This window comes from Ruegeria sp. YTSC106 (assembly GCF_059609765.1).
In genome coordinates this window covers 115,344-230,686 of record NZ_JBXWMI010000001.1, presented here as the reverse complement: position 1 = coordinate 230,686, position 115,343 = coordinate 115,344, and the positions used below count along the sequence as shown (strand labels likewise).

Genomic DNA, 115,343 nt, shown 5'->3' with positions numbered 1-115,343 from the left:
TGGACAACTATACCCAAATGGCGGCTGAGCCGAAGTTTTGGGAAGCCATGCGCAACAACATGTTCTGGTTGATTGTCGTACCAGCCATGTCAACGGCTTTTGGTCTTCTCGTGGCGCAACTGACTGACCGCATCCGCTGGGGCAACTTTGCCAAGTCCCTGATTTTCATGCCGATGGCCATTTCGTTTGTTGGTGCATCGGTGATCTGGAAACTGGTTTATGACGCGCGACCAGCTGAACAAGACCAGATAGGAATCCTGAACGCACTGTACATCTTCTTCGGCGGCACCGAACCCAACACGTGGTTAACAATTCCCTTCTGGAACAGTTTCTTTCTGATGGTTGTCCTGATCTGGATTCAGACGGGTTTCGCCATGGTCATTCTGTCGGCGGCCTTGCGCGGAATTCCCGAAGAAACCATCGAGGCGGCCATTTTGGATGGGGCCAATCCCTTTCAGATCTTCTTCAAGATCAAGGTGCCGCAGATCAAAACCACAATCCTTGTTGTTTGGACGACGATCACGATCACCGTTCTCAAAGTGTTCGACATCGTTTTTGCCATGACCAACGGCCAGTGGGAGACGCAGGTTCTGGCAAACTACATGTATGACAAGCTTTTCCGCGCCAATGACTGGGGCGTCGGGTCGGCCTCGGCCATGGTGATCATGTTGCTTGTTGCGCCGATCCTCGTCTGGAACGTGCGCAATGCACGCAAGGAGATGGAGTAAGCCATGAGCGATATCGCAGGAACGAAACCCGCGCTCAGATGGGTGGTGCATCTGTCAGTCGTCTTTCTTGTGGCCCTTTGGGTCATCCCCACGCTTGGCTTGCTGATTTCGTCCTTTCGGACGGCAGATCAGATATCGTCCAGCGGCTGGTGGCGGTCGCTGTTCCCCTCCGAACAAAATCTGACCCTTCGCAGTGCCGCACCGGAGACGCAGGTGCTGGAAAACGGAGTGTATGTCATTCAGGGGGCGTTGTTCGGCGAAGATGAGCAAGCAACGATTTCCAGATGGGGTATCAGTTCGCGCGAGGTAGATGCGTTTGAGCCGGGCCAAACAGAAAAACTGCGGCGAGGTGGCACGATCACGGTGGATGCGGTTGGCAACTACCGGATGGAGAACACCGAAGAGTTCACAGGTGATCGCGGCGCACGCATCTTTGTTACGGCCGAATTGCCGCCCGAGTTCACTTTAAAAAATTACCAAAAGGTTCTTCTGGATCAAAGCAGTACAGACAGCATGGCCAAGGCGTTCTTCAACACGCTGACAGTGACTATCCCAGCGACCATAATCCCGATTCTGGTTGCCGCCTTTGCAGCTTATGCGCTGGCGTGGATGGATTTCCCCGGACGGGCCTTGCTGATCGCGGCCGTTGTTGGCCTTTTGGTCGTGCCGCTTCAATTGGCCTTGATCCCGTTGCTGAAATTTCACCTCAATATCGGGATCGGTAAAGGATACCTGGGCGTCTGGCTTGCGCATACAGGGTTTGGGATGCCCCTAGCGATTTACCTGCTGCGTAATTACATGGCCGGATTGCCGCGTGATCTGATCGAAAACGCCCGCGTCGACGGCGCCACCGAGTTTCAGATCTTTACCAAACTGATCCTGCCACTCAGCTTCCCGGCGCTGGCGTCTTTCGCGATCTTCCAGTTCCTGTGGACATGGAATGACCTGCTTGTCGCCAAGGTTTTCCTGATCGACGCGACCGGCCAGACAACCGTGATGACGAACCGCATCGTGGAGTTGCTGGGTACACGTGGCGGCAACTGGGAAATCCTTGCGACCGCTGCCTTTGTCTCGATCTTCGTGCCGCTGGTCGTCTTCTTCGCAATGCAAAAATACCTGGTCCGCGGCCTGTTGGCCGGATCTGTCAAATAGAGGCGTCTGATGAACGTGCAGAACAACCTTGAACAATGCAAAGCAACGAAACTGTCTTCGGACTGGTGGCGCGGGGGGGTGATCTATCAGATCTACCCACGCAGTTTTCAGGACAGCAACGGCGATGGGATCGGCGATCTGAAGGGCATCACTGCGCGACTGGACTACATCGCCTCTCTGGGCGTTGATGCAATCTGGATCTCGCCGTTTTTCAAATCGCCGATGAAGGATTTTGGCTACGATGTCAGCGATTACCGCGATGTCGATCCCATGTTCGGGTCGCTGGCGGATTTCAAAGAGCTTCTGGATCAGGCCCATGCGAAGGGTCTGAGGATCATGATTGATCTGGTTCTGTCGCATACATCAGATCAGCACCCTTGGTTCAGCGAAAGCCGCAGCAGTCGAGAGAACCCGAAATCCGACTGGTATGTTTGGGCGGACCCCAAACCGGATGGCACGCCTCCGAACAACTGGCTTTCGATCTTCGGCGGCTCGGCCTGGCAATGGGACGCCCGACGCCTGCAATATTATCTACACAACTTCCTGACATCGCAGCCGGATCTGAATTTCCACTGTCCGGCTGTTCAGGACGCGTTGCTGGACGTGGCGCGGTTCTGGCTTGATCTGGGTGTGGATGGTTTTCGGCTGGATACCATCAATTTCTATTTCCACGACAATGCGCTGCGCGACAATCCCGCGCTGCCGATGGATCAACGCAACGCCACGATCGCACCGGCAGTGAATCCTTACAACCATCAGGATCACCTGTTTTCAAAAAGCCAGCCCGAGAACATCGCCTTCCTCGAACGACTGCGGGCTTTGACGGACGAATATGAAGACCGAGCTTGCCTGGGCGAGGTCGGAGATGCGCAGCGCGGGCTCGAGATCATGGGCGAGTACACATCTGGGGATAAACGGATGCACATGTGCTATGCCTTCGAATTCCTGGAAAAACGCGCATTGACAGCCGCTTACACCAGGCACGTTTTTGATCAGTTAGAGGCGAAGGCAGGGGACGCGTGGCCATGTTGGGCGTTTTCCAACCACGACGTGCAGCGTCACGTCTCGCGCTGGAATTTGGACGACGCCGCAGCCCGCCAGCACGCGGTTCTGATGATGTGCCTGCGCGGCTCTGCCTGCCTCTATCAGGGCGAGGAGCTGGGCCTGCACGAAGCGGATGTGCCGTTCGAGAAACTGCAAGACCCTTATGGCATCGAGTTCTGGCCCGAGTACAAGGGCCGTGACGGCTGCCGCACACCGATGGTTTGGGCGGCACAAGATGAACAATCGGGTTTCAGCACCGCAGAACCCTGGCTGCCGGTTAGCGCACAGCAGGCCGGGCACGCGGTAGACCGATTGGAGGCGGATCCACATTCGATGTTGAATCACTACCGTCGCGCCATTGCCTTGCGGCATGCGCATCCTGCTTTGGCAATGGGGGCGCAGACCGGGATGACAGAAACGGGTTCGGTCCTGTCTTTTGTACGTGAGGATTCACATGAGCAGATATTCTGTGCGTTCAATCTGGGTGCAGACACTGCCGAGTTCAAACTGCCCGAAGGCGGTTGGCAGGTCATGGGTCAGGACTTGGGCGGCATTGAGGGAAGCGGCAACGTTATCCTGAACGCGGCGCAGTTCATCCTGATGTTTAGGAAAAAGGGATAACGCATGTCTGAACTCAACCTTACAGATGTCGCCAAGTCCTATGGCCCTGTCGATGTTTTGAAGAACATCAATCTCGACATTGAACAGGGCGAACTGATCGTTTTCGTTGGTCCTTCCGGATGTGGCAAGTCCACCCTGTTGCGGATGATCGCTGGGCTGGAGAAGATTACAGGCGGCACGCTGGAAATCGAAGGGCAGGTTATGAACGATGTTCCGCCTGCACAGCGGGGCATCGCGATGGTGTTCCAAAGCTACGCCTTGTATCCCCACATGACCGTTCGCGAAAACATGGCCTTTGCCCTGAAAATTGCAAAAATGCCCGCAGCCGAGATTGATGCTGCCGTAGATCGTGCCGCTCAAATCCTTCAACTGGAACCATTCCTGGACCGCCTGCCAAAAGCTCTTTCCGGGGGCCAACGTCAACGGGTTGCCATCGGGCGCGCGATTGTACGTGACCCAAAGGTGTATCTGTTCGACGAACCCCTCTCAAACCTCGACGCAGCACTTCGGGTGGCCACACGGATTGAGATCGCGCGCCTGAAAGAGGCTATGCCTGACAGCACCATGATCTACGTGACCCACGATCAGGTCGAGGCCATGACTCTGGCTAGTCGGATCGTGGTTTTGGCCGACAAGGGCATCGCGCAGGTCGGGACACCGCTCGAGCTTTATGAAACTCCAGACAACGAGTTTGTTGCGCAGTTCATCGGGTCGCCCTCCATGAACCTGCTGTCCGGCACAATCACTGGAACCGGCGAAACGACAACCGTTGAACTGTCATCAGGCGGGATTGCAAAGTCCGGGGTTCCAACTGAAGACAGTGACCTGGGTAAAAAGGTTAATATCGGGGTGCGTCCCGAAGACTTGGTCACGACAAAGGAAACCGCGATTCTGTCCGGGAAAGTGGATTTTACCGAAGCCCTGGGCGAAGTCACGTTGCTGTATTTTGAGCAAGCCGATGGTGCGGATGCGGTGATTGCGAAACTGCCGGGGATTCAGCGAAACCTGCGTGGCCAGACAGTCTCGGTCACCGCCGCACCGGATAAGGTGCATCTGTTCCAAAACGGATTATCCATGCGCAATTAGCAACGAAATGCAGTTCTTGACAGAGTTGCATTTTGTGTTTCACCATATTTGAAACGTTTCAATGGTGAAGAATGAGGGTATCAGCGCAGCTTTACACGATCCGGCAATGCGGTGACCTCACGGACCAACTGAAGTTGGTTTCCGTTTGTGGGTTTTCGGATATCGAAACCACCGGGCTGCATGACATGACACCGCAAGAGATGGCACGCATCGTCCATCAATCAGGTCTTAACCTTCGTTCTGCACATTTCGATTGGGAGGAGTTCAACGAGCGTTTCGACGACATCGTTGAAGTACTGCATCTTTTGGAATGCCAGGTGGCGGTCATGCCTTGGCTAGCGCCACAGGCGCGGCCCGGCACTGTCGAGGGATGGAAGGCAGTGTCGGGCCAGTTGTCCGATTGGGCAGATCGGCTGAGGGATCACGGCATCCGTCTAGCCTACCACAACCACGACTTTGATCTGAATGGCGAGCCGGGTGAAACGCCTCTTGATCAGATTCTCGCGCAGGGAAACATTTATTGGCAGCCTGATATCGGTTGGCTCGTTGCGGCGAGTCAGTGCCCAGCTGATTTGATCACGCGTCACGCGTCACGCATCCTGTCTGTCCACGCAAAGGACGTGGACCCGCAGGGCGGATCAGGTGACGGGCGTTGGCGTGATCTGGGTGAGGGTGTTGTCGATTGGGACGCCACGCTACGATCCCTTCTAAGGACCAAGTGCACCGACCTTTTTGTCGAGCATGATGAAACCGCAGATCACAAGCGTACTTTGCAAACCGGCCGGTCGTTTTTGACTGAACAGCTAGAGGGTATCGGCTGATGGCGCGGGCAACGATCAAATCGATTGCCAAAAAAACCGGCTATTCAATCGGAACAGTGTCAAACGCCCTGCGCGGAGCCTCTTCGGTAAAGCGCGAAACGCGGGACGAAATTCAGAAGGCGGCTTCCGAGCTTGAGTACCGGGTCAATCTGGATGGCCTGAAACTGCGCACCAACAAATCCTACAGGATTGCGGTATTGGTCAGCGTTTCAGACAACGCCGCTGATGAGTGGGAGGGTGTGGAGTTTACGAGGATCTTGGCCGGAATATCCGACGCGGTTCAGGGATCACGCTATCAGTTGAGCGTCTTCAGCATACGAGATGGCGACGCCGCACTGCGAACCCTTCACTCTATCGTGCAGGAAGGGTCGGCAGATGGGGTGATCTTTTCCGGAACACGGGTGAACGACCAGCGTATCGCCTATCTGCAAGATAAAGGTTTTCCGTTTGTCACATACGGCATGAGCGACAGTGTCGAACCGCATCCCTACGTGGATCTCGACAGTCAGGCTGCCGCTTTTGATGCGACGGCTCGGCTGCTGGCATTGGGGCACAAGCGGATTGCGCTTATCAACCCGCCGGATGACCTGATCTATGCGCACCAGCGTCGCCAGGGATATTCAGATGCTCTGTCGGCAGGTGGCATAGAGTTTGACCCGGCACTTGTTTTCCCTGGCCCGACCACTGCGAAAACCGGGCAAAGGGCCTTTGCGTCGCTCATGCGAATGCGCAACCGACCAAGCGCCATTATTTGCGCCAACGAGGCGATGACCCTTGGCGCCTTGTCCGGAGCCGCCGATATGGGTGTTCAAGTCGGCACGGATGTCGTCCTAATTTCAAACGACGACCTGAAACTTAGCCAGTATTTCGTCCCCCCGCCAAGCACCTACTATTTGCCGATTGGCGAGACCAGCCGCCTGCTGGGTGAATTCATGCTAAAAGCACTGGACGGCGTTGATCCGTCCGAAACTCAAAAAAAGATCAGGGCCACATTGATCGAGCGACAACCTGACACCCCGGCGCCGGGTACGGCGCAGACCAACTGAGCCAACAGAGGAGAAACCGAACATGTTCAAAAACCTATTAGCCGCTGCAACGCTTGCAATGCTGACAGCGCCGGCGGCTTTTGCCGCCGATCTGGAAGGTCGCGTACTCAAGATCGGAACGGATGCAACCTACCCCCCGATGGAAACCGTCGACGAAACAACCGGTGAAATCGTAGGCTTTGATGTCGATGTGATGAATGCAATCTGCGAAAAGATCAATTGCGTTCCGAATTTCGTAAACACCGCCTGGGACGGCATCTTTGCGGCGCTTCAGCAGGGTGAATTCGATCTGGTCATCTCGGGCGTATCGATCACGCCCGAGCGTGAAGAGACTATGGACTTTTCCGAACCTTACATCGTTGTCAGTCAGGCCATTTTGCTGCAGGTCGACAACGCGGATATGACGCTTGAGGATTTCAAAGCGGGTGGCCAGAAACTGGCGGCACAAACCGCGACGACCAATGCCCAACTGGCGGAAGAGCTTGTGGGGCGCGAGAATGTCAGCCTCTACGACAACTTTTCGGCGGCTATTCTGGCGCTGCAGAACGCAGACGTGCAAGGGGTGATCATTGATGGTACGTCCGCCGCTGCCTACGAGCAGGAGTTTGCCGGAGAGCTGACCGTAGGCATCACAGGCCTGCAATCGGATCCATTGGGTATCGTGTTTCAGGAAGGTGACCCGACGGTGGATGCAATCAATGCCGGTCTCGCAGCCATTCAGGAAGACGGCACGCTGGACACGCTGAAAGCCAAATACTGGGGCACAAACTGATCCTTCAAGCCCTTTTGGGCCCGGCGGCTGAGGTTGCCGGGCCATGTTTCAGCGGAGAAGTACCATGTCGCGTCTCAGCACGATCCGCCCGAGCAATCTTGTGTTGCTCGCAGCCGCTCCCTTCATCTTCTATCTATTCGCCACGTCTTCGAAATACCTGCGATCTTTGATTGCAATTCTGGGGATCGGCAACAATGCAGGGCCTGTTTTCGTCGGCTTTCTGCTGATCGTCTCGGTTGCAATCCTGGGATATCTCTGCGCTCGGTATGCACGTTTTACAAATCATGCTCCGGGCTGGTTGCGCGTTTCCGCCTTAGCGGCGCTGCCCGCATCAATTGCGCTTTTGGTATCAAGCTTCGTATCTCCACAGCTTTTGATGCCCTTCGTGGAATCCGTTTTCTTTCACTCGCTCAGCGAGAACACATCAACCCTTATCGACAGGTCCAGCCAGGCGTGGGTGTTGTATCCCGAAGTCGTGACCCAGGTTCAAACAGGTCTGCAAGTTCTTCTGGCAGTATACGCAGCCGTTGTCGCCTTGTGTCTGCTGTCGGCGCGGTTGCAACCCCCTTGGCGCTGGCGCGTTCTACTGGGGCTGGAATGCCTTACAGGTGCGGTTTTGTTTTATCTGATGTTCATGGCCCACTGGCAGTTCGCGACAGGCGTAGCCATTACATTCCGCGCAGCCATCTTCGCCTATATCTTCTCGGCCATTCTGGGCCTGATCTGGGTGGGGTTGCAGTCGTTCAAACCAAAGGCACGTACCACGATTCTGTATGGCTCGATCAGCCTGACATTGCTTGCAATATCAGCCTTTTTCTTCATGCAGCCGCAGGTCAGTTACGTTCTGGTCGGAAGCACCGAAGGGCGCATCGCCATTGTACGTGGCACGCCACAGGCGCAGGCTGATGTCATCCGGTTCGGCGAGTTCGAAGGTGCCGGCGACCAGCAATACCGCATACGCAGTGCCACTGATCCTGTCGCGGCTTTGGAGCAGATAGAAACCGTCGACAGCGTGTCCGGAGCCTTTGTGCCAGTAGACGCTCACACACAAGGCTATCCGGTTCTATGGCAGACAGTTTTCTTGCCTGACAAATACAGAAATCCCGCGCTGGCCTTCGCCGTTTTTGGCTTTTTGCTACTCACGCTGACCATCGGCGGCGCACAGCACAAGCTGCATCCTTTGGCGGTCGGGGCTGAATTCTTTGTGGACACGATACGCGGCATTCCGATGCTGGTGATCATCCTTTATATCGGTCTGCCTTTGGCGGGCGCGGTCAAGGATGCCACTGGGGGCGGCATTGATATGACCAACATGACACGCGGGATTATCGCGATTTCGGTAGGGTACTCGGCCTATATGGCCGAAATATTCCGATCGGGGATTGAGGCTATTCCCAAAGGGCAATTGGAAGCGGGCAGTTCCCTGGGTTTGTCTCGCTGGCAGACAGCGCGGTTGATCGTGTTGCCTCAGGCCTTGCGGATCGTAACCCCACCTCTGGGAAATGAGTTTATCGCGATGATCAAGGACACCTCGTTGCTGTCCATCCTGTCCGTCCGCGACATGACCCAAAGGATGCGAGAGTTTCAGGCAGCAAGCTTTCTGCCATTTGCGCCGTTCAACACGGCGGCAATTCTGTACGTGGTACTCACCCTCGGTTGCGCAAGCTTCCTGAAATGGATCGAACGGCGCACGGCAAAGGATAGCAGATGAGCAAACTGGAGCTTGGGGTTTGCTACTATCCCGAACAATGGGGCCCGTCCCAGTGGCGCAGTGACGCCGCGCGGATGGCCGAGATGGGTTTGGATTGGGTTCGGATCGCCGAGTTCACCTGGGGTCTGATTGAATCGGCACGCGGTCAGTTTCGCTGGGACTGGCTGGATGAAGTCATTGAGGTTCTGGGGCAGGCCGGCCTGCGGGTCATGATGTCGACGCCAACGGCTGCACCTCCCAAATGGCTGATTGATGAGCACCCCGAAATCCTGCCGGTTGGCCCGGACGGTGGGGTCAGAGGGTATGGGTCGCGCAGACATTATTGCTTTTCCAGTGACGTATATCTGGCCGAGGCGCACAGAATAGCGACGGAATATGCCGCCAGATATGGCCAGAACCCTCATGTCCATGCCTGGCAGATCGACAATGAGTACAACGACCACGACACCGCTCTCAGCTATTCTGATGCTGCACGGGCAGGCTTTCGGCGCTGGCTGGCACAACGATACGGCACAATCGACGCACTGAACGAGACCTGGGGGACCGTGTTTTGGGGGACCTGCTATTCCGGCTTTGACCAGATTGAACTGCCCAACGGTTTGGTCGCCACACCCAACCCCACGCATGCGCTGGATTTCATGCGCTATTCCTCGGATCGGGTACGGCTGTTCAACAAGACACAGGTGGATGTGCTGCGAAAACATGCGCCGGGTCGCGATATCACGCACAACTTCATGGCCGGCAGTTTCGAGTTTGATCACCACGCAGTGGCCGCAGATCTGGATGTCGTCGGCTTTGACAGCTACCCGCTGGGCAATCTGATGGGCTCAACCCTGTCAGAGACAGAAAAGCGCCGCTATCTGCGGACCGGTGCGCCAGACTATCAGGGGTTTCATTGCGATTTGTATCGCAGTCAGGGGCAGGGTCGGATGTGGGTGCTGGAACAGCAACCGGGGCCGGTGGACTGGGCGGCTCAGAATCCTTCTCCGGCAGAGGGAATGGTTCGGCTTTGGACGTGGGCAGCTTATGCCCATGGCGCGCAAGCTGTGATGTTCTTTCGATGGCGACAGGCAAAGTTCGCGCAGGAACAATACCATACAGCTTTGCTGCGCTCGGATGGTAGTGCCGATCAAGCCGCTCTTGAGCTGGTTCAGGTTGTGAAAGATTGCGAAAACTTGCCGCCGACGACGCGCAGGAAAGCCTCGGTGGCGATGATGCTGGATTACGCTTCGATCTGGGCGGCCGATATCCTGCCGCATGATGATCACTTTCCCAATTCCCATATCTTTCGCGAATGGTACACTGCCTTGCGCAGTCTGGGGGTGGACATTGATTTTGTGGGGCCCGAGGATGGCCTGCACGGTTACGCCCTGATCGTACTTCCGCAAAGCATGATTGTGACCTCGGATCTGGCCGCAAGACTTGATGCTTCCGGGGCAAAGCTTTTGATTGGCGCCCGGTCCGGCAGCAAAACGCCGCAAATGCACACCCCTTCAAATCTGGCCCCGGGTGCGCTGGCAAACTTGACCGGCGTTCGTATTGCCCGCGTCGAATCGCTTCCTGATATCGCGCGGGAATCCGTACAACTGCAAAACGGTCAGCTCTTTGACTTTAGTGGGTGGCGCGAAATCGTCGAGACCGAGGAAAATGTCCTGGCCCGCTTCAAAAGTGCCTACTGTGACGCCAGCCCAGCGGTCATCCGGTCAGATCGCGCAACATATCTGGCCATGGTCCCCAGCGGTGCGCTCTTGCGGTTGATTATGCTGGATGTCCTGGAATGGGCGGGGCTGAAGCCTCTGGACTGCGATCCCGACATGCGCTTAACCCGGCGCGGTACGTTGCATTTTGCCTTCAATTTTGGTGACATGTCCAAACCCCTGCCTGAAGGTGGAGCGCGACGCATGCTGATTGGCTCTGATCCGGTCGGCGCGCACGATTTCACCGTTTGGCAGGAAAACTAACGCCCTGAAATTCAACCAAAACGTGTCAAGAATCAAAACTGGACATAAGAATTCCGCAAACTGTCACTTTTGGACTGACGAACGGGCACAGAAAGTCCTATGAATGAAAAACAATAACAAACTAATCCAACAACGGGAGAACACTTATGACTAAACATTCGACTCTTTCGAGACGCTCTGTGCTGAAAAGCGCGGGCGCCGCGGCACTTGCGGCACCCCTGTACAGCAAGAGCGCTCTGGCTTCGTCCGGCGAAATCAACATTCTGATGTGGTCGGATTATCTGCCGCCCAGCTTCATCGAAGAGTTTGAGACCCTTACGGGAATCAAAGTGAACTACACCGGCATCGGCTCGAATGAAGAAATCATCAACAAGATGAAGGCCACCAAAGGTCAGGGCTTTGATATCGTTTCACCGACCAACAACCGCTCGCTTCAGTGGGAGCCGTTGGAGCTGTTGCAGCCTTTTGACATGAACAAGGTTCCGATCGATCTGGTGAACCCTGCCATGGCCAAGATTGGCACCGACGCTTGGGACTTTGGTGGTTCAGGTGCGCATTGGCTGCCGCATATCTGGGGTACAGAAGGCATCGCATATCGTACTGACTTGTGGCTGCCGGAAGGTGACGCTCCGTCGTATGGCGATGTGTGGTCGGAAGCGAACGCTGGCAAAACCATGGGCCGCGCACATTCGATGATGCTGGGTGCAGGTCTTTACATGGAACGCGCTGGCGAGATGGAGCCGGGTTCGGTCTGGGCCGCGTACGGTGATGAAGACACCATGCGCAAGGTTTGGGGCCAGATCACCGACTGGTGCGTCGCCCGCAAGGATCGCATCAAGCTTATCTGGAACGATGCCGATACACAGAAAAACGGCCTGTTGAATGAAGGCGTTATTGTAGGTCAAACTTGGGACGGCCCGCCACTTGCACTGAAGTCCGCAGGCGAGCCAGTGCATTATCAGGCACCTGTCGAAGGTGCGATGGCTTGGGTGGATGGTATATCTATGCCGACTGGTGCTGCGAATATCGACCAGGTTTACGCCTTCATCGACTTCGCCTATCAGGCCAAGCCTGCCGGTGTTGCCATTGACAGCCACGGCTACAACTCGCCGGTGCTGGGTGCCGACCAATATTCCGGCGACACCTACAAGAAGAACTTTGCCGAAGCCTATCCGGGCGACTCGCTGGCCAACCTCAATCCGTGGCCGGCCGAAGCGCCTTGGTACGCCGAAACCCGAACCGAGTTCGTCAACAAATTCAAGAGCGCTTAAGCGTTTCGAATCTTCGCCCTCCGCTTTTGGCGGGGGGCCCCTTCTGCGCGCCGTCCCGGCGTGACGGACACTAATATGGTGTGGTGAAAACACGCACTTCAGGGAGAAACCAAAAATGAGTGCAGGGGTCGGAGTCGATCTGGAAAACCTGTGGATCCGTTTCGGTGACTTCGTCGCCGTGCGCGATGCAAACGTCAACATCAACGGAGGCGATTTCTTTTCGTTCCTCGGGCCATCCGGCTGCGGTAAAACAACCATACTAAGGGCTGTTTCGGGCTTTCTTGAACCGAGCGAAGGCAATGTTCTGATTGGCGGCAACAATATGCGCGGTATCGGGCCCAACAAGCGTCCGACAGCGCTGATCTTTCAGAATCTCGCTTTGTTCCCGCTGATGAAAGTCTGGGAAAACATTACGTTTTCCATGGAAATCAAAGGGGCCAGTGCTGCCGAGCGCCGCAGGCGTGCCGATGAGCTTCTGGACATGATTGCGTTGCCGGGGCAGGGAGACAAACTGCCAAGCGAATTGTCGGGCGGTCAGCGTCAGCGTGTGGCGATCGCTCGCGCTCTGTGCGCGGAACCGGACGTGCTGTTGCTGGATGAACCTCTGTCGGCGCTTGACCTGAAACTGCGCCAGCACATGCGGACCGAACTCCGTGAGATTCAGCAACGGGTCGGTATTACCTTTATCTACATCACGCACGATCAAGGCGAAGCGCTGACGATGTCAGACAATATCGCCGTCATGCGCGCCGGCGTGATTGACCAGATTGCCGACGGAAAAACGATCTATAACGATCCCAACACGGCTTTTGCTGCCTCTTTTGTTGGCGAAAACAATGTGTTCCGAGGAAAAGTCAAACAGGTGATGGGCACCGAAGCTTTGATCTCGACCAACCGCTCGGGTGATCTGGTGGCACGGATCTCAACTGCCAATCAGGGCAAGATGAAAGAAGGCGACGACGCGATGATGTTCATCCGACCCGAAGCCTTCGCCATTGCTCCTGAAGGGGCAACGGGAGATCATTTTGTCACTGCCCGGGTTAACCATGAAGAGTTCGAAGGAAACGCATTCAATATCTTTACCGAGGGTGAAGGCGGCAAGGAAATCAAGGTCTCGATCCCCAACCACGGGCAATCTTTCGACGATCACACCGGGCAGAACATCACGCTGGAATACGAAACGCACAATGCCGTCGTTGTTCCTGCCGGTGAACTGGCCGCAGAATAAGGGGATAAACTCATGCCCCATTTTCTGAAGGAATTCTTCAACCGCAACGGAACCGGTATGGGCTTGGCGATCCTGGGCCTGGTTCTGTTCTGGACCATCGGCCTGATCATCCTGCCGCAGGTGTCGATGCTGGATTTCTCGTTCCGTCCGAACCTTCCGCCGCCAGAGATTGGCGGCCCTAAGGACGTCTATACTCTGGAGAACTACAAATACTTAATCTATGGCCCGGAGGGCGGCAGTCAGGACTATAACACAGTCGACCTGAGGGTGTTCTTCCGAACCCTTGTGGCCGCTGTTTGTGTGACAATCTTTAACCTGATCATCTGCTACCCGATTGCCTACTATTTGGGTCAATCCGAAGGCAGCCATATCCGCATCTTCGCAATCATGCTGATCATTCCCTATTGGATTAACGAGATTCTGCGGGCCTTTGCGTTGCGCATAATCTTCGGTGAGACCGGGGTGCTGAACACGCTGTTCATGGGATTGGGTATCTGGGATGTGCCGTTTGATTTCATCCGCAATGACATCGCGCTCTATGCAGGTCTTGGGTATGCCTACATCCTGCTGATGATCTTCCCGATGTACAACGTCATTGAAAGTCTGGACAAAAACCAGATCGAAGCGGCACGCGATCTGGGTGCGCCGTGGTGGCGAATACACTGGCGTGTGGTCATTCCCTACGCCAAGCCTGGTATCAGCTCGGGTTGTACCATGGTTTTCATGTTGTCTGCCGGTGCATTGGCTGCACCGCAGATTCTGGGCGGTCCGTCCAGCTTGTGGTTCACACAGCTGATTTATCAGCAATTCAATGACAACAACGACTGGCCACAAGGGGCCGCGTACGCGATCGTCCTACTGGTCACTTGTATCCTGTTCGTGCTGGCCGTTATGCGCCTGTTCAAAGTGAACATGGGGGATATCGGGAAATGAACAATTCCTTCCTCCGTATAAGCATCTGGGTCTATCTGGCGATCTTCTTCCTGTACCTGCTGGGTCCATTGGTGATCATGTCGATCACTGCGTTCAACTCGTCCGGGTTCCCTCGGATGAGTCCGTGGGAATGCCTCACATTCCAGTGGTTCGGCGAGCTATTTCAGGATCAGCGGATCCTGAACGGTATTAAGAACTCGCTGATCATCGGTATTGGCACAGTCATCCTGTCAGTCGCCATGGGCCTGGCAGGCGCACTGTTGCTGACCCAGATCTGGCCAAAACTGCGCGCGACTTACTACACGATCATCATCGCACCGATCCTGATCCCCGGCGTGGTTCTGGGTATCTCGACGCTGGTGTTCTGGGACCGGATCAACAGGATGTTGGGATTGGGGGCAGACAGCTTCCTTTCAAATGGCATCTTCCTGACGGTGATCGGCCAATCCACCTTTATCGCCAGCTACTGCATGCTGGTGTTGGTGGCGCGTTTGCAGCGCTACGACATGGCGCTGACTGAAGCGGCGCTTGACCTTGGTGCCAGCCACGCACAGGCTTTCCGCAAGATCCTGCTGCCGTTCATGCGTCCGGCGATTGCATCAGCGGCAGTGTTGGCGTTCCTCGCATCGTTCGAGAACTACAACACCACCACCTTTACCTTCGGTGAATACCCGACATTGACGATCGAACTGGCTCAAAAGGTCCGTTATGGAATCACGCCCGCGATCTCGGCGCTGGCCTTCATCATCGTAGCGCTGACGGTTTTCTTTGCGCTCATGAACGAAGCCAAGCTGAAACGTCAGGAACTTGTGGCAGCAGCCCGCAAGAACGCAACGGTGGAAGAGCTTGCAGGTAAGATCAAACTGCCCAGCTTCTTTGCCGGTAACATGGCTGCCGTTCTACTGGTCGTTTTTGCCGTCGCAACGATCACCGTGGTTGGAACGGCGGCGACCTATAATCCTGCGCAGTGTATCGCCGATATCCGTGAGCAAAAGCAGTTGGAAGCGGAACAGCGGATCCAGGAGTTGCGCAAACAGCGTGAGGAACGTCGCAAGCAGCAAGAAGCTCAAGAGGCCGAACAGGGTGGCGGACAAACCGCGCCAAAACCATCCAATAACAGCGGCTTTGGCAATGTGTTCGCCCCGAATTCTCTGGGTGGTGATGAAAACGAAGGCGAAGATGGTGCTTCTGAAACTGAAACCGCGCCAACTGGTAACAGTGGTTTCGGAGGGGTGTTTGACCCCAACAGCCTGCAAAGCGACGAATAGCCGTACAGGTTCATAGCCTTGGCATCCGCCCGGACTGACTTCAGGTCTGTTCGGGCGGGTTGCGTTTAAGGATTTTGACGTCACAGCCTTCGACGGTGTGTCCGTTCCAATCCACCGGTCCTGCGTTGTAGTTGATCAGGAAGTCATGATTGGCCGTCTCACGCAATCGCAGGCCTTGCGGCATCGTGCGCAATGTCAAATCGGCTTCTTCCGCAGCCATGGCTATCACACGGTCCCAAAGGTCTTCATCCGGGAAACCTGCCAAGTACCACATTCCATCTCCGGCCTTGAGCGCAGATGTTCCGTCTTCGAAACTCAGCAGGTCTTCAGCTTCTCCTGATAGCCGGTCGATCCAATGCCGCGCCGCGCCTCCTCCACGAACCTTACGGTGAATTGCAGGTGGCAGAGTTTCTACCAGATCGACGTTGCAATTTATCATGCTCAGACCGGGTCGACCGTTGTCAGGAATTTGAAAATCACGGGTGATCGCACCACTGCGTGGCCCCAGAACCGCAAGATCGCACCTGTTTGCCAGGCGTTGTTCCAACTCAGGTTCTATTCTATCCAAACCGGGAGCAAGGATCAGACTGTAACGAGCGGAAATGTCGTTCGTCGAAACAAAGTCGACAGACAAACCGGCACGACGCAGCGCACGATATGCTGAAAAAACCAATCGAAAATAATCAAAACCCGCGCCTTGCGGTTGCGTCGACCACGCCCAATCCGAAGCATAATCGAACAGAATTGCCACCTTGGCCTGTACCTGTTGCACCGCACCCAGCTTTTTCAGATTGTCTGCAGTCTGGCGGGCCTCTGCCAGTGCGGGTGCAGGGTGATTGTTCGATGTCAGCAAGCCGGCGTGCATCTGCTCTTGTGCAAACGGGGCTTGTCGCCAGCGGAAATAGCTTACCACCTCAGCGCCATGAGCCACAGCCTCAAGCGTCCACAGGCGTACCATTCCAGGAAGAGGTGCCGGGTTGTACGGGGCCCAATTCACCGGACCGGGTTGTTGTTCCATCACCCACCAACGGCCACGCCCTATGGCACGGTAAAGATCATGATGAAACGCCTGCATGTCCGGATCGCCCTGTTGCAAATAGGCGGTCTTGTGCGCTTCGTCGGCTTCCAGCCGGTCCGATAGAAAACCGATCGGATAACTGTCCCAGGTGGCGATATCCAGATCCGCGCCGACCTTGAAATGGTCGAAGTCCAGAACACGTCCCATGTAATTGTGCAAAAGCGGCGCATCGGTCAACGGGCGCAGCGTATCCACCTGAGCCCTGTTGAATGCTGCGACCTGATCCGAACTGAAGCGCCGGAATGCCAGCACATGAGCCGGGTTCGGCTCGGTCACGGTTTGATTGGGCAGGTCGATTTCGTTGAAGGTGCGATATTCCATCGACCAGAACACATTGCCCCACGCCCGGTTCAGCGTTTCAACGCTGTCGTACCGTTCGGCCAGCCAATGGCGAAACGCCTGTTGGGCGGCTGCGCTGTAGCTGAGAGTGGTGTCGTGACACCCATATTCGTTGTCAATCTGCCACGCGACCACATGCGGGTTCTTACCGTACCGTTCACCCAATATCCGGGCGATGCGGGTACATTCGGCGATATAGCCTTGATGGCTAAAGCAGTAATGCCGCCGGGATCCGAACTTGCGCGGGTTGCCGTTTTCATCGGCGGCCAGCATGTCCGGGTGTTTGTCCAACATCCAGCGCGGCGGCGTTGCTGTTGGCGTGCCCAGCACGACCTTCAATCCGGCCGCACCGAGAGTCTCAATCGCGCGATCCAGCCAATCGAATTGTAAAACGCCGGACTGCGGCTCGATGCGACTCCACGCGAACTCGCCAATGCGCACCCAAGTCAGGCCTGTTTCGACCATTTTCGCGGCATCGTCGGCCCACATCGCCTCTGGCCAATGCTCAGGATAGTAGCAAACACCCAGTTCCGGCTTCATAAGATGACCTTGTGTTCTGCCTGGCCCTGACCTGCATTTCGCGCGGCAAATGTCATGCCGTTGGTCGGTTGGTTTTCTATTGCTTCCGCGCTCAACCCCTGACGGGCCGTTGTGCAGAAAAGCGTATTTAGTTCATCGCCCCCGAAGGCGGGGCATGACGTATGTAATGCGTCATATGCAACGGCCTTCAGAAATGTGCCGTCGGCTGTGTACGCCGCGATCCGGCTGGCGCCCCATTGTGCGATCCAGATATTCCCCTGGGCATCAATGACCGCACCATCCGGGTTCAGACCTTCTTTGCGCAAATCCAGAAAAACTGCGCTGTCGTCTTCCGGCCACCCGGTTTCGGCGTTCAGACGCCAGCGCCTGACTTGTTTCGTTGCGGTGTCGCAGAAATAGGCCACCGAACGATCAGGGGCAAAACAGATCGCGTTGGAAATTGTTACATCCGGAACCAATCGCCTCAACTCACCTTTCCAGAACCGATAGATTGATCCAGCCCCGGGTTCCGCCTGCTTGCCCATTGTTCCGATCCAAAACCCACCCCACGGGTCAGCGCGGCCATCGTTTGAACGGGTGACGGAGTTGTCCGCTTCCAGAGACACAATCAAATTCCGCTTACCGGATAGCAAATCAAAACGCCAAAGACCGGTTTCAGAAGCCATTAGAAGTGTATCGCGGTCCACCCAGCCCGCAGCCGAGATGTGTTCATCGAAGCTCCAGCTTTTTGGCGTACCCCGCTCGCGGGTCATCAGACGTTTGCCGATGATATCGAACCAGAAAAGCTGACGCCTTTCAGGATGCCACAACGGGCCTTCGCCCAACTCGCAGGGGCGGTCGTCAAAGATGGTGCTCATCCGGCGGCCTCATCAAAGGCCGTTACGATATGCCGGGCGCGCTCTGCGATTTCGGCGACATCCATACCGGGTTTGTAAAGTGCAGAGCCTATCCCAAAGCCATCTGCGCCCGCTTTGATCCATTGCGCGAAATTGTCGGGTCCGGCACCGCCAACGGTAAAAACAAGCGAGCTTGTGGGCAAAACCGGGCGTAACGCGGCCAAACCCGCCGGACCAGCCATCACCCCTGGGAACAGCTTCAACCCGGTGGCCCCGGCCTTGAGGGCCGCGAAAGCTTCGGTTGGGGTGTAAACCCCCGGCCAGCTTTGCAGGCCCAACGCGACTGATCGCTTGATAACCTCTGCATCATAGTTGGGCGATACGATCAATTTACCACCAGCAGCCGACACAGCGTCCACCTGATCGACTGTCAAAACAGTGCCCGCGCCGATCAGGGCCTGATTTCCAAACGCATCAACCAATGTGCCGATACTGTCGAGCGGGTCCGGAGAATTGAGCGGCACTTCGATTCGGTCGATGCCGGCATCAATAATGGTGCGGCCAACGGCTTTGGCTTCTTGCGGCTTTAACCCGCGCAATATGGCGATGATGGGACGGCTCATGCGGTTTGCCTTGTCATGTTTCGGGCCAACGCAAGCCCGGCCAGTGTCGCCTCGGTAGCGTTTGCTGTTTCTACAAATGCGCCTTGCCGTTGCAGGGCTGTTGCATATGTCCGCGACACGCCTTCCGCTCCGATAATGGCCAGCTGTTGCCCCAGCCAATACGGACGTGTCGCGGCCAGTTCGGCCCCGATCAACAATCCTGAAAGGCGCGCGCGCGCGGTGGCTTTGGCCTGACCTTGCAACAAGTCCGCGGCTCTCAGGCTAAAAAGACGGGCAGCCAATTGTTCGGGCTTTGACAACGTATCTGCAACTGCGTCGGCGAAGGCGTTTTCGTCCCAGCCCGGACCTACAGAGTGTCGTAGTACGGACTGACCACACAGCAGGTCGAACAACTCACCCGTCATGAAAGTACGAAAGCTTACAACCTCACCAGCGCTTACCTGAACCCATTTCGTGTGGGTTCCGGGGAGGCAGATGACGCCGTCCCAATTCTGACGCGCGCCCAGAAATCCAGCAATTTGGGTTTCCTCACCCCGCATCACATCCGGCGGGGTTGTCTGTTTCAGGCCGGGTATGACAAAGGCCCGGATACGCGGGTCTGATCCGGGAACGCGGATCGGGACATCCGGCAAGGGGTCCGACGGCACGGTCGAATAAGGTGCTTCCACCCAGCCTTGGCGTGCGCCGACCATTCCGCAGGCGACCACATCCACCGGCGCGCCGGGCAACCAGTTTTCGATCAAATCCAGTAGGGCGGCTTGAAACCCGTCGGGTCCGACATGCGCCATCCCCTTGTCAGATTGCGCATGGTCCAGCGCGGTCGCACCCTGCATGGCCCAGGCCCGTAAGTGAGATGTTCCCCAGTCGACGGCGATCCACTCAGTATTCATAACATCACCCCGAAACCACAACGCCACCATCAACAGCCATACATTGCCCGGTCATCGCATGGCTGGCCCTGGACGCCAGAAAAAGTGTTGGTGCTATCATATCCTCGGGCTTCAGGTGCTCTTTCAGACATTGCCGGTCCAAATGTGCCGCCAGATCCTCGGGTGTGGCCCATTTGTCCAACTGTTTTTCCGTCAGAACCCAACCGGGGGCCAGAGCATTTACCCGGATTTTTCTCGGCCCCAGTTCACGTGCCAATGACCGTGTCATCCCCGTAATCCCGGCATTCGAGGTCGTGTAGATCGGATAACCAGCGTTGCCCATCATGTAACTGATCGAGCTGAAATTGATGATTGCCCCGCCATCTTTCATTTGCCGGGCGGCTTCCTGACACGCGAAATAATAGGCTTTCAGGTTCACCTCGATCATCCAGTCCCAGAATTCCGTCGTGGTTTCCTCAAGCGTATGACGTTGGTCGTTGGCAGCATTATTCACCAAGACGTTCAAAGGGCCATGAGCCTCGGCAGCTTTTGCCATCGTCGCGTGCAGCAGTTCGGTGTCGGTCATGTCGCCTTGCAGGAACAGCGGCGCGCGGCCGTGCTTGTCGCGCATCTCTTCGACAAACCCGCTTGCATCCGACCGACCAATGAAGGCCACATTGGCCCCCTGTGCCATGAATCCATCTGTCAGCGCCGCACCAACGCCCGAGCCGCCGCCGGTGATATAGACGGAGGCTCCGTTCAGATCGTGGAATGTAGTTGGTTGGGTCATCAGTGGCTCTCTCTGGTCACGAGGCGGGTGTCTTTGCCAACAAGGAAATCCAGATCCGCCCCCTGATCTGCTTGCAACACGTGGTCGATGTAAAGTTTTGCATAGCCGCGAGTGTAGTGCGGATCATCCGGCTGCCACGCAGCGCGGCGGGCGTTCAGTTCGTTCTCGTCCACAAGCAGTTCCAGTTCGCCGCTGCTGGCTGAAACACGGATGCGGTCTCCGGTTTTGACCAGCGCCAGCGTGCCACCCGCCTGCGCTTCGGGGCTAACATGCAAAATGACGGTGCCATATGCTGTTCCCGACATGCGGGCGTCCGAGATGCGGATCATGTCTCGCACACCCTCTTTCACCAATTTCGCCGGGATCGGCATGTTGCCGACCTCGGGCATGCCCGGATATCCCTTGGGGCCACAACCCTTGAGCACCAGAATGCTCTCGGGCGTGACCGGCAGGTCTTCACGGTCGATATTGGCCTTCAGGTCTTCGATGTTGCCGAAAACGAAGGCCTCGCCCTCGGTCTCGAGAAGCGCGTCAGTGGCCGCCGAAGGCTTGACGATTGCCCCATTCGGCGCAAGGTTGCCGCGCAGAACGCGCAAACCCGCGGCGGGTTTCACAGGGTCGTTGAAGGGACGGATGACATCCGTATTGAAACACTCGACACCTTCGTAATGAGCTGAGATGTCCTTGTTCAGCACTGTTTTTGCCGAGCGCAGAAAGGGTTTGAGTTCGTTCAGCACAACAGGCACGCCGCCTGCATAGCAGAAGTCTTCCATCAGGTATTTGCCGGAAGGCATGCAGTTGACCAGAAGTGGAATCTCGGACCCGATTTCGAAATCCTTCAAGGCTAAATTCACGCCCACGCGACCGGCCAGTGCCAGCAGGTGAACCACCGCGTTGGTCGATCCGCCAACGGCGGCGTTGGCTAGGATGGCGTTCTCGAAAGCTTCCTTTGTCAGGATGTCCGATGGTTTGAGGTCTTCATCCACCATCTCGACGATCCGCTTGCCGGTCAGATGCGCCAGCGCCATTCGACGGGCGTCGACAGCGGGCAAGGCGGCATTGGTGGGCAGCGACATACCCATCGCCTCGACCAATGAAGCCATCGTGCTGGCAGTCCCCATGGTCATGCACACGCCCGCGCTGCGCGACATGCCGGATTCGGCGCTCATGAAGTCCTGCAGGGTCATTTCGCCAGCCCGCACCGCCTCAGAGAATTTCCAGACATCAGTGCCGGAGCCGATATCCTGTCCGCGATATTTACCGTTCAACATCGGGCCTGAACTTACAACGATTGAAGGCAGATCGACCGAGGCCGCTCCCATCAGCTGGCCTGGCGTGGTCTTGTCGCAGCCGCCCAGCAGCACCACGCCGTCGATGCCATAGGCGCGGATCGATTCCTCGACATCCATGGCCAGCAGATTGCGAAACAGCATGGCGGTGGGTTTCATCTGGGTTTCGCCCAGCGACATGACAGGGAATTCCACCGGGAAGCCCCCGGCCTCCCACACACCGCGCTTCACGCCTTCGGCCAGATCGCGCAGGCCCGAGTTGCAGGGCGTCAGCTCGGACCAGGTGTTGCAGATGCCGATGATCGGGCGCCCGTCGAACGCGTGATCGGGAAAGCCCTGATTCTTCATCCACGACCGATGAATAAAGCCATCCTTGTCGAGTTTTCCGTACCAATGCTGCGAGCGGCGTTTTTTCATTTTGTAGGAGCTTTTCTTGGCAGGGTTGGGTTTGGTTTTTGAGAAATATGTAGATCAGGCTGCGCGGGCGGGGCGGCACCAACCAGGCAGCCATTCGGTATGGGTCGTCAGCAGATCCGTGACAAGGTTGCGGATTTGCCGCAAATCCAGCTCGGCGGCGGTATGCGGGTCCATCATGGCAGCGTGATAGATGTGTTCGGGGTTTTGTTCGGTCAGGGCCCGAACAGTCAGTTCCTGCACGTTGATCTGCGTGCGCATCAGGGCAATCAACTGCGGCGGGATGTCGGTGACGACAGAAGGCTGCACACCGTTGCTGTCAACCAGACAGGGGGTTTCGACCGCTGCTCCCAAGGGCAATTGCGGAATCTGGCCGGTATTGGGCAGGTTGCCATAGGCCATGTAAGGCGTGTTCGTAACGATCGCGTTCATCAGGTCCGCGGCGAATTCGTGGCTGCGCGTGACATCGATATTGCGCCCGTCGGTCAGGGTCTTGGCCTGTTCCTTCCACGTCTCGACCTGCTCGACGCAGCGGGTGGGGTATTCGTCCAGCGGGATCGAGAATTCTTGGATCAAATCCTCGCGCCCGTCCTTGATGAACCACGGCACGTATTCGGCCAGGTGTTCCGAGCTTTCGGTGCAGAAATAACCCAGGTGATCCATCACCTCATACCGCACTTTGTTAGGGCAGCGCGGCATCAGCAGCGGCGCCTTGGGGAATTTCCCCGCGTGATAGCCCTGTCGCAGTGCCGGATACAGGTCGCGGCCTTGATGTTCCAGTTTCAGAAAGAAAGCGACGTGATTGACGCCCGCGACTTTGTAGCGAAACTCATCTTTTGGCAGATCCAGATCATGGGCCAATTCCTCGACCGTATTTTGAACCGAGTGGCAAAGGCCCACATGTTTCAGGGTCGGGAAGCGTTCGGCCAGTGCCCAGGTGTTGATGGCCATCGGATTTACGTATTGCAGCAACGTCGCGTTCGGACAGAGTTGCATCATGTCCCCTGCGACATCCCAAAGCACCGGAACCGTGCGCAAACCTCGCATGATCCCTCCGACGCCCAGCGTATCAGCGATGGTTTGACGCAAGCCATACTGCTTGGGGATCTCGAAATCGGTGATTGTGCAGGGCTTGTATCCCCCGACCTGAAACGCGGTGATGACGAAGTCGGCCCCGTCCAGCGCCGCGCGGCGGTCGGTATGGGTCGAGACGGTCGCCCCGGCCCCGACCGAGCGGATCATGGAACGCGCAACTGCTTCGCTTTCCGCCAGGCGTTCGGGATCGATATCCATAAGCGCAAAGTGACTGTCGGCCAGCGCCGGGGTCAACAGAGCGTCCCCAACGATGTTCTGCATGAAAATTGTGGACCCGGCACCGATAAAGGTAATTTTGGTCATTTCACAGCTCCGAGGGTCAAGCCCGCAATGAAGTGTTTCTGCATCAGGAAGAACATGGCCACCGGTGGCAGAGCCGCAACGATGGATCCTGCGCTCATCAATTGATAAGCCGCTCGGTATTGCGCGTTGAAACTGGTGATGCCTGCGGTCACGGGCTGACTTTCTGCGCCCTGTGTCAGGACGACAGCCCAGAAATAGTCATTCCAGATGAACGTGAAGATCAATACGCTGAGCGCGGCAATCGCAGGCTTCATCAAGGGTAGGACGACGTACCAGAAGATGCGCCATTCGCTGATGCCCTCGACCCGGGCGGCCTCGATCAGCTCGAAGGGCAGGGCGCGGATGAAGTTGCGCATGAACAGAGTGCAGAACCCGGTTTGGAAGGCGATATGGAACAGCACCAGCCCGGTCTTTGTGTTGTAAAGCCCAAGTTGCAGGGTCAGATCACGAACCGGCACCATCAGGATTTGGAAGGGCACGAAGTTTCCGGCCACGAACATGAAAAAGATCCAGAGGTTTGACTTGAACTTGTAGATGCCAAGCGCAAAGCCGGTCATGCAGCTGAGTGCCACCGCTCCGATCACTGTCGGGACAGTGATCATGAATGAATTCAGCAGGTATCGCGGCATGTCCGAATTAAAGAAGACCTGTCCATAGTTGAACGCGCCCTCAAAGCTGGACGGCATTCCCCAGTAGTTCGCGTTGGTGAAGTCAGCAGCCGGTTTCACCGAGAAAAGGGCAACCGCCAGTAGGGGACCCAGCCACAACAGAAGGGCCAATGGAAGCATGGCTTGATACGTGATCTGTGCCGCACGGGGTTGTTTTTCGATGGGTTTGGGAAACATCTCAGTGCCCCTTCTCTTCACGGTACATCGACCACAGGAAATAGGCGATAAAGCACAGCATGATCAGGAAAAGGATCACGGCAATGGCTGCGCCATAACCCATGCGGAAGCCGTATTCGGACAGGGCGACCTCGAACATGTAATAGGCCAGCACTCGGGAGGATCCGAACGGTCCACCTTGTGTCATGATCGAGATCAGGTCGAAAGATCGCAGTGCGCCGATGATGGTCACGACAAACGCGATAAATGTTGCAGGCCGCAGTTGCGGGATAATGATGTGCCAGAGCATCTTCCAACCCTTGGCCCCGTCCAGGCGTCCTGCTTCGATCTGTTCCGGGTCTACAGCGTTCAGGCCGGTAAGGTACAGGATCATGCAATAGGCGGTTTGTGGCCAGAGGCCGGCGAAGATGATGCCATAGGTCACGAAACGCTCATCGCCCAACACGTTTACTGGGCCCAGGCCGAAGAAGCCGAGGAATTCGTTCAGCAACCCGAAGGTCGGATCGTAGAACCAGGTGAACACGAGCCCCACCACGACCTGAGAAATCACGAAAGGAAAGAAAAACAGGGACTTATAAAGGCGGATGCCCCAAACGGTCTGATTCAGGAACAGGGCGATGAACAAACCTGCCGGAATCGCAGCCAGGTAAAGGATCAGCCAGATCAGGTTGTTTTTCATCGAGATGTAGAAAGCATCCCGGTCCACCCATTCCCAATAAAGGTCTTCGTAGTTACGAAGGCCAACGTATTCGGCAGCGCCCAGGCCGTCCCACTCATACAGTGACAGGTTAAAGGACTGGAATACCGGAATAATCACGTACACCATGAAGAACAGTAGCCCCGGGGCCAGAAACAGCCAGGGTGCGATGCGTTGCTGGTTGCGATGAAACCAGCTTTCCTGTTCTGAGGCGTCGGCTGCAACTGTCATGGGAAACTCGGGTCTGTTGGAGTAAGGCCAGTCGGAACCCGCCTTACGTTTTAAGGGAATACGGGCCGGGCTTTGACCCGGCCCTTGCCTGATCAGTTATCGTATATGCGCCCGCGCGCGCGCTCCAGTTTGGCCAGAATCCGGTCTGCATTGTCGGGTTTGACCATGAACTCCTGGAAACCTTCCATGGATGCTTTGGCCATTTCCGCAGGTGCGTCGCGATCCCAGAACTGGGCTACCCCACCGGGGCTGTTCGACGAAAGCATTTCAAAGCCCTGTTGCAGGAACTTGTCGTCATCCACAGCGGATTGTGCGTTGACCGGCAATTGGCCGAGATTCGCGCCGTTGTTGATTTCGGTCTGCTCGTCTGCAGAGACCACGAAACGCAGGAATTCGCGTGCAGCTTCCTTGTTCGAAGCATTGGCCGGGATGTGGACCGTGTCGGTCGGGGCGTCTTCGGCCAGCTCAACATCGGGATTGATCGCGACGAACTGGTAGAAATCCAGCTGGTCATCGGTCAGGCCCGCATCGCGAAGCGGTGCCACAGCAAAGTTGCCCATCAGGTAGGCTGCTGCCTCACCATTGACCATGAAGGGCAGGGCTTCCTGCCAGCTATATGTCTGGTGATTGTCGATGAAGGCGCCCATGTCGATCAACTGCTTCCAGTTGGCGAAGGTCTGTTTTACCCGGTCATCTTCCCAGCTGATTTCACCGTTGGCCAGTTGCTGGTGGAAGTCAAAACCGTTGGTCCGCATGTTCAGATAGTCAAACCAGCCACCGGCGGTCCAAAGGAACTTGGTGCCAATGGTATAGCAGGCACGTCCTGAATCGACGATTTTCTGGCAGTTGGACAGTTCTTCTTCCCAGGTGGTCGGCTCGCTCAAACCCAGTTCATCAAAGATATCTTTGCGGTAGTAAACACCCCACTGATAATAGGTATAGGGTACACCCCATTGCTTGCCATCGATTGTCAACGCGCCCTTGGTCGAAGCGAGGTTATCGGCGATCTCAGGCTCCGCCCACAAATCCGAAACATCCTCGAACAAACCAGCCTCAACATATGGCTTCATGCGGTTGGCCGCGTACCACGTGGCCACGTCCGGGGTGTCGGCCGTCAGGAAATTCCGGATCTGCGTTTTGTATGCTTCACGGTCGATGACCGTTGTTTCGATCTCCAACCCCGGATGCTGTGCTCCGAACCGCTCGATCATCGCTTCCATCGTCGCGCGGGGCGCCGGGTTTGATGTGTCGAGAAAAATCCGCAGCTCTCCGGTGAGTTCCGCAGCTGCCGGTGCCGCCATCGCGACACCGAGCGCCAGCGCAGCCGTTGTGCGCTTGAAAGTTGAATACATGGTCTCCTCCCTGTTGCTCCCATGTAAGGTTCCAAATAATGAAACCTTGTTTTATATATTGAAAACTACACATCGACTCGGTTACTGTTGTCAAGACCCTCGTGACGATGGCGATGGGTAAATGGAGGAGAGCGGAGACCCGTGTCAGGTGACGGAACTATAGGCAAAGCATGTGATGTGCTCGATCAAGTGGCGTCGTTTGAGCGCCCGGTTCGGTTTGCTGAACTTTTGGAAAGCAGCGATTTTCCAAAGGCGACCCTGTACCGATTCCTGCAAACCCTGACCAATCAGGGAATGCTGTCCTATGACCGCGACAGGCAGACCTATTCCCCCGGGATGCGGTTGGTACGTTTGGCCCATGCGGCATGGACGCAAAGCTCTCTGGCGCCGATTGCACGCCCTTTTCTGGATGCCCTCAGCCGGGAAACCGGTGAGACCGTGCATCTGGCGCAACTCGATTCAAGTCAGGTTCTTTACGTCGATAAACGCAACGCCGCGCAGCCTATCGAAATGTACTCTCAGGCTGGCAAGGTTGGCCCGGCCTACTGTACAGGGGTTGGCAAGGCGATGCTGGCCTTCTTGGATGAAGATGCGCTGAACAGGGCGATTTCCCAGCAAAGCTATCACCGCTTCACTGACAGTACTCTGACATCAGAGCAGATGTTGAGGGCGGATCTCGACCGGATTCGCAGCCGGGGATTTGCCATCGATAATGAAGAGCATGAGCCCGGCATCATATGCATCGCATGCCCGGTTCTGACGTTGAACGGTCGGATGCTCGGTGCGATTTCGATAACCGGGTCTACCGAACGTATGGATTTCAACCAACTCGAGGCCTGGGTGCCGCGCGTACGGCGAGTGGCCGAACAAATCGGAACCGAAGCACAAGCGTGGCGATTCCCCGAAACGCGCCCAAGCCCCAGAAACGACAGGATGCAAGTGACATGACAGGTGTAACTCTGAACCAGGCAATCAAACGATACGGTCAGACTCAGGTCATTCATGGGATCGACCTGCAGATCGAAGATGGCGAATTCTGCGTTTTTGTTGGTCCTTCAGGGTGCGGAAAATCAACTTTATTGCGGATGATCGCGGGGTTGGAAGAAACTTCGGAAGGCGAAATTCACATCGGGGCGCGCGAGGTGACACATATGGACCCGGCTAAGCGCGGCGTGGCCATGGTGTTCCAGACCTATGCGCTCTACCCTCACATGTCAGTGGCCGAAAACATGGGATTTGGCTTGCGCATGAACGGTGTCCCAAAAGCCGAGATCGACCGAAAAGTGCAGGAAGCTTCGAGTATTCTGAAGCTTGACCCCTATCTCAAACGCAAACCCAAGGCCCTGTCGGGGGGGCAACGGCAGAGGGTTGCGATTGGGCGGGCCATTGTTCGCGGGCCCGAGGTTTTTCTGTTCGATGAACCCTTGTCCAACCTGGACGCTGAGTTGCGGGTCGAGATGCGCGTCGAGATCGCGCGACTGCATCAGGAAATCGGTGCGACCATGATCTATGTGACCCATGATCAGGTCGAAGCCATGACGATGGCCGACAAGATTGTCGTACTGCGTGATGGCCGGATTGAACAAGTGGGGGCTCCGATGGATCTGTACCGCGATCCTGACAATCGGTTTGTTGCGGGCTTCATCGGTTCGCCCGCTATGAATTTTCTCGATTGCGATTATGCCGACGGCCACGTCACCCATCCCGCCCTAGGTCAGCCGTTACCAATTTCGGCAAACGTTCCTGCGGGAAAGGATAAGGTGACGTTGGGAATGCGTCCCGAACACGTTTTCATAGACCGCTCAGCGGATACCTGCACCGTGGACCTGACTGAAGCACTTGGCGGTGTTTCCTACTCATATCTGCTGACGCCGAATGGCGACAAACTGATTGTGGAAGAACGGGAAGACCAACGTAGCAAAATGGGTGATCGGATTGGCATATCAATTCAACCCGCCCGTGCCATGGTATTTGATCCCGAGACAGGACAGAGGTTTCGGTAGTCCTTGGACACAACTCGAAGAACTTCGTTGGACCAGCCGCGCAGCTTCATGGAAAATATGTGGCGTGACCTGAAGCGAAACGCCAAAGACAGACGGGCGAAACGTTGAGCAGATAGCATCTAAGGTCATACACGCCCAGCCCGTGGCAAAACGCGCGGGCACAGATGATTGATTCCCAGCCCAACGTCATTTAAGTGAAGCCCTGTCAAAACAGAGTCACCCAGGGGCGGTATCGTGATCGCGCCCCTCCCGCGCCATGCTGAAGTGGCTTCAACTCTTGGATCGCACGCCCCGAAAGGCTTAAAAAGGTAAAAGAATATGGCAGATAAATCGAACTTCGACATATTGTATACCATTGTAGACGAAGCGCCCGAATTGGCCAGCGCCTCGTTCCTGCCCATCATTCGCAAGTTCGCTTCGGCTGCTGGCGTCAGCGTGGGCACCAAGGACATTTCACTGGCCGGGCGCATTCTGGCGGCCTTCCCCGAGAACCTGACGGATGAGCAGCGCGTCTCAGACGATCTGGCCGCATTGGGTGAACTGGTAAAGACCCCGGATGCTAATGTGATCAAGCTGCCGAACATATCGGCCTCGGTTCCGCAATTGGTGGCCGCCATAGAAGAGTTGCAATCGCAAGGTTATGATATCCCTGCATACCCGGAAGAACCCTCGACCGACGAAGAAAAGGCGATCCGCGCACGCTATGATGCCATCAAAGGCTCGGCCGTGAACCCGGTTCTGCGAGAAGGCAACAGTGACCGCCGCGCAGCCCGAGCAGTCAAAAACTATGCCCGGAAAAATCCGCATTCCATGGGTGAATGGGCCTCGGACAGCAAAACCAAAGTCTCGTCCATGTCTGGCAACGATTTCTACGCCAATGAGAAATCGGCGACCATCACTGCTGCCCAGGCGGGTGATGCAAGGATCGAGTTTGTCGGTAAAGACGGCAGTGTGACTGTTCTGAAGGATGCGTGGCCGTTGGAGGAAGGCACGGTGACTGATGCGACTTTCATGTCGGTCAAAGCTCTGTCGTCGTTCCTAGCAGAGGCCATCGAGGACACCAAGAAAGACGGCACAATGTTCTCGCTGCACCTGAAAGCCACGATGATGAAGGTCTCTGACCCGATCATTTTTGGCTATGCGGTCAAGGCTTGGTTGGTTCCGGTCTTTGAAAAATTCGGCGCTGAACTGGACGCGCTGGGTGTGAACCCAAACTCTGGTCTAGGAGACTTGCTTGAGCGGGTTCAAAACAATGCCGCGATCGTAGCCGCGATCGACGCGATCAAAGCTGATCGCCCGTCGATGTATATGGTGGATAGCGACAAGGGTATCACCAACCTGCACGTTCCTTCCGACGTGATCATTGATGCTTCGATGCCAGCGGTAATACGCGCGGGCGGCAAGGGTTGGGATGAAACCGGTGCTAAGGGTGACACAAATTGCGTGATCCCCGATCGGTGCTATGCAACTGTTTATGATGAAAGCATCAAATTTTTCAAAGCCAACGGAGCACTGAATCCGGCCACTGCCGGTGCGGTCGCAAATGTTGGCCTAATGGCGCAAAAAGCCGAAGAGTACGGTTCACACCCGACCACCTTTCAAGCGCCTGCCGATGGCACCATCCGCATTGTGCTGGCCAATGGTAAAACACTGCACGAGCACGCTGTTGAAAAGGGTGACATCTGGCGCGCCTGCACTGCCAAGAAAGCACCGATCGAAAACTGGATTCAACTGGCGATGGACCGCCAGCGCCTGACTGGGTCCGAGGCGATCTTCTGGTTGGACGCAAACCGCGCTCACGATGCCGAGCTGATCAAATACGTAAAGCCGGCGCTCGAGGCGGCTGGCGTTGCCGACAAGTTCCAGATCATGGCTCCGCGCGAGGCAACCCGCCAGTCATTGGAGACCATAACAGCCGGGAAAGATACAATTGCCATCACGGGTAACGTGCTTCGGGATTACCTGACGGACCTGTTCCCGATCCTCGAACTGGGTACCTCGGCCAAGATGCTGTCGATCGTCAAGCTGATGAATGGCGGCGGTCTGTTCGAAACCGGGGCAGGGGGCTCAGCCCCGAAGCACGTTCAGCAATTGGTTGAGGAAAACCATTTGCGCTGGGATTCGATGGGTGAGTTCTGCGCGCTTGGGGAGTCTCTGAACTTTCTGGCTGACACCAAAGGCAACGCGAAGGCAGGTGTTCTCGGCGCCGCGGCAGAGGCTGCAACTCAGGGCATTCTGGACAACAACCGCTCACCAAGTCGGAAAGTCGGCCAACCTGACAACCGCGACAGCCATTACTGGTTCGCGCGGTACTGGGCCGAAGCTTTGGCGGCCCAATCCGACGATGCAGAACTGGCAGCTGAAATTGCACCACTGGCAAAAGAACTGGCAGACAAAGAAGAGCAGATCTTGTCGGAACTGGCCGCTGTTCAGGGACCAGCCGTGGACTTGGGCGGATACTATCACACCGACCCGTTCAAAACTGCCGCCGTGATGCGCGTCAGCGCTACGCTGAACGCAATCATCGGCTAATCACTGTCGAGCAAACGGGCGAGTTTCGTCCGACATCAGAACACGAAAGGACCGCCTTTGTGCGGTCCTTTTCATGGAACGCGGGATTGCCAAAAGACCGCGACAGCCCCAAACCTTGCGCCCGACCATCTGTAACTTGCTGTGGCTGCGCCGTTAAAACCAACCTTGTCACATTCTATGAACGACATGCGCAATGTGTGCCCGGGAGACACCTACGCAACACGTTGGATTTCAACGCTTGGCCGCTCGCTCGCCGGGCAGAAATTTCGATCGCTTTCCTGAAACTGAGAGCCGCGCAGTTAGCGAAGATCGAAACACCCTGATCCTTGGAAAAAATACAAGATTTACGGGATTCCCCCAATAGCGCCGATTTTCAGTCCGCGTTAGGTGTTTGGAGACAAAGAATTTCACTGGTGAGGCCTTCGGGCTATATCACTCACTCAGAAAAATGGCCAGCATTTGGGGTGCTGGCCATTTGCATTTTTGGATTACTACATTTTTGAGCAATGCAGCTTGTTCGTTCCCTCACGAGCGAACAGGCCGTCCATTTGCCTAGCAGTAAACTGAAGGATGGGTTTTGTTAACCAAACCGACGGGTTTCGGTCTCAACAAGCGATGGTTTGATTTGCTCGACAGCCGACGCCGCAACACCCTTGTGTCGCAAATACGAAAGACGGCGCGCTTCCCTTCGGGCAAGAGCCAGAGATTCCAAAATCAGAGCGCAGACAACGGACAGCATTGTTGCGACAAAACCGGACACGGCAACGACAACAGATGGAATTCTATCAACAAGCCCCGTTTCCAAAAATTCCCGGAATACGGACACAAACACAAATAGCGAAGGCAAAAACATTACCACGGCCAAAGACAGGAAAAACGCAACGGGCTTTTCATCTTTGATCAACAGTCCGATCATTTTGAGAATCCGCCACCCATCAGAGAAAGTTGCCAGCTTGGAGTTCGAATCTGGCAGGCGTGACGAGTATCTTGTTTGAACCTCACCGATTGGCATGCGCATCTGCATCGCATGAACTGTTAGCTCTGTTTCAATTTCGAAACCGTTTGATACCGCAGGGAAGCTTTTGACAAAGCGTCTGCTGAAAACGCGGTAACCTGAAAGCAGGTCGTTGATTTTGCTGTTGAAGAAGAATTTCACAAGCCAACTGAACAACGCGTTGCCAAATTTGTGGCCGCGCCGATAGGCTTCGGTTTCTTCATTCACCCGGGCGCCATTGACCATATCCAAATTCTGCGAAACGAGCAGGTCAATCAATTCCGGTGCCGCAGCGCTGTCGTAGGTCGCATCCCCGTCAGCCATAACGTAGACATCCGCGTCAACGTCGGCAAACATTCGACGGACCACGTTGCCTTTGCCCTGGTATGTTTCGGAATAGACCAGGGCGCCTGCCTCAAGCGCGACTTTGACGGACTCGTCAGTAGAATTGTTGTCATACACGTAAACGGTAGCGTCCGGCAGGGCTGAACGAAACTGCCGAACGGTTTCGCCAATCGCAACTGCCTCGTTGTAGCAAGGCAAAATCACCGCAATGTCCAAGTCCGCTCTTGTCACTGGCATCAGAGATTTTCTTTGAGTATCGAAGGCGCCCTGTATCATATGCAAATCACGCTCTTTCAGTGGCATCAATTGAATGATGGTCGTGCTTAAGGGTAGAAGGTGCTGCGCATTTGAGGCTGTTATGAAGCAGATAAGAGGCCAAATTTTGTCATCTTGAAAAACCTTCCGTTTTTCGCTGACAAAAAGGGGGCCGATTGATGAACCGGCCCCATAGTTTCAGCTGAACCGAGGGATCAGTTCGAAGCTGCGTTCAGTTTTTCGTTCTGCTCGCGCAGAGAGTCAGATATAATCGCATACCATTCGCCGGACTCGCGCATTTCGTTCAGACCTTTGTTCATCATTGCAATGTACTCACGCGCGAACGGGTTGGTGCGGTGTGCTAGGAAACTCATCGAAGACAATGTCGAAACATACGGGTTTTCGATAATGTCACCTGACGTAAGGCCCATGTCCTTCATGGTGGACGCGAACAGATCAACTTCAAAAGCGGCGACATCGGCGGTGCCGGTCATAACCGCGTCCAGGCATTCACGCGCCGAGTTGGGTTGGACAACTGTTGTGTTCTCACGGTTCAAACCGACTTCTTCCAGAACTACCATGCTCCAACCTGCCATCCGGCAGATGGTGGAACCTTCAAAGTCTTTGAAATCGGTAGCGTTTGCATACTGGCTTTCCGGCAGTGTGAAGAAGCCGCCGACGATATCGTAGACTGGAACCGACGCGACGAACTGAGTGCAGCGCGCCGTCGTCTCAGCAGACCATTCATATGTGCGGTTCGTGCAATCCGGGACCGTCCAAGCGATAGAAACATCAAACGCACCAAGCGGCAACAGGGTATCGAGATGTGAGCTCCAGTCGTCGACGAAGCTGACAGAATAATCGCGACTGTTTCCGGCGCGTTGCAGACTGGTGGTTGCGAGGCGAGTCATAATACCGCCGCCGCTGAGCGTTTCGGTCGTAAATGGTTCCCAACCGTTGCCGGCAACCAACTTGATGGGCGGCGCGTAGACGTTTGAACGCTTGACGCTTGCGGCACGCTTTTCTTCGGCTGCGATCAGTTCCTGCGCGCTCTGGCCATTTGGCAGGCTGCCGTCCTCGCAGGGAAGGGCCAGAACAAGACCAGGCTCAAGTGCGTTGGGGTTGGTAATTTCGTTCCGGTTTGCGTTGAAGATCGGCTGATAGTTCGATGTGCCGTAGGCTGCGATTGCAATGGTCGCCATGGTGTCGCCGTCTTGTACGGTATAGTTGGTACAAGCTTCCTGTGCCGCAGCGGCGCCCGCACTCAGAGCGGTAATCGCGGTTGCTGAAAGCGCTACCTTTTTTATTTTCTCGTTAAACATGTCCACTTCCTCCAGACTTTAGTTTGTCAGGCCAGATTGGGGCCTTATCCATTTTCCATTTGATGACGCAGGGCGGTTGACACGATGTCGCGCCATTCGCCCGATTGCTGCATGATTGCCAGACCTTGGTTCAGCGTCTCCAGGATCGCTTCCCCATCAGGATTATCTTTGTGGGTCATGACGTTAAGCGACTTGATGGCCGCAAGGTTTGGGTTTTCGATAATCCGGTGTTGATACCCAAGCCGATCTATTGCCTCGACAGCCAGATGCGCTTCGATGGCTACGATATCAGCGGTGCCTTCCATCAGTGCGTGGAAGCAATCATCCGGTGACGTCGGACGCAGAAGTTTGATGACCGGTTCGTACAGGCTTACCGCGTCCATGTGAGACAAAGACCAACCTTCCGGGCGGCAGATCGTTGCTCCGGCAAAGTCGGCATAAGTCAGTGTCTGTTCATAGCCGGAACCTTCTCGGGCGAAGAATGTATCTACGACCTCGTAGAACGGATTTGAAAAATTGTAGGTTTCGCACCGGTTACGATCATTTTCCGACAGTGCGGCGGCGTCCTCACAATTGGGGCGCGACCAAGGGAAGGTGGCGTCAAATGCGAGTGTTGGCATCAACAGGTCCAGATGGGATGACCAGTCATTCACGAATTGAATCTTGTAGGCCTGCTCAGGAGCGGCCCGAAACATCGCGGTCTCAACCAGATGCGTATAGAGCCCCCGGTTGGGCAGAGATTCATCGGTAAACGGAGCGTAGTTTCCGCCGGTGATCAACAGCAACTGACGATCGCGAATTTCGGGCCGTTCACCCGTTCCAGCGTTCCGGATCAAAGCGGCAGCTTCGGAACGGGCGGCTTCAATCTCTTGCTTGGCCGCAGCCCGTGCTGCAACGACCGCCTCTTCACTCGCTTTCTTTGCTTCGGCTTCCGCCTCGGCGACACGGGCTTCCGCTACGGCCACGGCTTTCTCGGCGCGTTCTTCTGCGGCCTTTACCAGCTCTGCTGCCATTTCGGCAGCCAGTCGTTCGGCCTCGGTATCAGCCAGCACCGGTGCACGCCCAACGTCTTCCAGACAGGGCAGTTCCAAAACGTCGCCGACACGGATGATATTGGGGTTGGCACCGATAACATTGCGGTTTGCATCGAAAATGATGCGAAAATCCTCGGTCGCATACACTTCGATTGCCAATTCCCTCAAGCTGTCGCCGCGTTGAATTTCATAACTTGAACACGCTTCCTGCGCCGATGCTGCGCCTGTGGCGGCCGCAAGGGCAAGGCTTGATATGATTAAGTGCTGTCTCATGGGTCCTGTTGCTTTGCCTTTTTTAGGTTCTTGTGAGTTTCGCGACTGCGATGGAAAGATTGTCCTGATCCGGGTCGCCCTTGGCCTGCACAGCTTTCAGCAATGCTTCGGCTATGTCTTGCGCCAGGCCCTGCTGATGTTCCCGCAGAATGGTTTGAATTTCGGCGTCGCTGATGTACTGCAGCCCGTCACTTGCGAGGACCAGGACATCAGCAGGTGACACGATCAATGGATCTTCCGGGCAATCCACTTTTGGAATGGCCCCGCCCATGACCACGGAGGTCAATTGATTGCGGTCCATTTCTTGGGCTTCTGCTTCTGTGATCTCGCCCGAAGCGACTTTCCAAGCGATCACGGGTGCCATCGAATGATCTTCGTTAACCTGCTTCAACGCTCCATCGCGAAACAGGTAAAGAGGGCTGTCGCCGATCGAAATCCAGAACACACGCCGCCCCAGAAACAGGACGCCCAACATGGTCGATCCCATGTTGAACCCCTTGCCCTGAGCTTCGTTATGGTTGGCGATCGCGGCATTGGCTTGCATGGCGGCCAAAGGAAGCGCATCTATCGCCGATCCTTCGTTCAGGGTTTCTGCCTCAAGTTCAGCGTCCAGAGCGTCGCGCCAGGCGGCGACTACCATTTCCGAAGCTACTTCACCCGCCTCATGGCCACCCATGCCATCCGCAATTACAACATACCCCGCGTCCGACGCGTCGAACATGCGGGCCGCAATCGCGTCTTCCTGCGTTTCCCGCTGACCCTGATTCAGGATCAGCGCAACATCATATGCCGGAGTTGCCAGCATCAATCAGGAATCCCGCCAATCAAAACCGTCGTCACAGAAGGCCGTGAACCGGATGGAGGTTTCGCTGATACGGATCAGGTCTCCACTGGACAGCGCCACGGTGCTGAGAACGGGTTTGCCATTCAGGCGCACAAGATTTGCCTTGCCGCCATGGCCCAGATAGCACTTTCGATCTTCCGGATCATAGGCGATAACCGCATGGTTCGAGCGCGAGATGCCTGTATCACCGAAGTCCAACTGGATGGCTTGGTCATCGTTGCGACCGATTTGCATGAGGCCTTCGGTCAGCGTGATGCTTGAACCCCGTCCCGGACCTGATGTTACAACCAGCCAACCCACAGGAAATGTCTCTTGTACCGCTTCTGCTTTTGCTACGGGTTCGGAGGTTTCGATCAGGTCCTGTACATGAGTATCGGCGCGCTCAAAGCCCAGAAATGTCGTCTTGACCCGTGAACGACGGTCCTCAACCGGGGCTGGTTCAACTTGCTCAATCACCGGCTCAACGGTCACTTCGACCTGCTTCGCTTCCGCAACCGGAGCTTCCGCGACCTCAACTTCGACCACTTCCGGCTCGGTGGGTTCGGACACGACCTGCGCTGTCGGTTCCTCTGGTGATGTCTCTGCGGGTGCTTCCGACACATGCAAGGTGACAACCTGCTCGACCCCAACCGGTTCATCGACAGGCTCTTCTGTCAGAACGTTTGTTGGAGCGTCCTCCTCCTCCGGAGCGTGGTCCTCTTCCGAGCTGTCCTCGGCGAAGATCGATTCCTCGGGTTCTGCCACTGCTTCCGCCTCGGCCTCGTTGAACTCGGGCATTTTTTCTTCGGGGATCAGCTCATCCGTTTCCTCATAGGATTCAGATGTCATGTTCCCACCCGCCAATGCGGCGCGCAGTGCGTTGAAATCCGCAATGGGTTCCTGCTTTTCTTCTTCGCTTGCAGGGCCGTCTACGGCGGTCGTGTTCTCGGTCACGTCTTCTTCTTTGGATTTGCCGGCACCTTCGAGAAGCCGGCTCAGAGGGCTTTTGTATTTGAACATGGTGTCGACACCTTCAAGTTTTTGACGCAGATATGCCGCGTCGTAAGCTGCTACTTGTCCCTGCACGTCAGCGCAGGGCCACTCAATGGATACCCTTGGGAACTGATACATTCTGCGGCGGTCCGGTTCCCGCCAGGGTGGCAAACCTGGATGCCGCCCTCAGCAAACACACACTGGCAGATCACTTGCGAACCGGTCAGATTACTCCTGTGCAAGCTGCATGACGGCGGCCGTCTCGGCCCCATTGCGCAGCACGGTCAGATTTGCATCTGTCTGCTCGTTCGAAATGAGAGCCGCCAACATCTCATCAAGGCTATCAGTGCCGTCAAACGTGGTGCCTGATTGGCCTTCATTCAGAAGGATATCGTCTTTCTGCAGGTTTCCTGCCACATCAGCCGGAACCGCTTTCACCCTTGTTTGCCATCCACCGTTGCCATCAGCGCTAACGGTAAAGCTGTAGCCATTTTCCAACCCAACTGACCGCATGGCGGGAAGGGCCAACAAACCATTTTGTGCACGGGTCTGGCCCAGTGGGCGATAGCGGGCAGCAACCCTTGTGTACCCATCGACATCTACGTTCAGGTTGTCTAGAACCTGGGCGGCAAAAGGAACGTCCTGACGAACCGGTTTGCCATTCAGGGTATAGATGACAGCACCACGTTGCACCCAGTCGCCGATCACGCTCATGTCCTGGTTGGCGTCCACCGCGGTAACCGCAATGGTGGCACCGGTCGAGCCGCGACGGCGTGATGTCTGGAATGGGATATCGACATCCCAATGCGCGAACGATACCTGCTGATCCGCCGGAACTCCGACGCTGGCGACAGCGCCAGTTGCGGGCGCTTCAATCTCGGGTTCTGCTGCAACATCCGATGCTTCTTCCGACTGCAATTGTACTTCAGAAGGTTCAGTGTCTGCGGAGGCTGTTTCTGTGACAGCTGGCTCCGCAGGTACTGTTTGTGCCTGCTCGACAGGCTCTTCCGGCTTGGTCTCGGTTGCGTCAACCACTTCGGGCTCGGGCGCTTCTGTGGATGAGGGTTCAATCACAGGCACCTCTGTTCCAGCGGATTGTACTTCCGCTGCGGGCTGCTCGAGGGATGTTTCTGCCTGTTTTTCTGTTGTGTCGCCCGACATCACAAAGAAACCACCAGCGGCCAGAGCAACTGCAACAACGGCCGCACCTGCGATCAGCTTGCCGCTGCCGCCAGACCCACTCTGGACGACGGTATCTACAGCGACGGGAGTTTCCTCTTTCGCCGTGATTTTGGCCAGGTCGTCATTTTTTTTGTCCTCATTGCCAAGAACAATGTCCGAGTTTCCGGCCAGCAAGGCTGTTACAACCGCTTCCGCGTTTTCGCTTTCGGCTTTGATCCGGGCCTTTTCTTCCTCTTTGTCTTTCCGATCCATGCCAACAATCACGGACACGGGGCGATAGGCGAATGTATCAAACATGACACCAGGACCGCGGAACATGCGCAACCAATCCAATGCGGATTGCAGGCGATCCGTGGCGTGTACTTCCATCGCCTTGTCGATCGCTTCAAGGAACCCTTCTGGATATCCTTCGAAACGACCGGCCAGCGGTGTATAAGGGTCATCCTGGCCGTTGTTGAATGCATTCAAACGGTTTTGGCCGTCGATGGGGCGTTCACCGCTGATCGCGTGATAGAGCGTAGCGGCCAAAACATAGAGGTCGCTGCTGGGTCCTTGTTCCGCGCCCCGGACATAGAATTCGTGCGGAGAGTATCCATCCTTGATGACGCGCAGGGTCAACAATGCTGCCGATTTGTTCGCTGCTTGCTCTCGTGCGGCTCCAAAATCGATCAGGACGGGGTCTCCGTTTTCATCAATCAGAATGTTGTCTGGCGATATGTCCCGATGCAACATGCCGCTCTGGTGAATGAAAGATACCGCGGATAGCATTTTTTCAGTGACCTGAACGATGAAGTCAGGGCCGCCGTCGTTTTCCGGGTTTTCCACATAATCCAGCAGGTCGCACCCACGGATGAGGTCCATTGCGATATATGCGGTGTCATTGTCTTCGAACACCTGATGCACGTCTACGATATTGGGATGTACCAGACGCGCATGATTGCGCGCTTCTTGAATAAAGAGGTCAATGATCGAGCGCAGGTCGTCCTTGAAGGACGGGTCATTTGGTTCGACCAGATCACCGTTGCGGCGGCACAGCGCTCCGGGGAAGCACTCTTTGATCACGACGTCGCGCTCTAGGCTGTCGCGCGCGAGATAGGTGATACCAAATCCCCCGTTGCTGAGATAGCGGAGGATTTCATATTGCCCGCGCAACAGCTTTGCGCCTGGCTGCAATCCCTCAATTTTTGGTTCGTCGTGCGTCGCACCGACAGCCTGGTTGTGGCTCATTTCAATCCGCCCGTTCTATTCATTTTGCGGCTTAGAAAAACCGGGCCGACAGCCCACGAACTCACAACCAAAAACAACCGCAGGACACTTGAGAACGGTTAGACGTTTCAAATTTGACTTTATTGGGGCCGCCTGATGGCTTCACTATGGATCGTATTCCGTAAGATAGCAGATATTGTATACCTATGGGTTGAAGCCACTACATATAGATTTTCGATATGGGTTGATTGAAAACTGAAACCCCAAATCAAGCGTGTTGGTCCACGAATTCGAAACAATAAAGGGCCGATTCCTCGGCCCTTCGAATCGCTGCATTGCAGCTCAATCTTGGCGGGAAAGCGTCAGGTACCGGTCTTTGGTTGTGCCACCGCAACCGTGCTGCCAGCCCAAGCAAGGTTGTCGCCCAACTGCGTCAGAATGCTGATTGCGTCCTTCAGCGGCGCGTCCCCGCTTTCGAATTGCAGCAGCAAAAGCAAGTCTGTCGCTTTCTCAAATTCTGCAGGAATCCAATCAGCCTCGGGATCAATCTCGCCACCTTGTTCCAGCCGTTCCGCAAAGTCTTCGACGATCTCCTGACAGCTGTGCAAGAACGCTGCCGGTTCGATGTCGGATGTTTCACGCAAATCTTCATAGATGCTCGCTATTGCGGCCAGCCAGTCCTCGAGAATGGGATTGTTCAGCGGGGGCAGGGCAGAACCCAGCGTTGACTGCATTGACGCAGTGTCATTCGAAGCAACCTCTGGCTCCGGTCCCTGTAGCGCCTCAAGATAGGGCAGGAATTCCAGCTGCATATCCTTTCGTGCAGCCTCGAGATCACTGTGGCGCCGGTTGGACGCCGCTTCCAGGACGTGTTCCGCAAGGTTCTGTCCGCCGCAGGTTTCCCAAAGCGCAAAGTCAGGTTCGGGCTCCTGAGCCATGGCACGCACCGCCACCGGCGTACCAATAGGCACAACAGCGCGGAACATTCCTTCTTTTTCCTTGTTCAGACGTGCAAGGACGCGGTCCAAAGCACCCTGCACCGGTGGGAGATCCGCATGTGTAACGGCCAGCAGGCTGTTGGCCCGCAGTTCGGGCGGCACCTGAGACCACAAGTGGCGCTCGGTCTCGCGCCAGGCATTGGTTCCATTTGTGCACCAGATGGCACAATCGACGAATTTCAGCAGATCCAAAGTCGGCTTATATGTATCATCAAGAGCTCCCGACCCGGGAAGATCAAACAGCGATATCTCCTTCAGAGCCGGTGTATTGATGCCAACTGATATGAAATCAGGCTCTTCCTGGGCCGCTTTTTCCAGCGCGATGCCTGAATAGGTCTTTGGTTCCTTGTCCCACCAACCGACAGTCGTTTCGGGTGTTTCCGCGTATGCGACGATCACGAGCGGCAATTTCAGATGCTGCGGGCCGGTTGGAAGAATATCCGCACCAGCCAGCATGTTCGCCAAACTTGACTTGCCTGCACCAAATTCCCCGGCGAACCCGATATTGACCGCGTTTGACAGACGTTCGGCATGGGCCAGAGCCCGCGCGCGCATGTCCTCCAACGCCGCGTCAGGCGTCAGGTTTTCAGTTGCGGTCAGGAAGCGCTCCAGTTGGCGTACTTCCTTTTCAGTTCCGGGAAATTCAATCATTCCGCAGCCTCTGCTTGTCTTTCATCCGCATTGGTCGTTCCAAAGACCGTTTCCAGCTCAACTGCAATACGGCGAGCCCGGTCGAAAGTGCTTTGCGCTTCGGCCTGGGCGTTCAGTTCGCCCGAGCTGGATCTGTGCTCAAGATGACCAGCCAGAAGAGCCAAATAATGATCAAGCACAGTGCTCAGTCTTTCCAACAGATTGTCGCGCGTGGTGTCGATCAGATCATCCCCAATCAACTCGAACTCCTGCACGATCATTCGTTCGGCGCGCGCCACAACGCTATTTCGCGAGATCAGACGCGAAAGCCAGTTTACACGCAACTCAACCGTAATGCCACGGGTCAGAGCGGTGGTGTCCGGGCGGAACCAGCGCACGGCGCTGGTGTTCATGCGATTGTCGACTTGCTCTTGCCACCCCGGCAAAGCCCGCAAGGCGGCATTGCATTGCATGTCGATCGCATACAGGTCGCTGAGCATTCGCTGCCGCACGACTTGCGAGGCCCCCTGCACCAGTTCACGCATACGTTCGCGCAGTGGGGTGAAGTTAAGCTCGGTTTCTCCACCTTTTGCCAGCAGAGGCGACTGGCCGTCCGGGCCGCGCACGACGACAGACACGGATTCAGCAACCGTGTCATCCATGACACCGCGCAGATTTGACAGGACATCGTCCATATCACGCGTGATCTCTTGGGTTTTGTCGGCAATCAGTTTGCGCAATTCGGCAAGAGTCTTGTCGCTTTCATCGGCATTGCGGGCGTCAATGCCGTCTTCCTCTTGCAGAGCGCGCAAATGAACCTGGGATCGCTCAAGTTCCCCTCGCGCGAAGCTGTCGAGATGTTGCCAGGCCATCCGCAACTGTTCGTTGATTGGTCCGTCCGTCAAAGCTTGAGTGACATGGCGGCGCAGATCGGGCAGGCCAGACGCGATCATTGCGGCGAAACGCAGGACGGCTTCGCGGCTGATCGGTCCCGGGCCTTGTTTGATCTCGGCCACACCGTTCAGGTATTGCTGCATCTGTTCCGGGTGGGCGCGCAGCCATGCCAGAACATGATCGTGGTTCACCCCTGTTTCATCACCGGTAAGAGCATAGTGCGCCCATTGTGCGCTGCCCATCAAAACATCGATGTTCGAGTTGCCGAGCGCCTTTTCGAGCCCGTCCAGAACGTCCAGACGAACCTTGGTTGCGTCTTCTGCTCCCCCGCCCAATTCGTCCACACGGTTGATGAACACGACGATCTGCCCAAGTTCCAACGCTTGCATCAACCGGAACAGTTTCAGATCTGCGCGCGACAATGCCTGATGCGCGGACAGGACCACCACAAAGAAATCGGATTCCTTCAGATACTGTCGTGAAATCTCTTCGCGGATCAGCAGGGGATCATTCACGCCGGGCGTGTCAGTAACTGTCAGTGGAAACGGGAAGTGGCCCAGGTCAAAATAGACTTCGGCCTTGCGGGTGATGTCGCTGTAAAGCCCACGATCACTGCCTGGATCCAAAGTCCCATCCTCGGACGGATCATCCCCGGCACAGACATATCTGGCCAGGTCATCTGATGTCAGTTCGTCCAGATCGTGCTGTTGGCCCAACAGCTGTTCATAGCTGTCGCCCAGACGCCGCTGCGCCCGGACTTTCATGGCCTCGACCTGTTCTTCGATCATCTCGCGCTTGTAGCTGTCCTCGTCATCGGGAAACATGTTGCGCAGTTCTTCACCCTCGGCGATCAAAGATTGCCATTGATAATTGTCGAAGAAATGGAATTCGGCACCTTGCGTTCTGCCGGAAGGGTGCCCGAAGTGCATATCGGTAATAACAGTTGTCCACGGGTTAACATCCGAAGGCAAATACTCTGCCTGACCGGTAAAGCCGTTGATCAGACGCGACTTACCAGCCTTGATTTGCCCGACAAAGGCAATTGACGGTTTCAGATTGCTAAGATCACCAATGATGCGGGAAATGAACTGGCGCGTTTCATCATTGCTGATCCCGTTCATTTCTTCTGCTATGCGAATAAGTTCGCGGCGATGTGTTTCACTCATTACTCATTACCCTGGCTACAATAAAAAACAGATAGAAGTAGTCGAAAATTTGAATCCAATGGAGGCAATCATTTCTCTGCCTCCTGCAAAGAGGTCCACAGATTGACAACCGACCCCAGTTTGCGGGCTTCGTGGATGGTGACCGCGATCTGACCACGGTCACTCAGAACGGCCAGACCGGCCCCTTTTCCGCCCGTTGGCCTCATGACAATCAGCTGCGGGTCTTCAATCTCTTGCTGTGAATCACCATCCCAGCCGGCAAAATCAGCAACAAAACGGGCCAGCGTGTCCTGGTCGGGATACATCGGCTCGGATGGCTTGCACACACCTTCCAAAAGGGGTGCGGTGTTTTCCGCACTGTCTACAAAAACACGACCTGACGCGAAGCGGCTCGATGCATCAAAAAAACGTTGGGCAAGTGTTGTTGCTGCATCGGGTGTTTCCTCGGCAGGCGGACAGTCATCAACAGGTTTCTCAACATTTGGGACGACAGAAACAATCGGTTCGGACGGAAGCTCAATGGCGGCGCAGGCGTTCTCGATTTCGCTGAAGGTGATACCTACCTCATCCACTTCAAGCGCTGTGTCCGGTTTGCCCGACATTAACTCAAGCGGAGCAGGCGATATGGAGATGTCGGATACCAATCCAGCCAGTTTCTCGATCAGTTCGGCGCGTGGCTCTGTTTCAAAGTCCGGAATCTGACCTGCGGGTACCTTGAAAACATCCGTGATCCGGGAGCTGTTCACCTCAATTGCCAGACAATCCCCGTTTGCGGCGGTGAATTCCAACCGGCGCGGTAAAACCGTGCCACGGATTGCCCGCAATATCGCGGATCGGCGAGCAGTTGCAGTTTCCCATGCTATCATCACAGCCGGAGACAGCCGTGCGACCGAGGTCCGCCCGATATCTTCAAGCAGGTCGAGAATGTCCGTGTCCATCATGCCGTGACCCCCTCTGGTCCCGTTCAAACCGCAGCCGCGACCGGCCCCAGACTGAGATGTGATTTAGTAAGCGCCAGCCCGACATTCGCGCTGTTGCGACAGATATAGCAAACCACATGATCAGGATATTCCTTGGTCCGCAAAAAGATGTTCAGCCTGTCTTTAGAAAAAACTGCGATTTCCCCAAAACCAGTGTTTTCTTCGTCTGCACTGCCCGCCTGACGCAAGAGTGCTTCAAACGCAGCAACCCCGCGCCCCTGAAAAAGATTGGCTACTGCCACCGCCAAAGTATCCAGTGAATCTTCGCAGTCAGGATCAGAAACAGAGCTGCCCAAAAGCATCCCTGTTTCCATGTCGATATACCCGGCTGCAATACAGTCGGGTATCGTTTCCATGGCGGAGTTCAGTGCAGTTCGAATAGACATCTAATCCGTTGTTTTCATTTGTTAGTTTCTCACTATCTCGATTCGTTATCCCTTACAATACATGCCATTCCGCGCTGCTGTTTTCCTTGGCTTTCGGAATGGATTGAAGTGCCTCCTTGGTCTGCTTTTCGTTGTGTTCAATGGCGATCTGATCAAATTCGGCCAGAAATGCTTTGAATACGTTCTTCAGTCCCTCCGCGTCCTGCGGCAGGTCTTCATTCCGGGAAATCTCCTGCCACATGGTTGACGCGCTGAGCGGCGATCCAACCGCAATTTCAGGCAGGTCACTCAGCGCGGCAACGCTTCCGTCAACTGCATCGACCTGTTCGGTGGTGGCAGCTTCAATCAAACTGTTGGTTTCAGGTTCCGGCTCATAGTCGTCGGCATTGTCGCCAGTTTGAGCGGCCATCAGTGCTGTAATCGAGGAAACAGAGACTTCGATGCCACGATCTTCAGCCAAATCGTTTTGCTCGGGTTCTTCTTCTGCTACGTCTCGCTCGATCGGATCTTTTTGCATCGACGTGCTCAGCGAGGCGAGCACGTCATCCGAATTGTCAACAGCCACAAGAGGTGCTGGGCTGATTTCAGCCTCGTCCAAGTCACTCGGGGCGTCATCAAATTCGTCGCCCAGATCAGCTTCGAGTGACAAATCAAATTCGTCTTCGTCGTCCTGCAGGCCCGCGACATTCGCCAATTCAAGAGGGTCGTTCGAAGTATCTTTAAAGAAGGAACGCAGTTCATCACTTGTATCGGGTTCAACTGGCAGCGGTACTGGCTCTGACGCCATCTCTGCTCGCAGCCGTTCTGCCTCTTCCGCATCGATCCGAACCCGCTCGGCCTCATCAGCGCGCCGCTCGACCCGGGCAGGTCGAACCGGGAAACTGGTTACAACGGCGGCGCCTTCAGTGTTTGGCGTCCCGTCGACCTCCATCGGGTTCACCAACCTTAATGGTGCGACTTCGTCTTGGTCTTTTTGCACTTTCGGTTCGCTTGACGAGCGGGCAGGGCGCAAGGGTTTAACTTTGGATGCGTCCGTTTGGCTTTTGTCGATCTGGTACCGAGCCAGTTGGTCGGCACGTTTGTCCATAATCTGTTCCGTGATCTCCAGGAAACTGTCGATCATCTTGCCGCCGCCGCTGCGTGACCACATTTCGGCATCGCCTGTCTTGTCCCGGGCAGTGATTGCGTCCCGAGCAGAGAACAGGATGGACCGGTTGAACAGGTGCCCCGCTTCGCGGTTTACGCGGCGCAGTACTTTTTGACGGTCTTTGAGGCTCAAGGCATCTGCCCGCGTCACCAGAAGCAAAGAATTGTGCTGTAACCGCTCAGGCAAGGAAACCCATGTCGCGCGTTCGGTTTCGCGCCAGGCTTGCGTCGCGTGGGTGCACCACAAAACGCCGTTTGCCTGACCCACAGCACGTTGCCATACATCTGTCGAAATCTTGGGGTCGGAAATGCCGGGGGTGTCGATCAAGTCGACGGCTTCCAGAATATCGGCCTCAAGGAAGATACGGATGAACTGTGCGTCATTGACACCAACGGTTTCAAGCTGATCCAGCTCGATCAGTTCAATACTGCCGTCATGGCGTTTGATATAGGGCGCTTGATTGCCCCAGCTAAACCAGACCGGTGGCAACTGGGTTGCCGTCACCTGCGTCGGCAAGGTCTGCGTTCGCAGCAAAAAGTTCATCAACGTAGATTTGCCAGCACTGAATTCGCCCATCAAGGCGAATACCGGTTTGCGGCGGGACCACTGCTCGATGCGTTCCCATGCCCTCGGAGAAACAAAGCGTGTTTGTGTATCTTTTGCCATTTTTCTACTTATGCCGCTTCGTTGCTAAGATCTTTCAGAATGTCGCCCAGAATCTCGTCCTTGGATTTCTGAGGCTGCAAGCCCGCCATCGCCGCCGCAGTCTGACCTGGGTTCTTTTCGGCAGAAGACGAGATGCTCAGCAGGGTTTCCTTCTGCTCACGCAGGAAATCTGACAGGATCGCACGGACGTTTTCGAGCACTGCCGCAATCTGGTTTTCCTCGATATCCTTGGTGATAGAATTCGCCTCGGAAGCGATCAGCCGCGTGTAATCCGCCGCGTAGGCTTCAAACCCCTTTCGGCGCTGCCACCAACGTCGCCACCAGGTACTTTGCAAGTCCAGTGCGATTGTCCGGCCGATGCCAAGAGGTGGCGGAACACGAGGAACAATGGGCGCTTCAATGCTGAATTCGCCCAGATGGTTGCCAAGTATCTTATGATAAAGCGCTTCGACATCTGCAGCGGCGGTTGCGTACAACGCCCCGGCATCCTTGCGCATGGCGCGGGCGAAACTGAAATAGGCGGCCTTTTGCAATGTCCTCAATCCCGCGGGATCATATTGCCACGTGCCTTGTTCGCCATTTTTTTCAAGATGCGCGATCAATGAGTCTGTTGCGCGCTTGACGAAATTGGCCTCGGCTGAATTCAGGCGCTCCAGTACTTTGTCGCGCAACGCATTTGTCAGCTCGGCCGCTTTCTTTTCGTATTCGGCAGACACCGTATTGATCGCATCTTCAGGCGAAATACCGTCAAGATCCCGCGCAACGCCTTCACCTTCGGACAGGTTCTTGGCGACCGCAGTCGCGCGGATCTGACTGGCGATGTTACGGGCCCGATGGCGAACGCGGTCCATCAGGCGCGCTCCGGCACCGTCCGCAATACGCTCGTTCATGGCCAGCAATAGATCGGGCAAGCCGGAAAGCGCCCAAATTTTATCGAGCGAGGCCGCCTGATCACCGAATCCAGCGGCCAGGTAGAACGTATTCAAGGCCTGGCGCGATTCTTCAGTCAGAATATCCGGGTTCCCGGTCAGTGCGGCTTCGGCCCACAGCGCACTGCCAAAAACGACGCTGGTATTAGTGTCGATATTGTTCTGTTTGAGCGTGTCCTGAATGCGGTCACGGATCTCCGGGACCTGATTTACAGGATCGGAAAGCTCATCGATCCTGTTGACGAACAGGATGATCTGCCGGTTCTCGAACTGCGCAATAATGCGCATCAGAGCCATGTCCATGGTCGTCAGGGCCTGGCTTGCTGCCAACACCACAACACAGACTTCGGATCCCCGCAGGCTGCGCAGCGTGATTTGCTCACGCACCATGAACGTATCGTTCACACCGGGTGTGTCGCACAGTTTCAGCGCAATGGGGTATTGCGGAATGTCCATATACAGCTCGGCTGATTTGGTAACATCAGCAAACCGGCCCGTTTTCGGATCAATATCGGGATCGTCTTCATCGCCCAGACACACATAGCGTTGAATCAATTCTTCGTCGAAATGGTCATACTGATGGCTTTGACCCAGGATCAGGTCAAAGTGTTTACCAAGACGCTCCTCTGACTTGGCCTTCATCTCAGCAATCTGATGGCGAATGTCTTCCATCTCATCATCTGCGCCGGCACGATTGGCCAATTCACCAAGACGACCGCCGCCGACCATCAGGTTGTCCCATTCTTCCTGCTCAAAAAATGTGAACTTGGCCTTTGTATCACCCGGCGGGCGTGTGTTGATGTTCAGGGTCGTAACCACCGAGGTCCACGGGTTGACGTCTGACGGCAGCAGGGCAGGGCGCCCGGCAAGAATATTGACGATCGAGGATTTTCCGGCCTTGACCTGGCCCACCATCGTGATGCTGGCGGTAAAATTCTCCATCCGGGTCTTGAGCGTAGCCAGCCGTGCCGAAGAGCGCGCATCAGCCACCTCTGTCAGTTGATCTATCTGAGCTGTCAGTGAAGCCATGGTTTCCGTCATCGGTGCCAGTGCTTCGTTGCCGACAGACAAAAGGTGATCGTTGCGCGCCATGCTTAACCTCCGGTTCCCGTTGCAGCAATTTGGGGCACATTCGAACCACGGCCCGCCGGAATGCTTGTCAGAGTGTCGATGCGCGCGATCAGGTCCAATGCATTGCCCAGAATTTCGGCTTCGGCCCGAGGTGAAATAGTCTCGTACGATTTGGAATCGGCCAGTACTTCAATCGAGCTGAAGCTGTCTCCATTCTCGAGGCACGCAACGCGGCGCCCGGTCGGGAAACCTTCGGATTTTGCGGCGGGCAGCGGCATGCGTGCATTCGCCAGCAGATAGTGTTCACCGGAATGAGTGCGAAGCGAAATACCAAAGCCTGTATTCGGATGGTCGCGATTCAGAGTCTTGAGCTCACCAAGGAAGCTCTCACGAGCAAAGAAGACAGCTTCTTGCTCGGCGGCAGCGGATGGATTCAGATCGGTCACAGCAGAAAGCCTTGTATTGGAGTTGAGCAAAAAACTCGTACCGGCGCCAAAGTGGCAAAAAGACTCATTAACTCCTGAGTACAACAAGTACCTTCAAGGCGGTGTTATTTTGGCGCGAATAAGATTTTTTAGCGGTTGAATTGTGGCGGCAATGTGGTGGCCCGCTCATAAGAATGTCTCAACCGATGCGGGTATAATAAGGCGACAACCTTGGATAGTGAAGCGACTGGCAAGGTTGCATATAGTTATAGTCGTGGGGGCCAAAAGAGTTAAAGGGGGCGCCTTTTCACGAGCATTCGAATGACTTGGAGGCCAATGGCCAGTTGGATTCAGACTTTGAGTAAAATCAGGTATTTATGCTTTGAACTTTGTGGGATGTTCAGGTTCTGAGGAGAAAAAGCAAATGTCCAAGTGAAACCAGCGATACAAGGTGCGATGGTTTTCTGGATCAAACTGCAACAATTCTGGACCTTTGCGTTTCGGTTCTCCACGCAAGCTTTTTTGGCGTAAAGCCTGGCCGGAACGATTGGTGTTTATTCAACGTTAGCGCGTTTCCAAACGGTTCGATCGTGCAAGGCTACAACCTGTGAGCCAAACGCCAGGAAGCAACGTCATATTGGTGGTTTCAAACCGGCAATAGGTTTTTTGTCTGTTTTCAGACACCGTGCGTTTCGCTGCCACTGCGCTGGTTGCCATGACAACAAGGTCGAAAGTGGGTTGCGGTGCTCGGCCATATTGCTTGGCAGGTCACAAACTTTGTTTTCCTCGAATTTTACCTCTCGCACTCCTAAGCAAGCTTTGTTATTGAGCGCTTCATTCCAGCGCTAGTGCGCTCGGTTGCGGGTGTGGCGAAATTGGTAGACGCACCAGATTTAGGTTCTGGCGCCGCAAGGCGTGGGGGTTCAAGTCCCTCCACCCGCACCAAGCACTTGAATAAAATATAATAAAAATAATGTATTAGAGTCTTTTAGTGAATATCAGACCCACTAATGGACCCACTTTTTTGTTTTGGTGGCCAGCTTCCTCGGGCCCATCCATTGCTTTTAGGTTTCGGATCACCAATTGCCAGAAAGGGTGGCAAAGAAAAATGTAGCAACGACTAAAACGACTACAATCAGGATTGCTGCTCCTCTGTCTTCTTCATGAACGTATACCGGCCCGCCACACTTGGGGCAGGGCTTCTTATTCATGTTCTTTAGGCTGCGGCGTGTAGTCCATCCGCATTCTTTGCATTGGCCTTTTAGTCCACTCATGGGTTTCTCCAAAACCACTCTAATCTAAGTGTCAATAAGATACCTTGAAAATACCTTTTCCAAGCTCCGCGCTACTGTGCAAAAGAGTAACACATTGTTAACGGAGAATGTTTTTGAAACACCCTGTTTTACTCAGCCTATCTGCTCTTGTCCTATCATCTGCAGTTGCTTTTGCTCAGAATCAACCCAAGGAACCTAGCAAACTGCCAGTACCCACAGTGTCCTTTTGGAGCCTAATGAGCAGTAAAGAAAACACGAAGGTGTACAACGCCGCGTGTTGCAAGGTGTGCCGAAAGGGCAAGGCTTGTGGGAATAGCTGCATCAATCGGAACTACACCTGCCATAAAGGGGTTGGTTGCGCGTGTAATGGTTAACGGCACTCTATAAAGGTCGTGAAGCTGGCGGCTAACTCGGCCACTTCCTCAGGTTCTAGTTTAATGTCTTCCAAACTGAGAATTGGATTAATGGCATTCTGAGCTAAGAACAGTTTTGCAATCTCTCCTCGTACGGCAAAGTTGACGTTCTGTGGCGTATCTCCGAGGGCGTCAGTAACTACTCGCTCGTTCAGTTTTGCGACAACAACGCCGACCACCTCGCCATCGGATGCAAGCAAAGGACCACCTGAGTTTCCGCTTTGAATGGGGCTAGTAATCTGCATGGTGCTCAAGTCGCCTCCGATACCCTTCAAAGACGAAACGGATCCGCGAGTAACGTTAAGTCCACCTAGTAGACCTGCATACGGGTATCCAACTGCGGTGACATCCGAGTTCAATCTCGCGGGACTGGCAGAAAAAACGGCGACTCCCTTTTCTACCGGCGCGTTGTATTTTAGTAGTGCTAAGTCGTACTCTTCGGATGAAGAGACTACAGTTGCTGGCCGCTCATCAACGAACACTTGCGTGCAACCGTCTACGACATGCTGGTTGGTAAGAACATGCCCATCCCGTGAGACAATAAAGCCGCTTCCCGCACTCCCTTGAATACCGGGGCTGGATGCCTCTGGATCTTCACCAGTTGGTTCATCCGCCTCTTCGAGTGCAGCGACCACTTGCTGGATGACCCTATCAAGTTTGCCGTTGTTTGAAATATCTAGCGGATTGGCCCGGCCTTTTGAAATGCTAGCGGCCACAGCGCCCAGAACGTGACCATCCTGTTCGTTCGCAGACAGCATCACAGTTGACCAGCCCCCATTCACAAAATCCGACCTGGTGTAGAGGGTGGAGCCATCTCTTTTTGTTGCTGAAGAGACGGCGAGGTTGCTTTTCCTAACTGTGTAGGGATCACTTACCAACTGATGAGATTGGACCGTAAAGTCATGGAGCCTTTGGGCGGTTTCGACTGAGTGAATACCAACGGAAATGGAGAAACTGCTGTTGGCGTGACGGTAATTCAAGAAGTAGTCGGAATCAGCTTCGCGACGAATAGTGTCTTCAGGCCATAGGAAAGATAACCCCAAGCCCTCAAAGTACTGGATTTCCCAACCGTCTTGGGAGATGCGCTCGAATAAGGTCCATGCCAGAAACGCCATGTGCCAGTCTTCGGGAGCCGTCTCGAACACTTCGCGAGAATAGTCGTCCAACGCTCGATTGCTGATCCTGCCCCATGCCCCATCTAACAGGCCATGATAATGACCCTCAAACGCAAGTGCAGTCTGCAGAAACCGCTTGTCTTCGTAGCTGAGGTTGGACGCGTCAAAACCTTGTAGCAACGCCTCAAAGTCTTGCGAACGTGCCATTGAAGGTAGAATCACACCAGCAAGAGCAACAATTGCAATCAGATTTCGCAAAACTCTCATTACACAACTCAACAATTTGCATGTTTTTTGTGGCAATAGTTTACATGCAGAAAAGGGTATTTCTAGGACGGCAACGATTGAATTCTGTATTGCATGACGGATCAAGCATTGTTGGAGCCTTGCGCAACCACCAAAGACGGTTCTTTCGGAAACGACCGAATGTCGAACCACTTGAAGCAAGTTCCATCAGAGTTGCGTTTGTCGCCCTTGAGCAGGTGCGCCCCTGTGGTCCTGTGCGGTATCAGCGCCGCCCTGAACGCTCTTAGGTCAATCAGCCACCAACTATCTATTACCTGCCCGTCTGGACATGCATGGCCGTAGAACATCCAGTCTCCGTTGCCATTCACAATCTTGGATAGCTCAGTCTCTGCACCTGTAGGCAGCTTGGCCCGGATGGTGAATTGGTGCGGGTAGCGGTTGGCTGACTACATCTGGCAGTTTTCTTCACCGTGTAGCAAAACGACTACCTGCACTGTTGGTAGCGCTGATGGCTAATTGACTGCGAAAAGCCTGTCAGAATCGCGCTCGTTCAGGTATGAAGTCTCACATTGATTTATGCCTTGAGGTTCTACTATGCCAATCGTTCGCGCCCCGACCGAGTACCGCGCCGCGCTCTGGGAAATCGAGTACCTGTGGGGTTCTAAACCGGATACCGAAGAAGGTCGGCAACTGGCGGAGTACCTGTCGGCAGTGGAGTAATTCGAACAGCTACCCAACTCAACATCAGATACGCAGAAGGTTGCTTAAACCCCGCGCGGCGATGGCTATAGGACACCTCTCTGCAAGGGTGGATAGAGATGAATAGGACGCTTATCATCATTGCGGCTGTTGCGCTTATTGTTGTGCTGGCTCTGTCCATGATGCGGTCAGGCGATGTTGCTGGAACCGGTGGACTTGCCCCCACCACAGCCACGGATTAGTCAAATCTGGACGCGCCCCACATCGCTCGCCGTAAGAGGGTCGACAAATCAAACACTTCATTTGGATAGTTGCCGCCGTAGGCTTGATTGCATGGCTTGGGAGTTCCCAAAAGGAAAGTTCGCCGCCACGCTCGCAACCCTCTGCATCTGTACAGGCCGACCAAGCGGTTTATCTTTATGTCACCGGTAATCGGGTCAATCAACGGGCTGGCCCCAGCACCAACCATCGAAAGCTTGGACAATTGAACCGGGGCGCTCGTGTTCGTCACGTTTCTGACGCAAGCGGTTGGACTGAGATTGTGTCGTCTTTGGGAAGCGGTTGGATGTCATCTAAGTATCTGTCTCGAAGCAGCCCACCGGTAGAGAAGAAGCCCTCAAAGGCAACAAGCAGGACTATAGCAGCGCCGACAACACGTGAGATTCAAGCCGCCCGCAAGGCAATCATTAGCCAGAGCATCGCTGCTTATCCCGGTTCTTGCCCATGTCCCTACAACATAGACAGGGCAGGTCGACGTTGTGGCAAGCGAAGCGCTTGGTCTAAGCCGGGTGGATACAGTCCGATATGCTACGACAGTGACGTGTCAGAACAAAGGTTGAAGTCCTACCTTGCAAGGCGAAGGGGAGCATCAAACTAACTGTAACGCGACGGCGTCCTGGCAAGCCCCGCCTTGGGGCTGATGTGTTCGGTATCCGCTCACTTGTCATTCGTGCTTCCATTAGTGCAGGTCCGTTTTCTAATCCCGACACATGGGTGCACCTACTGCGACGTGGCGTCACTTTAGAAATCACAGCCGTTAAGAAGTTGACGCAAAGGTTAGTTACGTAAAGATTTTTTGACCAGCTAGTCAAAACGGTGACGCAAAACCCCACTTTGTTCCCCCTTACGTCTCAAAACGAAACTCTTACATCCGCCGTGTCGCTGCGGGTTGGCACTCACGGAAGGAGATCCTTGAGCCTGGACACCACATTGGCTCGGATCGGGCCCGCAGTGACAAGATTTGAGTGTCACACTGGAAGGGGAAGAACTTGGTGCTGAATGTCTTAACTGCCTTTCGGAAGGTTCAAGCCAAAGAAAACCGTAGTGCTCATCTCAACGATGGTGATTGTGAGCTGTGCACGGACGAAGAAAAGGGCAGCTCCAGACTGAGGAAAGAAACAATACGGAACCTGTTTCACAAGGAGTTTGTAGAGATGGACAGAGACCTGCCCAAGCCTCCTTTGTAATTCGTCAATGGCAAAAGCCCTCTCTGGTGATGCAGCTTGGCTACAGGTCAAGTTCCAAGTGTCCTCGGGAAACACGGGGTAAGATGTTCGGCGCTTTACTTGAGCGGGTTTGTGCTCCTGACACAGCGGGTTTTTGCGTCTAAATCTGCACCCGATTTGCGAGCGCCCTAAATTGCTCTATGTCGAACCAAACTGGGAGTAGCAAACAAAATGAAACTCAGCAGATTGGAAGTCTTTTGCATACTGCTTGCCAGCTCAGTAGCAGCGGCGGGGTTTGTAGGAGCGGCAAGCGTATTGATTTCGGCCATTTGAGTTACCCTATTCCAGCGTTGCAGCAATGGATTATCTAGTTCGCTCTGTTTTAGATGCCGTTTCCGTGCCGCCATCTTGCGGCAACCTTCCTTGCAATACTTGGCATCGACCCGTTTCCATTCCGGCATGAGCTCACCGCAATAGGCGCAATGCCAGCCGCTAGAGAAATTTCGCGCCAGTGCGTTAGGCCATGCTTTAGACTGCCGGAGGTACTCGGGTGGCCGATACAGGCACTTAGAGACGGCAGCGGCCAAGTCACGGCTGAGAAGGGCCGGTTATTGCAGGTGATACCTGTTAGGCAAATTTCGCCCTGCGGACCTGCCTCGCTACGTCGATATTTTTTGGATTCTGTGCTAGAGTTAGAATTTAACCAAGTTTTTCTTAAAACTTCTATCTACAGGTTGCTGTATGTCTGCGCATTGTCAAAGTATCCGCGACGAAATTGAGACGTTAGTACAGAGCATCGAAGTGCTCGACATTCAGATTCAAAGCACTGTTGACCCAATTCAAAAGTCAGCGTTTATTCGATTTCGAAAGCAGTCGCTTTCGCTGCTTCAACGGAGACGGCAGGCACTGAAAGCTTGTGAAGAGAACGGGCCTCCATTGCCGCAAGTTCCATCGGACATGTCAGATTTCGGTTCTGAAGTCTCTCAGGGTATTCCTGGCTACCAGCTTGTCGCAGGTAAAGATACTCTGGTTCGATTGTTTGTTGGTCGCCGCCCACCTGTAGTAACTATGGCATCGGAACTGCTGGGTGAAGAAGACTCTGAGTATTCTTCGAAAGCCCTCGGATTTGATCCGGATTTACTTCCAATCCATTCACTGCCATTCAATCCGGCCCGAGTCGATTATGCCGAAGTCGAGATTTCAGGCCCCTCGGGGACCACAGTTGTTCCCGGCGATATTGGTGATGGTGTTTTTTCAAACGACACTAAAAGTTTCGCCGAAGATGACAATATCAACTTTTATGTCCGAGGCCGGGACATCTCGAAGCCCGGACGGCATAATTTCATTGCACGGTTGTACCGTGGTGGCACTCTCGTCGGCGAAAAGCACCTTGGGCAACAGCAGTTTCATCCTACGAAGGACCTGCGAATTCTTATTGTGGTTGAGATTTTTCCCTTTCCCGCAGAGAAATGGGAAACCCTTTTTAAGGCATTGGCAGACTTGTCTCGTATTTTCCCTATCCGCTCGGGTGTGGCTCCTCTCGATGGGGATCAGGAAGCAGGGTTACGCTTCCGGATTGAGCCAATACCGCTTAACTTCGCGTGGCCTGACCGCACTCCTGTAGCGCAGCGACTCGCAGCATTTAATCAAGAGCAATCCGATGCTGGCAGGCCTGATCGAGCTGAGCACGTCCTGACAATACGTACCCAGCAACCCGGCGAAATGCCACTCGGGGGAAGTGCCCAGTCTGGACCGAACGGGAGCATCGCTGGCGTTACACTGAATGTGAGTCCTCCTATGGACGACTCTTTCGGCACGTTGGTTTCCCACGAAATCGCGCACAACTTCTTGACTGTTCCTCATGTTGGTGACGAAGGTGTGTCGCTAAATGAACCAGCTGCATTCGATATTGTTGCTCGAAAATCTGTGACGAATCCCAGAGCTCTGATGTATCGGATCTATAATTTAACCCCCAACGGAACAGCGTTTCTTGTCCCAGACTCGTGGCGGGCTATCCGAGAACGCCTGCTGACCAGATCCAGCACAGGAAATGATGAGTAGTTTGAATTCAGTTAGTTTGACGGCGATTTCACATTGTAAGTTTGGGCTCAAATCCGACGAATACAAAACTCAAAAGGTAAAACGATCAGGTCAATGGATCTGACTTCTCACTCTTTCCGCTGCGAACAATTTGCATGTCGTCTGCATTGTAGGGTTGAAGTAGTTCAAATGCCTCTGCAGGATTTCCCGTCATCCATTGCTCGTAGTCGTCTGGCTTCAGGATCACCGGCATTCTTTGCGGGTGTACCGGTTTCACAATTTCATTCGCTGTCGTCGTGATGACGGTGTAAGTTGCGACTTCCTCCTGCCCCTCTTTGCCCTGGTAGCACGATGTTTGCCACAATCCGGCAAACGCGAAAGGCGGGCGGCCTTCATCGCCTTTGAGAGCAAACCAATAGTAGGTTGCGGGATTGCGGCCCTTGGCCTCGCAGAACGAACTGGCAGGCACGAGGCAACGCCGATGCTCGAAGCTTCCTTTCCACAGCCCGCTTGAGCGTACCTTGTCATCTCGCGCGTTGTTCCACGCTGCAGGCTGGATAATCGCCCCTGTCTTTGTCGACTTCTTGGTTGTGCGAAATCCCCAACTAAGCGGTAAGAGTTCTCGCCTTCCATCCTCCGCCATCCTGACGACCGGCCCCATTTGTTTCGGAAAAATTGCGGGCAGAGGTTCAGCATTCCCGAGATAGTTCCGTTCAACGGAAACATCAAACAGTCGGCGCATCGCTTCGGCGGGGATCGTGTTGGAGTACAGATTGCACATGAGGCGACGGTAAGCTTCTAAATCCGTTTGGACAAGCTCCTGAAGTTCGCTATCTGTTCTTCATGTCAGATTGGCCTTATCGAATCCCCTTTGACCTCCACAAAGAACTTGAAACGCGGCGAGTTAATGACTGGCAGGCGGCAATGCGCGCCTGGGCCAAATCCTACGGCTTACGTCTCAAGCTGCACTGGTGGCCTTCCCTTGAAGGGCAGATAGCTGACTTACAGTCACGGCGGTACGCAGCTGGGTCACAGGACCACTGGGCAGCGATGCGTGACTGGCTGGTTCGGAATGACGTGCCTGTTCCAAACAATCTGCCGGGGTGGCCAGAACAAGAATAAGGGCTGGCTGAGGGGGTCGAGGCCAGCCCCTATCTTCGTCACGAGGGGGTAAGTGGTTATTCTGATCCCAAACTACCCAGTTTGTGTGCTGCCCGAAATTGGGGGATTCCCGTAACTTTGCAAACTTCACCGAAAAAGTTTGTTTCCAAAGAGCAAACAGTGAGTTTCAAAACGAGATGTGGACACAATTTTGCCATAATGCGATCCTCTACCCGTGGGTGGCGCGTGTTGATTTTAGAGCGTTCCGGTTTTTCTATCTGGATTTGAGGGGGTTGTTGAGTTCGGCGTGCCACCCCACGAGTTCACCATTAATCCGTTGGAATTTAGATTGCGTTTTTTGAATGTTCGAACGCAACCGCACCTTTCATCTCATGGACGCAATTTGAACAAGTCGCACAAGTAGCAGTGTGGTGCGGCGCGCCTTGATAGGGATTTACGATTTCAACGAGGGGGTACGAGTTCGGCGCGTCGTACTACTGCCATCGGGCAGGCTCTGGATTGTGCTTGGTGCTTTGCTGATCGATACTGGAACTTATAGACGCCACTGACCAAAACCTTGGGCGAATCTGTTTGGTTGTTAGTGTCTTTTTGGAGGCGGTTTGAAATCTATTACAGTGCAAAGTAGCGGCCCCGATTTTTGGCTCATCGCCGGAATACTTCTGGGCGTCATCCTACTTTATTTGGCTTTGCGCTTGATGCTCTGCGTATTCAGGGCAAACAAAGGGAAAGTTGAGTGCCGTTGGAAGAGAGATACAGCGCAGGACAAGGAAACTTTGCGCGCGTGGAATTGTCGGGCATGTGGTGTTACGGCATATTCTGGAAACGGACGGAAACCCACAGGCTGCCGCAGATCCGCAAAACCACTAAGCTTGTAGCCAGGAAAGCACGGACATGAATATCGATGAACCGAAGCTGATTATGTCAGACAAGTGCAAGTCAGTACTTGTAGACGGGTATCGGTTTGAAATCGAAATCTATCGCTTGGAGAGCCAGGACAAATGGACGTTGGAAGCGGTGGACTTTGAAGACGCCAGTTATGTTTGGGACGACAAGTTCATCTCGGACCAAGAAGCCCTGGATACAGCAATTGAGATTCTGAACAATGAAGGCGCTTTGGGCTTCATGGGTAAGGACACGAAGCCTTAGGGAAAAGGTCACAGACGAATTTGCGCTATGAGAGTACGCTCTTCAGATATTGATTTGAAAGGACGGTTTCATGGCAGTTTACAAAATCCCAAAGCAAGAACTCGGCGTCGCTCCAGGACTTAAAGTCACGTTTCATGGCAAAGTTAATGTAGAATTTCCCAAGGCTAGCATTGAAATACCCACGAAAGTGACGGGCTGTAAGCCGTATACGTATCGCGTTAGTCTTGATCCCGCCAAGGGACGTTGGACAAGTGAAGACAGCCACAAATGGACGCTTCTTAATCACGAAGTTGTGGTTCGGATAAGTATCGATCCGGCAAGGCCAAGATACGTCGCCGCAGAAGTGTATCACCCGGTAAAAAACAAACGCCAGAGGCTGTGGCATGATGAGTTCGATATTTTTGGACCCTACAAAAAACGCAAGGTCGAGATGTTTGCGCAAGGCGCATTCATTGATCCCATAAAATCAAATGCCGACCATACTTATGCTGCGGGATACAATGACGCCGGAAAGCGAAACTACCTTTGGCCATGCGGGGGCGACCACGATGAAAACCAGCGCTCTATTGGTCATGGGATGGCTTTTCAACCCGAATGCGATTGTCTTTCGCAAATGCGAACTGATCCAGTGACAAAGGGCCTAGCGGGAATTCGATACGGCCTTGACGGCGTCTGTCATCAAGCAACCAACAGAATTATGTGTACTGCTGGGCTCGAAGTAAACGACGCAAAGGGCTACAAATCTAAAGGCTGGGCCTACTTGACTCACACCCTCTATGGCAGGTTGGGCTTACTGGCTATTGATGGGAAAGGGGCTGAGAAATGGCGCAGCATATGCAATGGATGCCTCACGAAAAAATATCCTAGATGCTCTGAAGAAACTGAATTTTTGGTATCGAAGAACGAGCATCCAGACCTCATGCAGATGCATATCGACTCCCATCAAGAGCTTGTTTTGCAAGTGCGCCGTGACCTTTTGGATGCATATAATGAGCTTGAGGCCGGTAATCTCACCCCTAAAGAATACGCCGATGTTTTGAATGCCGCTATCAACGGTTACAAGGCAAGGATGCAGAATGTTTTGGGTTCAACCCTACACGCAGAGATGTTTGACGAGGTCGCCAATGTCCAAGTTGTGGTTGTCGACCCCAATATTGCTGAAGCTGTTTTTGCGCAGCCTGCTCCGTGAACTATCTTTGTCATTGCCGTTGACCGCTGCTATCTAACAGTTGTTCCAGTTCGCGAGCCAGACGCACATGCTCGTTGATGTCTTTCCTCATCTCCTGAGCCTCTCTGGTGCGCATACCGTGCTTGTAGGCGGGGTTGGCCTTGCCAGGACCGTGACCACCGCCAGCGCCATGCATCCGGCAAACCGTCCAGCCTTTTACCGCTGGGCTTTTGCAAGGAAGACCACTGCGTTTTGACGTTGCATTGCAACGAGGCGCTGCGTGAGCCTTGTGCATGGGGTTGGAGGCATGTTTCATTTTTTGCCTCCCCCCGTCTCTACGTTACCAACGATTGCTTGTCCGCCGTCTTCGACGTTCACGTGCTGAACAGTTACCGTCTGTTTCCCGCCGTTTCGGTGCTTCCGAAGCGTCTCAACCTGGGCGGCGAATGTACGCGAGAGTTTGTTGAATCCCGTGTAGTGGAGTTGGGCTTGAGGGATTGTCTCCGTGGCACCAAGCCATCGGGCCGACCGAATTGTTGCAACATGCGTGGCTGCCATCTGGACAGCCAGCATTCTCTCAACGGCATCTCGTGGCGCAATGTCGTGGATGATGGAAATCATGAATGCACGCTCATCGTTTACTTCACCCGAGCTACCAGATTCCGCGTTATTTAGTGCTTTCAGACAGTGAGCCATCAAAGCGCTAGCCAGTTCATCGCAGTCTGTTCCGAACACTTCCCTTAACCCGTCGTGCTTGGTTAGCTCGACAATGTTGCCCTCTTTGTTGCTGCCTTCGAATTTGACCCCAGTTTTGCTTGGCTCTTTTTTCTTGGCGGTGATGTCGCCTTTGGTTTCGTCAGTCATTGCTCATGCCTCGCTTGTTGGATTGTTAGTGTTGAAGGTGTCCGTTTCCCCCAGACCCCCTGGTAGATTAAGGATGTCTTAAATATTGCGACGGGGGACTTGCCGAAATCGGGTGTTTTCGTCGCAAACATTGATACGGCCCGTCGCATTTATTGCGTCGCCTCCGTTATTCTCGTCGCAAAATCTACGACGGTCTCGTCGCAGTTTTTAAGACAGGGTTTTGTTTTTCCGCCCTTTCCAGTCGGGTTGTGAATCGGGGCTTTCACAACCGGGAAATCTGAACCTTTTGACCACTGCTTGTAGAGCCTGCGGCCAGCCTCTCCGTGCGCGGTAGGCAGCGAGATTTCGGTTAGTTCGAACAGCGGAGATGATGCGACGCCACTGGTGCCAAGTTTGGGCGGGCGTGTCACAGCAATGAAGCCCTTTGCCTGTAACTCGCGAAACCCTTTGGCGGCTGTGTTGTACGACACGCCTAACCGGTCAGCGGCTTGTCTGACGCTCAAGCTAATCTTGCCGTTGTTGTTGTTGCCCGCCCCGCGCCATTCTAGCCTTAGCCATGGATACAGTGCCTGCGCGGTTGATGAGAGGGCCCGCCAAGCGGGCTCCTCCATCATGTTGCGAACAAGCTTGGTCCAATGCTCAACGCGCTTCTCGTTTTTCTTGTCGCGCCCCACCTACGCAGCCTCCGCTTTGTTGAGCGCGTCTATGAACTCAGGCAGCAATTCAGCCTTGAAGGCGACACCTTGCTTGCCCGGCAGCAACTCTCCGTCTTTCGAGATGAAAAACACCCTGATGTTGATCAGGTCATGCCCCTGAAAGCCATCGCGGCTGTTCTTGTGGATCTGGGTGATGAGGGCCATTAGCGGCCCTCCCCGTAGTACAGCGTTGCGACAATGCGAGCAGCGGCCTCAGTAAGGCCATGCTTGCGACGAAGTGTAGATATTTGCAGGTCACGGGCTCTCATGCCGCCACCTCGCCAGTCTCAATTAGTTCCACCTTGCTGACGAGGAAGTAGATGCCGAACTTTTGGCGTCCGGTATCTGCATCGCCTCGGTACATCTTGCATTTGATGTTTAAGCCGTCATCTCGGCGCAGCGGCAATACTTGGTCCGAAAGACGGCAGTAGCTGGCCGCGTAGAGGGGCGACTGCATCAGGCCCTCAAGAACTTGGCGCTTATGCTTGGATGCGTAGATTTCACGGGGTTCCTGACCTGGATCAGTGACCCGGTAGAGGGCAGGGGCCGTTAGGTTCGGAAGGTCTGCCCAGCGGTACACGCGCAATGCGTTTGCTGGAGGGCGTTCAAACTCGGGTTTCTGCTCGTTAGTCATTTCAAGCTCCTTGGTTATTGCATCAAGGGCGAGAAACGGTTACAATTACAACTAAACGACCAGCCGCAATTGTTTGCCGCCCGCGCCCTGTTTCTGTGGCGCGGGTTTTTAGGCTGCTACCTCGGAAAGAGTTGAAATCCAACTTTGAATTTCCGTTTCTTTCCATCCAACCGATTTTGGGCCAAGGCGAACTGGTGTAGGAAAAGAGGCATCAAAATATGCGCTTTTCGGGTTCATTTTTTCGTAGATTGTGCTGCGGGATATCCCGGTTACCAATTCGACCTCGGGGCGGCGTAGAATGCGTTCAGTCATTGCCGGTCCTCTTTCCTCTGCCTTAGCGAGATTGCCTTGGCTTCTGTCGGAAAGATGAGGAATGCGAGCTACTTAGTGAAAATACGAACTAAAAAAAATTGCGTACGGAGTTGGTATTAGTCTGGGCTGGAGAGTCTCTCCGCCAGTTCGCTCGCATGCTTTTGGATTTCAACACCAGACGAAAACCATGAAAGATTCAAAGGAATGGCAGGGATATCTGGGCGCTCGCGTATCGAGACAAGAGCGCGTTTATTATTTCCAGTTCCTTCATAGTCAATTTGCACACCTGACAAATCAATCTCTTCGCGAACTGAAGTGAGATGGGCATCCGAAATATGCTTCTTCATCTTCAACAACCGGTAACGGTTCTCGATAGCGAGATGCTTCTCCCAGGCTTCCTTTGCAGGGCCTCTCCAGCTCGCCACGATTCCGAAAGCGCCAATTGCAAATTCGACAGTTTTGCAAAACTCCCCTGATGGTGCGCCGCTGTCGGCACTTTGCCCATACGAAATTTCCTTCCTCAAGCGCCTAAAGAGTCGCCTTACACCTTCGGAAACGATGTAGGCCGCATGATTTTTGCTTGTGGAAGATGGCAGCTCGGCTCTCCAGCCGACAATTTGGTCGGCGTCTTGTTGCATTGTTTGAATGAGAAACTCAATCTGCTGTGGCGTAACTGTTCCAGCTTGGACCAAAAAACTCAGTTCATTGTTGGACAAGCGATTCAAGGACTTTACTAAGTTTTCAGCGTGCCTAACGGCCTCGTTCAGCTTACCAGCAGCATTCTTCAAAGCTCTTTGATGCTCTGGGGTAGACCATTCTGGAACCGGCAACCCAGAGAATGCCCTTACGACTGTTTTGAGGTCACAGCCAATAAGTTTTGCTATGTCACGGAACGGTTGAACCCCATCACCTTCGGTGGGCGGGAATATTTCATCGCCTGAAGTCATCAACCAAACCTCACAACATTTACTTGTTTCCCGGTCACGAAATCTGACCACCTCTGCATAAGAACCCGGCGCTGATCTAAGTGATCCGTTCGTCTATATGCTCGTTCAACCGTTCCACCAACAACGTGAACCAAACAGGTTTCTGCGACCTCATGTGGTGTGTTTGTAGTTTCAGCCACCCAATCCCTGAAACTCGACCGGAAACCATGTGGACGAGCTTCTATGCCCCTGCGTTCCATGAGGCGCGACATTGTTGCGTCGGAAATTATACCCTTGCGTACACTAGGAAAAAGGAATCCATCACGTTTTTGTTTCTTGGCTGCTTCAATTACATCCAACGCGGCGTTCGACAGCGGAACTCTAAAATCTTCCGTCGCATCCCTGCGACCCTTGATGATTTCAGCGGGGATCGTCCAAACGTCATTCTGAACTTGATCATCACGCGCTTGGCGCACTGGGCCAGAGCGAACAGCAGTCAGTATTAATAGGCGCAGTGCAAGGTGAGTGGTCGTGCCTTCGTTCAAGCTGGCATAGAAACCCGGCACGTCAGGCCAAGGAAGGGCAGGGATGTTCTTAGGTTTGTGGCGTTGCTTTCCCAATAGCGCCCTAGCTTTCATGGTCGCTTGCAAATCCACGTCCAATCCAAGAGCCGCAGCGTGTTTTAGGCATATTCCCAGGCGGTCCATGGCCTTACTAGCGGTCTCGGCCTTTTCATGCCAAATGGGTGCCAGCGTGTCGCGAATATCAATCTGATCGATGTCGGCAACAGGCACTTTTCCAAGCTTGGGTAAAACGTGCAGCTCCAATGGTGAAAACCAACGCCCGGCTTTGCCATCACCTTTTAACTCAGCTTTGCGGGACTCGAATGCGTCAAGAGCGATATCCTTCAGAAGGTGCATGTTGCGCACAAGCTGCCTTCGTTCTTTTTCTCGTTCTTTGATGGGGTCTAGGTCCTTGCGCGCGACCGCCCGCCACTTTTCGGCGTCCTCTCGGGCTTCTTTCAGTGAAACATCAGGGTAGGCACCAAGACCCATTTCTCGGCGGCGACCGTGAACAGTAACAAGCAGCACCCACTTGCCGTGCTTTACAGCGCGCTTGTGCAGCCACAACCCGCCACCGTCGCCATATTTCCCGGCTTCGGCGGTCTTAACTTTGGCTCCACTGAGTTTGTTTGTTTGCCGCATTGGTGGAAAGCGCTTTCTATGGTCCAACTTTCAGTCCCATTACTACATCATGTATAATATGGATCAGTTTGGAACAACCCGGAACAACCATAATGAGGTAACCACCAGAAAATAAGCGATATTGAGAAATTCCGGAACTTCACGGAACACATTGGAAGAAATGTTCAATGCCCTCCACCCGCACCATTATAATTTACCATAATCATACTTATGCGAATATCTCGTGTAGCGGGGCACATTTGTTAAGTGCCCTTAAAAATGAGACTCCTATTTTGAGACTCGATTTGCTGAGAAGTTCTGGAACACTGCCCCGTCAGATTGGAAGCGCGAGTCTGGCGATGTTGAGGATGTGTCGCTCGAACTGATCATAGGTATCGCGGCAACTAGAACATTTCTACTTTGCACAACCAGTGACATTTCTACTTGGTTGCAACACCTCGCTTGTCCTCTGTCATCAATTACATCCTTCTTCTCCAAGTTGGAGCTTGAAGAAGATGTCTCGCAGGTGCGTACATATCTACAGATGGAAATCCAATCGACGGGCTGCCATCGTAAGCGGCCGCGAGGCCGGCGCAGTCACCAGTTCAAAGACACCGCAAAAATAAATGGCAATTTTCTTGAATACTTTTACCATGTGGTCAAATTAGGGGGCAGATGAATGTTCGACATCATCATCAGACAGGCCAGCTTGCCGGATGGCCACGAACCGGTGGATATTGCAATCAAGGGCGACCGCATTGCGGAAATTGCCACAGACATCAAGGGTGAGGTGCGCGAAGAAATCGACGCAGCGGGCCGCTTGGTTTCGCCTCCATTTGTCGATCCGCATTTCCATATGGATGCGACCCTGAGTCTCGGATTACCGCGCATGAATGTCTCTGGCACGCTTTTGGAGGGCATCGCACTTTGGGGTGAGCTGAAGCCCCTGCTAACACCCGAGGCAGTGATTGAACGCGCCTTGCGGTATTGCGACCTTGCCGTGTCGCAGGGATTACTGGCCATCCGTTCGCATGTGGATGTTTCATCAACCCCGTTGGTGGGTGTTGAAGCTCTGTTGGAAGTGCGCAAGCTGGTTGCCCCCTATACTGACCTGCAACTGGTGGCATTCCCGCAAGATGGCTTTTACCGATCAGAAAACGCCGAGAGAAACCTGATCCAGGCGCTCGATATGGGCGTCGATGTCGTGGGCGGGATTCCGCATTTTGAACGCACGATGTCGGAAGGTGCCCGGTCGGTCACAAGGCTGGCCGAGATAGCGGCGGACCGCGGCCTGATGCTGGATCTGCATTGCGATGAAAGCGACGATCCGATGTCGCGCCACGTGGAAACTTTGGCATATGAGACAACGCGCCTTGGGCTTGGCAGCCAAGTCACGGCCAGCCATGTCACCGCGATGCATTCATATGACAATTACTATGCTTCGAAGCTTATTCCCCTCATCGCAGAAAGCGGCATGAATATTATACCGAACCCGCTTATCAACATCACGCTACAGGGGCGCTCAGACACCTACCCGCGCCGCCGGGGCCTGACCCGCGTGCCAGAGCTGCGGGCAGCGGGTGTAAACGTTGCCTTCGGGCAGGATTGCACCATGGATCCATGGTACTCGCTTGGTTCCGCCGACATGTTGGAAGTGGCCCATATGGGCGTGCATGCAGTGCCGATGACATCTCGCGAAGCGATGGAGTGGGCGTTTACCTCCGTCACCCAGAATGGCGCCAAGACCATGGGTCTGCCTGACCCCACAATTCGCGAAGGTGGCCCTGCCAACATGGTTGTACTGCAAGCACGTGACCCGATTGAAGCTGTTCGCATGAAAGCCACACGCCTTGCCGTCATCAAAAACGGAAAGGTGCTGGCCCGCACAGAACCACGAATGGCCGCGCTATCGTTGCCCGGCCGCCCCACGACCCTGGATCCCGCCGATTACGCGCCCAGGCCCAAAACTCAGGAAGCTCAAAAACAAGAATAACTGCCACCAACAGAAGAGGATACTCCAATGAAACTCACCACAACACGTCGTCAACTGATGGTCGGCGCTGCGGCCACGCTGGCCCTGCCGGCTTACGTCCGCCGCGCGAATGCACAATCTGCGACCCGCGTTGCCGGCGTGCATATGTCTCCGGTCGAAAATGCCTGGAACAGCCGTATCCACGTGGCAATGCAGGAGGCCTCCGATGCTGGCCTGATCGAGTATGAGTTCTCTGAAGGCGTGGCTCCAACCGACTATCCCCGCGCGATGCGCGAGTATGCAGAAGGTGGTGCGCAGATAATCTGGGGCGAATCCTACGCCGTGGAACGCGAAGCACGAGAAGTGGCAGGCGATTATCCCGATACCGCCTTCCTCATGGGCTCTTCCGGCGGACCGGACGGGGACAATTTCGGCGTCTTTGGCACCCGCAACCACGAGGCGGCCTATCTGGCCGGAATGCTTGCCGGCCAAATGTCGGAAAGCAATGTTTTCGGTTCCGTCGGCGGTTATCCGATCCCCGAGGTGAACCTGCTGATCAATGCTTTCCGGATGGGCGTCAGTGAAGTGAACCCTGACGCCACCTTCCTGAACGGTTTTATCGGCGCATGGTTTGATCCGGCCCGAGCGCAGGAGGCAGCAATTGCCCAGATCGATGCGGGTGCGGATATCCTGTTTGGTGAACGGATCGGTACGGCGGATGCGGCTCAGGCGCGTGGTGTGAAAGCCATCGGTTCACTTATCGATTATACACCGCGCTATCCCGGTACGGTCTTTGCCAACGCGATATGGAACTATGGGCCAACTATCGAAGCCATCGTGGCGGACGTTCAGGCGGGCAATCCCACCGGGCGCAACTACACGGAGTATTCCTTCATGGCCCATGGCGGCAATGAGCTGATCTATGTCGCCGACGAAGTGCCTGCTGATGCCATCCCGACGATGGAGGCCAAACAGGCTGCGATCCAATCCGGTGAATGGGACGTTCCGATCGACGAAAGTGAGCCCTCCTGATTCTGAGGGCGTTGACGTGACCGATGCCACGGCCCTTGCGGCTTCCATCATGGCGAGGCAGATCTCTGCCAGCGAGGTGATGGAGGCAAGCCTTTCCGCCTGCCACGCACAGGCAGATTTGGGGGCCGTGGTTTTTTTGGATGAAGACATGGCCCGCGCGGGGGCAAGGGCAGCGGACGTCTTGCCACCTGACAAGCGTGGGCCCTTTCATGGGGTTCCTTTTTTGGTCAAAGACCTCGGCGGATCTGCAAAGGGGCTGCCAGCCGCTGCGGGATCCGCGGCTATCCGGGCGCGAGGTCGAAAACCCGATAGAGACAGTCACCTATTGGGGGATCTACGCCAGACTGGCCTGATACCCTTCGGCTTGACCGCGACCCCTCCTTTCGGTCTTTCCCTGACATGCGAACCAGATGGCATCGCTGCTACTAGCAATCCATGGAACCCCGCGTTGACGCCCGGTGGTTCATCCGGCGGCGCTGCGGCAGCGGTCGCAGGTGGTATCGTTGCCATTGCCCATGCTACGGATGCGGCCGGGTCCATCAGAGTACCTGCCGCGTGCTGCGGTTTGACCGGGCTTAAGCCGTCTCGTGGTGCGGTGCCCGGAGGTCCTGATTTTGCCAATCACCTGATGGGGATAGCCTCTGAACTGGTGTTGGCACGGTCGGTCCGTGACGTGACAACCGCCCTTGGTGCCGTAGTCCAGCCAATGGCCCCGGTGCATCTGCCAGAACGCCCCCGTGTCGCGGTGGCATTGCCGGATCGTTGTGAAGCGGCCCAAAGCAAGGCCGCGAAAGATGCCGCCGACGCGCTGCGCGATGCTGGCTGTGAGGTGCGTGCCATCCGTTCTCCCGACGGGCTCGGGGTTGAGGCCCATGAAATTGCCCGAACCATATTGGCTGTTTCCTTGGCTGAGTGGCTCACTGCACTGGGGATCTCTGATGATCAGGTGCCCCCGCTTGCCGCCGCCATGGCTGCCGAGGGCCGTTCGACACCTGCCACCGTGCTTTTTGCGGCCGTGCGACAGCTGGCGCGGCTGACACATCGTTCTTGCCAGCTCTTCAGTTCCGCTGATGTCATCCTAATGCCGGTCCTCTCGTCTGCGCCGCCCATTGTCGGTACTTTGGACCTGTCTGGCGCTTCTCCTGATGAACACATGGCGCGGCTGGAGGCTTTTGCCCCAAACGCAGCACTTGCCAATGTAGCGGGCTTGCCAGCTTTGGCGTTGCCTTTTGGCATGGCAAATGGCCTTCCACTCGGTGTGCAACTGATCGGACCGCCCGGCGCGGATTTTGCGCTGCTGAAACTCGGCAAATTGATCGAGACCCGCGCGCCCGAACTTTCCTTTCCGTTCCCAATCGCAGGCCTGCCCGCATGACCAAGGTTCTGGAGCTACACAACATTACCAAGCGTTTTGGAACGCTTGCCGCCAATGATGATGTGACCCTTACACTGGCCGAGGGTGAAATCCTTGCGCTGTTGGGTGAAAATGGCGCCGGTAAAACGACGCTGATGAACATCCTGTTCGGTCATTACGCAGCCGATGAAGGCACTGTCAGGGTGTTCGGCAAAGAGCTGCCACCCGGCCTGCCGCGCGCTGCAATCGAAGTGGGTGTGGGGATGGTACACCAGCACTTCACGCTTGCCGGAAACCTCACGGTTCTGGAAAACGTCATTCTTGGTTCTGAACCCATGACGCGCGCACGATCCGCTCGGGCCGCCGCCCGCAAGAAATTGTTGCAGATCGCTGATCGGTTCGGTCTGCCCGTGAACCCCGATGCCAAGGTTCGGTCGCTGTCCGTGGGTGAGCGCCAACGGGTCGAAATTCTGAAAGCGCTCTACCGTGACGCTCGTATACTGATTCTGGATGAACCTACTGCCGTTCTGGCCCGGCCCGAGGCAATGCGCCTGTTCGAGACGCTGCGCGACATGACGAAAGAAGGTCTCTCGCTTATCTTCATCAGCCACAAACTGCATGAGGTTATGGCGGCTTCTGATCGTGTGGCCGTCCTTCGTGGCGGCAAGATGGTGGCGGAACGGAAAACCTCTGAGACCAACCCCGGTGAGCTGGCGGAACTGATGGTCGGCCGAAAAGTGGAACGCCCCGTACGTCAAGACCACGAGATCGGCGCTCCAGTTTTGATCGCACACGATGTGCGCGTGGAAGAAGACGGTGAGTTGCGGCTGGATGACGCGTTATTCACCGTCCACGCTGGTGAGATCCTTGGAGTCGTCGGTGTTTCAGGTAATGGGCAGGCTTCCCTTGGCGGTCTGTTGTCCGGATTGATCCACCCAAGCGCCGGGCAGTTGACACTCCTGAACAAGGATATCGGCCATCTGGGTCCGCGTGGCATGATCCAGGCTGGCGCTGGCAGGGTGCCCGAAGACCGTCATGCAGAAGGTGTCGTGGGTGAGTTGAGCCTGTGGGAAAATGCAGTTCTTGAACGACTGCGCACACCTGAGTTTTCGTACCGCGGCTTTGTCCGACAACGCGCCGCCCGAGAATACACCTCAGGGTTGATCGAACGTTTTGACATCCGGGGTGCCAGCCCGGACACGCGAACAAGGCTGCTGTCTGGCGGAAACATGCAAAAGCTGATCCTGGGACGGGTCCTGACCAACGGGCCGCGATTTGTGCTCGCCAACCAGCCGACGAGAGGCCTTGATGAAGGGGCAATTGCCGCAGTTCATGCCGAGCTTCTGGCCGCACGGGCCGAGGGTGCTGCGATCCTTCTCATTTCAGAAGAACTGGAAGAAGCCGTAGCTCTTTCAGACCGGATACAGGCGATCGTCAAAGGTCGTTTGTCGAAACCGATATCCGCTGATGAGGCTGACCCACAACGCCTTGGCCTGATGATGGCAGGTGTCTGGAAGGAAGATGACGATGCGGCTTGAACGACGCACACAAGTGCCGCTGCACCTTGTGGTTATCGCGCCGCTGGCCGCGATCTTTACCGCATTGCTTTTGGCTGCGGGCCTCATCGCGGCTGCGGGGGTAAACCCGCTTACGGCTTATAGTGAAATGCTGACTGGCGCACTTGGCTCACGCCTTGCGATTACCGAGATGCTGACCCGCGCCACGCCACTGATCTTCACCGGGCTTGCCGCTGCTGTCGCTTTTCGTGCGCGGCTTTGGAACATCGGCGGCGAGGGGCAGTTCTTTGTCGGCGCGCTGATTACCGCGTGGATCGGGCATTCACTCGGGGTTCCCGGATGGATTGGTATTCCGATTTTGATGCTGGCAGGCATGGCAGCGGGCGCGGCCCTGTTGGCAGGCCCCGCATTTTTGCGCCTGCGTTTCGGGGTGGATGAGGTGGTAACAACCCTACTGCTCAATTTCATAGTAATCCTTTTCGTCGGCCTCATGATCGAAGGCCCGATGCGCGATCCGTTGGCTTTTGGCTGGCCCTCTTCCGTACCCGTAGATGGTGATTTCCGATTGCCTGATCTGATCCCCCGCACGCGTCTGCATGTAGGGCTGCTTTTTGCCATCGCAGCGGCCGGTGCCGTTTGGCTGATCCTGGCGCGTACTGTTTTCGGGGCTGAAACACGCGCCGCAGGTTTTAACGCCAGTGCTGCTACCTTTGCCGGAATTTCTCTGCCCCGAACGATTATGGGTGTGGCTCTGCTTTCGGGCGCTTTGGCGGGGCTGGCAGGTTCCGTCGAAGTCTTGGGTGTTACAGCGGGGGTCACCACAACGATGAGCCCGGGATTCGGCTATGCCGGCATTGTTGTCGCGATGCTCGCCGCGCTGCATCCGGCCGGCGTGGTCGCCGCCGCCGTGTTCGTCGCCACTGTTTTTGTCGGGGCCGACGCCATGAGCCGCGCGACGGGCGTTCCCAGTTTCATTGCCGATGTGATCGTGGCGCTCTGTCTGCTCACCATGATCGTGGCCCTTCTTTTCACAACCTACCGGGTGCGCCGATGAATGAAGCAATTGATCTGCTGCTGAATACCAGTCTCTGGGCGTCCGTGCTGCGTATCGCAACGCCGCTCATATTTGGCGTCCTTGGTGCGTTGCTCTGTGAACGTTCAGGTGTGCTCAATTTGGGGATCGAGGGGATCATGACCATGGGTGCGATGAGCGGTTGGCTTGCCGTTTACCTGGGCGCACCTTTGCTGGTAGGCCTGATGATTGCCGCGATTTGCGGCGCGGTGATGGGATTGCTGCACGCCATGCTGACGGTTCCGCTTGGGTTGTCGCAACACGTGTCGGGGCTCGGCATCACGCTGTTTGCATCCGCGCTGGCCTATTACCTCTACAGGTTACTTGTTGAAGTGGGTGATCTGCCCCCGACAATAGAACCATTCCAGCCACTCGATCTTCCGGGTCTTTCCGATATCCCCATTTTGGGACCGATCCTGTTTTCCCAGGCTCTGCCGACTTATCTGGCGCTCTTGGCGGTGGCTGTGATGGCCTATGTCCTTGCTCGGACCCCGTTGGGACTGGCCATTCGCATGACTGGTGAAAACCCGCATGCGGTTGAGGCGCAGGGGTTGAACCCCATTCGCATCCGCATCGGTGCAGTCGTTGTCGGATCAGCCTTGATGGCAGTGGGAGGCGCTTTCCTGACGACAACGGCGTTCAACAGCTTCTTCCCGGGCATGGTTCAGGGGCGCGGTTGGATCTGCATAGCGCTTGTAGTCTTCGCAAGTTGGCGGCCCGGTAAGGCGCTGATCGGTGCCGTGTTGTTTGCGTTTTTTGATGCATACCAATTGCGGCTGCAAACAGCGATTGAAGGCGTACCATATCAGCTTTTCCTGATGGCGCCCTATGTGCTTTCCATAGTCGCGCTCGTTCTTGTCGCCCGCAGGGCCGAGGTGCCTGCTGCGCTGATGGCGCCCTATCGGCGCGGTGAACGTTAGGAACACGTTCACGGCCAGTGGATGACTGGTCATCCAAGCGAGAAAGGGGCAGGAAATACATGAGACATCGGGTCATGGCCGGTTACGACAGTTGTGCCTGTGCCTTTCGTGTTTGACGGGATCTGGCGTCAACACCTTGGGCAAGAGGCCATTGATCGCAATGCAGCGTGTCAATAGCCGGTGACAATGGCGATAAGAAAAGGCGGCCTCTGACGATGAAAAGCCGCCTTGTGACTTTCGACCTGACGTTGTTGCCTAGTTGGCTACCGACTGCAGTCTCCGTCGATCAGCGGCGGTTGCATTTCTCTCAACAACAGTACGGTTGAACGGGTCCTTCAGTTCGTAGCGGCCAAACTCGATCTCTTCCTTCCAGCCATTGGCATAGTTTACTTCAATGTTGTTGCCCTGACGTTCAACTTTCGTCGGGCGACTTCCCGCAGCACCTCCTTGGCCGGACGAGCGCACGTTGTCGACTGAGATACCATCTGCCAATGACCGGAGCCTCGAGACATCAGCGCCTGTAGCTGGCCTTTCTTCCAAAGTGCGATTCTGAGCATTCTTTCTTTCATATCGACCGTTTTCGATTTCTTCCTTGGTTCCATCGGCGTAGCGCACTTCGATGCCGTTCGCGTTGGTCTCAACCTTTGTTATCCTGGCTGACCGTGATGACCCGCCCCCTGCCCGGGACTGATCCTTTTTGCCGCTGCCTCGGTTCGAACGCTTCGAGTCGTCGTCATCATCGTCATCATCGTCGCGGTCACCACCGCTACCACTGTTGCCCGACCCCGAGTTGTCGTCCCGTTCGCCCCCACGATCATCCCCCCGATCGTCATCGCCACCACCCCCGTCTTTTCCGCTGCCACTTTTGGCAAAGGCATAGGCTGGTTTAAGTTGCAGGCGACCTTCCGCGTCAAACTTCGGTACGTAAGGCGTCGCAACAATCAACGAAGCCAGTGCTGCGGTGCTAAGAAGCTGGCCCAGTTTTCCTTGAAGTTTCATTTTTTCGCCTCCAGTTCTGTTCGACCCATCTCATGGTGCCAGTGACAGATTACCCAGGGCTTTGCTTCCCGACATCGGGCTTAGGTCTGATGAATTGCAGGCCAAACGTCCAAGCCAAAACCACGACGCCCGTCGTATTCGATTGCACCGAGTGGTTTAAGAAACTTGGCTCGGTTTTGCTCCGTTGCCTTTCAACTCGTCATCGGGTTCCAGATGAATAACAAAGACAGAACCAGGATAAACGCGTTCCAATGCCAGTTCGACTTCATTGCATATGTCATGCGCCGCGCTGACCGACATTGCGCCGTCCACAACGAGGTGGAACTCGACGAAAATGATATTTGCGGATCTGCGTCCCTTAAGGTCGTGACACTCCAGAGCGGCCCCCATATTGTTTTCAATGGTGCTGGAAACTACCTGCAAGTCATAGTCGGAAAGGCTTACATCCATCAGGCCATCAACGGACGCACGAATAACTTTCCATCCTTCCCACAGAATGTTCAGCGCGACGAGAATTGCAAGGATCGGATCAAGGATCAGCCAGCCAGTGACAAGCGCAAGTAAAAGCCCAACGACAACGCCAATTGATGTTATCACGTCGGTAAAGATGTGTCGGGAACTTGCCTGCAATGCAGGCGACCCCTCGCGCCTTCCGACCTTGAGCAACAAGTAAGCCCATGTACCATTCATGCCGGTTGCGATGATGTTGATGACAATTCCAAGCAGCGGCGCATCTTCAAGATGTGGGTCAGGCAGCGCCAACACTGCCTCTCTGATGATCAAAAAGGCGGCGAGCACAATCAACACGCCCTCAACGACGGCGGAAAGATACTCGGCTTTCTTGTGACCAAAGGGGTGGTTTTCGTCCGGTGGCTTGCTTGCAACCCGCACGGCGAAAAATGCAAGCAGCGCAGCGACTACGTTCACTGTGGATTCCATCGCGTCCGACAGCAGAGCCACTGAACCTGTCAGCCACCAAGCCAGTAATTTCAGGGCCAATACGGCTATGGAGATCGGGATGGACCAAAGAGCGAATTTCTGTGTCATTTGGCCAAGACCCTCGATCAAACGTCAACGAAAACTCGGGCGACAAGTGAGTTTTCGTGCTCAAGACCTAAAACAGGTGACGGAGACAAAGGGAAGAGAAGCGTTGGGTTTTCTGCCCAAAATCATCTGGGTATCCGCATTACAGCCTCAATCACCGGTCACTCTGATGAGGGCTCAATCGGCGGCACAGGAACGGCTTGGAGATAGGCGGCAATCGCCAAGCGCTCATCATCGCTCAATCGGGAAGTGTTCTCGATCACTTCAACCATTTCACCCCCGGCGCTGTCATAATCCGGTGTAAAGCCCGACTTCAGATACTCCGCGATGTCAGCTTCCGACCAATCGAGCTGATCTGCCGTGAGGCCGGGTATGCGGCCTTTCCCGCCAGGATTGGGCGCGCCTGTCAGCCAGAGGTCACGTTTCAAACCACCCAACCCGTTTCTTGGCGTGTGGCATTCGGCGCAATGTCCCAGCGCCTCTACCAGATATCGACCTTGAATTTGCTGGTCAGTCAGGTCGCCTTCTACAACCCAGCCCGGCTCCAGATACCACAGTTTCCATCCGCCCAGCCCCCGTCGAATGTTAAACGGGAAACCAACTTCATGCGGGAAGCTTTCAGTGGCAACTGCCGGTAGGGTGGCAAGGAATGCGTGGAGCGATGCGACGTCTTCTGTTGTCATATTTGAGTAAGATGTATAAGGAAAAGCCGGAAAATAGTGCTGTCCTTCGGGTCCGGTCCCATGAAAAAGTGCATTGGCCAGATCCAATGCGGACCAGGACCCGATACCTGCAACCGGATCACTGGAAATGTTCGGGGCTATGAACGTGCCGAATTCCGTCTCAAACCGACGACCACCAGCGAGTTCGAGCATTTCCTCGCCAGCGGCGTTCGGCGCAGAGTGGCAGGACGCACATCCCGCCGCGTAAAACACCACCTCACCTCTTTCGGGATCAGGTGTAACACTGTCCAGTAGGGTCTGATCAACTCTTTTCGGGCGGGTCAGCACCAGACCGAACAGCCCGACCAGAACTGCAATAACTGCGGCGAAAATGAATAAACGCCGCATGGCCAGCGCTCCTTTAGTCTTTTGGCGCCCTGTAAGCTTTGTGACATGCCGAGCACGATCCGCCCAGATCACCCATCGCCGCCTTCAGAGCATCGACATCTTGGCCTGCCGCTGCCTGCATCGCAACAGCGGCTTCGGCCATGGCCTGACCCTTCGCACTTACATCCGGGAAGTTTTCCCAGATGGCTGGCAACGCTCGGGTGGACGGGTCGGACGCATTGTCGGATCCGGCAGGCCACATCGCGGATTGATCGATCTGCGTCAGAACAACCAGGTTGTTTGCTGCCCGTGTTGCCGCATCGGCATCGTATTCCATCTCTCCCTTGGCCATGCCACCCAGAGTGCCAAGATTGAAGGCATAAAGCTTCATGATCGAGGTCCGAGCCTTGACCGCCGGATTTTCGCTTTCCTGGGCGATGGCTGATCCAATAACCGCCACCGACAACAAACCAGCCGCAACGGCCGAGAACTTCTTCATCATTGTGCGTCTCCCTGTTCAATGCGTCGAATACTAGACTGAACATTTTTTCTTGTAATTGTTTGATGTTCAGCGTTCCTTGTTAAATTATGAACAACCAGAACTGGGATGATTTTCGATACGCGCTAGCCGTAAGAAAATACGGGTCATTGAATGCGGCCGCTGGGGCCTTGGGTGTCACTCACGCTACGGTGTTGCGCAGAGTTGCTGCGCTTGAAGACCGTTTTGGATGCGTGATTTTTCAGAAAAGCCCATCAGGGTATTCTGCGTTGCCCGAAGCCAGAACAATTCTTTCGGCAATGGAAAGCGTTGAAGAGGCCGTGTTGTCCGTGGAGCGGGCAATTGTGGGTGCGAACCGGTCCCCTGCGGGTCATGTTCGCATTGCGTCCACTGACAGTCTTTGTCAGCTTGTATTGCCCCAAATACTAAATGAGATATCACAAATGTATCCCGGCTTGGAGCTGACGTTGTTAAGCGGCAACAACCACCATGATCTATCGAGGCTGACCGCGGACATCGCCGTACGACCTTCGATCAAACTTGAAGACGGGCTTGTCAGTGAACGTGCAGGAACACTGTCATTTGGCGTTTTTGACGACGGTTCCCCCAATAGAAAATGGATGAGGCTTGATGGGGCGTTGAGCCGCTCGCTCCCGGCCAAATGGTTGACCGAACATGTCAGCGCGAATGAAATGACCAATGGAGCAGATAGCTTCTTAGTGCTTCAGCAGATGGCGGTATCCGGGGTGGGCAAAGCCTTTCTACCCTCATTTATTGGCAATGCGGATCCTCGGCTCCATCGGTCGACAGAAATTGATCCCGGCCTTGATGTTCCACTTTGGGTAGCGACACTTGACGAAATAGCCCACACTCCGAGGTTTGCCATCGTGCAGCGAGCTTTGGTTGAACGCCTGTCCATTGCTCTGCCAGAGTGACAAATCACAAAGAACAGTCTAAAGGAGTCGCGGTTCCTCCGAGAACAGCTCTGTGGCCGAGGTGCTGATTGCCCAGAGCAGCTTTGAGCGAGCCCTGCACTAAATGCGGAGCCGCGAGAGCTTTTCTGTCCAAGCTCCACGCCTGAGCCCGGGTCTAGGCCGCGCTGATCGCGCACGATGCTTGGAACAAAACAGACTGAGCCGCAATCCAAACGTGATTGCATGCTCAATGCTGGCCCCATCGCTTCGAAAAGCGTGTGTACCCAGGATGTGAAATTTCAATTTCGCGCTGACAAATCCGGTGGGTGGCAAGCTTTGTTGCGCATGTCCGTTTATTGGCAGGCTTCCGCCCTCCCCGTACGGACGCATCCTAAAGGGTGTACCCAGAGCCATGTATCGGTCAGGACCGCAACGCGGGTCCGGCAACGGCCGAGTAACATGGCTCCGCGGATCTTAGGTCTAGCTTTCAGGCCTGAGTTTGAAACCATCCAAAAAGGGGTCGGACTTGAGACGCTTGGCCGCAAAATCAACAAACGCGCGCACCTTTGCAGACACGGTGCGGCCTTCTTGATGCACAAGATGGATGGGGACCTCGGGTGGTTCAAACGAATTCAGAACGGTCTTGAGCCGCCCGTCCGCAATGTAGGGTGCCACCTGATAGGACAAGAGCCGCCCGATGCCATGCCCTTTCAGGGCCAGCTCAATCACCGCGTCATTGGTGTTCATACTGATGCGCGGGCATACGCGTTTTGTCACGACCGTTTCGCCCTTTCGAAAATACCATTGGGCCGATGCGTGCAGGGCAGTTGAATTAATGATGGCGTGATTGGCCAGGTCGTCGGGTGTGTCGGGTTCGCCGTGCAAGTCGAGATATGATGGAGCCGCACACACGACCTGCCTCACCGCGCCGCATCTCACGGCCATCAGACTTGAATCTGCAAGGTTTCCAATTCTGATGCCGACGTCGAGGCCCTCATCAATCAGATTGACCACGCGGTCCACATAAAGCGTGCGCGAGGAGAGCTTTGGATACAGATCCAGAAATTCGCCCAGAATCGGAGTGACGAACATACGGCCAAACAACACCGATGAGGTCACACTGAGTTCTCCGGTCGGTTCGGCATAAGATCCAACGGCAGCACGCTCTGCCTCTTCAAGCTCCATCAGAATGCGTCTGGCATCTTCAAAGAATCTTCGCCCGCCATCAGTCAGCATAACCGAGCGCGTGGTACGCACAAAAAGACGAAGCCCCAGGCTGTCCTCCAGCATGGATACCAGCCGGGTTACTGTTGGTGGCGACATATTGAGGTGGCGTGCAGCGGCGGAGAAGCCATTCAGCTCGGCTACCTTCACGAAAACGCCTAATGCATGAAATCGATCCAAATAACTATTCCACTTTTTGGAATAATATATTGCCAAGTATCCGCATTCCGCAACGTAAATGCATTGACTAGCTTCATCCCAGCCCCAGGGCATCGCCCCGACCGAGATGGAGAATTCAATGTCACGTCCTTTTGCAGAAATCAGTTTTACGCCTTCCGTACGTGCAGCGCAGGCCAAAAACGGATCGGCTGACGGATATGCAACGTTTCTGGCAGGCTCCGTTCAGGAAGACCTCATCAGCCCGGTCGAGGCCAGCTTCATCGTACAAAGGGACGGCTTTTATCAGGCGACCGTCTCTGAAACCGGCTGGCCTTATGTTCAATTCCGCGGCGGACCGGCAGGCTTTCTGAAAGTGCTGGATGAACGGACGCTTGCCTACGCAGATTTTCGCGGCAACCGGCAATATCTCAGCACAGGGAACCTGGAGTGCAACGACCGCATCTCACTGATCCTGATGGACTATCCCAACCGGAGACGCCTCAAGATCTGGGGCCGGGCGAAACTTGTTGATGGCGCGGATGATCCGGCCCTGATGCAGCGTTTGAGTGTGCCGAATTACAGAGGCCACCCGGAGCGGGCCATTGTGATCAAGCTTGAAGCGATGGACTGGAACTGCCCGCAGCACATTCCCCAACGCCTGACCATGGAAGAACTTGAAGAGCATCTGGCACCGCTTCGCAATGAACTGGCAGCACTGAAGGCTCAAAACGCAGAGCACGAAGGAAAGCCCGGTCAGTAAAGCTGACTGATGCTGAACCCCGCGCGTTCAGACGCACCCCGGAACCCCAAGAAAGGAAATACTCATGTTGCGCAATCTGAAATCCATCCTGAGCGCCAGTATTCTCGCGCTTTCCGTCGCGATGCCATTCGCACCGGCCCCTGCAATCGCCAAGGAGAACGGAGTTGAAGTTACACAAGCCGTCAACTTCCGCACAGAAAAAATCGGCGAGGTCAATATCGCCTATCGTGAGGCCGGAGACCCGAGCAGGCCCACCGTCCTGTTGCTTCACGGTTTTCCGACCTCCTCACATATGTTCCGTAACCTTATCCCTGAACTGGCCAAGCATTATCACGTGATCGCGCCCGACTTTCCCGGATTTGGGGCGTCGGACATGCCGAAAGCCGAGAATTTCGAGTATTCCTTTGCGAATATCGCGGAAATCATGACGTCTCTGCTGGATAAGAAGGGTGTCGATCAATACGCAGTCTATCTGATGGACTACGGTGCCCCGGTTGGATTCCGGATGTTTGCGGAACAGCCCGAACGGGTCACCGGCTTCGTCATTCAGAACGGCAATGCGTATGAAGAAGGGCTGCGCGAATTCTGGGACCCAATCAAGGCCTATTGGGCCGACCCTTCGAAAGAGAACGGCGACCAGCTTCGTGGTTTTCTTACTCTGGATGCGACCAAGTGGCAGTTCACCCACGGTGTACAGAAGCCGGAACTGATCAGCCCGGATAACTATTGGCACGTCCAATACCTGCTTGACCGCGAAGGCAATCAGGAGGTTCAGCTTGAACTTTTCCTGGACTACGGCACCAACGTTGCCGAGTACCCAGAATGGCAGGCGTTGTTTCGCGAGCATCAACCACCTGCGCTGCTGATGTGGGGTAAGAATGATCACATCTTTCCCGCCGAAGGCGCCCTGCCCTATCAACGTGATCTAAAAGATATTGAGTTTCACCTGCTTGATACGGGACACTTCGCGCTGGAAGAGTATGGGCTCGAGATTGCGGAACAGATGACTGCATTCCTGAACCGTATAACTGCCGCAGGTAACTGATGCGCAACTGGCCGCGCCTCGATCAAAGGCGCGGCCTCATGTTTGGAGACGATCAATGAGCACGCAAGCAAAAACTGCCAAGGAAGTAACGGTTGAAATAGTGCATGGGTTTGTCGACGGTGGCACCGGAGGAAATCCCGCAGGCGTCGTCCTGGACGCTGACGAATTGAGCGAGCAAGATATGCAAGCCGTGGCGGCAAGGGTTGGGTTGTCCGAGACGGCGTTTGTCTCCCGGTCTGAGACTGAAGGCTTCAAGCTGGATTTCTTCACACCAAACCGGCGCATCGCTCATTGCGGTCATGCAACAATCGCCACCTTCTCTCACCTCGATGCGCTAGGCCGGATCCCCAAGCCCGATACGTCCAAGGAAACAGTTGATGGCCCCAGGCGCATACTCATGAAAGACGGCGCCGCCTATATGGAACAATTGGCCCCACGCTATTCGGGTGCTCAGGAATGGATCGAAAAGGGCGTGAAACTCGACGATGTACTGAACTCCCTTGGGATCGACGATACACAACTTGACCGGAGGTTCCCTCCAGTTCTGGCCAATACCGGCAACAGCTTCATCGTCGTCGGCCTCTCTGATGCCGAAAGTCTTGCCAAAGTCACACCAGATTTCGCCAAAATCGCGCAAATCAGCGAGCAACTGGATCTGATTGGCTATTATGTCTTCACAAAAGACCCCTCAGCAACAAGCCGGGACGCCACAACCCGCATGTTCGCACCCAGATACGCGATAGATGAAGAAGCCGCTACGGGAATGGCGGCCGGGCCACTTGCATGCGTGTTGCATGATTTCGGCGGCGTGTCTCGGCGATCATTTGAAATCGAACAAGGAGTGTTTATGAACCCGGCAAGCCCGAGCCTGATAAAAGTCGATCTGGACATCGAGAATGGCGCAATCACGGGCCTCATGGCGGGTGGCTACGGAAAAGCCATGAACGCGGCCCGGATTGCTTTGTGACGCGAAAAGGCCAGGTGTTTCCGCGGAAACAGTCTCAGTTTCGCCCAGGCTCTTGAGCTCGAATACGTCTCGTCAAAGGCCGCCTGCGACGGCACCATACTCAGCGCAGTGCGTGGCCCGATCTCATGAACCGGTCTGCGCGCTGCCGACCTTTGCAATGAGAATACCTGGTTGCCCTCAGCCCAAATCGCAATCAGCCATTCCGGACAACGTAGAAGCTTACGGCTCTCAATCTGTCTTGTCCGGATCGATACGCCGATCTGAGGTGGGACCGCCTTAATGTTCCTTCTCGACGAGAGAAAACAACGCGATGTATCCGGCAAGTCCTCTAACTTCGTGAAATCCACAAGCAGAGAACAGTTCGGGCGAAGCAGCGGCAACGGCTGATGTCGCCAGAGCTCTGCGACCTAAGGATTTCGTCAAACCCTCAATACGGCTTGCGAGGTTGACTGCTCTACCCAGAACAGTGAAATCCAGCCTGCCGGGACTTCCGATGTTGCCATAGCTTACCTGCCCAACATTGATCCCAATGCCTACGTCCAACGGCGGCTTCTGAGCCTCATCGCGGCGATGGTTGAGTGCGGTCAAGCCGGTCAATACGCTTTGAGCGGCCAGTGCTGCCTTTTTGCATTGGTCATTCAAATCTTCCTGGGTTGCGATGGTGAAGATCGACAGAATGCCGTCTCCCATGAACTTGAGAATATCGCCGCCATTTTCTTCCACAGACTGCACGACCAGATCGAAATACTCACTCAACGTGTCAAAAACGTCTTCTTCGGATGCTTTATCTGAAAGAGCGGTGAAACCTCGCAGGTCAGAGAACATGACAACTGCATCAAGGGTCGTGCGTTCCCCTCGCTTGATCCGCCCGTCCCATACAGCATCAGAAGGCCCATCGCCAAGATATGTTCTTAGAAGACCCTTGGACGACTTGCGCATGGTGACAGGTTCCAGAGCAGAAGACAGGCCGGGCAGTGCATCTTCAATCATTTTCAGATGCCGGGGCGAAAACCCTTCTGACGACTGGGTGACAAAAGTGCAGCCGTGCAGCGATCCATCTCCGTAGTATAGCAGCGTAGCATAGTAATCGGTGCCACCCAGCTCAGCGAAATCAAGATAAGAAGAGTGCTCGGTTTTGGGATCCAGTTGCCGCAGACCTTTGTGAAGTGGCCTCCTCTGCTCCAGAATGTATTCGAACGAGCTCCCGACATACCCATCCGTCAACATCGTCTCATGTGTCACATCGTAACTTTCGGTCCCATCAGGTGTCCAAACGATCCCCCATGCGATGAGCAACGGATTGGCGAAGCGCTGACCGATATTGACCCGCCAGAGTGGCACACCGGCCTCGATCAAAGACGAGCAAAAATGTGACACTACCTTTTCGGGGTCACCTGAGCGACGCCCTTCTGCAATCATCCAATTGGTCAGTTGGGCAATTGCATCCATTGTTTAAAACCAATCGCTTAGATAAGATTGCCGAGAACTCTGGCTCATTGTTCGATCATATTATTCTAGTCTTTTTCTCAATCCATCCAAGCCTACATCTTTGGTCCATGGGTATAGACCGCGGGTCCCAGCTGTACGCGCCAAAATGGCCTCAACGGATTTTCCTACTCCATGTGTCTGTCGGACCGGTTCATAGACGTCGGCACGACAGCATAGGCTTCTGATGGCACGAGGTATTTGTCCAGTGCAGCCTCAAGATTGTATTTGTCCAGTGCAGCCTCAAGATTGTCGATTCTCGCTAAGAACTGAACCCGTGGTCCCCCAAGACTTGACCCATGTTTGTTAACGCACCAAGTGGTCTCAAGCCGTTTTAATCCCTTGGCAGATGATATGAGATTTTCGAATACATCTGTCGGAGCCAAAACGGGAAAAACCTTGTGATCTTAGGTGCAGTTTGGTCCGACCGGGAAAGCGCCTGCGACGTGGCCAACTTTCGGTTGGGCGATGTGAAACTCATTGAGGATTTGCACGTATTCGATCGTTATCTGCATAGGCAATTTCGACCACCGATGTTGCGGCATCGATCCCGAGATTCTGTTGAACTCTTTGCGACGTGTCGGTTGCGTGAGGTTGCTCTGGCTATTGATTTTTTAGCGCGCGCAAAGAATATGTAAAACTATGATAAGTTCATGGCGAACAAAACCAGCAGGCAGACTGGCATGACCAAGATAAAGAATATGGAAGAGTTTGCGGCCCTCAGCGGTATCTCGCGACCCACGGTTTCCAAATATTTCCACGATCCCGACAGTGTTCGCCCCACAACGCGGAGTCGTATCGAAGAAGCGTTGGAGCGGTTTGACTATCGCCCCAACATTTATGCGGTCAACCAGAACCGGAAGCTGACCAAGAATATCGGAATCGTCGTGCCCTATCTGGCTGATCCGTTCTTTGCCGAAATCGCGCGCTATTTGGAACAAAGCTGTATCGCAGCGGGATATCGCCCGTTCCTGTTCAGCTCTCATGGTGAGCAAAAACTGGAAACCGAAATTCTGGACGGCTTGCAATCCATGAAGCCAGCCGGGGTTCTTTTGGCACCTTTGGGGCGCATTTCGGACAGATCAGCAATAGAGAAATTCTGCGCCAACGTACCCACAGTTTTGTTCGACAGTAACTTGGATGGTTTAGGGGCCGCATTCGTAGGTTCCGACAACTTCAGCTTTGTCTCACAAACCGTTGAATACATGACCCGTACCGGTGAACCGCCCTCGTTCTTCGAAATGCGCACTCCTGCGAACCCAAATGCCAACAAACGAAGGAAAGCCTACATCGAAGTGATGGAGCGCCTCGGATTTGAACCGCATATAATCAAAGTCGACGGCAAAGGTTGGGCGTTTGAAGAAATCGGCCAAAGAGGCGCACTGAACGTTCTGGGGGAACGTGGATTGCGAACCAACTCGGTGTTGTGCAGCAATGATCGCCTGGCCATCGGCTTTCTTGCAGCTTGCTACAAACAGGGGATTCGAGTCGGTCGGAATGACGATTGCAAGTTGCGTGTGGCGTCAAATGATGACCACCCTTTCGCGCAGTTTACTTGCCCATCCCTGACAACGGCTGCGCATGACTACGACAATGTCGCCGACCGCAGTGTGAAAACACTGTTCCAACTCATTGAAAGTGGAGGGAAATTCAAAACGAGATCTGAAACGTTGTTCCCTGCAAGACTAGTTTTGAGGGATTCCGCGTAATCTTAAAAATTAACGCGCGTAAAGTTTTTATTGACGCCGCGACAATTTTTGCATTACGTTCTCTGCACGACATCCAAGCTCAGGGAGGACAGGGATGTATTTGAGAAACGCACTTCGTGCGGCGACTGCAATGACACTCGTCGCGACGGCAGCAGCTCATGCGGATACCTTAACAATAGCGACCGTGAACAACGGCGACATGATCCGGATGCAGGGCTATACCGATAAATTCACCGAGGCGACCGGAATTGACGTCGAATGGGTGACGTTGGAAGAAAACGTGCTGCGTCAGCGCGTAACGACCGACATCACGACCAAAGGCGGTACGTTCGACATCATGACAATCGGCATGTATGAGACGCCGATCTGGGGCGCGAACGGCTGGCTGGTGCCGCTGGATGGCCTGTCCGAAGAATACGACGTTGGTGACATTCTGCCAGCGATGGCAGGTGGGTTGAGCCATGACGGAACGCTTTTCGCGGCACCGTTTTATGGTGAAAGCTCGATGATCATGTACCGCACTGACCTTATGGAAAAGGCGGGCATGGAAATGCCGGATGCGCCGACCTGGCAGTTCATCAAAGAGGCCGCCGCCGCGATGACCGACCGCGACGCCGAGATCAACGGCATCTGCCTTCGCGGCAAAGCCGGTTGGGGTGAAGGCGGAGCCTTTATCACTGCGATGTCCAATTCATTCGGCGCCCGCTGGTTCGACGAAGAATGGAAGCCCCAGTTCGATCAGCCCGAGTGGGCAGACACGCTGAATTTCTACGTTGAAATGATGAACGAATCCGGTCCTGCCGGCTATGCCACCAATGGGTTCAACGAAAACCTGTCGCTGTTCCAGCAAGGCAAATGCGGCATGTGGATCGACGCGACAGTTGCGGCGTCTTTCGTGACCAACCCTAACGACTCTACGGTCGCAGATCACGTAGGATTTGCGCTGGCACCCGACACTGGATTGGGCAAGCGGTCCAACTGGCTTTGGGCGTGGGCACTGGCTATTCCTGCTGGCACACAGCAAGAAGATGCTGCCAAGCAATTCATCGAATGGGCGACCTCAAAGGACTACATTGAGTTAGTGGCCGAAAGCGAAGGGTGGGCAAACGTTCCCCCGGGTGCACGTACGTCTCTGTACGAGAATCCGGAATACCAAAAGGTTCCGTTCGCCAAGATGACACTGGACTCAATCCTGTCAGCTGATCCGAACAGCCCGACGGTAAAACCCGTCCCGTATGTTGGCATCCAGTTTGCCGCGATCCCGGAATTCGCAGGCATTGCCACACAGGTGAGCCAGGAGTTCTCGGCGGTATATGCCGGACAGCAAACGGTTGAGGAAGCACTTGCCAAAGCGCAGGCTTTCACAGCTGAAGAAATGGAAGCCGCCGGTTACTGAGGCATCCTCCCAACGGGTGGGCAGAGGTCTGCCCCCCGTTCAACCCTTCCACAATTCGCGTTTTTCTCGCAGGCTGAGTTACGCCTGAACAGAGAGGGTTTGCGTTATGGCTACTCAACAATCCCGATCAGTTGCCCGCCTGATGATGGCACCCGCAGTGGTCCTGCTGCTTGGCTGGATGCTCGTGCCTCTGACGATGACGCTGTATTTTTCTTTCAAGAAATACCTGCCGCTGCGTGGAGGTGATCTGGGTTGGGTCGGGTTCGACAACTACGTTCGTTTCGTATCCTCCAGTTCCTTCTGGCCTGCAGTTCAGGCGACTTTGGTAATCGTTGGCGGCGTGCTGGTGATTACGGTCGTTCTGGGCATTCTGCTGGCCATGCTGCTGGATCAGCCCATGTGGGGACAGGGCGTTGTCCGCATCCTTGTGATTGCGCCATTCTTTGTCATGCCGACCGTATCAGCGCTGGTCTGGAAAAACATGTTCATGGACCCGGTGAACGGTTTGCTGGCCCATCTGTGGCGCTTTTTCGGGGCTGAGCCGATTTCGTGGCTGTCCGAGGCGTCGATGACTTCGATCGTCATGATCGTTTCGTGGCAATGGCTGCCCTTTGCAACGCTGATCCTGCTGACCGCTATCCAATCTCTGGACAGTGAACAGCTGGAAGCGGCCGAAATGGATGGCGCGCCGCCGCTGAAACGCTTTTATCACATCATCCTGCCGCATCTTGGTCGCGCCATAACGATTGTGATCCTGATCCAGACGATTTTTCTATTGTCGATCTTCGCCGAGATTTTCGTGACCACCGGCGGCGCCTTCGGCACCCGTACACTGACCTACATGATCTTCCAGCGCGTTTTGGAAAGCCAAAACGTTGGCCTCGGATCTGCCGGTGGTGTCTATGCAATCATCCTTGCCAATATCGTTGCCATCTTCCTGATGCGCATTGTCGGCAAAAACCTGGACGCGTGAGGAGACAAAACCATGGCCCGCACCGTCACGACACAACGCAAAACACTAAACACTGCCTTTGCCTGGGCCGTAGGTCTGCTGATCTTCTTCCCAATCCTCTGGACGATCCTGACCAGCTTCAAGACCGAGGCGCAGGCGATTGCAAGCCCACCGATCTTCCTCAACTTCGACTGGACGCTCGAAAATTACGCCATCGTGCAAGAGCGCTCGGATTACATGCGGTTCCTGTGGAATTCGGTCATCATCGCAGGCGGATCGACCGTTCTGGGTGTGATCGTGGCGATACCCGCAGCCTGGGCGATGGCGTTTGTTCCGTCCAAACGCACCAAGGACATTCTGTTGTGGATGCTGTCCACAAAGATGTTGCCTGCAGTTGGTGTTCTGTACCCGATTTACTTGCTGTTCATTCAGCTGGGTTTGCTGGACAGTCGCGGTGGGCTGGTCGTGGTGCTGATGCTGATCAACTTGCCGATCATCGTCTGGATGCTCTACACCTATTTCCGCGAAATTCCCGGAGAGATCTTGGAAGCGGCGCGCATGGACGGCGCGACTTTGAAAGAGGAAATCCTCTACGTTCTGACCCCAATGGCCATTCCCGGCATCGCATCAACCGTTCTGTTGAACTTCATTCTGGCCTGGAACGAGGCATTCTGGACGCTGAACTTGACTGCCGTTGATGCTGCACCGCTTACGGCCTTCATCGCCAGCTATTCCAGCCCGGAAGGTTTGTTCTTTGCCAAGCTCAGCGCGGCGTCGACCATGGCGATTGCACCTATTCTGATCCTCGGCTGGTTCAGCCAGAAACAACTTGTCCGCGGCCTGACCTTCGGCGCTGTGAAATAAGGAACACGACTCATGGGACGTATACAACTCAAGTCTGTGACCAAGAAATTTGGCGACGTTGAGGTTATTCCACCCTTGGACCTGACCATTGAAGATGGCGAATTCACCGTTTTCGTCGGCCCATCGGGTTGTGGCAAGTCCACGCTCCTGCGCCTGATCGCGGGGCTGGAGGATATCACCAGCGGCCACATAGAAATCGATGGCGCAGATGCAACAGACGTGCCGCCCGCCAAACGAGGACTGGCTATGGTGTTCCAGTCTTATGCGCTTTACCCGCATATGACCGTTCGCAAGAACATCGCATTTCCGCTGCGCATGGCGAAACTAGATCAGGCTGAAATCGACAGGCGGGTTGAGGGCGCGGCCAGTGTCTTGAACCTGACCGACTACCTGGATCGCCGCCCGGGCCAGTTGTCCGGTGGTCAGCGTCAGCGCGTCGCCATTGGTCGGGCCATTGTTCGTGAACCCGCTGCTTTCCTGTTCGATGAACCGCTCTCCAACCTCGACGCAGCACTGCGGGTCGGCATGCGGTTGGAAATCAGCGAACTGCATGAACGCCTCGCCACAACGATGATATACGTGACCCACGATCAGGTAGAAGCCATGACGATGGCCGATAAGATTGTTGTACTGCAAGCCGGTGTGATCGAACAAGTAGGCAGCCCGCTGGAGTTATATCGGACGCCGCGCAACCTGTTTGTAGCGGGGTTCATTGGTTCACCCAAGATGAACTTCATCGAAGGACCGGAGGCCGCAAAACACGGGGCCCAAACGATAGGTATTAGACCGGAACACATTGCAGTTTCGGAAACCGAAGGAGAATGGTCCGGGGTCGTCAGCGTCTCGGAACACCTTGGTTCGGACACATTTTTCCATATCCACGAAACCGGATTGGCTGAAACGATTACCGTGCGTGCAGACGGCGAGGTCGGTTTCCGTCATGGGGATCGCATACACCTGACACCACGCGCCGATGTGATCCATCGATTTGACGCAGACGGCCTGCGGATCGAATGAAACGTCTGACGGGCAAAACAGCCCTGATCACTGGGGCAGCGCGGGGCATTGGATTGGCATTTGCCAGGGCCTATGTGGCAGAGGGTGCGCGCGTCGCCGTCGCCGACATCGACTTCCGGCGCGCGCAGGACGTAGTCGCCGATATTGGCGCGGCGGCTTTCGCTGTCGAGATGGACGTGACCAACCAGCTGAGCATTGATCAGGCTGTAGCAAAAACCGCGACCCAATTCGGCCCGATTGACATTTTGATCAACAACGCAGCTATCTTCACCGCCGCACCAATCGTTGAGATTGAACGCGCCGACTACAATCGCGTTTTTGACATCAACGTCGCGGGTGCGCTGTTTACGATGCAGGCAGTTGCCAAACATATGATCGAGCACGGAACCAAAGGCCGAATTATCAATATGGCCTCGCAGGCGGGACGAAGGGGCGAACCTTTGGTTGCTGTCTACTGCGCCAGCAAGGCGGCGATCATATCCCTTACCCAATCGGCGGGGCTGAACCTGATCTCTCATGGGATCAATGTAAACGCGATTGCCCCCGGTGTCGTCGATGGCGAACATTGGGACGGCGTGGACGCCTTTTTTGCAAAGCATGAAGGCAAGCCCCTTGGCCAGAAAAAGCGTGAAGTGGCGGCAGCTGTTCCATATGGCCGGATGGGGCGCGCGGAAGACCTGACAGGCATGGCGGTTTTTCTGGCCTCTGACGAGGCCAAGTACATCGTCGCGCAGACTTACAATATCGACGGCGGAAACTGGATGAGCTGATGGACCCTGTGGCGAACGCGAAATCTCCTACACTGCTGCGGCAAGACCGCCTTTCAGATCTGCCAACAACCGTGAAGACCCCGAAGTATGAACGTTCGGATCTGACGCCGGGCATCGTTCATATTGGATTGGGTAACTTCCATCGCGCGCATCAGGCCTGGTATATTCACCAGCTCATGCAACAGGGGCAGGCCCATGACTGGGCGATCGTCGGGGCGGGTGTGCGAAGCTATGACGCCGCTATGCGAGAGCGACTGCTTGAACAGGACTGCCTTACAACGCTGATCGAGTTGGGTCCAAAAGGAATGTCTGCTGAGGTGATTGGCCCAATGATCGATTACCTGCCGATCGAGGAAAACAACGCCGCCCTCATCCAGGCGATGGCCGCCCCGGCTACTCGGATTGTTTCGCTGACCGTTACCGAAGGTGGATATTTTCTGGATGCCAACAACGGCGCCGTCGATACTGATCACGCTGACATTCGTCATGATGCAGATAACCCCAATCAGCCCCGTACGGCCTTCGGTGCGATGGTTGCGGCCCTCAGACAACGGCGCGCCGAGGGCTTGAAGCCGTTTACGGCGCTCAGTTGCGATAATCTTCAAGGCAACGGATCAATTTTGCGAAACTGTATTGTCGGATTGGCGCGCATGTCCGACCCGGAACTGGCCAGCTGGATTGACAGGAATGGCGCGTTCCCGAATTCAATGGTGGATTGCATCGTGCCAGCAACGACTGACCAATTGGTTTCGCAATGCCATACCCTTGGGGTCGATGACAAAGCGCCCGTCTCGCATGAGAACTTTCGCCAATGGGTAATCGAGGATGCCTTCTGTGCCGGGCGCCCACCTCTCGAAAAAGTCGGAGTAACACTGACCCACAACGTTCATAGTTACGAGAAAATGAAGTTGCGCATTTTGAACGGAGGTCATCAACTGGTCGCAAATGTCGGAGAAATACTGAATGTTCCGACGATTGCCGACTGCATGAAGGACCCGGCCATCGTGGCATTCTTTGGAAAAGTGCAAGCTGAAGAAATCCTGCCTCATGTCGAAGCCGTTCCCGAAACAACTGCGCAAGAGTACCTTGAGTTGGTTGAGAGGCGATTTGCAAACACTGCGATTCACGATACCACACGCAGGGTCGCATTCGACGGATCGGCGCGACATCCGGGATTCTTGCTGCCTTCGCTGCGCGATGCACTTGCATCAGATTCTTCTGTACACGGGCTCGCGCTTGCCGAAGCGTTCTGGTGTCGGATGAGTGCGGGTGTTCGTGAAGATGGCTCCGAGATTACTCCTAATGACCCCCAGTGGGAAAGCCTGAACAGAACAGCGCTGGCGTCCAAAACCGAACCTGAGCTTTGGCTGGAGCAGGGTTTCTACAGCGGTGACTTTGGAGTCAGCCCACACTTTTCCAAAGCCTTCGCCCGCTGGCTGACGCTGATATGGCAGCGTGGCAGCCGAGTCGCCATTGCTGAGTATGTCGCCAACGGTTCAACGTAGCAAATCGCTCTCGGCGCTCAGTTCGATCGGTGTGCATGAACCGCGGTTTCTGGCTTTTGGAACTTTATCTGATGTCAGCGCAAATGGAACGCGTAATCAGGCGAAAGACGTGTGGATACCACCTTCGGCGATCCTGACTGATACAAAAACACTGGAAATCCCCCCCCGACAGAGCCTGCAAGGCAAGTCTTTGCGGGGATAAGAAAAACCTACCCTCCGGATCAAAAGCGTCAAGAGGAGTTCCGCAAGCTGAGGCGGAAATTGGGTCGAACACCCCACCCCAATCGGCCGCAGGTGTCGCCGTACAGGTAGTGCTCGCGATATTCTGTTGCACTCATGAGACGATTCTACCGTTGAAAGAAAGTGTCATTTGAAACATGGTGTCACCTACTGTTTCAAAAGGATCGGTGCGTAATAGCTTGTCATAAAAAGAACAATTTAAGCGTGCATCCGAGTGCAATCTAATCTTCCGACGTACAGGGCTGTGCAATGGCTACTACGACTATAATTCCAAGACCTTCCGCTTCTTCTCCGCTCAGCTCGATACAAGGCAATATTGCATTCGGTGATGGGGATCCGTCTACTCCCACTGTTATAAACTACGCGTTTGGAACACAAATCGGACGCCAACTGGGGCAAGCATGGACAAATGAGTACAAAGACGAGTTTCGCGCGGCGCTAGCAGCAATAGAAGCGGTGGCCAACATAAGTTTTGTCGAAACCAGTGTTGCCAATGCTGACCTTATTGAAGTCATCGCGCCCAGCTCGTTTTTTGACGACCCCTATACGCTCGGCTACCACTATGCGCCGATAAACACCAGTTATACTGGTCCTTTTTACGGCGCTTACAACACCGATTTCTGGACCGCTAATTCTGGTCTTAATGGCAACGGCGATCCGGGCGGGTACTTCTTTACTACGTTGGTTCACGAACTGGGGCACGCCTTGGGGCTTGCTCACCCGCACGATACCTTCCTGGGAACAACCGTTATGGATGGTGTCACATCACCATTTAATTCATTCGGGGCCGGCGACCTGAATCAGGGTGTCTACACGGTGATGTCGTATAATGATGGCTGGACCGAACAGAACGGACTTCTCTCATCCACCGCGATTTATGGAGGTTCAACTGGGCTCGGCGCTTTGGACATTGCTGCGTTGCAGGCAATGTATGGCGCGAATACCACTCACAACACGGGCGACACTACATACTTCTACCTTCGTCGAATGCTCCAGGCACAGGCTATCAGGCTGTATGGGACGCCGGCGGAAATGACACCATTTGGCATAATGGCGGGCGCGATGCCTGGATCGACCTGAGGCCAGCGACATTAGACTACAGTGATACTGGAGGCGGTGTAGTATCACATGCTTCCCTGATTATTAAGGGTGGCTTCACAATCGCGCATGGCGTTGTCATTGAAAACGCAACCGGCGGAGTGGGCGACGACGTACTGGTGGGGAACACAGCCCAGAATGTATTAAAGGGAGAGCATGGGAACGACCGAATATACTCGGTGTCCGACGGAACCAACAACAACACCATTTATGGCGGCGGGGGGAACGACACCATTTATCTGGCGAACGGTTCCGGCGCTGATCAGGTTTTTGGTGGTCGGGGCGACGATTGGGCCATTGTGACCAGCAATGCCGGCTCGTTTTCCGGAGGAAGCGGTACTGACACCGTCCGATTTGTCAGCGCCATCAGCAGTTATCTGTTCATCAAAAACGGCACGAAATACGAATTTATCGATGCCGTGTCACGTATTACCTTCACGGTGGAAGATGATGTCGAGGCCATTCAGTTCCTGAATGGATCACAGACGTATACTCGTTCGAATATCGAAGCTGCCATGCAGCTTTTGGATATCGAAACGACCGGTACGACACTGAAACATGCAAGTCAGGGCATTTACGTACTGGATGCAGGCAGTTCGAACGTGACGCTGATTTTTAATGGTCAGGCTGTTGGTCAAAACACGATTGCCGGCTGGCTGGCCATTCATGCCGAGGCTTCGGGCGGCGGTTACAAAGTGCTGTGGAAAAACGTGGATGGGACATATGGGGAATGGACCGTCAACTCCAATGGTCAGTTCCTCAGCAGCAGCAGCATCGGCAATGTGGCAGATGTTGAGGCCTTCTATGGCGCTGATTTGAACAATGACGGGCTGACGGGTCACGGTACGGTCACGGTTGAATCCAATGGCTCCACGACACTCGTTTCGTCAAGTCTGGGTTCGTATTTTATTAACGGCACCATTGAACTGACGCTCAACGGTGCCAAGGCCGGCCCGGGCAGTTTCCCCGGCTGGCAGGCCATTCAGGCTGAGGCTTCTGGCGGCGGTTACAGGGTGCTATGGAAGAATACGGACGGCACGTTTGGGGAATGGGTGGCCGATGCCAGTGGTCGCTTTGTCAGCAGCAGCACCATAGACGACGTTCGAGATGTCGAGGTCTTCTATGGCGCCAACCTGAACAATGATGCACAAATCGGTCATATCACGACCAGCATCGAGTCCAACGGTTCCACGACGCTGGGATGGTCAACCAATGGCGCATATGTAATTGGCGGCAACATCGACTTGAAGCTCAACCAGGTTATTGCCGGTCCTGGCAGCTTCCCCGGCTGGCAGGCGCTTCAGGCCGAGGCTTCTGGCGGCGGTTATCGGGTGCTGTGGAAGAATTCCGACGGGTCTTACGGAGAATGGACTACAAACGCGGCTGGTGAATTCCAGAGCAGTGCAACAATCGACAATGTTGCGGATGTCGAGGTCTTCTATGGCGTTGACCTGAACAATGACGGGCTGACGGGTCATGGAACGATCAACATTGAATCCAACGGCGGGACAACGCTGGGGGCGTCAACCCAGGGTGAATATCTGATTGACGGCACCACGGCCTTGACATTCAACAACGCCACTGTCGGGCCGAACAGCTTCCCTGGCTGGCAGGCCATTCAGGCCGAAGCTTCGGGCGGCGGCTACAGGGTGTTGTGGAAGAATTCGGATGGGTCCTATGGGGAATGGGTCACGGATTCCAATGGTGTATATGTCGGTTCCAACACCATCGCTGACGTGGCGGCAGTCGAAACCTTCTATGGCTTTGATATCGACGGCAGTGGGACAGTCGGAAACGGACTGCCCAAACTCGCTCGAGTTGCGGCAGCCGATCAGAACACACCGACGGGCGAAGAAAAATTGGGAATGTCTGATTGGGATGAAACGGTCGATTATCTGAAGTTTGTCGCCGATCTTGGCGGTCACGAAGACGCAGAAGACGACTACACGCTGGTAAGCTTGCATCAGGCTCAGGATACGGTGCTCTCTGTTTCCGAAGACCCCTTGGCCGCCTTGTCGAGTGGAAACATGGACATCGAGGACGACGAGACCAGTCCGACACTTATGCCCCTTTTGGACGAAGACAGCTATTGGGTTTAGAAAAACTTTGGCGCTGGAGGCGGCCCGTTCGGTTAGACTGACGGTGCCGTTTCTGGCGTAGTTCACAGTGGACGTGTCGCGTTTTAGTGCGGCCCCAAGTGCTCGGTTAGACCACTTTCCGTTCGAAGGCGGCTGGGCTTTTCCAGCCTATTGCTGAGTGCCGTCGACGTGGGTTGTAGACGCCATTGATGTATTCGAAGATTGCCAATTCGGCAGTTGTTCGGGTCGGCCAGGGTCGCCGCCAAATCAGCGCCGCATTGGCAACTGCATCCCTCATCGTGCTCTGCCCCAAGATCGAACCGGCCATGATTTCCCCGGCGTCGCCAAAGGTTTCTTGTTTCGCCGTTTGCGGGCGAACATTGCGCTGTTTCGACGACCTCGAGCCCCAGACAAGTTAAGGTTACGCAAGTCCACTGAGAAAACTCGCAGAATGGTGGCTTGCGGCTTAGGCATGTGTTCGACTTCGCCGTATGTCCCGATCAAAAGGTCCGAGAGGCTTGAATGAATGCAGTGAAAATGTCGGGTGTGGTGAGAATTACCACCACCGATCACAGTGATGTTCTAAGCATCTTTGTGAGGAGGTATTAGTTACGTTTGTCCTATTGACCTTGATCGGTTGTGCGGTCGCGTTTTTGAAGGGCGCGAATGCGCATCCTCTGGGCAGCCTCAATATGTGCTCGCATTTCCATCTCGGCCGCTGCGCTGTCGCGAGATTTGAGGGCTGTCATAATGCACCGATGTTCAGCGACTGCGGCATCCACCCGCTCATTGTCCAACAGTTGTGACGGTCCAAGAATCAGCAGCGCCTTTTGCAATGAAAGCATGGATTTCGCCAGAAACCGGTTTTTGACCGCATCCAACAGCGTGGCGTGAAACACCCGGTTGATCCGTGCAGCTTCCGGCCCGGTACCTACTTTGGCAAGTCGGTCGTTCAGAACCTCCAGCTCGTCCAATTCGACATCTGACGCAGCTCGGGCCGCCTGGCGGGCCGCAGTACCTTCAAGCACGGCGCGCATCTCATAGAGCTCCATCACTTCGGCATAACTCAGGCTTCGGACCGATGCGCCCTGTCTCGGCACATGCGTGACAAGCCCATCAGCCTCAAGCTGTCGGATCGCTTCGCGAACAGGAGTTCGGCTGACGCCCAGCCGTTCAGACAGGTCTATTTCTCTCAAGCGATCGCCGGGCAAAAGCGCGCCTTCGCGAATCTCATCCAGCAGCCGCTGATACACGGAATTGCCTTGTGGGCCCGGCTGTTTCGCGTCGTCCTGGTAGACCATCATGCTCATACTTGCACCTTGCATCCATTCGCATACAAAAGAATGCATCATGGATCAATGGCAACGGAATTCAAGTTTTGTCCGTTTCAAAGAATCCCCTCTCCCGCCGTGTGAAAAGGTTGGTAACTTTTGGAATTGCAGCGCTTGGCACAGCGGTCTTTTGGATATTGGGTCTTCCGCTACCGTTCTTGTTCGGCCCCATGGCCGCTTGCCTGATCGCCAAGATGGCCCAGGCGCCGATGGACGGGTTTGGGCAGGTTTCCGTCGCAGCCAGGACGATCTTGGGCGTTGCAGTTGGTGCATCGATCACGCCAGCGCTATTCGTCGAATTGCCCAAGATGGCCGCATCGATCATGTTGGTCCCCGCCTTCATTGTACTGATCGCTCTTGTTGGTGTGCCGTTTTTTCGCAAAGCTTGGGGGTTTGACGAAAAAAACCGCTTTTTACGCGGCGATGCCGGGCGGATTGCAGGACATGATCCTTTTTGGCGCCGAGGCTGGAGCCGACCCGAGAACCCTGTCTTTGATCCACAGTACGCGCGTGTTGATCATCGACACTTTGGCACCATTGTTCCTGACGGCTTTCTACAGTGTCGAACTCACCAACCCTATTGGGCAGCCAGCGCATGAGTTACCAGTTCATGAGCTGCTGCTGATGGTTCTGGCGGCACTTATTGGCTGGAAAGGTGGAGAAAAATTGCGCTATTGGAGTGAAGTTTGTCGGCGTGACTTGGGGTGAATTGCGCCGGATCGTTGCCTATGTTGTTGTGCTGGCCATTCTGGCCGCAGGATTCACTGCCGTAGTTACAACTCTTGAGTTGGGAAGCCCCGTCGAAGCTTTTCTTGCTTTCGCTCTTGGGGGGCAGGCCGAGATGACGGTTCTGGCAATTGTTTCGGGCGCTGATCTAGGCTTTGTCATCACTCATCACCTGATACGGACCGTGCTGGTGATCATCGCCGCCAACCTAATCTTGCGTTGGTTCAATCCACGGAAATAGTCAGGTCCTTTAGGCATCGACCCCAGAGCTTTGATGCGATAGTGGCACAAAACACAAATGTTATGACATTCTTTTTGGCATTGGCCAAAAAGTGCCCTTTCCTGTGCATGGTCTGCGGTTTCTTGCTCAAAAAAACATGTGCAAACTTGGCAACGCTGAACTAACTTTCTAAATGCGGCGTTGCCTTCCGGAATGATGTGGATTTAAAACTGTGAAACCTCAACACCGCGTATCAGCGGCCCCTCGCCATGAATTGCGCAAAGTGCGCAATCAGGGCATCGCCTTTCTGGCCTTGGCGTTTTTGTTCAGCATCTTCGTTAACCTGCTCATGCTCACAGGTCCCCTGTTCATGTTGCAGGTATATGACCGGGTTCTTGGCTCGCGAGCGGTTGAAACTCTGACCGCACTGTTTTTGCTCGTCGCATTGCTTTATGCGCTGATGGCTATGCTCGATTATGCGCGTGGTCGCATCGTTGCCCGCTTTGGCGCCCGGTTCCAGTCGCAACTGGATGAACGCGTTTTCGAAGCCACGTTGCGCCGATCTCTGGTGCCTCAGGTGCGATCAGCTCCGGCGACCGCACTGCGAGATCTGGAGGCCATTCGTACCTTGTGTTCTTCGCCCGTATTGCTTGCAGTGATGGATATTCCGTGGACGCCCGTTTTCCTCGGGGCAATTTTCCTGTTTCATCCACTGCTTGGCTGGTTGGCAGTTGCAAGCGGCTTGCTACTTGTAATGATTGCACTGCTTAACCAGGCCCTGACCAGCCGAAAGGTGGCCGCTGCGCAATCAGCAGCGGCACGAGCGAACGCTTTCTCTGAGCAGGCGCGGCAAGCGGCGGAAGTTGTGCGTTCTCAGGGAATGCAGGCGGACGTCACCAAGCGGTGGTTGAACCAGCGTACGGATGCTTTGCGTCAAAGCATTTCTGCCAGTGACTGGACCGGTAGCTTCACGTCGCTGACTAAATCGCTTCGGCTATTTCTTCAATCGGCCATGCTGGCTCTGGGCGCGTGGCTGGTTCTGCAAAACGAAATGACTCCGGGTGCGATGATTGCAGGCTCGATCCTTTTGGGGCGTGCCTTGGCACCGGTCGAGCAGGCTGTCGGCCAATGGGGATTGATCGAACGGGCACGCACGTCCTGGATCTCTCTGACCCGGTTTCTGGACCAGACACCGCCGGAAGAACAGCGGATACGTTTGCCGATCCCCAAGTCGCAACTGGAAGCCAAATCCCTGACAGTAATCCCTCCGGGCGCTTCTGCGCCAACGTTGCGGAATGTGAACTTGAAACTGGAACCGGGAAAGGCGCTTGGTGTCATCGGAAAAAGCGGATCGGGCAAGACGACCCTAGCCAAGGCATTGCTTGGGCTTTGGAGGCCCGCAGCCGGCGAGATCCGATTGGGCGGCGCCACTTTGGACCAATACGATCCAAACGATCTGGGCAGCCATATCGGGTACTTGCCGCAGCAGGTCACTCTGTTTAACGGAACCGTTGCTGAGAACATTGCGCGGATGTCGGAAAACCCGGATTCCGAGGCGGTGGTTGCGGCGGCCAAAAAGGCCAATGCACACGAACTGATCCTGTCATTGGAAAAAGGCTATGGCACATTCCTTGAGGGCAATGACAGTCAGTTGTCGGGCGGTCAGAAACAGCGCATAGCGTTAGCCCGCGCGCTATATGGCGATCCGGTCTTGCTCATTCTTGACGAGCCGAACTCGGCCCTGGACGCAGACGGCACCGAAGCCTTGAATGCGGCTGTGCGTGGCCTCAAGGCGGCAGGAAAAGGCGCCATCATCATGACGCATCGCCCGCAGGCCATTTCGGAATGTGACGATCTGGCAGTCGTCGAAAAAGGCCAAGTGGTCAGGTTCGGCAGTCGCGATGAGGTTCTGAACGCAATGGTCCAGAATGCGGGCGCGATTAAGCGCAAGCTCAGCCCCGTAGGTGAATAATGGCGAAAAAATCTACTAAAAAGCCGCTGCCAGTCTGGGGCATCAAAACTCCTGCGTTTGTAGGATTTCTTGCCCTTGGCATTCTGGTTGGCGGATTGGGGCTTTGGGCCGTGAAAACGCGGCTGGCCGGAGCAATTGTTTCTCCGGGTGTAATCGAAGTGCAGAGCAATCGTCAGGTCGTTGAACATCCAGACGGCGGCGTGGTTGGCGAGATTTTCGTGCGCGACGGAGATGTAGTCGCCTCGGGCGATTTGCTTTTGCGGTTGGATGACACGTTTATGTCGTCGGAACAGACTATTGTAGAATCTCAACTCTTTGATCTGCTGGCCCGCCGTGCCCGGCTTGAGGCCGAACGGGACGGTTTGACATCCGAAGACTTGGCGGCACGCCTGGCCGAAGTTCAAAAAGAAAACAACATTGATCCCGACCTGATTGAGGGACAACAGAACCTGTTTGATGCCCGCCTGGAAACTCTGTCCAAGCAGGATGAGCAGCTGCGCAAACAGCTGGTTCAGATCGAAAGTGAGATTGAAGGCACACAGGCTCAGTTGGTCTCATTGCGCCGCCAGACCGAGTTGATTGAGGCGGAGTTGGAAGATCAGCAAAGCCTGTTGAGCAGGGGTTTGACGCAGAACAGCCGGGTTCTGGCGCTGCAACGGGAAGAGGCCAGCCTTACAGGTGAAATCGGCAAGTTGGAAGCGGCTGTCGCGCGACTGAAGGGACAGATTGCGTCTACCGAGATTCAGATTGTCGAACTGACCGCGACCCGACGGGAAGAAGCAATTACCACTTTGCGGGACGCTCAGGCACAGGTAGCGGAACTGTGGGAGCGACGCCTGTCCTTAGCAGAGCGTTTGACCAGGCTGGAAATCCGTGCGCCTGTCAGTGGAACTGTCTACGGCAGTCAGGTCTTTGCATTGCAATCCGTCATTCAGCCGGGCGAACCTATGATGTATGTGGTTCCGCAGGACACGCCGCTACTGGTTGCTGCGCGGGTCGATGCAATCCATGTGGATCAATTGCATGTTGGGCAGTCCGTTGCCCTGCGGTTCCCGGCGTTCAATCAACGCGAAACGCCCGAACTTGAGGGACAGGTCAACAACGTCTCAGCGGACACGTTCACGGATGAACAGTCTGGTTTCACCTTTTACCGCGCCGAAGTAGTGCTGAATGACGGTGAGATCGACCGGCTCAATGGTCAGGAACTATTGCCGGGCATGCCGGTTGAGACACTGATCAAGACCGATGAACGCACACCGTTGTCCTACCTTGTGAAACCAATGGCGGACTACTTCAATCGCGCGTTTCGCGAGTGATGCGGTCGCGGTTATCGCTGGATAACCGCGTTTTCCCATTCGGCCAGAAAACGGCGGCGTTTCAGCTTGTCCAGAAATGTCATGAGGGCCGGGTCCAGCCCAATCGTTTCGCGGTCAGTGCCAGTCTCGTGTGTTGCCAAGGGTGGCAAGGTAACGCGGTCGCCTACCCGCTCGGTTTGGTTGGAAATCAGATGTTTGAGAAAAGACGTGGCAGCGTCCGGTTGAGGGGTGCCATTCAATACCATCGCTGTACGCATCATGGTTGTCTGAAAATCTGATGGCAGGATGATTTCCACGGTGTCCTTGCTTCCGGCGCGGGCTTCGGCATAGCTGCCCAGAACATTGTAAGCCACCGCAATCTCTCCATTGACGAGGTCATCAATCATATCTGCCGAACAACAGTACAGGCGCACGTCCAATCCACCCATTACCTCCATGAGCCGCCAATAGGTCTCAGACGCACGGGCATCCTGTGTTGCGAACAGGTAACCCAGACCGGATTGACGGATATCATAGGTACCTACTCGGCCCCGAAAATCATCGGGGTGCATACGAAGGATTTCAATCAGTTGTTGCCGGGTCTCTGGGATATGGCCACCGGCAAAGGCCGCCTGGTTGACCATTATGGTCGCGGGTTCAGAGGTGAAAGCGAAAAGGCTTTGATGCCATTGCGCCCAGGATGGCAGTGATATGTCGTCAATGATGCGCCCAAATCCGTCGTTTGCCAGCTTCAGTTGCAGATCCATCGCACTGGAGATTACGACATCAAAATCTTCGGGCGCGGCACGGACTATTCGGTCAATATCCGCGGTGCCTGTCACCATGTATTCAACAGAGATACCGGGGTTTTCTTCGATAAAATTGGCGATCAATGGCTTGAACAGAAAGGTGTCCGTGCTTGAGATGACGCGAAGACGCACCTCATCCGTCGAGGCGTTGAAAACCTGCCTGTCCTCCCAGATCTGGGCGACAGCAACGACAGGTAGACTGAAGAAGATCAAAGCGATAAAATTACGCAAGCGCCGCCCCCTTGCCGATTGGCCAGTTCCAGTGTGCCGCCATGGGCAGTTGCGACGTCCTGAACGATTGTAAGGCCCAATCCCGATCCGATGGTGCCGCTTGCGTTCTGCCCGCGTTCAAAGCGGCGTGTCAGCGTATCGATTTCGTTTGGGTGAAACCCCGACCCACGGTCTTTGACGATTATCTGAATGTGCGGTTCTGAAACAACCTCTATGCGGACAAAACTGTCCGCAGGAGCATATTTCAGAGCATTGTCGATCATGTTTCGCACAGCGTTTTGAATAAGAATGGGGTCACCTGAATAGGAAACCTTTGGATCGCCGCTCAGGGAAAGTGACAAGTCCTTCATCTCGGCTATTGGCGTCAGGCGTTGCACCAGATCATGGACCAAAGCGTTGAGATCAATGTCTTCGCGCTCCAGATGATCGGCACGGAACGTGATCATCGCGTGGTCCAGCAATTGCCCCGCCGCGCGCGAACTTTCATCAATGGCCCGCACCATTGAGCGCAAAGCTTCTCGGTTTTCTTCCTTTTCGACCCTCTGCAAGGTGGCATCGGCGTAAGATCGGACTGTTGCCAGAGGGGTACGTACCCGATGAGCAGCCTCGGCGATAAAGTCTTCCGATTGGCTCAGCGACTGATCCAGTCGCCCCATCAATGAGTTCAACGACGCCACCAACGGAGCCATTTCGCGGGGTACGGGTTTTTTAAACGGGCTCAGGTCCTGCGGGCCGCGCCGCGTGACAGAAGTCGTAAGCCTGTTCAATTGGCCGATAGTGGATGAAGTTGCCCAAAACGACAGTGCTGCGGCAAGGGCAAAAAAACTGATGCCCAATACCGCTGCGTTGCGTGAAATCTGGTCCAGGGTTTCCGCAAGCGCATCCTGTGTTTGGCCCAATGCGACCTCGATGACGGATTGTTTGTTCAGGCCCACAAGGGTCCGTCGCGCGCTGACTTGACGGATAGTTTCACCCCGTATCTGACTGGATCGAAAGCTCCACTTGCTGTCGAATTGCCCAGTGATCGGCGGCAGATCTTCGTATCCGGACAGAAACACGCCATCCTGAAAAATCGCATAGAAAACTCGGTCATCGGATGGCGTGCTTAGCATTGCGAAGGCTGCGTAGGGAATATCAACCTCCAACTGACCGTCACGCAAGGCGGCCGCGTCCAGAATTGACGTGACCGACGCCCCGAGGATGTTGTCTTGTCCTTGTTGCGCGACCTGTGCGGCATAGTTGCGAACCGCAACAAACAGAAGAAACGCAAGGATCGCGGCACCACCAATCAAAGTCAGAACCAACCTGTTCCGAAGTGATCCTGACACATGAGGATCAGGAGGCATGATCCAGCCTGTATCCAAGACCGCGGAGCGTGGTGATCTTCAGGTCCGAAGGTTCAAGATGTTTGCGAAGGCGGCCAACGTAAACCTCGATGGCATTGTCCGAGACGTCGTCATCATAAGAAAAAAGCCGGTCCGTGAGCTTTTGTTTCGAAAACACCTGTCCCGGCGCACTGATGAACAGTTCCAGAAGGCGCAGTTCACGGTTGCGCAACGAAACAGTCTCATCTCCGACAGTTAGATGACCTGCCAAAGGGTCAAAGACTATGCCACCCACTTCTATCGTAGTCCTGGCATTCCCGGATTTGCGGCGCAGGACGGCGCGGCAGCGAGCCTCAAGCTCGGCATGATCGAAAGGCTTGGTGACGTAATCGTCGGCCCCCAGATCCAGAGAGCCGATTCGATCCGAGACCTGGCTGCGTGCCGTCAAAATGATCACAGGGGTGTCCAGATGACCTGCACGATGCCGTTTCAGAAAATCGCGGCCGTCCCCATCCGGTAACATGATATCCAGCAGGATAAGGTCGTATTCCTGTGTTTCTGCAAAAGCGGTCGCCTCATCCAGTTTAGACGCGTGATCAACCACATGGCCGTCCAACCTCATGCGGGAACAGATGGCATTTGCCAGATCAATATTGTCTTCCACAAGCAGGAATTTCATGGGGTTTTTGCTATATTTTCGCTCGTGACAGGTTGATGTCAGGTTGATGTGTTTTTGTTCTACCCAATCTGTGCCGCTATGCGGCCAGTTGTCAAATGGGAGGACATAATGACGACATTCACACTGGGCCGTCGCGCCCTGATCGCAGCTGTGGCTGCTTTTGGTCTGGCCGGGCCATCTCTGGCTGAAGAACAGGTCGTGGACAGCATCCACTTTCTGATCCCCGGTGGTGCCGGTGGCGGCTGGGACGGTACCGCGCGCGGCACGGGCGAAGCGCTGACAAAAGCGGGTCTCGTAGGCACGGCGTCATACGAAAACATGTCGGGTGGCGGCGGCGGCAAAGCCATTGGGTTCCTGATCGAAAATGCCGACAGCAACCATGGCACGCTGATGGTGAACTCCACGCCAATCGTGATCCGCTCATTGACCGGTGTATTCCCTCACAACTTCCGCGATCTGACGCTGGTTTCGGGCACTATCGGTGACTATGCCGCGATCGTCGTGGGCAAAGACAGTCCAATCAATTCGATGGAAGACTTGCTTGCCGCTTTTGATGCCGACCCAAGCGGCACTGCGATCGGTGGCGGCTCTGTTCCCGGCGGCATGGACCATCTGGTTGCCGCCATGGTGATGGAAGCAGCGGGTAAAGATGCGCTTGGCGTGAAGTACATCCCCTATGATGCGGGCGGCAAAGCCATGGCGGCCCTGCTGTCGGGTGAGATCGCAGCCCTGTCCACCGGTTTTTCGGAAGCGGTCGATCTGGCAAACGCGGGTGAAGTCAAGATTATCGGCGTGACGTCCGAGGAACGCGTTGATGCGGCTCCTGACGCGATGACGATGAATGAACAGGGTATTGATACCACGTTTGTGAATTGGCGCGGCTTTTTTGCGGCCCCCGGTCTGTCCGAAGACAAGCTGGCTGCCTATCAGGAAGCGATTGCCAAGATGTATGACACCCCGGAATGGGAAGAGGTTCGTGCACGCAATGGTTGGGTCAACATCCACAACTCGGGCGCTGACTTCCAGTCGTTCCTGGAGCAGCAGGAACAGCAGATCGGCGATCTGATGAAAAAGCTGGGCTTCCTCTAAGCTCTTATTCAGGCAGAGCGGGTAGACCGCTCTGCCTCCTCACGAACAAGAGCAGGGAGGGGGTCTCATGGCGCTGGATCGCTGGATCGCACTCATTCTTCTGGGTGTGTGTTTGACATATGGCTACGCCGCTTGGTTCACGATGGATGGCGGTCTGCCCCCTTTCATGCAGAGAAACCCAATTTGGCCCAGTACGTTCCCCAAAGTGCTGTCGGTTCTGGGTATCATCACCACCACGATCATTTTGCTGGGCTTTGAAAAGACGGAACCAAAGGAAGCCGATATCGATTATCGGCGGTTGGGAGAATACCATCTTGATCAGGCGCTTATGCTACTGGCCTTGATGGTCGTCTACGCGCTTTGCCTGCGCCCCGTCGGGTTTCTGATCTCGACTTCGGCCTTTCTGATCCTCGGGTCTTTCATTCTGGGTGAGCGGAAATGGCACGTCATGCTGCTCGTCGCGCTGATCGCCACCGGCTCGGTCTGGTATCTGGTTCAGGAAGTTCTTGGCATCTACATGCGCCCATTGCCGGGCATTTTCGGAGGCTGATATGCTCGAAGGACTACTGATCGGCCTGCAAACGGCCTTCTCAATTCAGAACCTGCTGATGGTCATCGCAGGGTGCCTGATCGGTACTTTCATCGGCATGCTTCCGGGTCTTGGGCCGATGTCGATCATCGCCATCATGATCCCGGTCGCTATTTCCATGGGCGACCCGTCCGCAGCGCTGATCTTGCTGGCCGGTGTGTATTACGGCGCCATCTTTGGCGGTTCGACGTCTTCTATCCTTCTTAATGCGCCGGGGGTCGCGGGGACCGTGGCTTCCAGCTTTGACGGCTACCCAATGGCCCGCCAGGGCAAAGCAGGCAAGGCGTTGACAATTGCTGCTATTGCAAGTTTTGCCGGCGGTACGATCGGGGCCATTTTGTTGATGGTCTTTGCCCCTGCTCTGTCTTCGGTGGCGCTGCTGTTCCACTCGGCCGAGTATTTCGCGCTCATGGTCGTGGGCCTGTCCGCAATCGCAGCCTTTGCAGGTACTGGTCAAGTGGCCAAGGCGGTCATCATGACGCTTGTTGGGTTGATCATGGCAACAGTTGGTGAAGGCGCATTGTTCAACTTGCCGCGTTTCACCATGGGTATCATGGACCTGCAATCGGGCTTTGGCTTCATCACGCTTGCCATGGCCATGTTCGCCTTGCCCGAAGCGCTGTTTCTGGTGCTCAAACCAAAGGATCTTCAGGGAGATGACGGCGAGATCAAAGACCTGCGCATCACAGGCAGTGAAGCCAAGGCCATCGCGCCTGTGATCGGCCGTCAATCGGTACAGGGGTTCTTCATCGGGGTTCTTCCCGGCGCAGGCGCAACGATTGCCAGCTTCCTCGGCTACGCGGTCGAGCGCAACATCGCCCCTAAAGAGGAACAGGAAGAATTCGGCAAAGGGTCAATAAAGGGTCTGGCAGCGCCCGAAACGGCCAACAATGCGGCATGTACCGGTTCTTTCGTGCCGCTGCTGACGCTGGGCATTCCGGGGTCTGGCACCACCGCAATTCTGCTTGGCGCTTTGATTGCCTTGAACGTGACACCTGGCCCACGCCTGATGCTGGACGAGCCACAGATTTTCTGGGCCGTGATTATGTCAATGTTCATCGGCAACCTTGTCCTGCTGATCCTGAACCTGCCGCTGATCCCATATATTGCCAAGGTTCTCTCGGTTCCGCGCACTTACCTGATCCCCTTCATTCTTTTCTTCACCCTTATGGGGGCCTATATCGGGCAGAACAACGCGACTGAACTTTTGATACTCGTCGGCTTCGGTGTTTGCGCCACGGCGTTGAAGTTTGCTGACTACCCGCTTGCGCCGCTGCTGATTGGCTTCATCCTTGGTGGCATGATGGAAGATAACTTCGCCCGGTCGATGCAGCTTTATGACGGCATCGCCTTCATCTGGGAGCGTCCAATGACGCTGGGTCTTCTGGTTATTGCAGCGCTATTGGTGCTTCTTCCCAGCTACCGCGCGCGCCGCGCACGGGCTCGGGCAGCAGGGGTTGCCGAAGGTGACTGAGCCGCTGGCAGGAATACGGGTTCTCGATCTGACGAATGTCCTCGCGGGTCCGTATTGCTGTTATCAACTGGCGCTTATGGGCGCTGAAGTGATCAAGGTCGAGCGCCCTGATGGCGGCGACCTTGCCCGCGTCCTGGGAGCTGATCCTGCCAGAAACAAGGCCGGTATGGGCGTCAGTTTTCTGGCGCAAAATGCTGAAAAAAAGTCCATCACGCTCAACATGAAAACAGAAGAGGGCAAAGTGCTGCTGAAGCGGCTTGTCCAGACCGCGGATGTTTTGGTGGAGAACTTTCGCCCCGGTGTGATGGATCGGCTTGGACTGGGATATGGCGTCTTGCGCGATGTGAACCCCAACCTGATTTACTGCGCCATTAGCGGGTTCGGACAGGATGGTCCCCGCCGAGGCGATCCGGCATATGACCAGATCGTGCAGGGTATCAGTGGCGTGATGTCCGTCACCGGAGGACCAGACACTGCGCCCTATCGCGTTGGTTATCCATTGGCGGATACGGTCGGGGGGATGACGGCCGCGTTCGCGGTTTCTGCTGCCCTGAACGCTGATCCTCGGGGAACCTATCTGGATGTGGCGATGTCCGAGGCTGTGATCTCGACAATGGGTTGGGTCGTATCGAACTATCTGGTGGGTGGTGTCACTCCGGAAGCTCATGGCAACGAAAACACCACGTCAGCGCCGTCAGGAACATTTGAAACCTCTGATGGCCTCATCAACATTGCAGCCAACCGCGACGAGCAGTGGCAGGCACTGGCCCGTAATTTGGACCGCAAAGACCTGCTGGATCACCCGGACTACGAAACACGCGAAGACCGTAAGCGCAATCGCCACGCCCTGCGTGAGGCGCTGGAGGAAACTCTGCGGACCAGAGCGGCATCGGACTGGGTACGCGAACTCAACGCAATTGGAGTGCCAGCGGGGCAGGTATTGACCGTGCCCGAGGCGCTTGATGACGAACAACTTGCTGGTCGCGGCCTGATCGGGTCTTTGCAGGTGCAGGGCGAAGACATGAAACTTGCGGGAAGCCCTGTTGTATTGAATGGATTACGGCAAATGCCGCGCATCGCACCACCACAGCTCGGGGCGGACAATAGTGCGATCTGGTCTGAAATTGGGCTATCCTGCGCGGAAATTGACGCCTTGAGCAAGGAAGGCATCATATGAGCGATGTGTCCGATTGGTGGACGACTTCCATCATTGATATGGAACCGGGCCGGATCGACCTGCGAGGGGAGCCGATCCAGAATCTGATAGGGCATCTTAGCTTCGCGGAAATGATCTGGTTCATGGTACGGGGCGACCGACCATCTGGCGCGCAGGCCCGGTTGTTCGAGGCCGCGTTGGTCGCCGCCGTGGACCATGGACCTCAGGCGCCTTCCATCGCGACGGCGCGCATGGCCGTGACCTGTGGGGTGCCTCTCAACAACGCGATGGCCAGTGCCGTGAACATGTTGGGGGATATTCATGGTGGCGCTGGCGAGCAGGCCGTTGCCCTGTACCATTTCGTGGCGCAACATCCTGGCCGTTTGGAGCAGGCGCTGGATGAGTGGATAGAGAGCGAAGGAAAGATTTTGCCTGGCTTTGGCCACCGGTTCCACACCCCAACTGATCCCCGTGCACCGCGCCTGATGGCTTTGGTTTCAGAGGCCGTGAAAAACGGGGCTTGCAATGGTCACTTTATGCGGATCGGGCAAGATATTGAGGCAGAACTGGCACGGCGCAAGGGGAAACCCGTTCCGATGAACATTGATGGGGCCACAGCGGTTATCTACGCCGAGCTTGGCTTTGCACCGCCGCTGGCGCGCGGTCTCTTCTGCCTGTCCCGATCTGTTGGCATTCTGGCCCATGCGTGGGAACAAATGCAGCAGGGAGGCCGGAACAAGGGACCGACCCCGCCTGCCTATCGCTGGACGTACACCGAAACGTAGGTCGCTAGGCAGTTCTGAGCCGAGGACGTTTGGCCACCAGATCTGCCGCTGCACGGGCAATAACCAGTTCTTCATTGGTCGGGATTGTCATGACCACGACGCGTGACAGGTCAGTTGAAATGATCCGGTCATTGTCCGCATTTGCGTCAGGATTCAGCTCGATGCCCAGCCATCCCATCCCCGAGCAAACCCGGTCACGCACCAGACGCGAGTTTTCCCCGATCCCACCGGTGAACACCAAGGCATCGATTCCGCCGAGAATGGCCGCCATTGCCCCAAGCTCGCGCCGAATACGGAAAGTGAAATAGCTGATCGCCTGACGGCTTTCGCGTGTGTCCGCCTTTTCCAGGGTGCGCATATCGTTGGACAACCCGGACAGACCCAACAACCCCGACTTCCGGAACAATAGGTCTGAGATTTCGTCAGCGCTCAGCCCTTCCTGGGCCATCAGATACAGGACCACTCCGGGATCCAGTTGACCGCAGCGTGTACCCATCGGCAGCCCGTCGAGGGCTGAAAACCCCATGGTCGAGCCCACTGATCGCCCTCCGATCATCGCACACATTGATGCACCATTGCCCAGATGGGCCACGACCACGCGTCCTTCGTGCAGAAGCGGCGCTGTTTTTGCCATGTGATCCGATATGTATTCATAGCTGAGCCCGTGAAAGCCATAGCGTCGAACACCTTTGTCGTAATACTCGCGCGGCAAGGCGAAAACGTCGTTCTCCCAAGGGTGATTGCGGTGAAAGGCCGTATCGAAACAGGCAATCTGAACCGCGTTTGGAAAACGTTCCATCGCCGCCCTGGCCCCGGCCAGATTGTGCGGCTGATGCAAAGGCGCAAACGGAGACAGCTTGTCCAGCGTTTGAATGGAAGCCTTGGTCAGCGGCACAGGTGCGTCAATGTCAGGTCCACCGTGGACAACACGATGCCCTACCGCAGTTACGTCGCAGTTAGGAAAAGAGCGGGCCAGCAGGTTCAAAACCCAGTCCAGGGCCGAGGCGTGATCACTGATTTCTCCGGCGGTGCCGCTGGCAAGGACACTTCCGTCGGAAGACTTTGCTTTAACAAGCGGTTCCTGTTCACCAATGTTCTCGACCGCACCGGTGCAAACCATGATTGGATCGTCTTCGGTTAGTTCAAACAAGCCAAATTTCATCGAAGACGATCCAGCGTTCAGTGTCACGACATGTGTCATGTGGGTGCTCCGGTGCGTGAAAGTGAGAAGGAGTCGTGCAGGGCTGCCACGGCGCAGGATGCAAGTCGAGCCTTGTCGTCATCGGCACGGCTGGTCAAAATGATGGGCGCTTTGGCCCCCATGACCACACCGGCCCCTTCTGCATTGGCGATATAGGTCAGTTGCTTGGCCATCATGTTCCCGGCGTCCAGATTGGGCACCACCAGAATATCCGTTTTGCCGGCAACATCAGACACGATCCCCTTGGACCGGGCAGCAGCAAGGCTGACCGCATTGTCCATGGCCAGAGGGCCGTCGACCAACCCACCCGTAATCTGGCCGCGTTCCGCCATTTTCGACAGCAGGGCCGCATCGACGGAAGATCGGATCGCCGGATTGACGGTTTCGATTGCAGAAAGAATACCTGCCCTGGGACTTTCGATCCCCAGCGACAAGGCCAAGTCGATTGCGTTCTGGACAATGTCAATCTTGGTTTCCAGATCCGGTTCGATATTGATCGCCGCGTCTGTCACCAAGAGTGGTCTGGGTTGTCCGGGCACATCCATGACAAAGACATGGGTAAAGCGGCGACCGGTGCGCAGGCCATTCTCGCGCCTGAGCGCGGCTTTTAACAGTTCGTCCGTATGCAGATGCCCTTTCATCAGCGCCTTTGCTCGACCTTCCGCAACAAGATCGACCGCCGTGTTGGCCGCGCTGAAATGATCACTTTGCGGTATGATTTCAATCCCTTCCAACGACGCTCCGATTTCGGCGGCAGCGTTGGCGATTTTGTCCGGGTCACCGATCAGAATGGGGGTGATGATCGTCTCATGCGCGGCCAACAGGGCTCCACCCAAGGCATTGGGCTCTTCCGGAGCCACAACAGCAGTAGGCATAGGCGGCAGCGGGCGTACCTTTTCCAGCATGGCATCAAAATGACGATGACGTTTCACCACCAGCCCAGGCAAATCCAATTCGGCAAACACCATCTCTTTCTCCGGCGCGATCACGACGGCCTGCCCGCTGACGATCACGGCTCCGTCCGATGGGCGCGTAACGACCGTGTCAAAGACAACCTCCCGGTTTGGTCGCTTTTCCAAAACGGTGACTTTGGATACCAGCTCATCACCTGCATGCGCCCTTCCAACAAAGTCAAACCGCTGCGATTTGTAAAGCGTCCCTGCCCCCGGCAGAACGTTCCCCAAGACTGCCGAGATCAGGGCTCCCACGAACATTGCAGGTGCAACCGCTTCTTTGGTGTGGTCGCCGTCGCCGTCTTCGCTGGCTAGATGGAGAGGATTGTGATTGCCCGAATTGTTGGCGAACACATAGAAATCGTCGACCGAGCAAGTGCGGACCAACTCGGCGGTATCGCCGACCTGAAGCTTGTTGTAAGGCTTGTTGTGGTACTGCATGAACTATAGTTTCTGTTTCGATCCATTTGGCGGCGCTGTGAACTCTCTTGCTGATACCCAGTTCAGCGCTCAATGAAAACAATGCATACTGGCTGCCCGTATCGGTCTGCACGCTATTTCCGGTGGGTAACGCCTTCATGTCGTTACACCCGGATAATGTGCAGATTGCAGATCAGGCGCGCTGCTTTCCGCCGCCCTGTTTGCGCATCGAAAGACCGATACGCTTTCTGGGCACATCCACCTCGACAACGCGCACTTTCACAACTTGCCCGGCCTTGACGACCTCATGCGGGTCCTTGACGAAGCGGTCCGCCAGCTGGCTGACATGAACCAGCCCGTCCTGATGAACGCCCACATCCACAAAGGCCCCAAAGGCCGCCACGTTTGTCACGGTGCCCTCAAGAACCATTCCGGGCTTCAGATCGGTTATCTCTTCGATGCCATCCGCGAAACTGGCCGTGACAAAACTGGGCCGGGGATCCCGTCCGGGTTTCTCAAGCTCGGCAAAGATATCCAGAACCGTGGGCAGGCCGAAATCTTCGGTTACGAATTGTTGTGCCCGCAACCCTTTCAAGGACTCTTCATGGCCCATGATGTGCCTGATATCCTGCCCGCAGGCCGACACGACGCGGCGGGCGACTTCATAGGCTTCGGGGTGCACCGACGACGCATCAAGCGGTTCAGCGCCGTCCCTTATGCGAAGAAACCCGGCGCACTGTTCAAAGGCCCGCGGACCCAAGCCTGCGACGGACAACAGGTCTTTGCGCGATTGGAACGGTCCGTTCAGATCGCGATGGGCGACGATGGCTTCGGCTTGCGCGGGGCCCAGTCCCGACACACGCGCAAGCAAAGGTGCAGAGGCTGTGTTCAGGTCAACCCCGACCGCGTTCACGACATCCTCGATCGCAGAATCCAGGGATTGCGACAGGCGGTGCTGATCAACGTCATGCTGGTATTGCCCCACGCCGATGGATTTCGGTTCGATTTTGACCAGTTCTGCCAAGGGATCCTGCAATCGTCGGGCGATGGACACCGCCCCGCGCAGCGAGACATCCAGATCGGGGAACTCTCGTGCTGCCAGTTCCGACGCGGAATAGACCGAGGCCCCGGCTTCGGACACAACCACCTTAGTTGGCGCTTTTACCGTCTTGGGGAGCAGATTCAGCGTGTCTGCAACCAACCGTTCAGTTTCTCGGCTCGCGGTTCCGTTCCCGATGGAGATCAGCTCGATCTGGTGGGCCGAGATCAGATTGAGGATGGTCGCCTGCGCCCCGCGCAGATCGTTTTTTGGTTGAAATGGATAGAACGTATCAGTGGCGACGACCTTACCCGTTGCGTCAACCACTGCCGCCTTCACGCCAGTGCGGATGCCGGGATCAAGACCCAAAGTAGCCCTGGCACCTGCAGGCGCGGCAAACAGCAAATCCTTGAGGTTGCGCGAAAAGACCTGAATTGCCTCGTCCTGCGCCCGGCTGCGCAGATCGGCCATCAATTCGACCATCATAGACAGCGAAAGCTTGACCCGCCACGTCCACCCGGCAACTTTACGCAACCAGGCATCACCCGGTCCATTGCCGCGTGTCTGCAAATGTGCGGTAACAATGGTCTCGGCCCGTGCAGCCCCAAATTCCGGTTCCGGCGCGATATCAAGCGAAACAATGCCCTCTTTTGAAGCCCGCAGCATTGCCAGCGCCCTGTGCGATGGAACATCCGCCCAACGCTCGGAATGGTCAAAGTAATCGCTGAACTTAGCGCCTTCCTTTTCCTTCCCGTCGATAACCCTAGCACTGAGCTGCGCTTCGCGCTGCATGAACATACGCAATTCACCCAGCAGTGTCGCATTTTCCGTCAATCGTTCGGTCAGAATGTCGCGCGCGCCGTTCAGCGCGTCTCGAGGGGTGGCAACGGCTTCGCTCAGGTATGCCTCGGCCAGTGTGTCCGGGTCCGCATCGCGATCGGCCAGAATGGCTTCGACCAGGGGTTCCAGCCCGTTTTCCCGCGCGATCATCGCCTTGGTATGCCGTTTGGGTTTGTAAGGCAGATAGATGTCTTCCAGCTGTGCCTTGGTTTCGGCCCGAGCTATCGATTTGCTCAGATCTTCGGTCAGCTTCCCTTGATCTTTGATAGAATTCAGGATGGTTTTGCGCCGTGCTTCGAGTTCACGCAGATAGGTCAAACGCTCGGACAGAAGACGCAATTGGGTATCGTCCAACCCACCGGTTGCTTCCTTCCGATAGCGGGCGACAAAGGGAACCGTCGCACCGTCATCCAATAGATTGATCGCAGCACCGACCTGATCGGGACGTGCATTGATCTCGGTGGCTATGGTGCGGGCGATACGGTCCAAAGGGGCCTCCTGAAACGGCAGTGGAGTGGCTTCTTAACCAGCCGCTTCAGCAAGGGAAAGTCCCTTGTACCGGTCCGTCGAAAGGTATCAGCAGGTAGCCACTGTTTTTGCGGCTATTTGGCATTTCTTGGACACTACCGTGCGACGGCCTCAACTCCACGGCATCAACCCGCAGTACCCGGTACGCGCGCTTACTGTATGCGCCATTTGCGCTAGCGTCGTCAGGTCAAAAACAGGCAGTTTCGTTTCTTCCTGAATGCGTTTTGCATAAGGGGGAAGATCCGTGCATTCTAATACCACGGAGCGTATTTCAGGCGTATCGCGCTTCAGCCTATGCGCAGCATCCAACACTTCGGCCTCGATCAAATCTGTGTCCATGCGGGTGCGCGTGTTGCGCAGGATGACCTCGGCAAACTCGCTGGTGTGCTGCAAGCCCTGTACGGCAACAGGAACGCCCCCCGCCCCAACGCCTTCGAAATGGCGTTGTGTCAGTGCCGATGAATCCGCTGTAATCACCCCAACCGGCGCGCTGGCCCCGGACATGTGAAAGGCCAACGGCACCTGTATCAGGCTCGAAGCGAAGACAGGCACCGATACGGCCTCGGCCAACTCTTTTTGGAACAGGGCGAGAAACCCGCAACTTCCGGTAATGGCGCGCACGCCTTCAGCCTCAAGCCGTTGCGCGCCTTTTATGAAGGGGTTCAGCAAATCAGGCGTCGGATTGTTCAGCAGCGTTGGCACCGTAACGCCATCTATCATTTCGTACAGCACCGGGAACGGCAGGCTGGAAGGGTTCTTGATATGCCCAGGTGGTTTGGGGAAATAGCTTTCCAGACACAAAACCCCGATTGAGGCTCCGCAGATATTGTGTCCACCCTGGTAGATCGGCATGATGGGTAATCCTTCTTCGAAACGGTGGCTGGCGCGAGTTAAAAGCGTGACAAGGCGAATGAATCCAACGGGATGTTGAGGCGTTGCCCTGACACCAGGTCGGCCACCAACTCACCGGTTTTTGGGGCCATCATCAAACCGTAATGGGAATGACCAAAGGCGGTGAACAGGCCCTTGTGCCCCTCTACCGGACCGATCGCAGGCAAACTGTCAGGAAAAGACGGGCGTCGGCCCATCCAGAACTGCGTATCCGAGGTGTTCAGATCCGGCATCATTGCGCGGGCCTGTGCGGTCAGAAGGGACTGTTTGCGTGGATCTGGCGGCGCGTCGATGCCGCCGAATTCGGCCGTACCGGCCACACGCAAACCGTCCTGCATCGAACTGGCAACCACCTTGGCGTCCACGTCCATCACCGAGTTCTCCAGGCTGGCAGAGGGGGTCGGAAATTGGACATGGTATCCACGCTCGGCCACCAGTGGCACGGGCAAACCCAAGGGTTTCAGCAACTCGGCAGACCAAACCCCGGCGGCCAGCACGACAGTATCGGCGTGGATCGTGCCGGCCGGCGAGGTCAAATGCCATTGTCCGTCTTCCGTGCGCTTTATTTCTTTGACTTCTGTCCGCACGAACTCGGCGCCTTGTTGACGGACCTTGTCGGCCAAAACCGCACCGACCCGCCCAGGAGACGTAACCCGCGCCTGTCCCTTGATCAGGATCGCAGCGTTGAAATCTCTGGAAAGCGCGGGTTCGATCCGGCGCAATTCTGGTCCGTCGATCCGCTCAAGATGTCCGCCTTTTTCCTGCCGGATCAGATATCCCAGATCTTTCAGGTCAGCCTGATCCGGGTTGCGAAACGCGTGGATATAGTTGGAATCAACAATAAGGTCTTCGTGCCCGGTATTTTGCAGATGTCTTCGGTACAGATCTATCGATGGACGGCACAGCACCTCCATTGCGTCCGAAATGTTGCGTACGGATTTCACGCTTGAACTCTTCAGGAATCTCAGGCCCCAGGGTATCATCCTGGGCCAGAACGAGAGCCTGACGGTCAAAGCGCTTTTCGGGTCCAACAGCATCCGAGGGATCGTTTTCCAGATGCCGGGCGTGGCCTGCGGGATCACCGACCACGGTGAGACGACACCGGCATTGCCGAACGATGTCTCCTGCCCCGGTTCTCCACGGTCGATCAGCCGCACGGCAATACCGCGCTCCTGCAAGGAGAGCGCACAACATAGGCCGACGATCCCGGCGCCGATGATGGTCACTTGTTCAGGCATGTCAGACCGTTGCTTGAATTCGGCTACGGGCGATCAACTGTGTGACAATGACAGGAGACGCCACCGCCAATGCGATCAAGTCAGCCGTCAGAGTGGGCGCCACGAAGATAATCCCGGCAACGACCATCAGGATGCGCGACACGAGACCGAGTGGCTGCAACCAATACCCCACGACCGCTGCCGAAAGCGCGATGACACCGGCAATACAGCTGGCTGCGGTATAGGTGAATTCCCAAAGATCAAACCCGGTGGAAGACACGAACAGCAAAACCGGCGCATAGACGAACGCCATTGGCGCGATTACTTTACCCAGACCAAGCGTAAAGGCGGACAGCCCGGTGCGGAACGGGTTGGAATTCGCAATCGCTGCCGCCGCATAGGCCGACGTACAGACCGGAGGTGTGATCTCGGACACCACGCCGTAATACAGT

The 115,343-nt window shown here is 55.2% G+C and carries 97 protein-coding genes, 1 tRNA gene and 3 pseudogenes (2 of these 101 cut by a window edge); 51 read left to right on the top strand and 50 right to left on the bottom strand.

Features of this window, described 5'->3' with window-relative positions; genetic code table 11:
• The 13 genes from AC2FEB_RS01020 to AC2FEB_RS00960 form a co-directional block, all read left to right on the top strand.
• Window positions 1–728: the 3' portion of a carbohydrate ABC transporter permease gene (locus AC2FEB_RS01020; protein ID WP_299898078.1), read on the top strand. 280 nt of this gene lie to the left of the window's left edge; the window shows 728 of its 1,008 coding nt (coding positions 281–1,008); its start codon lies off the left edge, out of view; it ends in the stop codon at window positions 726–728.
• 3 nt (window positions 729–731) lie between these two features.
• A complete protein-coding gene (locus AC2FEB_RS01015; RefSeq protein ID WP_496670597.1) occupies window positions 732–1,880 on the top strand; it encodes a carbohydrate ABC transporter permease in 1,149 nt (382 codons plus the stop codon).
• 9 nt (window positions 1,881–1,889) lie between these two features.
• A complete protein-coding gene (locus tag AC2FEB_RS01010) occupies window positions 1,890–3,545 on the top strand; it encodes an alpha-glucosidase (protein ID WP_496670599.1) in 1,656 nt (551 codons plus the stop codon).
• A gap of 3 nt (window positions 3,546–3,548) precedes the next feature.
• Window positions 3,549–4,631: an ABC transporter ATP-binding protein gene (locus tag AC2FEB_RS01005; RefSeq protein WP_496670601.1), complete on the top strand. Its 1,083-nt coding sequence runs from the start codon at window positions 3,549–3,551 to the stop codon at window positions 4,629–4,631.
• Between the two features lie 71 nt (window positions 4,632–4,702).
• Window positions 4,703–5,452, top strand: a complete 750-nt coding sequence (locus AC2FEB_RS01000) for a sugar phosphate isomerase/epimerase family protein (protein ID WP_496670603.1) — start codon at window positions 4,703–4,705, stop codon at window positions 5,450–5,452.
• Window positions 5,452–6,498 carry a LacI family transcriptional regulator gene (locus AC2FEB_RS00995; RefSeq protein WP_496670605.1) on the top strand — a complete coding sequence of 349 codons (1,047 nt, stop codon included), beginning with the start codon at window positions 5,452–5,454 and terminating at the stop codon, window positions 6,496–6,498. The genes AC2FEB_RS01000 and AC2FEB_RS00995 overlap by 1 nt, the downstream gene beginning before the upstream one ends.
• Window positions 6,499–6,520: 22 nt before the next feature.
• Complete coding sequence (locus AC2FEB_RS00990) at window positions 6,521–7,270, top strand: basic amino acid ABC transporter substrate-binding protein (protein WP_496670608.1); 750 nt, start codon at window positions 6,521–6,523, stop codon at window positions 7,268–7,270.
• A 64-nt stretch (window positions 7,271–7,334) separates the two neighbouring features.
• Window positions 7,335–8,981 carry an amino acid ABC transporter permease gene (locus AC2FEB_RS00985; RefSeq protein ID WP_496670610.1) on the top strand — a complete coding sequence of 549 codons (1,647 nt, stop codon included), beginning with the start codon at window positions 7,335–7,337 and terminating at the stop codon, window positions 8,979–8,981.
• Window positions 8,978–10,942 (top strand): beta-galactosidase, encoded by a 1,965-nt coding sequence (locus AC2FEB_RS00980; RefSeq protein WP_496670613.1) that lies wholly within the window; start codon window positions 8,978–8,980, stop codon window positions 10,940–10,942. The genes AC2FEB_RS00985 and AC2FEB_RS00980 overlap by 4 nt, the downstream gene beginning before the upstream one ends.
• 146 nt (window positions 10,943–11,088) lie before the next feature.
• Window positions 11,089–12,213 (top strand): extracellular solute-binding protein, encoded by a 1,125-nt coding sequence (locus AC2FEB_RS00975; RefSeq protein ID WP_117873213.1) that lies wholly within the window; start codon window positions 11,089–11,091, stop codon window positions 12,211–12,213.
• Between the two features lie 115 nt (window positions 12,214–12,328).
• Window positions 12,329–13,441: an ABC transporter ATP-binding protein gene (locus AC2FEB_RS00970; RefSeq protein ID WP_117873215.1), complete on the top strand. Its 1,113-nt coding sequence runs from the start codon at window positions 12,329–12,331 to the stop codon at window positions 13,439–13,441.
• Between the two features lie 12 nt (window positions 13,442–13,453).
• Entirely contained in the window at window positions 13,454–14,374 is a 921-nt protein-coding gene (locus AC2FEB_RS00965; RefSeq protein WP_496670617.1) for an ABC transporter permease, read from the top strand.
• Entirely contained in the window at window positions 14,371–15,642 is a 1,272-nt protein-coding gene (locus AC2FEB_RS00960; RefSeq protein ID WP_117873219.1) for an ABC transporter permease, read from the top strand. Before AC2FEB_RS00965 ends, AC2FEB_RS00960 begins: the two co-directional genes overlap by 4 nt.
• A gap of 40 nt (window positions 15,643–15,682) precedes the next feature.
• On the opposite strand, the gene AC2FEB_RS00955 is transcribed toward AC2FEB_RS00960, so the two are convergent.
• The 10 genes from AC2FEB_RS00955 to AC2FEB_RS00910 form a co-directional block, all read right to left on the bottom strand.
• Window positions 15,683–17,599 (bottom strand): beta-galactosidase, encoded by a 1,917-nt coding sequence (locus AC2FEB_RS00955; protein ID WP_496670620.1) that lies wholly within the window; start codon window positions 17,597–17,599, stop codon window positions 15,683–15,685.
• On the bottom strand, window positions 17,596–18,456 hold the full coding sequence (locus AC2FEB_RS00950) for an SMP-30/gluconolactonase/LRE family protein (protein ID WP_496670623.1): 861 nt from the start codon (window positions 18,454–18,456) through the stop codon (window positions 17,596–17,598). Before AC2FEB_RS00950 ends, AC2FEB_RS00955 begins: the two co-directional genes overlap by 4 nt.
• The gene (locus tag AC2FEB_RS00945; RefSeq protein WP_496883804.1) at window positions 18,453–19,058 is read right to left on the bottom strand and encodes a 2-dehydro-3-deoxy-6-phosphogalactonate aldolase; all 606 of its coding nucleotides are present in this window, start codon (window positions 19,056–19,058) and stop codon (window positions 18,453–18,455) included. The genes AC2FEB_RS00950 and AC2FEB_RS00945 overlap by 4 nt, the downstream gene beginning before the upstream one ends.
• Window positions 19,055–19,948, bottom strand: coding sequence for a 2-dehydro-3-deoxygalactonokinase (locus AC2FEB_RS00940; RefSeq protein ID WP_496670628.1), 894 nt, complete (start codon window positions 19,946–19,948; stop codon window positions 19,055–19,057). Before AC2FEB_RS00940 ends, AC2FEB_RS00945 begins: the two co-directional genes overlap by 4 nt.
• A gap of 4 nt (window positions 19,949–19,952) precedes the next feature.
• Window positions 19,953–20,717, bottom strand: coding sequence for an SDR family NAD(P)-dependent oxidoreductase (locus AC2FEB_RS00935; RefSeq protein WP_117873227.1), 765 nt, complete (start codon window positions 20,715–20,717; stop codon window positions 19,953–19,955).
• On the bottom strand, window positions 20,717–22,423 hold the full coding sequence (locus AC2FEB_RS00930; RefSeq protein ID WP_496670631.1) for an IlvD/Edd family dehydratase: 1,707 nt from the start codon (window positions 22,421–22,423) through the stop codon (window positions 20,717–20,719). The genes AC2FEB_RS00935 and AC2FEB_RS00930 overlap by 1 nt, the downstream gene beginning before the upstream one ends.
• A gap of 54 nt (window positions 22,424–22,477) precedes the next feature.
• Window positions 22,478–23,818, bottom strand: a complete 1,341-nt coding sequence (locus AC2FEB_RS00925) for an alpha-glucosidase/alpha-galactosidase (protein ID WP_496670634.1) — start codon at window positions 23,816–23,818, stop codon at window positions 22,478–22,480.
• Complete coding sequence (locus tag AC2FEB_RS00920; RefSeq protein ID WP_117873233.1) at window positions 23,815–24,663, bottom strand: carbohydrate ABC transporter permease; 849 nt, start codon at window positions 24,661–24,663, stop codon at window positions 23,815–23,817. The genes AC2FEB_RS00925 and AC2FEB_RS00920 overlap by 4 nt, the downstream gene beginning before the upstream one ends.
• Before the next feature lies 1 nt (window position 24,664).
• Window positions 24,665–25,591, bottom strand: a complete 927-nt coding sequence (locus AC2FEB_RS00915; RefSeq protein ID WP_496670637.1) for a carbohydrate ABC transporter permease — start codon at window positions 25,589–25,591, stop codon at window positions 24,665–24,667.
• 92 nt (window positions 25,592–25,683) lie between these two features.
• Window positions 25,684–26,943: an ABC transporter substrate-binding protein gene (locus tag AC2FEB_RS00910; RefSeq protein WP_496670640.1), complete on the bottom strand. Its 1,260-nt coding sequence runs from the start codon at window positions 26,941–26,943 to the stop codon at window positions 25,684–25,686.
• Window positions 26,944–27,084: 141 nt separating this feature from the next.
• Here AC2FEB_RS00910 and AC2FEB_RS00905 point away from each other — a divergent pair, with 141 nt between their 5' ends.
• The 3 genes from AC2FEB_RS00905 (at window position 27,085) to AC2FEB_RS00895 (ending at window position 31,478) form a co-directional block, all read left to right on the top strand.
• A complete protein-coding gene (locus AC2FEB_RS00905; RefSeq protein ID WP_117873240.1) occupies window positions 27,085–27,891 on the top strand; it encodes an IclR family transcriptional regulator in 807 nt (268 codons plus the stop codon).
• Window positions 27,888–28,946 carry an ABC transporter ATP-binding protein gene (locus AC2FEB_RS00900; protein ID WP_117873242.1) on the top strand — a complete coding sequence of 353 codons (1,059 nt, stop codon included), beginning with the start codon at window positions 27,888–27,890 and terminating at the stop codon, window positions 28,944–28,946. The genes AC2FEB_RS00905 and AC2FEB_RS00900 overlap by 4 nt, the downstream gene beginning before the upstream one ends.
• A 318-nt stretch (window positions 28,947–29,264) precedes the next feature.
• Window positions 29,265–31,478, top strand: coding sequence for an NADP-dependent isocitrate dehydrogenase (locus tag AC2FEB_RS00895; RefSeq protein WP_496670643.1), 2,214 nt, complete (start codon window positions 29,265–29,267; stop codon window positions 31,476–31,478).
• Between the two features lie 580 nt (window positions 31,479–32,058).
• Here the strand turns inward: AC2FEB_RS00895 and AC2FEB_RS00890 are convergent.
• The 13 genes from AC2FEB_RS00890 to AC2FEB_RS00830 all read right to left on the bottom strand — a co-directional run bounded on the left by AC2FEB_RS00890 (window position 32,059) and on the right by AC2FEB_RS00830 (window position 49,218).
• Window positions 32,059–33,054, bottom strand: a complete 996-nt coding sequence (locus tag AC2FEB_RS00890; protein WP_496670646.1) for a glycosyltransferase family 2 protein — start codon at window positions 33,052–33,054, stop codon at window positions 32,059–32,061.
• Between the two features lie 233 nt (window positions 33,055–33,287).
• Window positions 33,288–34,394, bottom strand: a complete 1,107-nt coding sequence (locus AC2FEB_RS00885; protein WP_117873246.1) for a LysM peptidoglycan-binding domain-containing protein — start codon at window positions 34,392–34,394, stop codon at window positions 33,288–33,290.
• A 44-nt stretch (window positions 34,395–34,438) separates the two neighbouring features.
• Window positions 34,439–35,701 (bottom strand): type 2 periplasmic-binding domain-containing protein, encoded by a 1,263-nt coding sequence (locus AC2FEB_RS00880; RefSeq protein WP_496670649.1) that lies wholly within the window; start codon window positions 35,699–35,701, stop codon window positions 34,439–34,441.
• Window positions 35,702–35,723: 22 nt separating this feature from the next.
• Window positions 35,724–36,506: a PP2C family protein-serine/threonine phosphatase gene (locus AC2FEB_RS00875; RefSeq protein WP_496670652.1), complete on the bottom strand. Its 783-nt coding sequence runs from the start codon at window positions 36,504–36,506 to the stop codon at window positions 35,724–35,726.
• A 3-nt stretch (window positions 36,507–36,509) separates the two neighbouring features.
• The gene (locus tag AC2FEB_RS00870; protein ID WP_496670655.1) at window positions 36,510–37,544 is read right to left on the bottom strand and encodes an FHA domain-containing protein; all 1,035 of its coding nucleotides are present in this window, start codon (window positions 37,542–37,544) and stop codon (window positions 36,510–36,512) included.
• A gap of 201 nt (window positions 37,545–37,745) precedes the next feature.
• The gene (locus AC2FEB_RS00865; protein WP_496670658.1) at window positions 37,746–39,926 is read right to left on the bottom strand and encodes a serine/threonine protein kinase; all 2,181 of its coding nucleotides are present in this window, start codon (window positions 39,924–39,926) and stop codon (window positions 37,746–37,748) included.
• A gap of 341 nt (window positions 39,927–40,267) precedes the next feature.
• Complete coding sequence (locus AC2FEB_RS00860) at window positions 40,268–41,554, bottom strand: dynamin family protein (protein ID WP_496670660.1); 1,287 nt, start codon at window positions 41,552–41,554, stop codon at window positions 40,268–40,270.
• On the bottom strand, window positions 41,551–43,593 hold the full coding sequence (locus AC2FEB_RS00855) for a dynamin family protein (protein WP_496883803.1): 2,043 nt from the start codon (window positions 43,591–43,593) through the stop codon (window positions 41,551–41,553). Before AC2FEB_RS00855 ends, AC2FEB_RS00860 begins: the two co-directional genes overlap by 4 nt.
• A 68-nt stretch (window positions 43,594–43,661) precedes the next feature.
• Complete coding sequence (locus AC2FEB_RS00850; RefSeq protein ID WP_496883802.1) at window positions 43,662–44,534, bottom strand: hypothetical protein; 873 nt, start codon at window positions 44,532–44,534, stop codon at window positions 43,662–43,664.
• Window positions 44,535–44,557: 23 nt separating this feature from the next.
• The gene (locus AC2FEB_RS00845; protein ID WP_496670668.1) at window positions 44,558–44,929 is read right to left on the bottom strand and encodes a hypothetical protein; all 372 of its coding nucleotides are present in this window, start codon (window positions 44,927–44,929) and stop codon (window positions 44,558–44,560) included.
• A gap of 82 nt (window positions 44,930–45,011) precedes the next feature.
• Window positions 45,012–46,772, bottom strand: coding sequence for a dynamin family protein (locus tag AC2FEB_RS00840; RefSeq protein WP_496883801.1), 1,761 nt, complete (start codon window positions 46,770–46,772; stop codon window positions 45,012–45,014).
• 8 nt (window positions 46,773–46,780) lie between these two features.
• On the bottom strand, window positions 46,781–48,793 hold the full coding sequence (locus AC2FEB_RS00835; protein ID WP_496670673.1) for a dynamin family protein: 2,013 nt from the start codon (window positions 48,791–48,793) through the stop codon (window positions 46,781–46,783).
• A gap of 2 nt (window positions 48,794–48,795) precedes the next feature.
• Entirely contained in the window at window positions 48,796–49,218 is a 423-nt protein-coding gene (locus AC2FEB_RS00830; RefSeq protein WP_496670675.1) for a hypothetical protein, read from the bottom strand.
• A gap of 839 nt (window positions 49,219–50,057) precedes the next feature.
• Between AC2FEB_RS00830 and AC2FEB_RS00825 the strand changes: the two genes are divergently transcribed.
• Window positions 50,058–50,142: transfer RNA gene (locus AC2FEB_RS00825), tRNA-Leu, on the top strand.
• Window positions 50,143–50,841: 699 nt separating this feature from the next.
• Here the strand turns inward: AC2FEB_RS00825 and AC2FEB_RS00820 are convergent.
• Window positions 50,842–52,266, bottom strand: coding sequence for a S1C family serine protease (locus tag AC2FEB_RS00820; RefSeq protein ID WP_496883800.1), 1,425 nt, complete (start codon window positions 52,264–52,266; stop codon window positions 50,842–50,844).
• A gap of 573 nt (window positions 52,267–52,839) precedes the next feature.
• Between AC2FEB_RS00820 and AC2FEB_RS00815 the strand changes: the two genes are divergently transcribed.
• From AC2FEB_RS00815 to AC2FEB_RS00805, 3 genes are all read left to right on the top strand, one after another.
• A complete protein-coding gene (locus tag AC2FEB_RS00815) occupies window positions 52,840–52,965 on the top strand; it encodes a hypothetical protein (RefSeq protein ID WP_496883799.1) in 126 nt (41 codons plus the stop codon).
• 98 nt (window positions 52,966–53,063) lie between these two features.
• The gene (locus tag AC2FEB_RS00810; RefSeq protein ID WP_496883798.1) at window positions 53,064–53,186 is read left to right on the top strand and encodes a hypothetical protein; all 123 of its coding nucleotides are present in this window, start codon (window positions 53,064–53,066) and stop codon (window positions 53,184–53,186) included.
• Window positions 53,187–53,269: 83 nt separating this feature from the next.
• Window positions 53,270–53,821, top strand: a complete 552-nt coding sequence (locus AC2FEB_RS00805; protein ID WP_496883797.1) for an SH3 domain-containing protein — start codon at window positions 53,270–53,272, stop codon at window positions 53,819–53,821.
• A 756-nt stretch (window positions 53,822–54,577) separates the two neighbouring features.
• Here AC2FEB_RS00805 and AC2FEB_RS00800 read toward each other — a convergent pair.
• Window positions 54,578–54,850, bottom strand: coding sequence for a hypothetical protein (locus AC2FEB_RS00800; RefSeq protein WP_496883796.1), 273 nt, complete (start codon window positions 54,848–54,850; stop codon window positions 54,578–54,580).
• Between the two features lie 280 nt (window positions 54,851–55,130).
• On the opposite strand from AC2FEB_RS00800, the gene AC2FEB_RS00795 reads away from it, so the two are divergent.
• A complete protein-coding gene (locus AC2FEB_RS00795; RefSeq protein ID WP_496883795.1) occupies window positions 55,131–56,450 on the top strand; it encodes a hypothetical protein in 1,320 nt (439 codons plus the stop codon).
• An 85-nt stretch (window positions 56,451–56,535) separates the two neighbouring features.
• On the opposite strand, the gene AC2FEB_RS00790 is transcribed toward AC2FEB_RS00795, so the two are convergent.
• On the bottom strand, window positions 56,536–57,210 hold the full coding sequence (locus AC2FEB_RS00790) for an SOS response-associated peptidase (protein ID WP_496883794.1): 675 nt from the start codon (window positions 57,208–57,210) through the stop codon (window positions 56,536–56,538).
• A 1,232-nt stretch (window positions 57,211–58,442) separates the two neighbouring features.
• Between AC2FEB_RS00790 and AC2FEB_RS00785 the strand changes: the two genes are divergently transcribed.
• Together AC2FEB_RS00785 and AC2FEB_RS00780 are read left to right on the top strand one after the other, a co-directional pair.
• Window positions 58,443–58,697 (top strand): hypothetical protein, encoded by a 255-nt coding sequence (locus AC2FEB_RS00785; protein ID WP_496883793.1) that lies wholly within the window; start codon window positions 58,443–58,445, stop codon window positions 58,695–58,697.
• Between the two features lie 70 nt (window positions 58,698–58,767).
• Entirely contained in the window at window positions 58,768–59,886 is a 1,119-nt protein-coding gene (locus AC2FEB_RS00780) for a hypothetical protein (RefSeq protein ID WP_496883792.1), read from the top strand.
• 291 nt (window positions 59,887–60,177) lie between these two features.
• On the opposite strand, the gene AC2FEB_RS00775 is transcribed toward AC2FEB_RS00780, so the two are convergent.
• From AC2FEB_RS00775 to AC2FEB_RS00745, 7 genes are all read right to left on the bottom strand, one after another.
• Window positions 60,178–60,729 (bottom strand): hypothetical protein, encoded by a 552-nt coding sequence (locus AC2FEB_RS00775; protein WP_496883791.1) that lies wholly within the window; start codon window positions 60,727–60,729, stop codon window positions 60,178–60,180.
• Between the two features lie 149 nt (window positions 60,730–60,878).
• Window positions 60,879–61,403, bottom strand: a complete 525-nt coding sequence (locus tag AC2FEB_RS00770) for a hypothetical protein (RefSeq protein ID WP_496883790.1) — start codon at window positions 61,401–61,403, stop codon at window positions 60,879–60,881.
• On the bottom strand, window positions 61,404–61,589 hold the full coding sequence (locus tag AC2FEB_RS00765; RefSeq protein WP_496883789.1) for a transcriptional coactivator p15/PC4 family protein: 186 nt from the start codon (window positions 61,587–61,589) through the stop codon (window positions 61,404–61,406). It abuts the gene before it with no gap.
• A gap of 100 nt (window positions 61,590–61,689) precedes the next feature.
• On the bottom strand, window positions 61,690–62,058 hold the full coding sequence (locus AC2FEB_RS00760; RefSeq protein ID WP_496883788.1) for a hypothetical protein: 369 nt from the start codon (window positions 62,056–62,058) through the stop codon (window positions 61,690–61,692).
• Window positions 62,059–62,166: 108 nt separating this feature from the next.
• On the bottom strand, window positions 62,167–62,370 hold the full coding sequence (locus AC2FEB_RS00755) for an AlpA family phage regulatory protein (protein ID WP_170587561.1): 204 nt from the start codon (window positions 62,368–62,370) through the stop codon (window positions 62,167–62,169).
• Between the two features lie 116 nt (window positions 62,371–62,486).
• Window positions 62,487–63,317, bottom strand: a complete 831-nt coding sequence (locus AC2FEB_RS00750) for a hypothetical protein (protein ID WP_496883787.1) — start codon at window positions 63,315–63,317, stop codon at window positions 62,487–62,489.
• The gene (locus tag AC2FEB_RS00745) at window positions 63,317–64,501 is read right to left on the bottom strand and encodes a tyrosine-type recombinase/integrase (protein ID WP_496883824.1); all 1,185 of its coding nucleotides are present in this window, start codon (window positions 64,499–64,501) and stop codon (window positions 63,317–63,319) included. The genes AC2FEB_RS00750 and AC2FEB_RS00745 overlap by 1 nt, the downstream gene beginning before the upstream one ends.
• 658 nt (window positions 64,502–65,159) lie before the next feature.
• On the opposite strand from AC2FEB_RS00745, the gene AC2FEB_RS00740 reads away from it, so the two are divergent.
• Genes AC2FEB_RS00740 through AC2FEB_RS00715 form a run of 6 tightly spaced genes read left to right on the top strand, consistent with a single transcriptional unit; the run spans window position 65,160 to window position 72,347 of the window.
• Window positions 65,160–66,473, top strand: a complete 1,314-nt coding sequence (locus AC2FEB_RS00740; RefSeq protein ID WP_496670677.1) for an amidohydrolase family protein — start codon at window positions 65,160–65,162, stop codon at window positions 66,471–66,473.
• A gap of 27 nt (window positions 66,474–66,500) precedes the next feature.
• The gene (locus tag AC2FEB_RS00735; protein WP_496670680.1) at window positions 66,501–67,484 is read left to right on the top strand and encodes a BMP family protein; all 984 of its coding nucleotides are present in this window, start codon (window positions 66,501–66,503) and stop codon (window positions 67,482–67,484) included.
• A gap of 16 nt (window positions 67,485–67,500) precedes the next feature.
• Window positions 67,501–68,859: an amidase gene (locus AC2FEB_RS00730; RefSeq protein ID WP_496670682.1), complete on the top strand. Its 1,359-nt coding sequence runs from the start codon at window positions 67,501–67,503 to the stop codon at window positions 68,857–68,859.
• The gene (locus AC2FEB_RS00725) at window positions 68,856–70,376 is read left to right on the top strand and encodes an ABC transporter ATP-binding protein (RefSeq protein WP_496670684.1); all 1,521 of its coding nucleotides are present in this window, start codon (window positions 68,856–68,858) and stop codon (window positions 70,374–70,376) included. Before AC2FEB_RS00730 ends, AC2FEB_RS00725 begins: the two co-directional genes overlap by 4 nt.
• Window positions 70,366–71,409 carry an ABC transporter permease gene (locus tag AC2FEB_RS00720; RefSeq protein WP_496670687.1) on the top strand — a complete coding sequence of 348 codons (1,044 nt, stop codon included), beginning with the start codon at window positions 70,366–70,368 and terminating at the stop codon, window positions 71,407–71,409. The genes AC2FEB_RS00725 and AC2FEB_RS00720 overlap by 11 nt, the downstream gene beginning before the upstream one ends.
• Window positions 71,406–72,347 carry an ABC transporter permease gene (locus AC2FEB_RS00715; protein WP_496670689.1) on the top strand — a complete coding sequence of 314 codons (942 nt, stop codon included), beginning with the start codon at window positions 71,406–71,408 and terminating at the stop codon, window positions 72,345–72,347. Before AC2FEB_RS00720 ends, AC2FEB_RS00715 begins: the two co-directional genes overlap by 4 nt.
• Before the next feature lie 255 nt (window positions 72,348–72,602).
• Here AC2FEB_RS00715 and AC2FEB_RS00710 read toward each other — a convergent pair whose 3' ends face one another.
• The 4 genes from AC2FEB_RS00710 to AC2FEB_RS00695 form a co-directional block, all read right to left on the bottom strand.
• Window positions 72,603–73,346, bottom strand: a complete 744-nt coding sequence (locus tag AC2FEB_RS00710) for a hypothetical protein (protein WP_496883786.1) — start codon at window positions 73,344–73,346, stop codon at window positions 72,603–72,605.
• A gap of 156 nt (window positions 73,347–73,502) precedes the next feature.
• The gene (locus AC2FEB_RS00705) at window positions 73,503–74,393 is read right to left on the bottom strand and encodes a cation diffusion facilitator family transporter (RefSeq protein WP_496670694.1); all 891 of its coding nucleotides are present in this window, start codon (window positions 74,391–74,393) and stop codon (window positions 73,503–73,505) included.
• A 158-nt stretch (window positions 74,394–74,551) separates the two neighbouring features.
• Window positions 74,552–75,460: a c-type cytochrome gene (locus tag AC2FEB_RS00700; RefSeq protein WP_496670697.1), complete on the bottom strand. Its 909-nt coding sequence runs from the start codon at window positions 75,458–75,460 to the stop codon at window positions 74,552–74,554.
• Between the two features lie 13 nt (window positions 75,461–75,473).
• A complete protein-coding gene (locus AC2FEB_RS00695; RefSeq protein ID WP_496670699.1) occupies window positions 75,474–75,941 on the bottom strand; it encodes a c-type cytochrome in 468 nt (155 codons plus the stop codon).
• Window positions 75,942–76,027: 86 nt separating this feature from the next.
• On the opposite strand from AC2FEB_RS00695, the pseudogene AC2FEB_RS00690 reads away from it, so the two are divergent.
• Both AC2FEB_RS00690 and AC2FEB_RS00685 read left to right on the top strand, forming a co-directional pair.
• Window positions 76,028–76,195 (top strand): annotated as a pseudogene (locus AC2FEB_RS00690) (helix-turn-helix domain-containing protein); the annotation flags it as partial.
• A 12-nt stretch (window positions 76,196–76,207) separates the two neighbouring features.
• The gene (locus AC2FEB_RS00685) at window positions 76,208–76,873 is read left to right on the top strand and encodes a LysR substrate-binding domain-containing protein (protein ID WP_496670983.1); all 666 of its coding nucleotides are present in this window, start codon (window positions 76,208–76,210) and stop codon (window positions 76,871–76,873) included.
• A gap of 459 nt (window positions 76,874–77,332) precedes the next feature.
• Here the strand turns inward: AC2FEB_RS00685 and AC2FEB_RS00680 are convergent, their stop codons facing one another.
• The gene (locus AC2FEB_RS00680) at window positions 77,333–78,256 is read right to left on the bottom strand and encodes a LysR family transcriptional regulator (RefSeq protein ID WP_496883785.1); all 924 of its coding nucleotides are present in this window, start codon (window positions 78,254–78,256) and stop codon (window positions 77,333–77,335) included.
• Window positions 78,257–78,374: 118 nt separating this feature from the next.
• On the opposite strand from AC2FEB_RS00680, the gene AC2FEB_RS00675 reads away from it, so the two are divergent.
• The 3 genes from AC2FEB_RS00675 to AC2FEB_RS00665 all read left to right on the top strand — a co-directional run bounded on the left by AC2FEB_RS00675 (window position 78,375) and on the right by AC2FEB_RS00665 (window position 81,007).
• Window positions 78,375–78,995, top strand: a complete 621-nt coding sequence (locus tag AC2FEB_RS00675; protein WP_496670704.1) for a pyridoxamine 5'-phosphate oxidase family protein — start codon at window positions 78,375–78,377, stop codon at window positions 78,993–78,995.
• A gap of 64 nt (window positions 78,996–79,059) precedes the next feature.
• Window positions 79,060–80,040 carry an alpha/beta fold hydrolase gene (locus AC2FEB_RS00670; protein ID WP_496670707.1) on the top strand — a complete coding sequence of 327 codons (981 nt, stop codon included), beginning with the start codon at window positions 79,060–79,062 and terminating at the stop codon, window positions 80,038–80,040.
• A 55-nt stretch (window positions 80,041–80,095) separates the two neighbouring features.
• Window positions 80,096–81,007 carry a PhzF family phenazine biosynthesis protein gene (locus AC2FEB_RS00665; protein ID WP_496670708.1) on the top strand — a complete coding sequence of 304 codons (912 nt, stop codon included), beginning with the start codon at window positions 80,096–80,098 and terminating at the stop codon, window positions 81,005–81,007.
• 276 nt (window positions 81,008–81,283) lie between these two features.
• On the opposite strand, the gene AC2FEB_RS00660 is transcribed toward AC2FEB_RS00665, so the two are convergent.
• Window positions 81,284–82,456 (bottom strand): adenylate/guanylate cyclase domain-containing protein, encoded by a 1,173-nt coding sequence (locus AC2FEB_RS00660; protein ID WP_496883784.1) that lies wholly within the window; start codon window positions 82,454–82,456, stop codon window positions 81,284–81,286.
• 719 nt (window positions 82,457–83,175) lie between these two features.
• Between AC2FEB_RS00660 and AC2FEB_RS00655 the strand changes: the two genes are divergently transcribed.
• From AC2FEB_RS00655 to AC2FEB_RS00615, 9 genes are all read left to right on the top strand, one after another.
• Entirely contained in the window at window positions 83,176–84,201 is a 1,026-nt protein-coding gene (locus AC2FEB_RS00655; RefSeq protein WP_496670713.1) for a LacI family DNA-binding transcriptional regulator, read from the top strand.
• Between the two features lie 94 nt (window positions 84,202–84,295).
• Window positions 84,296–85,597, top strand: coding sequence for an ABC transporter substrate-binding protein (locus tag AC2FEB_RS00650; RefSeq protein ID WP_117873314.1), 1,302 nt, complete (start codon window positions 84,296–84,298; stop codon window positions 85,595–85,597).
• Window positions 85,598–85,703: 106 nt separating this feature from the next.
• On the top strand, window positions 85,704–86,570 hold the full coding sequence (locus tag AC2FEB_RS00645; RefSeq protein WP_117873316.1) for a carbohydrate ABC transporter permease: 867 nt from the start codon (window positions 85,704–85,706) through the stop codon (window positions 86,568–86,570).
• 12 nt (window positions 86,571–86,582) lie between these two features.
• The gene (locus AC2FEB_RS00640) at window positions 86,583–87,413 is read left to right on the top strand and encodes a carbohydrate ABC transporter permease (protein WP_117873318.1); all 831 of its coding nucleotides are present in this window, start codon (window positions 86,583–86,585) and stop codon (window positions 87,411–87,413) included.
• 12 nt (window positions 87,414–87,425) lie between these two features.
• Window positions 87,426–88,430, top strand: a complete 1,005-nt coding sequence (locus tag AC2FEB_RS00635) for an ABC transporter ATP-binding protein (RefSeq protein ID WP_496670717.1) — start codon at window positions 87,426–87,428, stop codon at window positions 88,428–88,430.
• Window positions 88,427–89,200 (top strand): L-iditol 2-dehydrogenase, encoded by a 774-nt coding sequence (locus tag AC2FEB_RS00630; protein ID WP_496670719.1) that lies wholly within the window; start codon window positions 88,427–88,429, stop codon window positions 89,198–89,200. The genes AC2FEB_RS00635 and AC2FEB_RS00630 overlap by 4 nt, the downstream gene beginning before the upstream one ends.
• Window positions 89,200–90,705 (top strand): mannitol dehydrogenase family protein, encoded by a 1,506-nt coding sequence (locus AC2FEB_RS00625; RefSeq protein ID WP_496670721.1) that lies wholly within the window; start codon window positions 89,200–89,202, stop codon window positions 90,703–90,705. Before AC2FEB_RS00630 ends, AC2FEB_RS00625 begins: the two co-directional genes overlap by 1 nt.
• Window positions 90,706–91,194: 489 nt before the next feature.
• Complete coding sequence (locus tag AC2FEB_RS00620; RefSeq protein ID WP_496883783.1) at window positions 91,195–92,025, top strand: matrixin family metalloprotease; 831 nt, start codon at window positions 91,195–91,197, stop codon at window positions 92,023–92,025.
• Entirely contained in the window at window positions 91,914–94,142 is a 2,229-nt protein-coding gene (locus AC2FEB_RS00615) for a M10 family metallopeptidase C-terminal domain-containing protein (protein WP_496883823.1), read from the top strand. Before AC2FEB_RS00620 ends, AC2FEB_RS00615 begins: the two co-directional genes overlap by 112 nt.
• Before the next feature lie 106 nt (window positions 94,143–94,248).
• Here the strand turns inward: AC2FEB_RS00615 and AC2FEB_RS00610 are convergent.
• A pseudogene (locus AC2FEB_RS00610) lies at window positions 94,249–94,398 on the bottom strand (IS3 family transposase); the annotation flags it as partial.
• 343 nt (window positions 94,399–94,741) lie between these two features.
• The gene (locus tag AC2FEB_RS00605) at window positions 94,742–95,431 is read right to left on the bottom strand and encodes a GntR family transcriptional regulator (protein ID WP_496670726.1); all 690 of its coding nucleotides are present in this window, start codon (window positions 95,429–95,431) and stop codon (window positions 94,742–94,744) included.
• A 101-nt stretch (window positions 95,432–95,532) separates the two neighbouring features.
• On the opposite strand from AC2FEB_RS00605, the pseudogene AC2FEB_RS00600 reads away from it, so the two are divergent.
• The 3 genes and pseudogenes from AC2FEB_RS00600 (at window position 95,533) to AC2FEB_RS00590 (ending at window position 99,686) form a co-directional block, all read left to right on the top strand.
• Window positions 95,533–96,419: pseudogene (locus AC2FEB_RS00600) on the top strand (AbrB family transcriptional regulator).
• A gap of 211 nt (window positions 96,420–96,630) precedes the next feature.
• Window positions 96,631–98,370, top strand: a complete 1,740-nt coding sequence (locus AC2FEB_RS00595; RefSeq protein WP_371415324.1) for a type I secretion system permease/ATPase — start codon at window positions 96,631–96,633, stop codon at window positions 98,368–98,370.
• Window positions 98,370–99,686: an HlyD family type I secretion periplasmic adaptor subunit gene (locus tag AC2FEB_RS00590; RefSeq protein WP_496670729.1), complete on the top strand. Its 1,317-nt coding sequence runs from the start codon at window positions 98,370–98,372 to the stop codon at window positions 99,684–99,686. The genes AC2FEB_RS00595 and AC2FEB_RS00590 overlap by 1 nt, the downstream gene beginning before the upstream one ends.
• Window positions 99,687–99,697: 11 nt before the next feature.
• Here the strand turns inward: AC2FEB_RS00590 and AC2FEB_RS00585 are convergent, their stop codons facing one another.
• The 3 genes from AC2FEB_RS00585 to AC2FEB_RS00575 are packed head-to-tail and all read right to left on the bottom strand — an operon-like array spanning window position 99,698 to window position 102,709.
• Complete coding sequence (locus AC2FEB_RS00585; protein WP_496670731.1) at window positions 99,698–100,705, bottom strand: ABC transporter substrate-binding protein; 1,008 nt, start codon at window positions 100,703–100,705, stop codon at window positions 99,698–99,700.
• Window positions 100,684–102,051, bottom strand: a complete 1,368-nt coding sequence (locus tag AC2FEB_RS00580; protein ID WP_117874047.1) for a sensor histidine kinase — start codon at window positions 102,049–102,051, stop codon at window positions 100,684–100,686. Before AC2FEB_RS00580 ends, AC2FEB_RS00585 begins: the two co-directional genes overlap by 22 nt.
• Window positions 102,041–102,709 carry a response regulator transcription factor gene (locus tag AC2FEB_RS00575; RefSeq protein WP_117873333.1) on the bottom strand — a complete coding sequence of 223 codons (669 nt, stop codon included), beginning with the start codon at window positions 102,707–102,709 and terminating at the stop codon, window positions 102,041–102,043. The genes AC2FEB_RS00580 and AC2FEB_RS00575 overlap by 11 nt, the downstream gene beginning before the upstream one ends.
• 108 nt (window positions 102,710–102,817) lie before the next feature.
• Here AC2FEB_RS00575 and AC2FEB_RS00570 point away from each other — a divergent pair, with 108 nt between their 5' ends.
• From AC2FEB_RS00570 to AC2FEB_RS00550, 5 genes are all read left to right on the top strand, one after another.
• Window positions 102,818–103,798 carry a Bug family tripartite tricarboxylate transporter substrate binding protein gene (locus tag AC2FEB_RS00570; protein WP_496883782.1) on the top strand — a complete coding sequence of 327 codons (981 nt, stop codon included), beginning with the start codon at window positions 102,818–102,820 and terminating at the stop codon, window positions 103,796–103,798.
• 67 nt (window positions 103,799–103,865) lie between these two features.
• The gene (locus tag AC2FEB_RS00565; protein ID WP_117873337.1) at window positions 103,866–104,348 is read left to right on the top strand and encodes a tripartite tricarboxylate transporter TctB family protein; all 483 of its coding nucleotides are present in this window, start codon (window positions 103,866–103,868) and stop codon (window positions 104,346–104,348) included.
• A gap of 1 nt (window position 104,349) precedes the next feature.
• Complete coding sequence (locus tag AC2FEB_RS00560; RefSeq protein WP_117873339.1) at window positions 104,350–105,861, top strand: tripartite tricarboxylate transporter permease; 1,512 nt, start codon at window positions 104,350–104,352, stop codon at window positions 105,859–105,861.
• A complete protein-coding gene (locus AC2FEB_RS00555; protein ID WP_496670738.1) occupies window positions 105,854–107,038 on the top strand; it encodes a CaiB/BaiF CoA transferase family protein in 1,185 nt (394 codons plus the stop codon). Before AC2FEB_RS00560 ends, AC2FEB_RS00555 begins: the two co-directional genes overlap by 8 nt.
• Complete coding sequence (locus AC2FEB_RS00550) at window positions 107,035–107,802, top strand: citryl-CoA lyase (protein WP_496670740.1); 768 nt, start codon at window positions 107,035–107,037, stop codon at window positions 107,800–107,802. Before AC2FEB_RS00555 ends, AC2FEB_RS00550 begins: the two co-directional genes overlap by 4 nt.
• Window positions 107,803–107,806: 4 nt before the next feature.
• Here AC2FEB_RS00550 and AC2FEB_RS00545 read toward each other — a convergent pair whose 3' ends face one another.
• The 6 genes from AC2FEB_RS00545 to AC2FEB_RS00520 form a co-directional block, all read right to left on the bottom strand.
• A complete protein-coding gene (locus tag AC2FEB_RS00545) occupies window positions 107,807–109,003 on the bottom strand; it encodes an acetate/propionate family kinase (RefSeq protein WP_496670743.1) in 1,197 nt (398 codons plus the stop codon).
• Entirely contained in the window at window positions 109,000–110,397 is a 1,398-nt protein-coding gene (locus AC2FEB_RS00540; protein ID WP_496670746.1) for a bifunctional enoyl-CoA hydratase/phosphate acetyltransferase, read from the bottom strand. Before AC2FEB_RS00540 ends, AC2FEB_RS00545 begins: the two co-directional genes overlap by 4 nt.
• 172 nt (window positions 110,398–110,569) lie before the next feature.
• On the bottom strand, window positions 110,570–112,744 hold the full coding sequence (locus AC2FEB_RS00535; RefSeq protein ID WP_496670749.1) for a Tex family protein: 2,175 nt from the start codon (window positions 112,742–112,744) through the stop codon (window positions 110,570–110,572).
• A 150-nt stretch (window positions 112,745–112,894) separates the two neighbouring features.
• On the bottom strand, window positions 112,895–113,635 hold the full coding sequence (locus AC2FEB_RS00530) for an aspartate/glutamate racemase family protein (RefSeq protein WP_496670752.1): 741 nt from the start codon (window positions 113,633–113,635) through the stop codon (window positions 112,895–112,897).
• A 38-nt stretch (window positions 113,636–113,673) separates the two neighbouring features.
• On the bottom strand, window positions 113,674–114,912 hold the full coding sequence (locus AC2FEB_RS00525) for an NAD(P)/FAD-dependent oxidoreductase (protein WP_496670755.1): 1,239 nt from the start codon (window positions 114,910–114,912) through the stop codon (window positions 113,674–113,676).
• A 1-nt stretch (window position 114,913) separates the two neighbouring features.
• On the bottom strand, window positions 114,914–115,343 hold the end of the coding sequence (locus AC2FEB_RS00520) for a TRAP transporter permease (RefSeq protein WP_299898210.1). Its footprint extends 1,784 nt past the window's final position; the window shows 430 of its 2,214 coding nt (coding positions 1,785–2,214); the start codon falls outside the window, past its right edge — the gene reads right to left on this strand; the stop codon is at window positions 114,914–114,916.

Coding starts and splice junctions, on each gene's coding strand:
- AC2FEB_RS01015 (WP_496670597.1), top strand. CDS start 732: ATGAGCGATATCGCAGGAACGAAACCCGCGCTCAGATGGGTGGTGCAT.
- AC2FEB_RS01010 (WP_496670599.1), top strand. CDS start 1,890: ATGAACGTGCAGAACAACCTTGAACAATGCAAAGCAACGAAACTGTCT.
- AC2FEB_RS01005 (WP_496670601.1), top strand. CDS start 3,549: ATGTCTGAACTCAACCTTACAGATGTCGCCAAGTCCTATGGCCCTGTC.
- AC2FEB_RS01000 (WP_496670603.1), top strand. CDS start 4,703: ATGAGGGTATCAGCGCAGCTTTACACGATCCGGCAATGCGGTGACCTC.
- AC2FEB_RS00995 (WP_496670605.1), top strand. CDS start 5,452: ATGGCGCGGGCAACGATCAAATCGATTGCCAAAAAAACCGGCTATTCA.
- AC2FEB_RS00990 (WP_496670608.1), top strand. CDS start 6,521: ATGTTCAAAAACCTATTAGCCGCTGCAACGCTTGCAATGCTGACAGCG.
- AC2FEB_RS00985 (WP_496670610.1), top strand. CDS start 7,335: ATGTCGCGTCTCAGCACGATCCGCCCGAGCAATCTTGTGTTGCTCGCA.
- AC2FEB_RS00980 (WP_496670613.1), top strand. CDS start 8,978: ATGAGCAAACTGGAGCTTGGGGTTTGCTACTATCCCGAACAATGGGGC.
- AC2FEB_RS00975 (WP_117873213.1), top strand. CDS start 11,089: ATGACTAAACATTCGACTCTTTCGAGACGCTCTGTGCTGAAAAGCGCG.
- AC2FEB_RS00970 (WP_117873215.1), top strand. CDS start 12,329: ATGAGTGCAGGGGTCGGAGTCGATCTGGAAAACCTGTGGATCCGTTTC.
- AC2FEB_RS00965 (WP_496670617.1), top strand. CDS start 13,454: ATGCCCCATTTTCTGAAGGAATTCTTCAACCGCAACGGAACCGGTATG.
- AC2FEB_RS00960 (WP_117873219.1), top strand. CDS start 14,371: ATGAACAATTCCTTCCTCCGTATAAGCATCTGGGTCTATCTGGCGATC.
- AC2FEB_RS00955 (WP_496670620.1), bottom strand. CDS start 17,599: ATGAAGCCGGAACTGGGTGTTTGCTACTATCCTGAGCATTGGCCAGAG.
- AC2FEB_RS00950 (WP_496670623.1), bottom strand. CDS start 18,456: ATGAGCACCATCTTTGACGACCGCCCCTGCGAGTTGGGCGAAGGCCCG.
- AC2FEB_RS00945 (WP_496883804.1), bottom strand. CDS start 19,058: ATGAGCCGTCCCATCATCGCCATATTGCGCGGGTTAAAGCCGCAAGAA.
- AC2FEB_RS00940 (WP_496670628.1), bottom strand. CDS start 19,948: ATGAATACTGAGTGGATCGCCGTCGACTGGGGAACATCTCACTTACGG.
- AC2FEB_RS00935 (WP_117873227.1), bottom strand. CDS start 20,717: ATGACCCAACCAACTACATTCCACGATCTGAACGGAGCCTCCGTCTAT.
- AC2FEB_RS00930 (WP_496670631.1), bottom strand. CDS start 22,423: ATGAAAAAACGCCGCTCGCAGCATTGGTACGGAAAACTCGACAAGGAT.
- AC2FEB_RS00925 (WP_496670634.1), bottom strand. CDS start 23,818: ATGACCAAAATTACCTTTATCGGTGCCGGGTCCACAATTTTCATGCAG.
- AC2FEB_RS00920 (WP_117873233.1), bottom strand. CDS start 24,663: ATGTTTCCCAAACCCATCGAAAAACAACCCCGTGCGGCACAGATCACG.
- AC2FEB_RS00915 (WP_496670637.1), bottom strand. CDS start 25,591: ATGACAGTTGCAGCCGACGCCTCAGAACAGGAAAGCTGGTTTCATCGC.
- AC2FEB_RS00910 (WP_496670640.1), bottom strand. CDS start 26,943: ATGTATTCAACTTTCAAGCGCACAACGGCTGCGCTGGCGCTCGGTGTC.
- AC2FEB_RS00900 (WP_117873242.1), top strand. CDS start 27,888: ATGACAGGTGTAACTCTGAACCAGGCAATCAAACGATACGGTCAGACT.
- AC2FEB_RS00895 (WP_496670643.1), top strand. CDS start 29,265: ATGGCAGATAAATCGAACTTCGACATATTGTATACCATTGTAGACGAA.
- AC2FEB_RS00890 (WP_496670646.1), bottom strand. CDS start 33,054: ATGCCAGTGACAAGAGCGGACTTGGACATTGCGGTGATTTTGCCTTGC.
- AC2FEB_RS00885 (WP_117873246.1), bottom strand. CDS start 34,394: ATGTTTAACGAGAAAATAAAAAAGGTAGCGCTTTCAGCAACCGCGATT.
- AC2FEB_RS00880 (WP_496670649.1), bottom strand. CDS start 35,701: ATGAGACAGCACTTAATCATATCAAGCCTTGCCCTTGCGGCCGCCACA.
- AC2FEB_RS00875 (WP_496670652.1), bottom strand. CDS start 36,506: ATGCTGGCAACTCCGGCATATGATGTTGCGCTGATCCTGAATCAGGGT.
- AC2FEB_RS00870 (WP_496670655.1), bottom strand. CDS start 37,544: ATGTTCAAATACAAAAGCCCTCTGAGCCGGCTTCTCGAAGGTGCCGGC.
- AC2FEB_RS00865 (WP_496670658.1), bottom strand. CDS start 39,926: ATGAGCCACAACCAGGCTGTCGGTGCGACGCACGACGAACCAAAAATT.
- AC2FEB_RS00860 (WP_496670660.1), bottom strand. CDS start 41,554: ATGATTGAATTTCCCGGAACTGAAAAGGAAGTACGCCAACTGGAGCGC.
- AC2FEB_RS00855 (WP_496883803.1), bottom strand. CDS start 43,593: ATGAGTGAAACACATCGCCGCGAACTTATTCGCATAGCAGAAGAAATG.
- AC2FEB_RS00850 (WP_496883802.1), bottom strand. CDS start 44,534: ATGATGGACACGGACATTCTCGACCTGCTTGAAGATATCGGGCGGACC.
- AC2FEB_RS00845 (WP_496670668.1), bottom strand. CDS start 44,929: ATGGAAACGATACCCGACTGTATTGCAGCCGGGTATATCGACATGGAA.
- AC2FEB_RS00840 (WP_496883801.1), bottom strand. CDS start 46,772: ATGGCAAAAGATACACAAACACGCTTTGTTTCTCCGAGGGCATGGGAA.
- AC2FEB_RS00835 (WP_496670673.1), bottom strand. CDS start 48,793: ATGGCGCGCAACGATCACCTTTTGTCTGTCGGCAACGAAGCACTGGCA.
- AC2FEB_RS00820 (WP_496883800.1), bottom strand. CDS start 52,266: ATGAGAGTTTTGCGAAATCTGATTGCAATTGTTGCTCTTGCTGGTGTG.
- AC2FEB_RS00815 (WP_496883799.1), top strand. CDS start 52,840: ATGCCAATCGTTCGCGCCCCGACCGAGTACCGCGCCGCGCTCTGGGAA.
- AC2FEB_RS00810 (WP_496883798.1), top strand. CDS start 53,064: ATGAATAGGACGCTTATCATCATTGCGGCTGTTGCGCTTATTGTTGTG.
- AC2FEB_RS00800 (WP_496883796.1), bottom strand. CDS start 54,850: ATGCCGGAATGGAAACGGGTCGATGCCAAGTATTGCAAGGAAGGTTGC.
- AC2FEB_RS00795 (WP_496883795.1), top strand. CDS start 55,131: ATGTCTGCGCATTGTCAAAGTATCCGCGACGAAATTGAGACGTTAGTA.
- AC2FEB_RS00790 (WP_496883794.1), bottom strand. CDS start 57,210: ATGTGCAATCTGTACTCCAACACGATCCCCGCCGAAGCGATGCGCCGA.
- AC2FEB_RS00785 (WP_496883793.1), top strand. CDS start 58,443: ATGAATATCGATGAACCGAAGCTGATTATGTCAGACAAGTGCAAGTCA.
- AC2FEB_RS00780 (WP_496883792.1), top strand. CDS start 58,768: ATGGCAGTTTACAAAATCCCAAAGCAAGAACTCGGCGTCGCTCCAGGA.
- AC2FEB_RS00775 (WP_496883791.1), bottom strand. CDS start 60,729: ATGACTGACGAAACCAAAGGCGACATCACCGCCAAGAAAAAAGAGCCA.
- AC2FEB_RS00765 (WP_496883789.1), bottom strand. CDS start 61,589: ATGGCCCTCATCACCCAGATCCACAAGAACAGCCGCGATGGCTTTCAG.
- AC2FEB_RS00760 (WP_496883788.1), bottom strand. CDS start 62,058: ATGACTAACGAGCAGAAACCCGAGTTTGAACGCCCTCCAGCAAACGCA.
- AC2FEB_RS00755 (WP_170587561.1), bottom strand. CDS start 62,370: ATGACTGAACGCATTCTACGCCGCCCCGAGGTCGAATTGGTAACCGGG.
- AC2FEB_RS00750 (WP_496883787.1), bottom strand. CDS start 63,317: ATGACTTCAGGCGATGAAATATTCCCGCCCACCGAAGGTGATGGGGTT.
- AC2FEB_RS00745 (WP_496883824.1), bottom strand. CDS start 64,501: ATGCGGCAAACAAACAAACTCAGTGGAGCCAAAGTTAAGACCGCCGAA.
- AC2FEB_RS00740 (WP_496670677.1), top strand. CDS start 65,160: ATGTTCGACATCATCATCAGACAGGCCAGCTTGCCGGATGGCCACGAA.
- AC2FEB_RS00735 (WP_496670680.1), top strand. CDS start 66,501: ATGAAACTCACCACAACACGTCGTCAACTGATGGTCGGCGCTGCGGCC.
- AC2FEB_RS00725 (WP_496670684.1), top strand. CDS start 68,856: ATGACCAAGGTTCTGGAGCTACACAACATTACCAAGCGTTTTGGAACG.
- AC2FEB_RS00720 (WP_496670687.1), top strand. CDS start 70,366: ATGCGGCTTGAACGACGCACACAAGTGCCGCTGCACCTTGTGGTTATC.
- AC2FEB_RS00715 (WP_496670689.1), top strand. CDS start 71,406: ATGAATGAAGCAATTGATCTGCTGCTGAATACCAGTCTCTGGGCGTCC.
- AC2FEB_RS00710 (WP_496883786.1), bottom strand. CDS start 73,346: ATGAAACTTCAAGGAAAACTGGGCCAGCTTCTTAGCACCGCAGCACTG.
- AC2FEB_RS00705 (WP_496670694.1), bottom strand. CDS start 74,393: ATGACACAGAAATTCGCTCTTTGGTCCATCCCGATCTCCATAGCCGTA.
- AC2FEB_RS00700 (WP_496670697.1), bottom strand. CDS start 75,460: ATGCGGCGTTTATTCATTTTCGCCGCAGTTATTGCAGTTCTGGTCGGG.
- AC2FEB_RS00695 (WP_496670699.1), bottom strand. CDS start 75,941: ATGATGAAGAAGTTCTCGGCCGTTGCGGCTGGTTTGTTGTCGGTGGCG.
- AC2FEB_RS00675 (WP_496670704.1), top strand. CDS start 78,375: ATGTCACGTCCTTTTGCAGAAATCAGTTTTACGCCTTCCGTACGTGCA.
- AC2FEB_RS00670 (WP_496670707.1), top strand. CDS start 79,060: ATGTTGCGCAATCTGAAATCCATCCTGAGCGCCAGTATTCTCGCGCTT.
- AC2FEB_RS00665 (WP_496670708.1), top strand. CDS start 80,096: ATGAGCACGCAAGCAAAAACTGCCAAGGAAGTAACGGTTGAAATAGTG.
- AC2FEB_RS00660 (WP_496883784.1), bottom strand. CDS start 82,456: ATGGATGCAATTGCCCAACTGACCAATTGGATGATTGCAGAAGGGCGT.
- AC2FEB_RS00655 (WP_496670713.1), top strand. CDS start 83,176: ATGACCAAGATAAAGAATATGGAAGAGTTTGCGGCCCTCAGCGGTATC.
- AC2FEB_RS00650 (WP_117873314.1), top strand. CDS start 84,296: ATGTATTTGAGAAACGCACTTCGTGCGGCGACTGCAATGACACTCGTC.
- AC2FEB_RS00645 (WP_117873316.1), top strand. CDS start 85,704: ATGGCTACTCAACAATCCCGATCAGTTGCCCGCCTGATGATGGCACCC.
- AC2FEB_RS00640 (WP_117873318.1), top strand. CDS start 86,583: ATGGCCCGCACCGTCACGACACAACGCAAAACACTAAACACTGCCTTT.
- AC2FEB_RS00635 (WP_496670717.1), top strand. CDS start 87,426: ATGGGACGTATACAACTCAAGTCTGTGACCAAGAAATTTGGCGACGTT.
- AC2FEB_RS00630 (WP_496670719.1), top strand. CDS start 88,427: ATGAAACGTCTGACGGGCAAAACAGCCCTGATCACTGGGGCAGCGCGG.
- AC2FEB_RS00625 (WP_496670721.1), top strand. CDS start 89,200: ATGGACCCTGTGGCGAACGCGAAATCTCCTACACTGCTGCGGCAAGAC.
- AC2FEB_RS00620 (WP_496883783.1), top strand. CDS start 91,195: ATGGCTACTACGACTATAATTCCAAGACCTTCCGCTTCTTCTCCGCTC.
- AC2FEB_RS00605 (WP_496670726.1), bottom strand. CDS start 95,431: ATGAGCATGATGGTCTACCAGGACGACGCGAAACAGCCGGGCCCACAA.
- AC2FEB_RS00590 (WP_496670729.1), top strand. CDS start 98,370: ATGGCGAAAAAATCTACTAAAAAGCCGCTGCCAGTCTGGGGCATCAAA.
- AC2FEB_RS00580 (WP_117874047.1), bottom strand. CDS start 102,051: ATGCCTCCTGATCCTCATGTGTCAGGATCACTTCGGAACAGGTTGGTT.
- AC2FEB_RS00575 (WP_117873333.1), bottom strand. CDS start 102,709: ATGAAATTCCTGCTTGTGGAAGACAATATTGATCTGGCAAATGCCATC.
- AC2FEB_RS00570 (WP_496883782.1), top strand. CDS start 102,818: ATGACGACATTCACACTGGGCCGTCGCGCCCTGATCGCAGCTGTGGCT.
- AC2FEB_RS00565 (WP_117873337.1), top strand. CDS start 103,866: ATGGCGCTGGATCGCTGGATCGCACTCATTCTTCTGGGTGTGTGTTTG.
- AC2FEB_RS00560 (WP_117873339.1), top strand. CDS start 104,350: ATGCTCGAAGGACTACTGATCGGCCTGCAAACGGCCTTCTCAATTCAG.
- AC2FEB_RS00550 (WP_496670740.1), top strand. CDS start 107,035: ATGAGCGATGTGTCCGATTGGTGGACGACTTCCATCATTGATATGGAA.
- AC2FEB_RS00545 (WP_496670743.1), bottom strand. CDS start 109,003: ATGACACATGTCGTGACACTGAACGCTGGATCGTCTTCGATGAAATTT.
- AC2FEB_RS00540 (WP_496670746.1), bottom strand. CDS start 110,397: ATGCAGTACCACAACAAGCCTTACAACAAGCTTCAGGTCGGCGATACC.
- AC2FEB_RS00530 (WP_496670752.1), bottom strand. CDS start 113,635: ATGCCGATCTACCAGGGTGGACACAATATCTGCGGAGCCTCAATCGGG.
- AC2FEB_RS00525 (WP_496670755.1), bottom strand. CDS start 114,912: ATGCCTGAACAAGTGACCATCATCGGCGCCGGGATCGTCGGCCTATGT.